This is a genomic window from Salicola sp. AFF1 (genome assembly GCF_056783195.1).
In genome coordinates this window covers 55,811-171,153 of record NZ_JBXAYL010000001.1, presented here as the reverse complement: position 1 = coordinate 171,153, position 115,343 = coordinate 55,811, and the positions used below count along the sequence as shown (strand labels likewise).

97 protein-coding genes, 1 pseudogene and 1 riboswitch (2 of these 99 running past the window's edge) are annotated in these 115,343 nt (G+C 58.8%); of the genes and pseudogenes, 57 read left to right on the top strand and 41 right to left on the bottom strand.

The window, feature by feature from the left end:
- The 12 genes from radA to AC1RQI_RS00775 all read right to left on the bottom strand — a co-directional run.
- A protein-coding gene (radA, locus tag AC1RQI_RS00830) for a DNA repair protein RadA (RefSeq protein ID WP_481903271.1) crosses the window boundary here: on the bottom strand, positions 1–536 show its start. The gene continues 859 nt to the left of window position 1, outside the view; 536 of the gene's 1,395 nt are visible here — the first part of the coding sequence; it begins with the start codon at positions 534–536; the stop codon falls past the left edge of the window.
- A 17-nt stretch (positions 537–553) separates the two neighbouring features.
- The gene (gene hemE / locus AC1RQI_RS00825; protein ID WP_481903270.1) at positions 554–1,609 is read right to left on the bottom strand and encodes a uroporphyrinogen decarboxylase; all 1,056 of its coding nucleotides are present in this window, start codon (positions 1,607–1,609) and stop codon (positions 554–556) included.
- On the bottom strand, positions 1,609–3,027 hold the full coding sequence (locus tag AC1RQI_RS00820) for an FAD-dependent oxidoreductase (RefSeq protein WP_481903269.1): 1,419 nt from the start codon (positions 3,025–3,027) through the stop codon (positions 1,609–1,611). Before AC1RQI_RS00820 ends, hemE begins: the two co-directional genes overlap by 1 nt.
- Positions 3,028–3,074: 47 nt before the next feature.
- On the bottom strand, positions 3,075–7,526 hold the full coding sequence (gene gltB / locus AC1RQI_RS00815; RefSeq protein WP_481903268.1) for a glutamate synthase large subunit: 4,452 nt from the start codon (positions 7,524–7,526) through the stop codon (positions 3,075–3,077).
- 172 nt (positions 7,527–7,698) lie between these two features.
- Positions 7,699–9,207, bottom strand: a complete 1,509-nt coding sequence (locus AC1RQI_RS00810; RefSeq protein ID WP_481903267.1) for an AAA family ATPase — start codon at positions 9,205–9,207, stop codon at positions 7,699–7,701.
- A gap of 3 nt (positions 9,208–9,210) precedes the next feature.
- The gene (gene aroB, locus AC1RQI_RS00805; RefSeq protein ID WP_481903266.1) at positions 9,211–10,308 is read right to left on the bottom strand and encodes a 3-dehydroquinate synthase; all 1,098 of its coding nucleotides are present in this window, start codon (positions 10,306–10,308) and stop codon (positions 9,211–9,213) included.
- On the bottom strand, positions 10,277–10,852 hold the full coding sequence (gene aroK, locus AC1RQI_RS00800) for a shikimate kinase AroK (RefSeq protein WP_481903265.1): 576 nt from the start codon (positions 10,850–10,852) through the stop codon (positions 10,277–10,279). Before aroK ends, aroB begins: the two co-directional genes overlap by 32 nt.
- 86 nt (positions 10,853–10,938) lie before the next feature.
- Positions 10,939–13,026 carry a type IV pilus secretin PilQ gene (locus AC1RQI_RS00795; protein WP_481903264.1) on the bottom strand — a complete coding sequence of 696 codons (2,088 nt, stop codon included), beginning with the start codon at positions 13,024–13,026 and terminating at the stop codon, positions 10,939–10,941.
- 59 nt (positions 13,027–13,085) lie between these two features.
- Complete coding sequence (locus AC1RQI_RS00790) at positions 13,086–13,640, bottom strand: pilus assembly protein PilP (protein WP_481903263.1); 555 nt, start codon at positions 13,638–13,640, stop codon at positions 13,086–13,088.
- Positions 13,637–14,251: a type IV pilus inner membrane component PilO gene (locus AC1RQI_RS00785; protein ID WP_481903262.1), complete on the bottom strand. Its 615-nt coding sequence runs from the start codon at positions 14,249–14,251 to the stop codon at positions 13,637–13,639. The genes AC1RQI_RS00790 and AC1RQI_RS00785 overlap by 4 nt, the downstream gene beginning before the upstream one ends.
- Entirely contained in the window at positions 14,248–14,823 is a 576-nt protein-coding gene (locus tag AC1RQI_RS00780; protein WP_416633661.1) for a PilN domain-containing protein, read from the bottom strand. The genes AC1RQI_RS00785 and AC1RQI_RS00780 overlap by 4 nt, the downstream gene beginning before the upstream one ends.
- Positions 14,823–15,887 carry a pilus assembly protein PilM gene (locus AC1RQI_RS00775; protein ID WP_416633660.1) on the bottom strand — a complete coding sequence of 355 codons (1,065 nt, stop codon included), beginning with the start codon at positions 15,885–15,887 and terminating at the stop codon, positions 14,823–14,825. The genes AC1RQI_RS00780 and AC1RQI_RS00775 overlap by 1 nt, the downstream gene beginning before the upstream one ends.
- Before the next feature lie 151 nt (positions 15,888–16,038).
- On the opposite strand from AC1RQI_RS00775, the gene AC1RQI_RS00770 reads away from it, so the two are divergent.
- Complete coding sequence (locus AC1RQI_RS00770) at positions 16,039–18,522, top strand: penicillin-binding protein 1A (protein ID WP_481903261.1); 2,484 nt, start codon at positions 16,039–16,041, stop codon at positions 18,520–18,522.
- A 90-nt stretch (positions 18,523–18,612) separates the two neighbouring features.
- Here the strand turns inward: AC1RQI_RS00770 and AC1RQI_RS00765 are convergent, their stop codons facing one another.
- The gene (locus AC1RQI_RS00765) at positions 18,613–19,878 is read right to left on the bottom strand and encodes a malic enzyme-like NAD(P)-binding protein (RefSeq protein ID WP_481903260.1); all 1,266 of its coding nucleotides are present in this window, start codon (positions 19,876–19,878) and stop codon (positions 18,613–18,615) included.
- A gap of 41 nt (positions 19,879–19,919) precedes the next feature.
- Positions 19,920–20,141 carry a 50S ribosomal protein L31 gene (gene rpmE, locus AC1RQI_RS00760; protein ID WP_416633657.1) on the bottom strand — a complete coding sequence of 74 codons (222 nt, stop codon included), beginning with the start codon at positions 20,139–20,141 and terminating at the stop codon, positions 19,920–19,922.
- A gap of 160 nt (positions 20,142–20,301) precedes the next feature.
- Between rpmE and AC1RQI_RS00755 the strand changes: the two genes are divergently transcribed.
- A complete protein-coding gene (locus tag AC1RQI_RS00755) occupies positions 20,302–22,479 on the top strand; it encodes a primosomal protein N' (RefSeq protein WP_481903259.1) in 2,178 nt (725 codons plus the stop codon).
- A gap of 4 nt (positions 22,480–22,483) precedes the next feature.
- Here AC1RQI_RS00755 and AC1RQI_RS00750 read toward each other — a convergent pair whose 3' ends face one another.
- Together AC1RQI_RS00750 and AC1RQI_RS00745 are read right to left on the bottom strand one after the other, a co-directional pair.
- Complete coding sequence (locus AC1RQI_RS00750) at positions 22,484–24,493, bottom strand: phytase (RefSeq protein ID WP_481903258.1); 2,010 nt, start codon at positions 24,491–24,493, stop codon at positions 22,484–22,486.
- Positions 24,494–24,577: 84 nt separating this feature from the next.
- Complete coding sequence (locus AC1RQI_RS00745) at positions 24,578–27,169, bottom strand: TonB-dependent receptor (protein WP_481903257.1); 2,592 nt, start codon at positions 27,167–27,169, stop codon at positions 24,578–24,580.
- Between the two features lie 212 nt (positions 27,170–27,381).
- Between AC1RQI_RS00745 and AC1RQI_RS00740 the strand changes: the two genes are divergently transcribed.
- Both AC1RQI_RS00740 and AC1RQI_RS00735 read left to right on the top strand, forming a co-directional pair.
- Positions 27,382–28,308 (top strand): GGDEF domain-containing protein, encoded by a 927-nt coding sequence (locus AC1RQI_RS00740; protein ID WP_481903256.1) that lies wholly within the window; start codon positions 27,382–27,384, stop codon positions 28,306–28,308.
- Entirely contained in the window at positions 28,292–29,344 is a 1,053-nt protein-coding gene (locus AC1RQI_RS00735; RefSeq protein ID WP_481903255.1) for an AraC family transcriptional regulator, read from the top strand. The genes AC1RQI_RS00740 and AC1RQI_RS00735 overlap by 17 nt, the downstream gene beginning before the upstream one ends.
- Positions 29,345–29,347: 3 nt before the next feature.
- Here AC1RQI_RS00735 and AC1RQI_RS00730 read toward each other — a convergent pair whose 3' ends face one another.
- Positions 29,348–30,613, bottom strand: a complete 1,266-nt coding sequence (locus AC1RQI_RS00730; protein WP_481903254.1) for an alkaline phosphatase PhoX — start codon at positions 30,611–30,613, stop codon at positions 29,348–29,350.
- A 183-nt stretch (positions 30,614–30,796) separates the two neighbouring features.
- Between AC1RQI_RS00730 and argS the strand changes: the two genes are divergently transcribed.
- The 4 genes from argS (at position 30,797) to hslU (ending at position 35,056) form a co-directional block, all read left to right on the top strand.
- A complete protein-coding gene (gene argS / locus AC1RQI_RS00725; protein WP_481903253.1) occupies positions 30,797–32,551 on the top strand; it encodes an arginine--tRNA ligase in 1,755 nt (584 codons plus the stop codon).
- A gap of 11 nt (positions 32,552–32,562) precedes the next feature.
- Positions 32,563–33,096: an SPOR domain-containing protein gene (locus tag AC1RQI_RS00720; RefSeq protein WP_481903252.1), complete on the top strand. Its 534-nt coding sequence runs from the start codon at positions 32,563–32,565 to the stop codon at positions 33,094–33,096.
- Between the two features lie 86 nt (positions 33,097–33,182).
- Positions 33,183–33,713, top strand: coding sequence for an ATP-dependent protease subunit HslV (gene hslV / locus AC1RQI_RS00715; protein ID WP_416633647.1), 531 nt, complete (start codon positions 33,183–33,185; stop codon positions 33,711–33,713).
- Between the two features lie 11 nt (positions 33,714–33,724).
- The gene (hslU, locus tag AC1RQI_RS00710; protein ID WP_481903251.1) at positions 33,725–35,056 is read left to right on the top strand and encodes an ATP-dependent protease ATPase subunit HslU; all 1,332 of its coding nucleotides are present in this window, start codon (positions 33,725–33,727) and stop codon (positions 35,054–35,056) included.
- A gap of 23 nt (positions 35,057–35,079) precedes the next feature.
- Here the strand turns inward: hslU and AC1RQI_RS00705 are convergent, their stop codons facing one another.
- From AC1RQI_RS00705 to rppH, 3 genes are all read right to left on the bottom strand, one after another.
- Positions 35,080–36,333 (bottom strand): patatin-like phospholipase family protein, encoded by a 1,254-nt coding sequence (locus AC1RQI_RS00705; RefSeq protein WP_481903250.1) that lies wholly within the window; start codon positions 36,331–36,333, stop codon positions 35,080–35,082.
- A gap of 91 nt (positions 36,334–36,424) precedes the next feature.
- The gene (gene ptsP, locus AC1RQI_RS00700) at positions 36,425–38,734 is read right to left on the bottom strand and encodes a phosphoenolpyruvate--protein phosphotransferase (RefSeq protein ID WP_481903361.1); all 2,310 of its coding nucleotides are present in this window, start codon (positions 38,732–38,734) and stop codon (positions 36,425–36,427) included.
- Positions 38,735–38,749: 15 nt separating this feature from the next.
- Positions 38,750–39,262, bottom strand: a complete 513-nt coding sequence (rppH, locus tag AC1RQI_RS00695; protein WP_416633644.1) for an RNA pyrophosphohydrolase — start codon at positions 39,260–39,262, stop codon at positions 38,750–38,752.
- A 178-nt stretch (positions 39,263–39,440) separates the two neighbouring features.
- Here rppH and AC1RQI_RS00690 point away from each other — a divergent pair, with 178 nt between their 5' ends.
- The 4 genes from AC1RQI_RS00690 to AC1RQI_RS00675 all read left to right on the top strand — a co-directional run bounded on the left by AC1RQI_RS00690 (position 39,441) and on the right by AC1RQI_RS00675 (position 42,888).
- Positions 39,441–40,100, top strand: coding sequence for a histidinol-phosphatase (locus tag AC1RQI_RS00690; protein WP_481903249.1), 660 nt, complete (start codon positions 39,441–39,443; stop codon positions 40,098–40,100).
- A gap of 112 nt (positions 40,101–40,212) precedes the next feature.
- A complete protein-coding gene (locus tag AC1RQI_RS00685; protein WP_416633642.1) occupies positions 40,213–41,088 on the top strand; it encodes an HDOD domain-containing protein in 876 nt (291 codons plus the stop codon).
- 79 nt (positions 41,089–41,167) lie between these two features.
- Entirely contained in the window at positions 41,168–42,388 is a 1,221-nt protein-coding gene (locus AC1RQI_RS00680) for an AAA family ATPase (RefSeq protein ID WP_481903248.1), read from the top strand.
- Positions 42,385–42,888 carry a hypothetical protein gene (locus AC1RQI_RS00675; protein ID WP_481903247.1) on the top strand — a complete coding sequence of 168 codons (504 nt, stop codon included), beginning with the start codon at positions 42,385–42,387 and terminating at the stop codon, positions 42,886–42,888. Before AC1RQI_RS00680 ends, AC1RQI_RS00675 begins: the two co-directional genes overlap by 4 nt.
- Before the next feature lie 17 nt (positions 42,889–42,905).
- Here AC1RQI_RS00675 and AC1RQI_RS00670 read toward each other — a convergent pair whose 3' ends face one another.
- The 5 genes from AC1RQI_RS00670 to thiC form a co-directional block, all read right to left on the bottom strand.
- Positions 42,906–43,493 (bottom strand): YqiA/YcfP family alpha/beta fold hydrolase, encoded by a 588-nt coding sequence (locus AC1RQI_RS00670; RefSeq protein WP_481903246.1) that lies wholly within the window; start codon positions 43,491–43,493, stop codon positions 42,906–42,908.
- Positions 43,483–44,283, bottom strand: a complete 801-nt coding sequence (cpdA, locus tag AC1RQI_RS00665) for a 3',5'-cyclic-AMP phosphodiesterase (RefSeq protein ID WP_481903245.1) — start codon at positions 44,281–44,283, stop codon at positions 43,483–43,485. Before cpdA ends, AC1RQI_RS00670 begins: the two co-directional genes overlap by 11 nt.
- Before the next feature lie 93 nt (positions 44,284–44,376).
- Positions 44,377–44,835 (bottom strand): DUF1249 domain-containing protein, encoded by a 459-nt coding sequence (locus tag AC1RQI_RS00660; protein WP_481903244.1) that lies wholly within the window; start codon positions 44,833–44,835, stop codon positions 44,377–44,379.
- On the bottom strand, positions 44,835–45,461 hold the full coding sequence (locus tag AC1RQI_RS00655; protein WP_481903243.1) for an NUDIX domain-containing protein: 627 nt from the start codon (positions 45,459–45,461) through the stop codon (positions 44,835–44,837). Before AC1RQI_RS00655 ends, AC1RQI_RS00660 begins: the two co-directional genes overlap by 1 nt.
- Positions 45,462–45,477: 16 nt before the next feature.
- Positions 45,478–47,271 carry a phosphomethylpyrimidine synthase ThiC gene (thiC, locus tag AC1RQI_RS00650; protein ID WP_481903242.1) on the bottom strand — a complete coding sequence of 598 codons (1,794 nt, stop codon included), beginning with the start codon at positions 47,269–47,271 and terminating at the stop codon, positions 45,478–45,480.
- A gap of 83 nt (positions 47,272–47,354) precedes the next feature.
- Positions 47,355–47,477: riboswitch (TPP riboswitch) on the bottom strand.
- A gap of 87 nt (positions 47,478–47,564) precedes the next feature.
- Between thiC and AC1RQI_RS00645 the strand changes: the two genes are divergently transcribed.
- Positions 47,565–48,986, top strand: coding sequence for a TolC family outer membrane protein (locus AC1RQI_RS00645; protein WP_481903241.1), 1,422 nt, complete (start codon positions 47,565–47,567; stop codon positions 48,984–48,986).
- On the opposite strand, the gene waaA is transcribed toward AC1RQI_RS00645, so the two are convergent.
- Positions 48,955–50,226: a lipid IV(A) 3-deoxy-D-manno-octulosonic acid transferase gene (waaA, locus tag AC1RQI_RS00640; protein ID WP_481903240.1), complete on the bottom strand. Its 1,272-nt coding sequence runs from the start codon at positions 50,224–50,226 to the stop codon at positions 48,955–48,957. The two genes, AC1RQI_RS00645 and waaA, sit on opposite strands and share 32 nt — an antisense overlap.
- A gap of 149 nt (positions 50,227–50,375) precedes the next feature.
- On the opposite strand from waaA, the gene AC1RQI_RS00635 reads away from it, so the two are divergent.
- From AC1RQI_RS00635 to AC1RQI_RS00625, 3 genes are read left to right on the top strand one after another with little or no spacing between them, the layout of a single operon-like run.
- Positions 50,376–51,869, top strand: a complete 1,494-nt coding sequence (locus AC1RQI_RS00635) for a capsule assembly Wzi family protein (protein ID WP_481903239.1) — start codon at positions 50,376–50,378, stop codon at positions 51,867–51,869.
- Between the two features lie 26 nt (positions 51,870–51,895).
- Positions 51,896–54,439, top strand: a complete 2,544-nt coding sequence (locus AC1RQI_RS00630; RefSeq protein ID WP_481903238.1) for an SLBB domain-containing protein — start codon at positions 51,896–51,898, stop codon at positions 54,437–54,439.
- Between the two features lie 28 nt (positions 54,440–54,467).
- Complete coding sequence (locus tag AC1RQI_RS00625) at positions 54,468–55,415, top strand: Wzz/FepE/Etk N-terminal domain-containing protein (protein WP_481903237.1); 948 nt, start codon at positions 54,468–54,470, stop codon at positions 55,413–55,415.
- Here AC1RQI_RS00625 and AC1RQI_RS00620 read toward each other — a convergent pair whose 3' ends face one another.
- Entirely contained in the window at positions 55,416–56,339 is a 924-nt protein-coding gene (locus AC1RQI_RS00620) for a branched-chain amino acid transaminase (RefSeq protein ID WP_481903236.1), read from the bottom strand.
- Between the two features lie 167 nt (positions 56,340–56,506).
- Here AC1RQI_RS00620 and AC1RQI_RS00615 point away from each other — a divergent pair, with 167 nt between their 5' ends.
- From AC1RQI_RS00615 to AC1RQI_RS00460, 32 genes and pseudogenes are all read left to right on the top strand, one after another.
- A complete protein-coding gene (locus tag AC1RQI_RS00615; RefSeq protein WP_481903235.1) occupies positions 56,507–59,758 on the top strand; it encodes a DEAD/DEAH box helicase in 3,252 nt (1,083 codons plus the stop codon).
- Between the two features lie 12 nt (positions 59,759–59,770).
- Positions 59,771–60,166: a type VII toxin-antitoxin system MntA family adenylyltransferase antitoxin gene (mntA, locus tag AC1RQI_RS00610; protein ID WP_481903234.1), complete on the top strand. Its 396-nt coding sequence runs from the start codon at positions 59,771–59,773 to the stop codon at positions 60,164–60,166.
- Positions 60,151–60,573 carry a type VII toxin-antitoxin system HepT family RNase toxin gene (gene hepT / locus AC1RQI_RS00605; RefSeq protein WP_481903233.1) on the top strand — a complete coding sequence of 141 codons (423 nt, stop codon included), beginning with the start codon at positions 60,151–60,153 and terminating at the stop codon, positions 60,571–60,573. Before mntA ends, hepT begins: the two co-directional genes overlap by 16 nt.
- Positions 60,574–60,779: 206 nt before the next feature.
- Positions 60,780–61,115 (top strand): MarR family EPS-associated transcriptional regulator, encoded by a 336-nt coding sequence (locus AC1RQI_RS00600; protein ID WP_481903232.1) that lies wholly within the window; start codon positions 60,780–60,782, stop codon positions 61,113–61,115.
- A gap of 1 nt (position 61,116) precedes the next feature.
- Complete coding sequence (tviB, locus tag AC1RQI_RS00595) at positions 61,117–62,391, top strand: Vi polysaccharide biosynthesis UDP-N-acetylglucosamine C-6 dehydrogenase TviB (protein WP_481903231.1); 1,275 nt, start codon at positions 61,117–61,119, stop codon at positions 62,389–62,391.
- 54 nt (positions 62,392–62,445) lie between these two features.
- Positions 62,446–63,390, top strand: coding sequence for a Gfo/Idh/MocA family protein (locus AC1RQI_RS00590; RefSeq protein WP_481903230.1), 945 nt, complete (start codon positions 62,446–62,448; stop codon positions 63,388–63,390).
- A gap of 25 nt (positions 63,391–63,415) precedes the next feature.
- Positions 63,416–63,994 (top strand): acyltransferase, encoded by a 579-nt coding sequence (locus AC1RQI_RS00585; protein ID WP_481903229.1) that lies wholly within the window; start codon positions 63,416–63,418, stop codon positions 63,992–63,994.
- A 3-nt stretch (positions 63,995–63,997) separates the two neighbouring features.
- Complete coding sequence (locus AC1RQI_RS00580; protein WP_481903228.1) at positions 63,998–64,285, top strand: hypothetical protein; 288 nt, start codon at positions 63,998–64,000, stop codon at positions 64,283–64,285.
- Positions 64,272–65,852 (top strand): aminotransferase class I/II-fold pyridoxal phosphate-dependent enzyme, encoded by a 1,581-nt coding sequence (locus tag AC1RQI_RS00575; RefSeq protein WP_481903227.1) that lies wholly within the window; start codon positions 64,272–64,274, stop codon positions 65,850–65,852. Before AC1RQI_RS00580 ends, AC1RQI_RS00575 begins: the two co-directional genes overlap by 14 nt.
- Positions 65,853–65,985: 133 nt before the next feature.
- On the top strand, positions 65,986–67,020 hold the full coding sequence (locus AC1RQI_RS00570) for an NAD-dependent epimerase/dehydratase family protein (protein ID WP_481903226.1): 1,035 nt from the start codon (positions 65,986–65,988) through the stop codon (positions 67,018–67,020).
- A gap of 8 nt (positions 67,021–67,028) precedes the next feature.
- Positions 67,029–67,901 carry a glucose-1-phosphate thymidylyltransferase RfbA gene (rfbA, locus tag AC1RQI_RS00565; RefSeq protein WP_481903225.1) on the top strand — a complete coding sequence of 291 codons (873 nt, stop codon included), beginning with the start codon at positions 67,029–67,031 and terminating at the stop codon, positions 67,899–67,901.
- A 190-nt stretch (positions 67,902–68,091) separates the two neighbouring features.
- Positions 68,092–68,655, top strand: coding sequence for an acyltransferase (locus tag AC1RQI_RS00560; protein ID WP_481903224.1), 564 nt, complete (start codon positions 68,092–68,094; stop codon positions 68,653–68,655).
- Entirely contained in the window at positions 68,652–69,788 is a 1,137-nt protein-coding gene (gene rffA, locus AC1RQI_RS00555; protein WP_481903223.1) for a dTDP-4-amino-4,6-dideoxygalactose transaminase, read from the top strand. The genes AC1RQI_RS00560 and rffA overlap by 4 nt, the downstream gene beginning before the upstream one ends.
- Entirely contained in the window at positions 69,778–71,223 is a 1,446-nt protein-coding gene (locus AC1RQI_RS00550) for a lipopolysaccharide biosynthesis protein (RefSeq protein ID WP_481903222.1), read from the top strand. Before rffA ends, AC1RQI_RS00550 begins: the two co-directional genes overlap by 11 nt.
- An 86-nt stretch (positions 71,224–71,309) precedes the next feature.
- Positions 71,310–72,374, top strand: coding sequence for a TDP-N-acetylfucosamine:lipid II N-acetylfucosaminyltransferase family protein (locus AC1RQI_RS00545; RefSeq protein WP_481903221.1), 1,065 nt, complete (start codon positions 71,310–71,312; stop codon positions 72,372–72,374).
- Positions 72,375–72,429: 55 nt separating this feature from the next.
- Entirely contained in the window at positions 72,430–73,437 is a 1,008-nt protein-coding gene (locus AC1RQI_RS00540; protein ID WP_481903220.1) for a sulfotransferase, read from the top strand.
- The gene (locus AC1RQI_RS00535) at positions 73,427–74,404 is read left to right on the top strand and encodes a GNAT family N-acetyltransferase (RefSeq protein ID WP_481903219.1); all 978 of its coding nucleotides are present in this window, start codon (positions 73,427–73,429) and stop codon (positions 74,402–74,404) included. The genes AC1RQI_RS00540 and AC1RQI_RS00535 overlap by 11 nt, the downstream gene beginning before the upstream one ends.
- Positions 74,405–74,433: 29 nt before the next feature.
- The gene (locus tag AC1RQI_RS00530; protein ID WP_481903218.1) at positions 74,434–75,834 is read left to right on the top strand and encodes a polysaccharide deacetylase family protein; all 1,401 of its coding nucleotides are present in this window, start codon (positions 74,434–74,436) and stop codon (positions 75,832–75,834) included.
- The gene (gene wecB / locus AC1RQI_RS00525) at positions 75,835–76,911 is read left to right on the top strand and encodes a non-hydrolyzing UDP-N-acetylglucosamine 2-epimerase (protein ID WP_481903217.1); all 1,077 of its coding nucleotides are present in this window, start codon (positions 75,835–75,837) and stop codon (positions 76,909–76,911) included. It abuts the gene before it with no gap.
- Between the two features lie 135 nt (positions 76,912–77,046).
- On the top strand, positions 77,047–78,273 hold the full coding sequence (locus AC1RQI_RS00520; RefSeq protein WP_481903216.1) for a hypothetical protein: 1,227 nt from the start codon (positions 77,047–77,049) through the stop codon (positions 78,271–78,273).
- 127 nt (positions 78,274–78,400) lie between these two features.
- A complete protein-coding gene (locus AC1RQI_RS00515; protein WP_481903215.1) occupies positions 78,401–79,384 on the top strand; it encodes an NAD-dependent epimerase/dehydratase family protein in 984 nt (327 codons plus the stop codon).
- Positions 79,385–79,404: 20 nt separating this feature from the next.
- Positions 79,405–80,499 carry an SDR family NAD(P)-dependent oxidoreductase gene (locus tag AC1RQI_RS00510; RefSeq protein ID WP_481903214.1) on the top strand — a complete coding sequence of 365 codons (1,095 nt, stop codon included), beginning with the start codon at positions 79,405–79,407 and terminating at the stop codon, positions 80,497–80,499.
- On the top strand, positions 80,499–81,647 hold the full coding sequence (locus AC1RQI_RS00505; RefSeq protein WP_481903213.1) for an NAD-dependent epimerase/dehydratase family protein: 1,149 nt from the start codon (positions 80,499–80,501) through the stop codon (positions 81,645–81,647). The genes AC1RQI_RS00510 and AC1RQI_RS00505 overlap by 1 nt, the downstream gene beginning before the upstream one ends.
- Before the next feature lie 119 nt (positions 81,648–81,766).
- Positions 81,767–82,939, top strand: a complete 1,173-nt coding sequence (locus AC1RQI_RS00500) for a glycosyltransferase family 4 protein (protein ID WP_481903212.1) — start codon at positions 81,767–81,769, stop codon at positions 82,937–82,939.
- A 291-nt stretch (positions 82,940–83,230) separates the two neighbouring features.
- Positions 83,231–84,352 carry a glycosyltransferase family protein gene (locus AC1RQI_RS00495; RefSeq protein ID WP_481903211.1) on the top strand — a complete coding sequence of 374 codons (1,122 nt, stop codon included), beginning with the start codon at positions 83,231–83,233 and terminating at the stop codon, positions 84,350–84,352.
- Positions 84,353–84,541: 189 nt separating this feature from the next.
- On the top strand, positions 84,542–85,417 hold the full coding sequence (locus AC1RQI_RS00490; RefSeq protein WP_481903210.1) for a sulfotransferase family protein: 876 nt from the start codon (positions 84,542–84,544) through the stop codon (positions 85,415–85,417).
- Entirely contained in the window at positions 85,404–86,030 is a 627-nt protein-coding gene (locus AC1RQI_RS00485; RefSeq protein WP_481903209.1) for a sugar transferase, read from the top strand. The genes AC1RQI_RS00490 and AC1RQI_RS00485 overlap by 14 nt, the downstream gene beginning before the upstream one ends.
- A 68-nt stretch (positions 86,031–86,098) precedes the next feature.
- Positions 86,099–86,416 (top strand): type II toxin-antitoxin system MqsR family toxin, encoded by a 318-nt coding sequence (locus AC1RQI_RS00480; protein WP_481903208.1) that lies wholly within the window; start codon positions 86,099–86,101, stop codon positions 86,414–86,416.
- Between the two features lie 17 nt (positions 86,417–86,433).
- Positions 86,434–86,982: a type II toxin-antitoxin system MqsA family antitoxin gene (locus tag AC1RQI_RS00475; RefSeq protein WP_481903207.1), complete on the top strand. Its 549-nt coding sequence runs from the start codon at positions 86,434–86,436 to the stop codon at positions 86,980–86,982.
- Positions 86,975–87,451: a hypothetical protein gene (locus AC1RQI_RS00470; RefSeq protein WP_481903206.1), complete on the top strand. Its 477-nt coding sequence runs from the start codon at positions 86,975–86,977 to the stop codon at positions 87,449–87,451. Before AC1RQI_RS00475 ends, AC1RQI_RS00470 begins: the two co-directional genes overlap by 8 nt.
- Positions 87,452–87,466: 15 nt before the next feature.
- Positions 87,467–87,592 (top strand): annotated as a pseudogene (locus AC1RQI_RS00465) (aminotransferase); the annotation flags it as partial.
- A gap of 4 nt (positions 87,593–87,596) precedes the next feature.
- Complete coding sequence (locus tag AC1RQI_RS00460; protein ID WP_481903360.1) at positions 87,597–87,830, top strand: hypothetical protein; 234 nt, start codon at positions 87,597–87,599, stop codon at positions 87,828–87,830.
- Here the strand turns inward: AC1RQI_RS00460 and AC1RQI_RS00455 are convergent.
- Positions 87,743–88,090, bottom strand: a complete 348-nt coding sequence (locus tag AC1RQI_RS00455) for a HepT-like ribonuclease domain-containing protein (protein ID WP_481903205.1) — start codon at positions 88,088–88,090, stop codon at positions 87,743–87,745. The two genes, AC1RQI_RS00460 and AC1RQI_RS00455, sit on opposite strands and share 88 nt — an antisense overlap.
- Positions 88,080–88,394 (bottom strand): nucleotidyltransferase family protein, encoded by a 315-nt coding sequence (locus tag AC1RQI_RS00450; protein WP_481903204.1) that lies wholly within the window; start codon positions 88,392–88,394, stop codon positions 88,080–88,082. The genes AC1RQI_RS00455 and AC1RQI_RS00450 overlap by 11 nt, the downstream gene beginning before the upstream one ends.
- A gap of 255 nt (positions 88,395–88,649) precedes the next feature.
- On the opposite strand from AC1RQI_RS00450, the gene AC1RQI_RS00445 reads away from it, so the two are divergent.
- Genes AC1RQI_RS00445 through AC1RQI_RS00435 form a run of 3 tightly spaced genes read left to right on the top strand, consistent with a single transcriptional unit; the run spans position 88,650 to position 91,828 of the window.
- Positions 88,650–89,834: a DegT/DnrJ/EryC1/StrS family aminotransferase gene (locus AC1RQI_RS00445; RefSeq protein WP_481903203.1), complete on the top strand. Its 1,185-nt coding sequence runs from the start codon at positions 88,650–88,652 to the stop codon at positions 89,832–89,834.
- 19 nt (positions 89,835–89,853) lie between these two features.
- Positions 89,854–90,813, top strand: a complete 960-nt coding sequence (locus tag AC1RQI_RS00440; protein WP_481903202.1) for a UDP-glucose 4-epimerase family protein — start codon at positions 89,854–89,856, stop codon at positions 90,811–90,813.
- Between the two features lies 1 nt (position 90,814).
- Positions 90,815–91,828, top strand: coding sequence for an MraY family glycosyltransferase (locus AC1RQI_RS00435; RefSeq protein WP_481903201.1), 1,014 nt, complete (start codon positions 90,815–90,817; stop codon positions 91,826–91,828).
- Between the two features lie 131 nt (positions 91,829–91,959).
- On the opposite strand, the gene AC1RQI_RS00430 is transcribed toward AC1RQI_RS00435, so the two are convergent.
- Genes AC1RQI_RS00430 through AC1RQI_RS00420 form a run of 3 tightly spaced genes read right to left on the bottom strand, consistent with a single transcriptional unit; the run spans position 91,960 to position 93,395 of the window.
- Complete coding sequence (locus tag AC1RQI_RS00430; protein WP_481903200.1) at positions 91,960–92,454, bottom strand: hypothetical protein; 495 nt, start codon at positions 92,452–92,454, stop codon at positions 91,960–91,962.
- Positions 92,444–93,001, bottom strand: a complete 558-nt coding sequence (locus AC1RQI_RS00425; protein WP_481903199.1) for a hypothetical protein — start codon at positions 92,999–93,001, stop codon at positions 92,444–92,446. Before AC1RQI_RS00425 ends, AC1RQI_RS00430 begins: the two co-directional genes overlap by 11 nt.
- Entirely contained in the window at positions 92,934–93,395 is a 462-nt protein-coding gene (locus AC1RQI_RS00420; RefSeq protein ID WP_481903198.1) for a hypothetical protein, read from the bottom strand. The genes AC1RQI_RS00425 and AC1RQI_RS00420 overlap by 68 nt, the downstream gene beginning before the upstream one ends.
- Positions 93,396–93,660: 265 nt before the next feature.
- On the opposite strand from AC1RQI_RS00420, the gene AC1RQI_RS00415 reads away from it, so the two are divergent.
- Positions 93,661–94,698, top strand: coding sequence for a DUF2333 family protein (locus AC1RQI_RS00415; RefSeq protein ID WP_481903197.1), 1,038 nt, complete (start codon positions 93,661–93,663; stop codon positions 94,696–94,698).
- A 40-nt stretch (positions 94,699–94,738) separates the two neighbouring features.
- Here the strand turns inward: AC1RQI_RS00415 and AC1RQI_RS00410 are convergent, their stop codons facing one another.
- The 5 genes from AC1RQI_RS00410 to dtd all read right to left on the bottom strand — a co-directional run bounded on the left by AC1RQI_RS00410 (position 94,739) and on the right by dtd (position 102,275).
- A complete protein-coding gene (locus AC1RQI_RS00410; protein ID WP_481903196.1) occupies positions 94,739–96,721 on the bottom strand; it encodes a polysaccharide biosynthesis protein in 1,983 nt (660 codons plus the stop codon).
- Positions 96,722–96,830: 109 nt separating this feature from the next.
- Positions 96,831–99,734 carry a bifunctional [glutamate--ammonia ligase]-adenylyl-L-tyrosine phosphorylase/[glutamate--ammonia-ligase] adenylyltransferase gene (glnE, locus tag AC1RQI_RS00405; protein ID WP_481903195.1) on the bottom strand — a complete coding sequence of 968 codons (2,904 nt, stop codon included), beginning with the start codon at positions 99,732–99,734 and terminating at the stop codon, positions 96,831–96,833.
- Positions 99,735–99,775: 41 nt separating this feature from the next.
- Positions 99,776–100,651 (bottom strand): CYTH domain-containing protein, encoded by an 876-nt coding sequence (locus tag AC1RQI_RS00400; protein ID WP_481903194.1) that lies wholly within the window; start codon positions 100,649–100,651, stop codon positions 99,776–99,778.
- Positions 100,652–100,654: 3 nt separating this feature from the next.
- Positions 100,655–101,743: a porin gene (locus tag AC1RQI_RS00395; protein WP_481903193.1), complete on the bottom strand. Its 1,089-nt coding sequence runs from the start codon at positions 101,741–101,743 to the stop codon at positions 100,655–100,657.
- A gap of 73 nt (positions 101,744–101,816) precedes the next feature.
- Positions 101,817–102,275 carry a D-aminoacyl-tRNA deacylase gene (gene dtd, locus AC1RQI_RS00390; RefSeq protein ID WP_481903192.1) on the bottom strand — a complete coding sequence of 153 codons (459 nt, stop codon included), beginning with the start codon at positions 102,273–102,275 and terminating at the stop codon, positions 101,817–101,819.
- Between the two features lie 279 nt (positions 102,276–102,554).
- On the opposite strand from dtd, the gene AC1RQI_RS00385 reads away from it, so the two are divergent.
- Positions 102,555–103,253 carry a TorF family putative porin gene (locus tag AC1RQI_RS00385; RefSeq protein ID WP_481903191.1) on the top strand — a complete coding sequence of 233 codons (699 nt, stop codon included), beginning with the start codon at positions 102,555–102,557 and terminating at the stop codon, positions 103,251–103,253.
- Positions 103,254–103,291: 38 nt separating this feature from the next.
- Here the strand turns inward: AC1RQI_RS00385 and pip are convergent, their stop codons facing one another.
- Complete coding sequence (gene pip / locus AC1RQI_RS00380; protein WP_481903190.1) at positions 103,292–104,260, bottom strand: prolyl aminopeptidase; 969 nt, start codon at positions 104,258–104,260, stop codon at positions 103,292–103,294.
- Positions 104,261–104,299: 39 nt separating this feature from the next.
- Entirely contained in the window at positions 104,300–106,111 is a 1,812-nt protein-coding gene (gene typA, locus AC1RQI_RS00375) for a translational GTPase TypA (protein ID WP_416633603.1), read from the bottom strand.
- A 410-nt stretch (positions 106,112–106,521) separates the two neighbouring features.
- On the opposite strand from typA, the gene glnA reads away from it, so the two are divergent.
- From glnA to glnG, 4 genes are all read left to right on the top strand, one after another.
- The gene (gene glnA, locus AC1RQI_RS00370) at positions 106,522–107,928 is read left to right on the top strand and encodes a type I glutamate--ammonia ligase (protein WP_481903189.1); all 1,407 of its coding nucleotides are present in this window, start codon (positions 106,522–106,524) and stop codon (positions 107,926–107,928) included.
- Between the two features lie 124 nt (positions 107,929–108,052).
- On the top strand, positions 108,053–108,598 hold the full coding sequence (locus AC1RQI_RS00365) for a DUF4124 domain-containing protein (protein WP_481903188.1): 546 nt from the start codon (positions 108,053–108,055) through the stop codon (positions 108,596–108,598).
- Between the two features lie 234 nt (positions 108,599–108,832).
- Positions 108,833–109,903 carry a nitrogen regulation protein NR(II) gene (gene glnL, locus AC1RQI_RS00360; RefSeq protein WP_481903187.1) on the top strand — a complete coding sequence of 357 codons (1,071 nt, stop codon included), beginning with the start codon at positions 108,833–108,835 and terminating at the stop codon, positions 109,901–109,903.
- Complete coding sequence (gene glnG / locus AC1RQI_RS00355; RefSeq protein ID WP_481903186.1) at positions 109,900–111,324, top strand: nitrogen regulation protein NR(I); 1,425 nt, start codon at positions 109,900–109,902, stop codon at positions 111,322–111,324. Before glnL ends, glnG begins: the two co-directional genes overlap by 4 nt.
- 3 nt (positions 111,325–111,327) lie before the next feature.
- Here the strand turns inward: glnG and AC1RQI_RS00350 are convergent, their stop codons facing one another.
- Complete coding sequence (locus AC1RQI_RS00350; protein ID WP_481903185.1) at positions 111,328–115,200, bottom strand: DUF6701 domain-containing protein; 3,873 nt, start codon at positions 115,198–115,200, stop codon at positions 111,328–111,330.
- On the bottom strand, positions 115,197–115,343 hold the 3' portion of the coding sequence (locus AC1RQI_RS00345; RefSeq protein ID WP_481903184.1) for a hypothetical protein. It continues 279 nt past the right edge of the window; only the last 147 of its 426 coding nucleotides appear in the window; the start codon falls outside the window, past its right edge; the stop codon is at positions 115,197–115,199. Before AC1RQI_RS00345 ends, AC1RQI_RS00350 begins: the two co-directional genes overlap by 4 nt.

Sequence of the window (115,343 nt, the reverse complement as noted above, 5' to 3'; positions counted from 1 at the left end):
CTGTCCACCACCATGATGGCTGGCTTCTCGTCGCTGGCAACTTCCAGCATCCGTTCCACGCCGGTCTCGGAGAGCATGCGCACACCCCGCGCGGACAGCTCCAGGCGTTTGGCTCGCAGCGCCACCTGTTGCAGGGATTCCTCGCCGGTCACATAGAGTACGGACTGGGAGCGGGCCAGCTCACACAGCACCTGCAGCAATAGCGTGCTCTTGCCGGCGCCGGGATGACCGCCAAGCAGTACGGCGGATCCAGCTACAAGCCCGCCGCCGAGAACCCGGTCGAACTCGGCAATACCAGTGGGAATGCGGGGTTCCTCGGTGAGGTCAATGTCATCCAGGGACTGGATGGCCGCACGCTGCCCGGTGTAGCCGGCAAACCGGCTCTCCCGGGCCTCGCCAGCGGTGTCGCCGCCAACGCGTACCTCCGTGAGCGTATTCCAGGCGCCACAGGCGCCGCACTGGCCCTGCCACTTGCTGTACTCCGATCCGCAGTCGCCACAGACGTAGGCCGTGCGTGCCTTGCTCCGCTTACTCATTGACGCCTTCCCAGCGCTCAGCGGGCGCTGAACTCATGGACGGCGTCGATCATGACCTTTGCCTTATCCGGATCCACATCAAGATGCACCCCGTGCCCGAGGTTGAAAACATGGCCGGACCCGGTGCCGTACTCACTCAGGATCCGTTCCACTTCGCTGCGGATCACGTGATCCGGCGCATACAGTGTGGAAGGGTCCAGATTGCCCTGCAGCGCCACCCTGTCGCCCACACGGTGGCGGGCCTCGCCCAGGTTGGTGGTCCAGTCCAGCCCCAGGCAATCAGCGCCGCAACCGGCCATGGTTTCCAGCCACTGGCCGCCGTTCTTGGTGAACACGATCACCGGAATCCGACGGCCATCGTTCTCCCGGATCAACCCATCAACGATGCGCTGCATGTAATCCAGCGAGAACGCCTTGTAAGCGTGCGGACTCAGCGCTCCGCCCCAGGTATCAAAGATCTGGACCACCTGGGCCCCCGCCCGGATCTGGGCATTCAGGTAGTCGGTCACCGCTGTGGCCAGCTTGTCCAGCAGGGCATGAAGCACTTCCGGGGACTCCATCATCAAGCGCTTGATACCCCGGAAGTCCTTGCTGGAGCCACCTTCCACCATATAGGTGGCCAGCGTCCAGGGACTACCCGCAAAACCGATCAGTGGCACCCGGCCATTGAGCTCCCGGCGGATGGTGGCAACCGCCTTCATGACATAGCCCAGATCCCGCTCCGCATCCAGCTCAGGCAGAGCGGCCACATCCTCGGCCGTGGTCACGGTTTTACGGAAACGCGGTCCCTCGCCCGTGACAAAGTGCAGCCCCAGGTCCATGGCCTCCGGGATGGTGAGGATGTCCGAGAACAGAATGGCGGCATCCAGGTCGAAACGCTCAAGCGGCTGGAGGGTTACTTCACAGGCCAGGCTGTCGTCCTGGCACAGGGCAAGAAAACTGCCCGCCTGTTCGCGTACGCGACGGTATTCGGGCAGATAGCGCCCGGCCTGGCGCATCATCCAGACCGGGGTGGCATCCACAGGCTCGCCGGCGATGGCGCGTAACAGCCTGTCGTTTTGAAGTGGGGTCATCAAATGTCCAGATAGTCCATGATGCCGTCGGCGGCTTTACGCCCCTCGGCCACGGCCGTGACGACCAGGTCCGAGCCGCGAACCATGTCGCCGCCGGCAAAGATTTTAGGGTTTGACGTCTGGTAAGGGTACTGGCTCGTTTCCGGAGCCTGCACCCGGCCACCGTCATCGGTTTCAACAGCGTGCTCTTCAAACCAGTCCGAGGGACTGGGCCGGAAGCCGAAGGCCACCAGCACGGCGTCCGCCGGGATCACCTCTTCGCTGCCCGGTACCGCTTCCGGACGCCGGCGCCCGTTTTCGTCCGGGTCACCAAGCTGGGTCTGAACCACCTTCACACCTTCCACCCGCTCCTCGCCAATAATAGCAATGGGCTGGCGATTGAACATGAAGCGCACACCTTCTTCCTTGGCGTTGTAAACCTCCTTGCGCGAGCCCGGCATGTTGGCCTCATCCCGCCGGTACGCACAGGTTACGCTCGCCGCCTGCTGGCGGATCGCCGTGCGGTTGCAATCCATGGCGGTGTCACCACCTCCCAGCACAACCACGCGCTGGCCCTTCAGGTTAATGAAGCGGTTGTCCTCGCTGTCAAAGCCAAGCCGGCGGTTGACGTTGGAGACCAGGTAAGGAAGCGCCTCATAGACCCCCGGCAGTTCCTCGCCAGGGAAGCCCCCTTTCATGTAAGTATAGGTGCCCATGCCCATGAACACAGCATGGTATTGCTCAAGAAGCGCCTCGATGGCCACATCCGTGCCCACATCCACGCCCAGGCGGAACTCAATGCCCATCCCCTCGAAGACTTCCCGACGGGTGCGCATCACGTGCTTTTCCAGCTTGAATTCGGGAATGCCAAAGGTCAGCAGTCCGCCGATTTCAGGGTAACGGTCATAGACAACCGGCTTGACGCCGTTGCGTGCGAGTACGTCGGCGCAGGACAGCCCAGCGGGACCGGCACCGATCACTGCTACCTTATAGTCGGTCCACTCGACCTTCGACAGGTCCGGGCGCCAGCCCAGGGCAAAGGCGGTGTCCGTGATGTATTTCTCCACAGAACCGATGGTTACGGCGCCAAAACCGTCATTGAGGGTACATGCCCCCTCGCAGAGCCGGTCCTGCGGGCATACCCGGCCACAGACCTCGGGCAGCGAATTGGTCTCATGGCACAGCTCCGCCGCTTTGAGGATGTTGCCCTCAGAGACCAGCTGCAGCCAGTTCGGAATGTAGTTATGGACCGGACACTTCCATTCACAGTAAGGGTTACCGCAATGCAGGCAACGATGGGACTGTGACGCCGCCTCCTGTTCACGGAAGGGCTTGTAGATCTCACCGAATTCCTGCCGCCGGGTATTCACAGCGACCTTTTCCGGATCGCAGCGCCCTACCTCGATGAACTGGAACTTGTTGTTCAGTCGTTCAGCCATGAATCGTCCTCAACTCAGAATTCCTCAAAACCGGATGCCCGCCGCGCTTACTCCGGGCGGGCGCGAGTGCTTTCAAGCAGGCCCTTGAGGCTGGCCGCCTTGGGCTTAACCAGCCAGAAGGCACCGATGTACTCATCCAGGTGTTCGAGGATATGCTGGCCCCAGGCGCTTCCCGTGGCCTCGACATGTTCGCGGATAACGCTGCGCAGGTGATTCCGGTACGGCTCCATGTGCTCGCTGGAGATGCGGTGAATCTCCACCAGCTCGTGGTTGTACTTGTCCACGAAGTTGCGGCTCTCATCAAGTACATAGGCAAAACCGCCCGTCATACCGGCACCGAAGTTCTGCCCGGTATCCCCCAGCACGGTGACCAGGCCGCCGGTCATATACTCACAGCAATGGTCCCCGGCACCCTCAACGACCGCGTGGGTCCCGGAATTGCGCACCCCGAAGCGCTCACCAGCCATCCCGGCGGCGAACAGCTTGCCGCCCGTTGCCCCGTAGAGACAGGTATTACCAATGATGGCCGTTTTCTGGGTCTTGAACCGGCTGGATGCCGGCGCCCTGAGGCGGATACTGCCACCGGTCATGCCCTTGCCCACGTAATCGTTAGCATCGCCTTCCAGGTTCAGGTGTAGACCCCCCGGATTCCAGACGCCGAAGCTCTGGCCGGCCGAGCCGGTCAGGTTCACGGTGATGGGCGCGTCCACCATCCCCTGGCTGCCATGAACGGTCGCGATTTCGCCCGCCACACGGGCAGCGATGGAACGGTCGCAGTTGCTGATGCGGTACTCAAAGGTACCACCCCGCTTCTCTTTGATGGCGGGAAGCATGTCGGCAACCATCCGCTCCGCCATCTCGCCCGGATCGAACGGGGTGTTCTTCTCAACCATGCAGTGCTGGGGCTTATCCGCCGGGATATGGCTGTTGTCCAGCATCCGCGTCAGGTTGAGGTTTCGCTGGCGCGGTGTCTCTCCGGGCAGCAGCTCCAGCAGGTCGGTGCGCCCCACCAGTTCCTCAAAAGTGCGCACGCCCAGCATTGCCATCCACTCACGAGTCTCCTGAGCAATGAACCGGAACAGGTTCATGACCATTTCAACGGTGCCCTGGAAGTGCTCGGAACGCAGGCGCTCGTCCTGCGTGGCCACACCAGTGGCGCAATTGTTGAGGTGACAGATCCGCAGGTACTTGCAGCCCACGGCCACCATCGGCAGCGTACCAAAGCCGAAGCTTTCGGCACCGAGGATGGCTCCCTTGACGACGTCCAGGCCAGTCTTGAGCCCGCCATCGGTCTGCAGCCGGACCTTGTCGCGCAGGTCGTTGGCGCGTAGCGCCTGCTGGGCCTCGCTCAGACCCAGCTCCCAGGGCGAGCCGGCGTAATGGATGGACGTCAGCGGACTGGCGGCTGTGCCCCCATCGTAACCGGCGATCGTGATCAGGTCCGCATAGGCCTTGGCAACACCAGCAGCCACCGTTCCCACGCCGGGTTCGGATACCAGCTTGACCGACACCAGCGCTTTCGGATTGACCTGCTTGAGATCAAAAATGAGCTGTGCCAGGTCCTCAATGGAGTAGATGTCATGGTGCGGGGGCGGCGAGATCAGGGTAACCCCAGGCACCGAGAACCGCAGGCGCGCGATCAGCTCATTGACCTTGCCACCAGGCAGCTGGCCTCCCTCGCCCGGCTTGGCGCCCTGAGCCACCTTGATCTGCATCACGTCCGCCTCGCGCAGGTATTCGGCGGTGACGCCGAAGCGCCCGGACGCCACCTGCTTGATCTTGGAACGCTTCTCGGTGCCATAACGGGCCGGGTCCTCACCCCCCTCACCGGAGTTGGAGCGCCCGCCAAGGCGGTTCATCGCCACCGCCAGTGCCTCGTGCGCCTCGGGTGAGAGCGCACCCAGGGACATGGCGGCGGTATCAAAACGGGTGTAAAGGTTCTCCGCCGGCTCCACTTCCTCCAGCGGCACAGGCGTGGTGTCCTTGCGGAACACCATCAGGTCTCGCAGCGTGGCCACCGGCCGGTGATTGACCAGCCCGGCGTATTCCTGGTAACGCCCATAGTCGCCCGAGGTCACGGCTTCCTGGATGGTACGGATCACATCCGGGTTATAGGCGTGGTACTCCTGGCCGTGCATGTACTTCAGGAAGCCGCCCGGCGGAATCGGCTTGCGCGATTTCCAGGCGAGATCCGCCAGCACCTCCTGATCCTGCTGGAAGTCGTAGAAGGTGGCACCCTGGATGCGGCTGGTCACACCGGTGAAGCACAGGTTGACCACCTCGTCTGAAAGGCCGACAGCCTCGAAAAGCTGGGCGCCCCGATAGGAGACAATGGTCGAGATCCCCATCTTGGAGAGGATCTTCATCAGCCCCTTGTTGATGCCACGCCGGTAATTGTTCTTGGCATCAATGGGATCCATCATCAGCTCGCCACTGCTGACCAGGTCATTGAGGACCTGATAGGCCAGATACGGATACACCGCCGTCGCACCGAAGCCAAACAGCACGGCGAAGTGATGAGGGTCCCTTGCCCAGCCGGTCTGGACAATCAGGTTGGCGTCACTGCGCAGCCCCCTGGCCACCAGATGGTGGTGAACCGCACCGGTCGCCATCATGGCGTTGATCGGCAGTTCGCCCTTTTGAAGGCCCTTATCGCTGAGGACCAGGAGCACCTTGCCATTGCGTACCGCTTCAGCGGCTTCCTCCCGCACCGCTTCCAGCGCCTTTTTCAGGCCCAGTTCGGGCCGATAGATCAGGCGGATGCGATGGACCTCAAACCCAGGCCGGTTATTTTCCTCAAGACGCGCGAACTTGGCGGGGGACAGCACCGGCGTGGACAGGATGATCCGGTTGGCATGCTCGGGGGTTTCCTCGAACACATTGCGTTCGGCCCCGATGCAGGTCTCGAGAGACATGACAACGGATTCACGCAGGGGATCAATCGCCGGGTTGGTGACCTGCGCGAACTGTTGCCGGAAGTAGTCCGCCACATGGCGCACCCGGCTGGACAGAACCGCCATGGGCGTGTCATCGCCCATGGAACCCACCGCTTCCTGGCCACTTTCCCCCAGCGGCCGCAGCACCTGATCACGTTCTTCAAACGAGATCATGAACATCTTCTGGTAGGTCTTGAGCTCATCCTCTTCCATCAGCCCGAACGTCTGGCTGCTTTCATGGAGGAGGGTGGACTCGATCCGCAGTGCGTTTTCGCGCAGCCACTGCTTGTAGGGGCGTGCGTTTTTCAGGCGTTCGTTAACGTCCTCGGTCCCGAGCACCTCGCCGGCTTCGGTGTCGATGGCCAGAAGCTGGCCGGGGCCGATACGGCCCTTGGCCACCACGGACGCCGGATCATACTCCCAGACCCCGATTTCAGAAGCGACCGTTATCAGGCCATCATCGGTTTCAACCCAGCGAGAGGGGCGGAGCCCGTTGCGGTCCAGCATGCATACGGCGTAGCGCCCATCCGCCATGACCATGCCGGCCGGCCCGTCCCAGGGCTCCATGTGCATGGAGTTGTATTCATAGAAGGCACGCAGGCCGGCATCCATGCTATCCACATTCTGCCAGGCCGGCGGCACCATCATGCGCAGGGCCCGGAAAATGTCCATCCCTCCGGCCAGCAGCAACTCCAGCATGTTATCCATGGCGGAAGAGTCCGAGCCGGTGCGGTTGACCAGTGGCTGCAGCTCCTCCAGATCCGGCAGGTTCGGGCTGCTGAACTTGGATCCCCGGGCCACCGCCCAGTTCCGGTTGCCTTCAATGGTGTTGATCTCACCATTGTGCGCCAAAAGGCGGAAGGGCTGGGCCAGGGGCCACCTGGGCGCGGTGTTGGTGGAGAACCGCTGGTGGAAAACGCACACGGCGGTTGCCATGTCCGGATCGCTCAGGTCCGGATAGAACATCGGCAGGTCCACGGGCATCATCAGGCCCTTATAGGACAGCGTCCGGTTGGAGAGACTGCAGACGTAGAAGTCCGGATCGTCCTCCAGGTCAATCTCGGCGCGACGGCGCCCAACGAACAGAGCCACCCCCAGCCGCTCCGCGTCCACCGAGCCGGGTGTTACAAACACCTGCTCGATCGCCGGCAGCGCATCCAGTGCCATCTGGCCCAGACATTCAGTGTTGGTCGGCACCGTACGCCAACCGACAACCGTCAGTCCCTCGCCCGCCAGGCGCGATTCCAGAACGGAGCGGGCCCGGGCAGCACGCTCCGGGTCATGGCTGAGAAAGATCTGGCCCACACCATAGTCCGCGCCCAGGTCAGCACCCAGGTCCTGCTTGGCCACCTTGCGGAGAAAGGCATCCGGACGGTTCAGAAGAAGGCCGCAACCGTCGCCTGTCTTGCCGTCGGCGGCAATGCCACCACGGTGGGTCATGCAGGTCAGCGCATCTATGGCCGTGTTCAGGAGCTTATGGCTGGCTTCACCCTGCTTGTGGGCAATCAGGCCAAAACCACAGTTGTCCCTGTATTCACCGGGCTGGTACAAACCTGTCATCATAGCAGTCTCTCTTTGGAGATTCTTCTAATACAAAGACTTAAACAATACCCTCCGGCATTTTTCAGCCTTCGTGTTTGGTAAAAGGGCTACCTAGTCTACACGCGCGCAAAAATCCGCTCAAATAATTGAGTCTCGGAACAACTAGCAAGGCAGGTTTTTATAGCGTTTCAGCCTAAAGGTCGTCGTAATCCCGCGGCCAGGGGTTGAGTGCCTTTACCGGCTCCGGTAACGACTCAATCGCCGCACGGGCGGCATCCCGGCTCGGATAGGTCCCTTGGACCACGATGAACCAAGGCTTGCCTTTGTGGCGCGTCCGGGTATAGACCGCATCCTCCACCTCGTATTCATCCATGAATTCTAGGGCAGTGGATTCGTTGAAACTACCCAGAAGCTGAAGTGTATAGGCGCCCTCAGCCTGTTCCCGATACCAGCTTGCCTTACGGAAGCGCCCAGGCCTGCGAGGACGGAATCCCTTGACCTCTTGCTCTCCCGCATCTCCGGTTTCAGCCCCGGCTCCAGCCTCACTGGAATCTGTATCGACCTCAGGCTCAGGCTCGGGCTCAGATTCAGGCCCCGAGCCTGACTCTTCTGGCAAAGGCGCGTCACTGACCGGGACTGGCAGGGGCGAGACATCCAGAAGCGGCTCCGCCCTGGCACGCTCTATGCGACCCGCCTTGACCCCCGGCCCTTCTTCCGCCTGTTCTGTTTCCGTGATGACTTCCCGTACCTTTTCGACCTCGTCAAGCGCCGCCTCAGAGGACGGCTCTGTGATCACCTCCGCATCATCCCCGCCGCCGGAACCGTTCCCTTCGCCTCCATACTGCAAGGACACTGTAATGACGCTGATCCCCAGAGCCAGAAGCGCCAGACCCGCCCACAATCGCCAGGGCAAGCGCCTCGCTCCCGCCGCTGACGCTCGTTGCGCTCCGGAATCATGGTGAGGCCGGGCCTGTGCCGGACTACCGGCAAGAATCCCTGGTGCCACCTGTCTTATGGCGCGCAGATTGCCACCACTCTGCTGTTGGATACGACGAATAGCACTGTCGGTGAGCATTGGTGTCGCGTCCTCGCCCACATGGTCAAAACTGGCATGGATGAAATGACGAACATCCTCTTCCTGCAGCGGGGGCAGCGCAGCCTCATGCACAATGGCACTGCGGGCGGGATCAGTCAGAGGCCTGCGGCGAGCCAGCTCTGGCGTCCCCGCCAGAACGAGCACTGCGGCCTGGCCTGTATCGCTGGCCGCAAAACCATCCACCAGAGCCTCTAGGGCCTCATCGCCCAGGGCATCCGCATCATCCACCACCAGCACCCAGCGCCGGTCCCTCTCAGCCTGGCTGGCACTCCACTGGAAAAAGGCCCGGGCGGCTTGGTCGGGTGCCATCCCCACAAGCGCCTGCCCGCTGAGACGGGAGAGGATACCGGGTACTGCCGAGGCCTCCGAAAGGCTTTCCGCGCGCAGACGATGAACGGCAAGGCGGTGGGCAGCGTTACGGGCCAGCTCGGCCAGAAGCCGGCTCTTGCCAGCTCCAGTTTCGCCCGTAACCAGGAGGACCATGTCCCCAAAAGCGACCAGGTGTCCCAGGGTATCCAGTTGATGCTGGCGCTGGGCCCCGGTAAAGAAGAAGCCCGGGCTCTCGGCGAAGGGATCAGCCGCGCCCTGCCCCGCCTGCTCACTCATGGTTCAATCCAGTGGATGGCAGAAATGGTTGAGGGTGGCCTCAAAAGCCTCGGGGTCAAAATCCTCGGTGACGAAAGCGTCCCCCAAGGCCCGCATCAGCACCAACCGGACGCGACCACTGACGTTTTTCTTATCCACCTGCATCAGGGCCCTGAAATGCACCGGCGACATTCCCTCGGGCGGATTCACGGGCAACCGCGCACGGATCAGAAGCTGGCGGACACGCACAGAGTCATTATAGTTCAAGTACCCCAGGCGTTCGGACAGATCGGTAGCCATCATCATCCCCGCAGCCACCGCTTCCCCATGCAGCCATTCACTGTAGCCCGTGTGGGTTTCAATGGCGTGACCAAAGGTATGCCCCAGGTTCAGCAGGGCCCGCTCGCCGGATTCACGCTCATCGTCTGCAACGATCACCGCCTTGCACTCACAGGAACGGCGGATGGCCTCCTTCAGGGGCCCGGGCTGCATCGCCATCAGGTGATCCATGTGCTCTTCCAGCCAGGAAAGGAAGTCCGCATCCCGGATAAGCCCGTACTTGATCACCTCCGCCATACCCGCGGCCATTTCCGTCGGCGGCAGCGAACTCAGCGTCAGTGGATCCGCCACCACAAGGCGTGGCTGGTGGAAAGCACCGATCATATTTTTACCCTGGGGATGATTGATGCCGGTCTTGCCACCCACTGAGGCATCCACCTGGGCCAGAAGCGTGGTCGGAATCTGGATGAAAGCGACACCACGCTGCCAGGTGGCCGCGGCAAATCCGGTCATATCACCAATCACGCCGCCACCCAGCGCTACCAGCGTAGTGCGGCGCGTGTGCTGTTTCTCGATCAACACATCAAAGATACGGTTGAGCGTTTCCCAGGACTTGTAACGCTCGCCATCCGGAAGGATCACGTTATCCACCTGGCAGCCCGGGAAACTGGCACGGGCCTGCTCCAGATAGAGCGGCGCCACGGTCTCGTTGGAGACAATCAACACCCTCTCGCCCGCAGCCCAGGGACTGAGATCCATGGTTCCGAGGCTGCCTTCCTCAATCACGATGGGGTAGCTGCGCTCCCCCAGCTCAACGTTCAGATGATCCTGTTTCGGTTGCATGCACCTGTCCTTCCGATTCATCAAGAACCCGCGAGATATGGCGTACCAGGTGTCGGGGGCCGCGCTGGCTGCCTTCCACGGTCAGGTCCGCAATGGCCTGATAGAGCGGGTCCCGCTCTTCAAATAACCGCTCCAGAACCCCCCGCGGGTCCGGGTTCTGTAACAGGGGCCGGTTCCGGTCCATACGCGTACGCTCATACTGCAGGTCCGGGGTCACCCGCAGGTAGACCACGAAACCATCCGTCATCCGGCGTCGATTTTCCGGCCTGAGTACGGCGCCTCCACCTGTGGCAAGCACAATACCAGACTCACCAAGCAGCTCATCAATCAGCCGGCTCTCCCGATCCCGGAAGCCGGCCTCGCCTTCCACATCGAAAATCCAGGGGATATCCGCGCCGGTCCGCTCTTCCAGCTCCCGGTCACTATCGTAGAAACGGTAACCAAGTGAGCGGGCCAATTGACGCCCCACGGTACTCTTGCCCGCCCCCATGGGCCCAACGAGGATGATTCTTTCCGGCAGCGCCATAGCAGAAGGTCCGAGCACCCGCTCTCCAGTTCATGGAATGAGATTATCACAAAAGAAAAGCCACCCGCAGGTGGCTTTTCCATGGTCCCCAGGCACTGCGCCAATCAGTCAAGCACATTGCTCTCCATGATCTTGGGGGTCACGAAGATCAGCAATTCACTGCGCGAATCGGTCGTCTGTTCCTGACGGAACAGCGCGCCAAGGTAGGGGATATCACCCAGGAAGGGCGTTTTCAGGATGTTGGTGGCCATGGTGGATTCATAGATTCCCCCCAGAACCACGGTATCACCATCGCCCACCAGGACCTGGGTCTGTATCGAGTTGGTGTCGATACTCGGAATCCCCTGCGTAACCTCCCCACGGGAGTCCTTGTTCACCTCCAGGTCCATGATGATGTTGTCATCCGGCGTGATCTGGGGCGTAACGCTCAGGGACAGGACAGCCTCTTTGAATTCCACATCCGTGGCACCAGACGCTCCTGCTGACGTCTGATAGGGGATTTCTTCACCCGACTTGATACTCGCTTCCTGGCGATCCGCCGTGACCACTTTCGGCTGGGAGACAATTTCCGCTTCGCCGTCGGACTCCAGAGCGCTCAGCTCCAGATCCAGAAGGAATCCATCCCGGGTGAAGCCAATAGCCGCGGAGCTGGCATTACCGCTGGTGATGCCAAAATCAATGTTCATGTCGGAGGGGAAGTCACTGACACTGCCCGTACTTGAGCCAAGGCTGCCGCGGCTGGCGCCCACAGCGTACTCGCCATCGCCGGCTTCACCATCGCCACTGACGCCCCAGGCAACGCCAAGTTCACTGGACACATCCGTATTCGCCCGCACGATGCGCGCCTCGATAAGGACCTGGCGTACCGGTCGGTCCCAGAGATCAACCAGGTTCCGGATCTCTTCCAGCTTGGCCGCTGTTTCACGGACACTGATGGTATTCGTCCGGTCATCCGATGAAATGAAGCCTCGCTCCGAGATCAGTTCATCATCCTCGCGCAGCAGAGAAACGATGTCCCCGGCCTTGGCGTAGTTGACCTGGATGGTCTCCAGCTGGACCGGCCGGAGCTTTTCCATCTGACGCTCGGTCTCCAGCTCCTGACGCTCATACTCCGCTATTTCCTGGGCCGGCGCTACCAGCAGCACATTGCCCATCTTGCGTTTGTCCAGCCCCTTGGTCTGGAGGATGATGTCCAGTGCCTGATCCCAGGGGACGTTTTCAAGCCGCAGGGTGATGGATCCGGTGACCGTATCCGACGCCACCAGATTCAGACCAGTGAAATCCGCAATCAGCTGCAGCACAGAGCGGACCTCAATGTCCTGAAAGTTCAGCGACAGTTTCTCCCCATCATAAGGAAAGCGCTCCTCCTGGCGCTCCTTGGCTTCCTCTTTCGTCAGCTTCTGGACACTGAGCGTGAACTGGTCATCCGCCTGATAAGCGGCGTAATCATAGGTACCGGAAGCAGTCACCTCCACCAGTGTGCGTCCATCCTGGGTAAACGTATCCACCCGCTCCACCGGCGTCCCGAAATCGGTCACATCAAGGCGACGGCGCAGACGCTCCGGAAGCGCCACCTGGCCAAGGTCCATGCGGATCTTGCCGCCCTGTTTATCCATGTCCACGGATACCCGAGAACTGGAAAGATCCAGAACCACTTCACCCTTGCCTTCCGAGGTGCGGTTGAAATCCACGCCTTCCAGCGAGGCATCAGAGGCCGGTGCCACCGGCGCGCCAGCCACTGCCGGGGTGCTACCCTCCGAGGGCTCCTGAGCGCCACTGGCACCGGCATCAGACGCCTGCGTGGAACGACTCTTCTTATCGCCCACGGTCACAACCATCCGATTACCCTCGCGCTGAACCTCATGAGGCACCAAGCGCGTGAGATTGAAGACCAGGCGGGTACGCTCACCGCCCTCAACCACTCTCATGCTCTGGGCATTACCATCACCCAGATCGTAGGACCGCTGCTCAAGATTGTTGGTGACATTCATCAGGTCCAGCGTAATCCGTGCCGGGTCCTGAATGGTGTAGCCAGACGTCTCGGGCGGCTCGCCATCAAAACCAAGGACTACCTGGGTCCGGTCACCCGACAACGATGAAAAGTCAACATTCTTCAGCGTCTGGGCGCCAACACCCGTCGCGACGAGGGCCAGCGTACCAATCACCAGCAGTTTTTCCATTTGTTTCAGCATTGTGTGCCTCAGGCGGTTTTTCTGATTCCGTTTTGTGATCTGCATGACTGAACCCCGGCTCACTTTTGTTGCAGCGACAGTGTCCGGGGTCGCTTAACCCAACCGCCACTGCCATCGCCCACAATTTCACGCAGCCGGATGCCGGTTTCGGTCACCTGCTGCACGCGTCCATGATTCTGCCCCATGTAGTCACCGACAGTGACGCGGTGAATGCTTCCCTCGGCATCCCGTACCAGGGCGTAGAGCCGCCCCTCGTCCGAGCGCTGCAGCGAACCAACCATCGTCAGATTGCCGATTTCAAAGCGCTCCAGGGGCTCGGTCGGCCGGTTCTCGTCGGGCTTGATCTCCGACTCCGGTTCACCTTCATCCTCGTCCTCCCCCTCCAGCACTACTTCGGCCGGTGGCTCAAACGGTGAACGGCGATCGGAAGCCGAGTAAACGAACGCCTCGTATGCCTTGAACTCCGGCAGAGGCTCGATCTTCCCTTGAGGCTCATTGCGTTTCTTTTTCATGAACCTATCGAGGTCCTCATAGCCCTCACTCTGGGAGCAGGCCATGAGCAACAGGCTCAGCCCCATCAGCACCAGATATCGGGCGACTGCCGTTACCTTCATTGTTCGCCTCCTGCCCGGTACCGGTAGGTCTTGGCTACCATCTCCATACGCAGCTCATCGTTGTTATCCGAGCGACTGATCGAGAAATCATGCAGCGTCACGATCCGTGGCAGGCCAGCCACACTGCTCACGAATCCCGCCATCTCGTGGTAGTTGCCCCTTACCCGGATGTTGATCGGCAACTCCACATAGAAGTCCTTCTCAACCTCGTCCTGAAGGGCGAACTCCTGCAGGTCCAGGCCGCTGCTGAGTGCGGTATTCGTGATGTCCTCCAGCAGCCCCGGTACTTCGGTATCGCTGGGGAGCTGACGCACCAGGGCCCCGAAGGTCTCCTCCATCTCCACCATCTGCTGGCGGTAACGATCCAGGTTGGCTACACGGTAGGCCTTGCGCTCGTACTCCTGGCGCAGCTCCTGTTCCCGATCAGCTGCACGCTCCACTTCGGCATACAGATCCTTCACGAAGTACCAGTAGCCACCTCCCAGCACCAGGCCAAACACCAGAAGCAGGACCACCACCTTGACCGGCATCGGCCAGATGCCAATGTTGTTAACGTCCAGCTCGCTGACATCAAAGTTCTTGATGTTGTCTATTGTTTCCTGCCAGTTCACTCTTCCTGCTCCGATTCCGCTTCGTTGTCATCCGGGACCACCTGCTGAACGCTCAGATTGAACCGGCTGTAGCCGGACCGCTTCTCATCCGCGGCGGAGACATTGGTCAGGTTGGGCTCGGCAAACCAGTCCGAGCGCTCAAAGTTGCGCATCAGGCTTGAGATCCGGCTGTTGGATTCGGCCATCCCGACGATGGACACCTGCTCCCCGTCCTTCTCCAGCTCAGTGTAGAACAACCCGTCAGGAAGGGTCTGAACCATCTGGTCAAAGGCTCGCACGATGACGGGGCGCTGCCCCTGCAGATCCTGAATCACCTGCATGCGTGACAACAGCTCCTCACGGCGTTCCTTGAGGTCCTCAATCTCGGCGATCTTCTCCTCAAGGTCCTTCATGGCATTCTCAATGTACCTGTTGCGGGACTCCTGATGGTCAATCAGGCCCTGCACATGACTCTGCCAAAGGAATACCAGGCCAGCGCCAACAATCAGCGCGCCTGCAAGCATCACCAGGAACTGGCGCTGTTTCTCCGCCCTGAGCTCTTCCCGCCAGGGTCTAAGGTTAATGCGGGCCATCAGTCGAAACTCCTCATCGCCAAGCCGCAGGCGATCATCAAGGAGGGAGCGTCATTGCTCAACCCCGAAACGTTCACCTTGGACCCCACCGCCATGTCGGCAAAGGGGTTAGCCACCAGCGTCGCGGTGCCGGTCTTGTCTTCCACCTGCTCGGGCAACCCGGCTATGGAGGCCGTGCCCCCCGCCAGAAGCACATAGTCAACCGTATTGTACTGGCTCGAGCCAAAGAAGAACTGCAGCGCCCGTGCCACCTGCTGGACCACCGCCTCCTTGAAGGGCTCAAGCACCTCACTCTCGTAGTCATCCGGCAGGCCACCCTGCTTCTTGGCCAGACCGGCTTCCTCCTGGCTGAGCCCGTAGCGGCGCTGGATCTCCTCGGTCAGTTGCTTCCCGCCAAAGAGCTGTTCACGCGTGTAAATGGTCTCACCATCCACCAGCACGCTCAGCGTCATCATGGTGGCACCAATGTCCACCAGCGCCACCACCTGCTCTTCAGCGTCGCGTTCAAGCTGGGGCTCCAGCATGCTGAACGCCCGCTCCAGCGCATAGGCCTCAACATCCACCACCCTGGTGCTCAGGCCGCCAATCTGCAGCGCCTCCTCACGCACATCCACGTTCTCCTTCCGGCAGGCGGCCAGCAATACGTCGACCTGATCCGGATTGACCTCGGACGGCCCCTGAACCTCGAAATCAATTGCCACCTCATCCAGCGGATACGGAATGTATTGGTCCGCTTCGTTCGCGATCTCGTCCTCCATCTCGAAATCGTTGAGTCCTGCCGGCATCTGGATGGTCTTGGTGATCACCGCTGACCCCGAAACGGCCACGGCCGCACTCTTGAGGTTCGTGCGGGCCCTCTGGACCACCTTGCGAACCACGTCGCCCACAGCCTCCACATCGTTGATGCTTTTCTCAACCACCGAATTCGGCGGCAAGGGCTCCACCGCGTAACTTTCGACCCGGTACCGGTCTCCCTGTTTTGACAGTTCCAGCAGCTTGACGGAGCTTGAACTGATATCAACCCCGAGCATGCTGTTCGCTTTCTTTCCTAGCAGTCCGAACACGTGCTCACCCCAGTATTCTGAATGGATCGCAACGGTTGCCGGTTTCAGGGATTCCGCATTCCGGATATCCTTGCAGATCCCTTACGGCTTCCGGTGCCTCCTGAAGTAATTTATGAAATGATAGACGCATAGTCCAAGATTGTCAGAGAAAATGTCCCGTACACTCCGTTACATCCGCATCCTCAGCAGACTCCTTCTTGCCGGTGGCGCTGGTGGCGCCATGGTGTTGGCCGCATTCTACCTGTACCTGCAACCCGGACTACCCTCGGTGGACCAGCTGCGGGACGTTAACCTGCAGACGCCCCTCAAAGTGTATACACGCGACAGCAAACTGATAGCGGAATTCGGCGAAATGCGAAGAACGCCACGGGATCTGGAGACAATCCCTCGCCATCAGATCCAAGCGTTCCTTGCTGCCGAAGACAGTCGCTTCCATGACCACTACGGGGTGGACGTCAGAGGGCTGATCCGTGCCACCTGGGAGCTTGCCATCACCGGCTCGATCCAGTCCGGCGGCAGCACCATTACCATGCAGGTTGCAAAAAATTTCTTTTTGTCACGAAAACAAACATTTCTACGCAAATTTAACGAGATCCTGCTCGCTCTTCAGATTGAACGTGAACTGTCCAAAAACGCGATCATGGAACTCTACCTTAACAAGATCTATCTTGGTAACCGGGCCTACGGCATCGAAGCGGCCGCACAGGTCTATTACGGCAAACCTGTAACGGAGCTTGATCTCGCCCAGATGGCCATGCTTGCCGGCCTGCCCAAGGCCCCCTCCACTGCCAACCCACTTGCCGATCCGCAGCGGGCCCTGACAAGGCGGGATTGGATACTCTCACGCATGGCCTCGCTCGGCTACATCAGTGACCATCAACGCAGAAAGGCCAGCAGCAAAGGGATCAGCGCCCGCTACCATGGCCCGGAACTCGCCCTGAACGCCCCCTATGTCGCTGAAATGGCGCGCCGGAAAGCTCTGCGTCAATTCGGCGAGCGCATTTACAGCGAAGGCTTTGAAATCCATACCAGCGTGCACAGCACCGAGCAGAAGGCCGCGACTGAGGCCCTCCGTCAGGGCCTGGAGGAATACGACCAGCGCCATGGCTACCGGGGCCCGGTGGACCAGTGGACACCAGAGGTCCTCAACGACCCTGACACGCTCACCAAGCGCCTCGAGGAGCTTCCAAAGGTAAACGACCTGCTTCCCGCCGCCATCGTAAGGGTGAGCGACAACGCCGCCACCGCTGTTACGGCCCGCCACGACAACGTCACCATTCCCATGCGCCACATGCGCTGGGCCAAACGCCACATCAATGCCAACCGCACAGGCCCGACTCCTGAGTCTCCCGGGGATGTCGTCACCGTCGGGGACGTGGTCTATGTACGGATTCCCGTCCAGGACGTCCTTGGCCAGGAGCGCAAGCAGGACACGCTGACAGCGGAGCTGATGCAGGTCCCGGAAATACAGGGCGCGATTGTATCCCTCTCCCCCGACGATGGCCATATCAAAGCCCTCAGCGGGGGTTACAGCTTCAGCATGAGCTCCTACAACCGCGCCACACAGGCGCACCGCCAGCCCGGCTCAGCCTTCAAGCCCCTGATCTTTCTGGCCGCGCTGGAGCACGGCGCCACCGCCGCCACCACCATTAACGACGCCCCCATTGTCTTTGAGGACGAAGACCTGGAGACCTCCTGGCGTCCACAGAATGCGGGCGGCCAGTTCCGCGGGCCCACCACCCTGCGTCGCGCGCTCTACCAGAGCCGCAACCTGGTTGCGATTCGGCTGCTGCGCCAGACCGGCATTCGGCGCACTCTGGACTACATAGAGAACCTGGGACTGGATACCAGCCGACTCCCGAGCAACCTCTCCCTGGCGCTGGGCAGTGGCACCATGACGCCCATGGAAATGACACGCGCCTATGCCATGATCGCCAATGGAGGTTTCGAGGTAACGCCCTGGCTGATTGAACGGGTGGTCGGCCCCAATGGCAAAACCCTACGCAAAGCACCGGAAATCCACCGGTGTGACGACTGCAGCGAGGATCAGAAGGCACTGGATGCTGCCCTGCCGGATCTCGCCGAAGATGGCCAGGGAACAGACGCAATGCAACCCGTACACATCATGGAGCGGGTTGCCAACAAAGAGGCTATCTACATTCTGCAGTCAATGATGCGCGATGTAATCCAGAGAGGAACCGGTCGGGCCGCACGCTCGCTCGGACGCAACGACCTGGCGGGCAAAACCGGCACCACCAATGATCAGCGCGACACCTGGTTCATGGGCTTCAACGCCAACCTTGCCACCGGCGCCTGGGTTGGGTTTGATCAGCCACAACCCCTGGGGCGCGGGGAATTCGGAAGCGCCACGGCACTGCCCGTCTGGAAAGACTACATGGAAGTGGCCCTCAAGGGGATGCCCGAGAAACGAATGGAACGCCCCGCCGGTATTGTCTCGCGCCTCATCAACCCCGAAACCGGGGAAACCGTCAGCGCGGACAACGAGAATGCGCGGTTCGAGATTTTCCGCGCGCGCTACGCGCCAGAACCAGCCTCTTCCGATGACCCCGGGAACCGCAAAGAACATGCTAACGGCGACGGCGAAGAGAGCACACCACCGCAGCAGCTGTTCTAGTCACCCGGCCAAGCAACGCCCACAAAAAAGCCCCGGCCATCACCTGACCGGGGCTTTTTCATTACTCTACCCTGAGTTTTGGGGACGACCTCAGATAATGTCTTCCATCGACCTGAGCGGGTAGTGCTCCGGGTAGCCTTTCCCGGCTACACCACTGTCCACGGCTGCCTTGGCAACGGCGGCCGGAACAAACTCCAGCAAACGCGGATCCATCGGCTTCGGAATAATGTATTCCTTACCAAACTCAAACCCACCCACACCGTAGGCCTGAGCAATACTGGAAGGCACGGATTCCTTGGCAAGCTCACGGATCGCGTGTACCGCGGCAACCTTCATTTCCTCGTTGATCTCACTGGCGCGAACATCCAGAGCCCCCCGGAATATGAACGGGAAACCCAGCACATTGTTCACCTGATTCGGGTAATCAGAGCGCCCGGTGGCCATGATGATGTCCTCGCGCGTTTCCAGCGCCAGCTCCGGCTTGATCTCCGGATCCGGGTTGGAGCAGGCAAACACGATCGGGTTCGGTGCCATGGACTTGAGCATCTCCGGCGTCAGCAGGTCCGGACCGGAAAGCCCAACGAAGACATCGGCTCCCTCAAGCGCATCCGCCGGCGTACGACGCTCAGTCTCAACCGCAAACATGGCCTTGTACTGGTTCAGGTCCTCGCGGCCGGCGTGAACCACGCCCTTGCTGTCGAGCAGCATGATGTTCTCGGGGCTCGCCCCACAGCTGATGAGGATCTTCATGCAGGCAACAGCTGCCGCGCCCGCTCCCATACAGACAATCCGGGCATCTTCCAGCGCCTTGCCCTGAAGCTCCAGCGCATTCAGCATGCCGGCAGCGGTCACGATGGCCGTACCGTGCTGATCATCATGGAAGACTGGCACATTGCACTGGTCGATCAGCGCACGCTCAATCTCGAAACACTCCGGTGCCTTGATGTCCTCGAGATTGATGCCGCCAAAGGTATCCGCAATACGAGCCACTGTCTCAATGAACGCCTGCGGGCTCTCGGAGTTTACCTCGATGTCGAACACATCAATGCCGGCGAAGCGCTTGAACAGCACGCCTTTACCTTCCATCACAGGCTTGCTGGGCAGCGCACCAAGATTGCCCAGCCCCAGAATGGCACTACCCTCGGAAATAACAGCCACCAGGTTGCCTTTACTGGTGTAGAGGTAGGCATTCTCGTGGTCTTTGGCAATCTCGCGCACCGGCTCCGCCACGCCAGGACTGTACGCCAGGGATAGGTCCCGCGCGGTCTGGGTCGGCTTGGTCACTTCCACGCTGAGCTTACCCGGACGCGGCTTGGCGTGGTAGTCGAGCGCTGCTTGCTTCATATCTTCAGACATGGCCAATCTTCCGTTTCTGGATATAGAGAACTCCGGCCGCTTCAGCTGCGGCCGCCACCGATCTTGCCACGGAAACGGCGGTTGAACTTATCAATCCGGCCGCCGGTATCCATAACCTTCTGCTTACCGGTATAGAAGGGATGGCAAGCCGAGCACACATCGAGATGGATGTCCTTGCCCACAGTGGAACGGGTGTGAATGACGTTGCCGCAGCTGCACGTCGCTTTCATTTCACTGTATTGCGGTTGAATGTCGTGATTCATGGTTGACCTCATCTACTCAGGCAATGCCGCCACCCGGGCCTTGTGCCGGGCACCGCATTTGAAACATTTGGGATTCCGGTGCAGACTCTCGGCCGGCACCTCGGCCACTGTGTAAGCAGCGCATCATAGCAGATTCAAAACCCAGCGCAAGGAGACCCCGTTGGCGACAATTGCCCGCATCGCCCTGCCCCGTGCGGTACGCCAACTGTTCGATTACCGTATCCCAGATGGCATGGCACTCAGCCCCGGCCAGCGGGTACGCATACCGCTGGGTCGCCAGCGCACGCTGGGCCTGGTCATGGAACTGGATCCTGCGGATCCGCCGGATATGACCCTCAAGCCCATAGAAGCCACACTGGAGGACTGGCCGGTACTGCCGCAACAAACCCGTGATGTACTGCTCTGGGCCGCCCACTACTACCAGCATCCGCCCGGCGAGTGCGTTTTCGCTGCCCTGCCTCCGGCCCTGCGCCGAGGGGCAACCGCCAGTCTGCCACAGCCCACCATCTGGTTGGCCACCACCCATGACACCTCCAGCCTTCCCTCTCAGGCCCGGCGCCAGCGCGAGCTGCTGGAGTGGCTCAACCAGCATCCCGGCCAACCACTGGTCTCGATCAAGGCAGCCGGCTTCAGCCGGGAAGCTGTAAAACACCTGGAAAAGCGCGGCCTGGCTGAAGAACGCACCGCCAGCCAGGCGACAAAAAGCTGGCCGGCGGCCCCTTCGATAGCACTCAATGAGGAACAGGCAGCGGTTCTTTCAGACCTCAACGCGCCCGGCAAGGGGTTCGCCAGCCACCTTGTTTTCGGCATTACGGGTAGCGGCAAGACCGAGCTCTACATGGAGTTCATCAAGCAACGGATCGCGGCAACCCCGGACCAGGCGCAGGTGCTGGTGCTCGTACCCGAAATCAGCCTCACCCCCCAGACGCTGGCGCGGTTCGAGACCCATTTCGGGGCCCGCATCGCCGTCTGGCACTCGGCGCTCAACGCCACGGAACGCCTTGCAACCTGGACCCGCGTGCGCCAGGGCGAACCACTGATCCTGATCGGTACCCGCTCCGCCGTCCTTCTGCCCTATTCCAACCTTGTAACCATCGTGGTGGATGAAGAGCACGACGGCTCCTACAAGCAAATGGAAGGCTTCCGCTACTCGGCGCGGGATCTGGCCATCTACCGCGCCTGGCAGAGTGGTTGTCCGGTGATCCTGGGCTCCGCCACACCTTCCCTGGAGTCCTGGTACAACGCACGACGGGGCCGATACCACCTGCACCGGCTGGAACGCCGTGCCGGTAACGCCACCCTGCCCCGAACCGAGCTGGTGGATGTACGCAGCCGCCCCCTCAAGGGGGGACTGTCACCGCCACTCCTGGCGGCCATCGGCAAGACACTCGAGGCCGGCGACCAGGTGCTGCTTTTCATCAACCGCCGTGGGTTCGCGCCCGTGGTGATGTGCTTCGAATGCGGCGCCCCCATTGAGTGCCCGCACTGCGACGCCCGACTGACCTATCACCGCTTCGACAACTGCCTGCGCTGCCATCACTGCGGCCACCAGCAGGCGGTCCCCCGGACCTGCCCGGAATGCGGTGAGGAGGGGCTGAATGCCGTCGGCCAGGGCACGGAAAAGACGGAAACCCTTTTGGCGGAGCGTTTTCCGGAGACCCCGGTGATCCGGGTGGACCGTGACAGCACCCGCCGGCGTGGTCAGCTGGACGAACTGCTGGCCCCAGTGCGCAAGGGTGCCCCCTGTATCCTGGTAGGCACCCAGATGCTGGCCAAGGGTCACGACTTCCCTGGTGTCACGCTCGCTGGGATTCTCGACGCGGACGGCGGGCTGTTCAGCAGCGACTTCCGGGGCCCCGAACACCTGGCCCAGCTGGTCATCCAGGTGGCCGGCCGTGCTGGTCGTGGTGAGCGCGGGGGGCGGGTTCTGATCCAGACCTGCCAGTCCGGGCACCCCCTGCTCAACCAGCTGTGTTCAGGGGACTATCCCAGTGTTGCGGACACGCTGCTGGATGAAAGAGAACAGGCGGGCCTGCCACCGGCCAGCTTCATGACGGCAGTGCGTGCAGAGGCGCCGTCCATGGCTGACTGCCTCGCCCTTCTGGACGACCTTGCCCGCCGCGCCGAAGCCAGCCCAGCGCCCGTTTCCGTACTAGGCCCCTTCCCAGCGATCATCGCCCGCAAGGCCAATCGGCACCGGGCCCAGATCCTGTTCCAGAGCCAGGACCGCCCCGCCCTCCACCGCCTGACCAACCAGCTCTGCCGCTACCTGGAGCAGAACCGCCCCACCGGCGGCGTTCGCTGGGCTGTCGACGTGGATCCGCAAAGCCTGGACTAGCCGGTCACGGTTCCTCCTCCAGAGCCAGCGTCTTGCGGATACGCTCCCAGGGCACGGCCTTGAAGTTCTGGTTGGCCTCGGGCATGACGTTGCGCCCGTCCTGCACCACCAGCACTCCCTCGGGGAACGCGGGCCCGAGGCCGGCACTGGCGGCAAACAAGCCATCCGTCTCGGAAGCGCCATCAATGCCGGCCCCCGGATTCATACCAATACGGAAAGCGCCTAGGGGCTCAAACGGTGGCGCGGCTTCATACACTGCATAGGCATTGTTCCCCTGGGCGGAAGCGACCAAGTAATCCCGCTCCGCCCCCTGATAGATGTTGAGCCCTTCCACGTCCGCAAACAGAACCTCATTATCGATGGATGCCACCAGCCTTGTCTCACCGCCATCCTCCGGGTTCGCACCGATGGCATGGATGCCCTTGGCCTCTTCCCCCAAGAACAGTCGCTCACGCTCATCATCGGCCACGCACCCCTCGGGCTGACTCGGTACGCTGAAGCGCCGCACACGCTCCCCGGACCATTCAGGACCGTTAACCAAGAGCCTGAATTGATCCACGGTGCCATCCTTGCTATTGGCAAAACCATAGAGCGGCCCACCATCAGGCTGATACAGGCAGAAGCCGTAGATCTCATCCAGCTGTGTTGGCACTTCCGTCACCAGCGAAAGCTCAGACGCCTCGCGGTCTATGGCATAGAGACTGATCGTCTGGGTCGTGCGGTTGGTTGCCGCCGCCACATCCACGTCTCTGCCATTGAGGCTGGCGCCATAGCGAACATCCACATTATTGACCCGGCCATTGCCGATGAACTGGCGCTGCCGCCCCATCAGGTCATAGACATAAAGCCCTGCCTGTTTGTCGGTGCCCAGAATCAGGCTCTGACCGGGTTTGTCTGGGTGCACCCAGACCGCCGGATCGTCCGCGGCATCACCCGGGCTGGCGACGGGCTGGGTCTCCAGGCTGGCCCTGACCTCGGGCATTGGCTGAGGTGGCTCCGGCCTTGCCCTGGCTGGCAACGTAAAGTGCGTGAACCGCTCCACCTGTTCGTCAAACACCACCAGATGACGCCTCCCGTTGGCCCGGCTGAGTGTCGCGGTCTCCGGCGCTGGCGTTTCCGGCAATCCATGGCGCCCCTCATAACGGTGGCCGCCAGCAGCGCTGCGGATGCCATGCAGTGCCGGGCGGTCGCGCTCCAGGGTGTAGAGCTCACCCGCGCCAGCCACCAGATCACGCGGGCCAGCTCCCAGATGCCCCCAGGGTGCCGCAGCCTCCACCATGATCCGGCGCACGGAGGTTTCCGGATCCGCCTCATAGGCGTAAATGCCCCGGTCCTCCTCGCTCACGTACAGCGTCCCGGTGGCCTGATCCACGGCGCAATACTCTCCGCCCGGTGGTGTCGGCACCGACCGTACGGGGCGCAGGCGGTAGTCGCCCGCTTCGGTAGTCACCACCATCTGATGGGCGCGATGATCCCCGCCCATCAGAAACAGGTAGAGCGTGCCCTTGCCCGACCGGTAAAGGCAAACATCCTCCACGGCATAATCCCTGGCCCCTCCCTCCAGAATGGGCTGGAACCCGGGCGCATGGCCATCGGCATCAATGCCGAACAGCAACGGCCGGTCGCTACGGTTGTCGTAACTGGCATAGAGGGTCCTGGCTGCCAGTCCATTTCCTGTCTCCTCGGACGGCGCCAACACATCCAGGTACTCCAGCGGTCGATCCCAGTGTGCCACGGCTCGACCGCGTCCATCATGAAGACGGGCACCACTGGTCTCCCCAACGCTGAGCCATAGGGGTTGATCCCCGCCCCTGACAGCCGCGGCCCACTCACCCGGCAACGCCAGCCGGCCGGCTTCGCCAACGCCCAATCCCGCATCGTCGCCCGCTTCGGCACCCGCCGACACGTCGCTGCTGTTCGGGGCCGGCTGGTTGCACCCGCCCGCCAGTAGCAGCATACCAATAACAGCCATGGAAAGGCCGGGTCGGCCCTGTTGCGCTGCGTTCATTGTCATCCGATTACCTCATTCAGATCCCAGAAAAGCCGCACTCTCCTGGACACCGGATCCAGAAGAGCGCCGATCAACAGTTGCCACTGCTCAGAAGCTGGCGTAGGTCAGCCCCAGCCGGTAGGTGCGACCGTAGGCTTCGTTCTGCGCGTTGTAGGACTCACGGTTCTGGTACGCGTAGTAGGGCCGGTCATTGATGTTGACCACATCGAGGGTCAACTGGAGTTCGTTCGTCAGGTTGTAGCGGCCGGAGAAATCCAGCTGGAAGTGGTCGCCCTGATGGATATCCCCGCTGGGGTCCAGCGGATCGCCGGTTTCAAGCAGATACTCGGACTTATAACTGCCCGCCAGACGCAGGCTCCACCATGGATCCTCGTAACCGATGCTCAGGTTACCGGTCACATCGGACTGTCTCGGCATAGCAATGTCGCGCTGCTCAAAACGCCCGGCATCCGGGTTATACCCTGCTATGGTGGCGTCCGAATCCGTGAGCGTCAGGTTGCCGTTCACAAGCAGACCGCTCCAGAAGCCGGACAGTCCCCGGAAACGGTGACTGCCGGCCAGCTCCAGGCCCGTGATCTCACCACCTTCGCCGTTTTCAAAGGTTGTCGCCTCGGCATAGTTGTTCATGTCCAGCCCGCGCCGGGTCTGACCGGTGCCGGCCAGATCGGTCTCGAACACGAAGTTATCAATGTCCTTGTAGAACAGATGCGCCGAGAGGGCACTGGTATCACTGATGTAGTGCTCGATACCGAAATCCAGGTTGCTGGCCTCAAGCGGATCCAGGTTCGGGTTGCCGAACTCCGCCTCGTTCTCATCAATCAGGATGCCGGGTGAAAGCTGCTCAAAGACCGGCCGCGACAGAGACTGGAAGAAGGAGGAGCGCACCAGGGTCCGGTCCGTCAGTTCGTACCGGGCATGCAGCGAAGGCAGAACATTGCTGTAATCATTGGAAGACGATGCCGCCTGAAAGCGCTCGGCCTCCGCGTTATAACGGGTTCCCTGAGCGTCGAGACGGGTAGCCTCATAGCGCGCGCCACCGGTCAGCCGCAGGCGGTCGAGGTCAATGGTGCCCATCAGGTAGCCCGCGTTGATGTCTTCATCAATGGTGAAGTCTTCCGCGCGCGAGGCTTCTTCATCCAGGAACTGGCTCCGATCCAGCTGACCCAGAATATCCCGGATCGGCCCAGGCTTGAGCGTGTCACCGAATCGGCCAAAAGGCCAATCCGCCGGCCCATTGGCGAGGTTGTCCGCGGTCAGCTGGTCCTGACTGAAACCGTGGTCCTGAAAGTCCTCGAACGCATAGAGCGTGATATCGCGCTCCTTGGTGCGACGGCTCGCCTTGGCCCCAACCTTCACGCTCGCGGGATGGGTATTGATGATGAAATCCCGCTTGAGGTCGAACTGGGCACTGGTTTCCTCGTCGGACACATCCCCATGTTCAAGCTCGGCAGCATCCAGCACGAAATTCCGGTTGTCATAGAAGTTATCGGGGAGATTGAAGTGAGGGCGCTTGGTGCCACTGTAACTGGCCCCCGCCACTGGCGTGATGGGCGTAAAAATGGCCTCACCCAATGCCAGCTCATCCGGCCCCTCTTTCTCGGTCGCCTCGCTGTAAGCGGCCTTGTACGCCAGGGTCCAGGCATCAATCACATGCTCACCGCCAAACTTGGCGGACAGGATCTCCTGGGTCTCAACCCGATCCTTCAGTTCGCGCTCAACTTCTTCGGGGGCCGCCGTATCACCCGGCACCAGCGGATCATCAAAACTCAGGATGTTGGCATTGCGCTGCTCGTCATCCGTAAACCTAGAGTACATGGTCCGCAGGTAATAACGGTTCTGGGCATCCTGCTCAAAATCCAGGTTGACCGCGAGGCCGGTGCGTTCCCGATTGATGGACGTGTAATCCCGCTGCTCAATCTCCCCGAGCCCGGGCTCACTGCCCTCAAAATCCCAACTGCCACCAGTCTCAATGTTGTCCGAACCGAAATCCCGGTCTTCATAGCTGAGTGCGGCGGCAACGCCCAGCCGGCCGCCTGCCATATTGAAGGTCCGCCCTCCCGAAAGTCCAAGCTTGGGGTTGGCTTCCTCGGTCAGGTCGTTATAGCCAGCACGCCCCGATAGCTTGTAGAAAGGCCCATCCCTGTCCAGGGCCGAGACGCTGCGAACATCCACGTTCCCGCCAACCGCATCCGCATCCATATCCGGCGTCAGCGCCTTGGTCACCACCAGCGAATCGATCAGGTCCGTCGGCAGCACATCGAGCGCAACCGCGCGCTGATCATCCTCCGGGGCCGGCACCCGGACGCCGTCAATGGTGGTGTTGTTCAGGTTCGGTGCCGTGCCCCGGATACGCACAAAACGACCTTCCCCCTGATCCCGCTCAATGGAAAGGCCAGGCAGGCGCTGCAATGCCTCCGAAGCGTTGCCATCCGGCAACGCGTTGATCCCATCGGAATGCACAATGCTCTGGAGATTGTCCGCCGCCCGCTGGTCCGCCAGCGCCCGCCGGATCTGGGCGGTCTGGCCAATCACCACCATTTCCTCATCGGCAGCTTGGACCGGGGTCTCCGCTGGTTCCTGCTCTTCAGACAGCGCCGGCATGCAGACAGCGGCAATGGCCATCCCCAACAGCGTGGGGCGCCATCGGGGTTGATGAATCCTGGGACCATTTTGACTCATAACTGTACTCCCTCTGATTGGTTCGGACACCGGTCGGGTCCGTGCGTGGCCAATACAGTGGGGGCGCCAGGTGTCACTCAGGTGACAGTTATGTTCCCACTCGCCAAAGCCCCTGAGCCCATCTGACCCCCGCCGCTGTCATCCGCCCGTCACACCCATCTGCTATCCATCACCGCAGTTCATGAACGTCCCAGCACCACGGTGACCCGACCTTGCTCCGAACCCTCAAACTGCACTCCCTCAAATGGCTTTGCGTGGCCCTCTATCTGCCCGCGTCGCTAGTGTCCGCGTCCCTTCTGGGCGAGCCCCGGGGGTGGGCCCATATCGACTGGCTGGACGTTTTCGGCGAAGGCGGCGGGGCGTTGCTGGTGCTCGCGTGGGCGCTGCTGATTCTTGGAAGCCGGCCGGCGGGCCGCGTCAGCAACTGGCTCTTTGTGGGGCTGGGCCTGATCTTTGTTGCACTCTGGCAGGACTGCCTGGATGAATTCCTGCTGATACCGGATGTCCAGCTCTGGGACACTTGGCTGGAAAACCTGCCCATGCCGATCGGCATGGTGCTCCTGACGCTTGGACTGATCCGCTGGTACCAGGAGCAGCGCATCCTGATGAGCCAGCTCAGTAACCGCGAGCGGTTCATGCGTGAACACCGGAACGTGGATCCGGTCACCCGGCTGGCCTCGGCGGCCTACCTGCATCAACAGCTCGAGATGGAACTGAAACGGGCCCGTCGTGATTGCGTGCCGGTGTCGCTCATCATGCTGGACCTGGACGATTTTGACCGCATCAACCGGCGCTACGGCGTCCAGGAAGGGGACCGGATGCTCCAGTCCGTGACCGAACTCCTGCTACTGAGCCTGCGGGACGGTGATCTTCTTTGCCATTACGGCGGGGACCGTTTCGCGATCATGCTGCCACACACCGGCGAAGCGATGGCGAACCTGATCACGCGGGAATTGATTGCCTCAGTGCGCCACTTCGCCTATCGCACCAGCCGCGAAGGCGAGCGCGCCCCCATCACCGCCAGCGCGGGCGTTGCCCTGGCGCTCAGCGCCTCGCCGTCGGAACTGATGAACCGCGCCAACCAGGCGCTGCTGCGCGCCAAAGAACAAGGAGCCGATGGTTGTGAATCCGCCGCATAAGGCCGCTGCGAGGCTGGATGAATGGCGGGCACCGGACGAACGCCATTTGCCGGCCCATCACCAGCCCGCCCTGCTCATTGAACTGGCACGGGACCGTGGCATTCCCGACCACCGGCTGCTCCGTCACACCGGCCTCTTCCCGGCCGACATACTAACCGGCAAGGCCATGATTTCGGACCAGCAATTCCGGCGCCTGGTAGGAAACGTCCAGCAACAGGGCCCGGCCCAGGAACTGGCCCTGCTCTGGGGGCGCCAGCTGCTGCCCGGCCACTATGGCGCCCTGAGTCCGCTCCTTCAGCACTCTCCCAACCTCGAGCAGGCGCTGCAAGGCATCCACGAGCACCGCCACCACCTGTGCCCACTGCTTGTTCCCCGATGGTGGCGCAATGACCCATGGGCCTACCTGTTCTGGATCAATGCCGGTGCCGGACGGGTCGCGCCCTTCCTGTCCCTGGCCATGATGGCCGCCATTTATGGGCTAGCCCGCCACCGCTCAGGACACCCCCCGGAGTGGCACTTTTTCTTCTCTCAGGGAACCCCCGCCAACACCGCTGTTCATGAGGTGAATCTTGGGCAGCGGCTTCATTTCAAGGCCGGCATCGACCTGCTCATCCTGCCCGTGGAAGACCTGACCAGCGCCTGGACGGACAGCTCGCGAACACTGTTCAGCGTTGCCAGTCACCAGCTTGCGGAGAGCCAAGCCACCACCCCGGCGCCCGCAACCCTGCCGGAAGTGGTCTATCACCTTCTGATGCGCCACGCCGAAACGCCCCTGGACCTGAGCGCCACCGCCCAGGCAATGGGCATGACCCCCTCCTCGCTCAAACGCCGACTCCGGGCCTGGGACACTCATTTCCAGGCCTTGCAGGACGAGGTTCGCTTTCACTACAGCCTGTACCTGTCCCAAATCCTGGGCCTGGGAACGGATGCCATCGCCGAGCGCCTCAGCAATGGGGACAAAGCCAACTTCCGTCGCAGTTTCCGGCGCTGGACGGGCCTGACGCCCGCCCACTTCCAAACGCAGTTACTGCCCTGAGGCTCAGATAACGCCCAGGATGCCGCTCAACTCATAAGTGCGGCCATCGCCGGGCTGGCCAGACTGCCCCCGCTGTGAGCTGAAATAAAGGCGATCGCCATCCGGTGAAAAGGCGGGCCCGCAGATCTCGCTGTCCCGGTGGCCCACGAAATCCACCACAGGCATCGCCACCATGTCCGGCCCCAGAACCACCAGGCGCATTTCGGGACCGTCCTCAGCCACGACCACCTCGCCGCGACCGGAGACGGTGACGTTATCCACATCCGCAATGGACGGATCCAGCGAGCCGCGCCGACGGTCGTACACCACCTGCAGGCGGTTGCGGGCGGGATCCAGCCACCAGACCCGGTTGTCCCCCTTGGTCGCGAAGAAGATGCGGCCCTGGTGGTACCAGATGCCTTCCCCGCCATCGAAGCGGGTAGGCTCGCGCAACTGCCTGCGCGTCGGCGTATCCCCCTCAAACAACGGGTCTGGAACCGGCTCCCACCGAACCCCTGTGTCACCCTGTAACGGGTCCGCGTCAGCCACAAGCCCTTCGAGACGGCCGCTGGCGAGCCCGGGGCGTCCCCCTTCACGCCAGTCATCCGGCGTAAACCGGTACAGCAGCCCATCCGGTTCATCCTCGGTCAGGAACAGGTAACCATTGACGGGGTCCACTGCCACCGCCTCGTGCTTGAAGGTTCCCAGGGCCGGACGCACCTCGGCGGGCTGCTCCCCGAATGGGTCGCACTCGACAACCTGGCCGTGCTCGTATTCCTCGCAAGATAGCCAGGTCCGCCAGGGTGTGGGCCCGCCCGCGCAGTTGGAGTGTGTGCCGGCGCAGATCCCATAGGCGGCAACCACCGAACCATCCCGACTGAAGCGCAGAGCCCCAACGCCTCCTTGCCCCGGCTCACGCACCTCGCTGTTGGAGACATAGATCCAGCCCCTGTCTTCCGTCTCAAAGGTCGCGCCACCATCGGGCAGGGGATGCCAGGGGTAGTCACCGCCCGAGACCGGCGCGGCGCCACTGCGGGCAACCTCACGGATACGGGTCCCGGTGGGGATCCAGACCTCGGTGTCGCCCACCGTCACGCGGGTGCGCCGGCGTGCCGCCTCAGCCAGGCGTGCGGGTTCCAATGGGCTGTCCGCCGCTGTCGCCCTGGGGGCACCGCACCCCCATAGGCCGATGCCCCCCGCGAGAATACCAGCGCTTACAAGCGACTGTTGCAGAAAGCGGCGGCGCTGCGGATGCTGCGTCTGATACGTATCCCCTTGCCTGTTCGCCATAGCTCACTCCTCTGTGGTGAATACTGGGATACCCTGCGACAGTTTCGTTACGCAGCGATGACGCCCCCGGAATCCCCTTGAGCCCGTATGACCCCTGATTGAGTCTCACCCCGGATTCACCGATAATGGCGCCTCTTCATTAAACACCGCAAAGCCCAAACGCACACCAGGCCACTGTTCCCCATGAAAGACCGCATCGCCGAACTGCTCCAGCACGCTGTTGAAACCCTCACCGCCGACGGCATCATCCCTGCGGAATCCACGCCCAGTGTGGAGGTGGAACCGGCCCGTGACCGTAACCACGGGGATTTCGCCAGCAACGTTGCGCTCAAGGCCGCCAAACCCGCGGGCATGAAGCCGCGCGAACTGGCGGACCGGGTGGTGGCGGCACTGCCCGATGACAGCGCCATCAGAAAGGTGGAAATCGCTGGCCCCGGCTTCATTAATCTCTTCATCAGCCGTGCCAGCCAGTTCGACGTTCTGCGCACCATCCGCGAAGAAGGCAGGGCCTACGGACGCCAGGACCTGGGCCAGGGCAAGTCGGTGCAGGTGGAGTTCGTCTCCGCCAACCCCACCGGTCCGCTGCACGTGGGCCACGGCCGTGGCGCCGCCTATGGGGCCAGTGTTTCCGATCTGCTGGAGGCCGTGGGCTACAACGTGCACCGGGAATATTACGTGAATGACGCAGGCCGGCAGATGAGCATCCTCGCGCTCAGCGTCTGGTTGCGGTACCTGGAACAGGGCGGCGAATCCTTCACCTTCCCTTCCAATGGTTATCGCGGTGACTACATCCTGCCCATCGCCCGCCAGCTGCGGGCCGATGAGGGGGAGAGCCTGCAACACCCGGCGGCAAGCGTCTTCAGCGGCGTTCCAGCTGACGAACCCGAGGGTGGCGACAAGGAAACCCACATTGATGGCCTGGTCCAGAGCGCCCGCACACACATTGGAGAGGAAGCTTTCGCCCGGGTGTTCGACCTGGCGCTCAATGCCATCCTAACGGACATCCAGCAGGATCTGGCCGGCTTTGGCATCCAGTTCGACGAGTGGTTTTCCGAACGCAGCCTGCGCCCGGAGATTGAGAGCGCCCTGCAGCGCCTGGAGCGTAACGGCCACCTGTACGAGGCCAATGGCGCCACCTGGTTCCGCGCCACCACCTTTGGCGACGACAAGGACCGCGTGGTGCGCCGGGACAACGGCGAAACCACCTACTTCGCCTCGGACATCGCCTATCACCTGAACAAGTTCGAGCGCGGCTTTGACAAGGTCATCAACGTCTGGGGCGCGGACCATCATGGCTACATGGCCCGGGTACGCGGCGCCATGGAAGCACTCGGGGTGGACCCAGGCCGCCTGGACATCCAGCTTGTGCAGTTCGCCATCCTGTACCGGGGCAGCGAGCGGCTGTCCATGTCTACCCGCAGCGGTTCCTTCGTCACCCTGCGCGAACTGCGCGACGAAGTGGGCAAGGATGCGGCCCGGTTTTTCTATGTAACGCGCAAGGCCGAACAGCACATGGACTTTGACCTGGAGCTGGCCAAGTCCGAAAGCAAGGACAACCCGGTCTACTACATCCAGTACGCCCATGCCCGTGTCTGCAGCATGCTGGAAAAAATGCGCAACCAGGGTCTGGACACCACCGTCAGTCTGGAGCCGGAGACCCTGGAACACCTGGAGCTGGAAGAAGAAAAGGACATTGCCGCCATGATGGCGCGTTACCCGGAGACCCTGGGCCGGGCCGCGGAAGCGCTGGAACCCCACCAGCTCACCCATTACCTGCGGGACCTGGCGGGCCATTTCCACAGCTACTACAACGCTCACAAAGTTCTGGTGGACGACGATGCGTTGCGCCAGGCCCGGGTCGCCCTCTCGCTGGCGGTTCAGCAGGTACTGGCCAACGGTCTTGAGCTGCTTGGCGTTAACGCGCCGGAATCCATGTAAAGGGAGCCATAATGGCGAGCAAGCAAAAGACCACCTCCCTTCGATGGCTGATTCCGGTGGCGCTGCTTTCAGGGTTCGCGAGCTTTCTTGTCTACCTGGATTCGCTGGAACCCGAAAGCACCACCGACCAGGCTGGTACGCAGTCCCCATCGGAGCCGGAGCCGGCACCAGCTCCGGAAAACGAAAACAGCGACAAAAAACCGGATTTCCAGTTCTACGAGATGCTTCCGGACTCCGAGGTGGCCACGCCGGATATCGAAGCATACGAACCGGAACAACCCGAAAGTGAACGCAACCTCGAATACATCCTCCAGGCCGGCTCCTTCCGCAGCCAGGAAGACGCCGAACGCCAGCGCGCCCAGGTGGGATTCCAGGGCCTGCGGGCCCGCATTACCGAGGTCAGTGTGGATGACGGCGGCGTCTGGTACCGCGTCATGGTCGGCCCCTTTGACTCCCGCAGCCGCATGAACGAAGCCATGGACCGACTGGTCGAGATCAACATCCAACCTCTGATCCGCAAGCGCGAGGCCAAAGGCAACGGCTGACCGTTGCCCCGGAGCCCCCTTGAAAAGGCAATACCGCGCCCCCATCTCGAAACAGATTCCACAACCCGGCAACCACGGGAGCACGCATGACAACCATTCTCTCAGTACGCCGTGATGGCGAAGTCGCTATGGGCGGCGACGGTCAGGTCTCGCTCGGCAATACCGTCATGAAGGGCAATGCCCGGAAAATACGGCGGCTGTACAACGGCCGTGTCCTGGCCGGCTTCGCGGGCGGGACGGCGGACGCCTTCACCCTGTTCGAACGCTTTGAAGCCCAGCTCGACAAACACCAGGGTAACCTCACGCGCGCCGCCGTGGAGCTGGCCAAGGACTGGCGCACGGACCGGGCCCTGAGGCGGCTTGAGGCCATGCTCGCCGTAGCGGACGCGGAAACCTCACTGATCATCACCGGCAACGGCGACGTGGTCGAGCCCGAAGAGAGCCTGATCGCCATGGGCTCCGGTGGCCCGTACGCCCAGGCGGCCGCCAGGGCCATGCTCGAGAACACCGAGCTCTCGGCGCATGAGATCACCGAGAAAGGCCTGGACATCGCCGCCGACATCTGTGTCTACACCAACCATAACCGTGCGCTGGAAATCATCGAACCCAGCGACTGACAGGAGATTCCATGGCAGGCATGACCCCCCGGGAAATTGTTGACGAACTCAACCGCCACATCGTCGGCCAGGACGAAGCCAAGCGCTCCGTGGCCATCGCCCTGCGCAACCGCTGGCGGCGCATGCAGGCGGATACCGCGATCCAGGAAGAAATCACCCCCAAGAACATCCTCATGATCGGCCCCACGGGCGTGGGCAAGACCGAGATCGCCCGGCGTCTGGCCAAACTGGCGGAAGCGCCCTTCATCAAGGTTGAAGCCACCAAGTTCACCGAGGTGGGCTATGTGGGCCGTGATGTTGAGTCCATCATCCGCGACCTGACCGAAAACGCCCTGTCGCTGCTGCGCGAGAAAGAGATGGCCCGGGTCCGGGATCGCGCCATGGACGCCGCGGAAGACCGGATCCTGGATGCCCTGCTGCGCCCGCCGAGGGACCAGGATGACGACGACCAGGCGGACAACAGCAACGCCACCCGCCAGATGTTCCGCAAGAAACTGCGCGAAGGCGAGCTGGATGATAAGGAAATCGATATTGAAGTCAGTGCCCAGAGCGGTGGCGTCGAGATCATGACCCCGCCGGGCATGGAGGAAATGACCAGCCAGCTCCAGAACCTGTTCTCCAGCATGGGCAACGACAAGCGCAAGACCCAGCGGATGCGCGTGGCGGATGCCTTTGAGCAGGTGCGCGAGGAAGAAGCTGCTCAGCTGATCAACGAGGAAGAGATCAAGCAGCGGGCCATCCAGGTGGTGGAACAGAACGGCATCGTCTTCCTGGACGAACTGGATAAGGTCGCCAAGAAGAGTGATTCACAGGGCTCCTCGGACGTTTCCCGTGAAGGCGTCCAACGCGACCTGCTGCCGCTGATCGAAGGCAGTACCGTCAGCACCAAGTACGGCATGGTCAACACGGATCACATCCTGTTCATCGCCTCCGGTGCTTTCCACCTGACCAAGCCCTCGGACCTCATCCCGGAACTGCAGGGGCGGCTGCCCATCCGCGTGGAGCTCAAGGCCCTGACACCAAGCGATTTCAAGCGGATCCTGACCGAACCCCGCGCGTCGCTGGTGGCCCAGTATGAAGCCCTGATGAGCGCGGAAGGCGTTGAACTGACCTTTACCGAGGAAGCGCTGGACCGCCTTGCGGAGATCGCCTGGAAGGTCAATGAAAGCACCGAAAATATTGGCGCGCGGCGGCTGCACACCGTGATGGAGAAGTTGCTGGACGACATCTCGTTCGATGCGGGTGACCGGATCACCAACACCTTTGAAGTCACGGCAGCCTATGTGGATGAGCAGCTGGGCGAGCTGGCCGAAGACCAGGACCTGAGCCGCTACATCCTGTAAGGCTCAGCCCGGTCTCGTGGCCGTCACAGCATCTGCCGGGCGCTGTTGATCAGCCCCGAGACCTGCTCCACGCCGGAGCCAAAGCGGCTCCGGCGCTTACCTTCCCTGGCAACAAAAACCGGCAGCATCTCGCCATAGAGGCTGGTGCTGATGGTACGCTGTTCGTCCGCCAGAATGTCCCGGTTGAGCTTGATGCCATGGGGCGCCAGCTGGCTTTCCAGCTCGTCCGCCCGCTGCAGCAGGTCACGCCGCGTCATCTGGTAGGCGTGCTCGCAGACCATACGCCGGGACTGGAAACTGAACACATTCGAAAAGAACAGCTTGGCGTCATCACGTTCCGGCTGGAACAGCACAATGTCGGAATCCGGATACTGCTCGGCGTACTGAGCAATGCCCGCCTCCATGCGCGAATAGACCATGGTCCGGAACGTCTGACCCAGAATGTTGGGCATCCCCGAGTCCGTCAGTGCCCCGGCGTTCATCGTCCCCGCGCGCACCGCGGCGCTGGCGTCAATGGGCACCAGCGGATTAACGGCCAGCACCAGATCCGCCCCATCCTCCAGAGCAACGGAGGCATGCAACCCCTTGCGCAGCGTGCCATCCACATAGAAGCGGCCGTCGATCTCCACCGGAAGGTAGACCCCGGGCGAGGCAATGCTGGCCTGAACAGCCCGCGAAATGGGCACATGATCAAAGCCGGGCGCGCCCAACCGCACTGCCTCACTGCTTTCCAGATCGGCGGCAATGATGTAGAGCCGGTGGCGAAGCTGGCGGAAATCGTTGGTCCGGCCAAGCATGCTGAAGGCACGGCGCAGATACTCATGCAGGCCTGTGTTATCAAACAGCCCTGCTGGCGCCACCTGCGCCAGGACCGTCAGAGCATCCAGAAGACTCTGGTCATAGGGGTTGCTGGCAAAACGCCCCAGAGCTTCGCGAAGCAGGCCCGGAACCGCCATGGCCCGGCGCACATACTCCCGGAACGCAGGCCGGTAGAATACTTCCGGGTGGAAGGGGTGCACGTCGGCCTCGTTCTTGACGAAGATACGACACAACTGTGCGGTCGTCATCTGGTTGGCCAGGTTGGCCGCCACGAAGGAGCCGGCACTGACGCCAACATAGACATAGAGGTCATTGAAATCAACGCCTTCCAACGCCTCATCCAGGGCACGGAGTGCCCCGATTTCATAGATGCCGCCAAGCGGACCGCCCCCGCCCAGAGCCAAGCCGATCCGCCGCCCTTGCGGGCGCTCAGAAGAACTGCGCGACCGTGTCTCCATGAATTACCCCTCAATCCGAGTAGCTCCCCCGAGACTAACGACGTCTTCTAGAGTACACATACTAGAAACGGGGAAGACAGTTAACCGCCAATCACTCCTGTGAAGCCGCCAGCTCCCGCGCGCCGGAGCCACTGCGCTCAGGACGGATGAACCGGCCCACCCCGGCCTTACGCAGCGCGAGCTCCACACAGCTTCGGATCACATGGGGCGAATCCAGGGCCAGCACCTCCGCCAGCAGCCCCCGTGCCATGGCCATATCGATGCCGCGGATCACGGACTTGATCCGTGGCAGGTTGGAGGCGTTCATGGAAAGGGCGTCATACCCCATGGCCAGCAACAGGATCGCCCCGCCCGGGTCACCGGCCAGTTCACCACAGATGCTGACGGGCTTGCCCACATCATGGCAGTCCTGGGCCACCTGGCACAGCGCCTGGAGCACCGCCGGGTGATAGGAATGGTAAAGGCTGGCAACGCGCGGATTGTTGCGATCCACCGCCAGCAGATACTGGGTCAGGTCGTTCGATCCCACGGACACGAAATCCACCCGGGCCGCGATCTCCCGCACCTGGTACACCGCCGCCGGGATCTCGATCATGACCCCCACCTGCGGCATCGCCAGCTGGTAGCCCTCATCACGCACCTCGTGCCAGGCCCGATAGATCAGGTGCTGGGCCTCCTCAATCTCGGCCACGTTGCTGATCATCGGCAGCATGATGCGCAGGTTGTCCAGCCCCTCACTGGCCTTGATCATCGCCCGGATCTGGACGAGGAACACTTCCGGATGATCCAGGGTCACCCGGATACCGCGCCACCCCAGGAAGGGATTCTCCTCCACGATCGGGAAGTAGGTCAGCGCCTTGTCACCCCCGATGTCGAGGGTCCGCATGGTCACCTCCGCCGGGGCGAAGGCCTCAAGCTGCTCGCGATAATAGGCTTTCTGCTCCTGCTCCGATGGGAACCGCTCGTTGATCATGAACGGCACCTCGGTGCGGTACAGGCCAATCCCCTCCGCGCCGTGGCTGAGCGACCGCACCACGTCCGTGATCAGCCCCGTATTCACAAACAGCGGAATCCGGTGGCCATCCAGGGTTTCACAGGGCTTGTCACGCAGCTCTTCCAGCCCCCTGACCAGTTCCTGCTCTTCCTCAATGATGGACTCGAAGAACGCCTTGAGATCCGTGGATGGCGAAGCGAAGATCTGGCCCTCGTAGCCATCAACAATCAGTTCCCGGCCATCCAGCTGCGCCACCGGAATATCCACCAGGCCCATCACAGTGGGCACCCCCATGGCACGAGCGAGAATGGCTACGTGGGAGTTGCCCGAACCGCGCACCGATACCAGGCCCACCAGCTGCCCCTGGGGCACTTCCCCCAGCATGGCCGGGGTGAGCTCATCGCTCACCAGGATCGTCTGTTCCGGGTACTCCGGCGTTGTGGACTCTCCCTCCTGCAGATGGGAGAGCAAGCGGCGCCCCAGATCCCGAATATCCACCGCCCGTTCGCGCAGATAATGATCGCCCATCATCTCGAAGTGACGGACGTACTGGTTCACCACCGCCTTGAGGGCACTCTGGGCCCAAAGGCCCTCGCGGATGCGGGTCTCCACCTCACCGGGCAACGCATGGTCGTGGAGCATGCGCAGATAGACCTCAAACAGCGCCTGTTCTTCCGGCCTCAATTGCGGGGCAAGACGTTCGCCCACCTGTTCCACGTCTTCACGCACCGACGCCACGGCAACGCGGAAGCGTTCAATCTCCACCTCCACATCCTCACAGCGCTTGTCGGGCACCGAATCCAGGTCCGCGGGCGGGAACACCACCACACCCGCGCCAATCGCCACCCCCTGGGCGCCGGCCACGCCACTGAACGCCACATCCCGGGCCTGGTCCCCGCTGACCGAGAACCCACCAATGGCCCCGGTGGCCTCACTGTGAGCGATGACACCCGCCAATTGCGCCGAGATGGTAACCAGGAAGGCTTCCTCGCCCTCATCAAAGCGCCGGGTATTCTGGGTCTCCTGAACCACGATCACACCCAGGACCCGCCGGTGGTGGATAATGGGGACGCCCAGGAAGGAACCAAACCGCTCCTCCCCCGTTTCCGGGAAATAACGGTTGCGCGGATGCTTCTGGGCATCCTCAAGGTTGATCGGTTCCTCACGCGCACCCACCAGGCCCACCAGCCCTTCCGAGGGCGCAATACGGACCTGGCCGACGGCCGACTTGTAGAGACCCTCGGTGGCCTTGAGCACGTAACAGCCGGATTTGCTGTCGTAAAGGTAAACCGAGCAGACCTCGGTCTGCATGGCGGCCTGAACACGCGCCGCTATGGTGTCCAGGGCATCCTGCAGATTATTGATCCCATTCAGTTCCTGGACGATACTGCGAAGCGTGCTGAGCATTGTGGTCATAATCGGTCAGCTTTCCTGGCGGGCCGGCGGTTGCCCCTTTGACTGTAACCTGAATACCCCGGGCGCCAGCTCCCTCAGCGCCTTGCGATAGACTTCGCGCTTGAACGATACCACCTGCCCAAGCGGGTACCAGTAGCTGACCCACTGCCAGCCATCGAATTCAGGTTTATGGCTGCGATCAACCCTCACCCGTGCATCGGGTGACAGCATTTCAAGAAGGAACCATTTCTGTTTCTGGCCGATGCACACCGGGCGTGAATCCCTTCGGACCATGCGCCGGGGCAGGCGATACCGCAGCCATCCCCGGGTTGTGGTGATGATCCGGACATCCGATGATTCCAGGCCGATCTCCTCCATCAGTTCGCGATAGAGGGCCTGCTCCGGTGTTTCATCCTCATTGATGCCTCCCTGTGGAAACTGCCAGGCGTCCTGGCCGATGCGCCTGGCCCAGAGCAACTCCCCCCGGTGGTTCGCCAGCATGATTCCGACATTCGGTCTGAATCCGTCGGAGTCAATCACGGCAACACCCCTGTTTGTTATTCATCTTCTACGTGTAAGTTAGTGTCATTTTTCCAGAATTGATAGCCCCTCGGCAAACGGCACAACCGCCCCACCCACCAACAGGTCCCCCATGCTCCTGCGCGGATGGCCGATTGTGATATCCTTGCCCGGAATTTCCGTCGGAGCCCACAGAGCCGTGACATTAGCCATCTTTGACCTGGACAACACCCTCCTCAATGGTGACAGCGACCACGCCTGGGGCCAGTTCCTGATCGACAACGGCATGGTGGACGGGGAACGCTACCGGCAACGCAACGACGAGTTCTATCGGGATTACGAAGCCGGCCGACTGGACATTGAAGCGTTCCTGGCCTTTGCCCTGGAGCCACTGGCAAGCCACACGCTGGCCACCCTGAACCAGCTCCGGGAACGGTTCATGCAGGAGCGGGTGGAGTCCATGATTGAACCCGCCGCCGAAGCGCTGATCAACCGCCACCGCGAGCGTGGCGAGACCCTGTTGATCATCACCGCCACCAACCGTTTCGTAACCGAACCCATTGCCGAACGCCTGGGGATTGAGCACCTGATTGCCACCGAGCCGGAAGTTGACAATGGCGCCTTCACCGGGCGGGTAGCCGGCACGCCCTGCTTCCGGGATGGCAAGATCACGCGCCTTGAGGAATGGCTGCTGAGCCGTTCTGAAACCCTGGACGGTGCCCACTTCTACAGCGATTCCCGTAACGACCTGCCACTTCTGGAGACCGTTCCCTATCCCGTGGCGACCAATCCGGATCCGGCCCTGCGGGATGTCGCCCAGCACCGGGGCTGGCCCATTATGGAGCTGCAAGGCACCTGACTAGGCGCTCGGCGGAAGCAGCTCTGGCCGGCGGCCTGAACAAACCGTTACAGCCCAGGCACGCCACCTGGGTTAGGATGTGGCCATTACAGGCCAGGAACACGGAGCCGCTATGCCCGCGGAACTGACCGACGAACAGATCCACAACGTCCTTCAGGGCATCCGGATCCCGCCGCAGCCCCAGATCATGGTGGACCTGCAGATGGAGCAGGCGATGCCGGACCCGGACATTGACCAGATCGCCAAGCTGATCCGCCAGGATGTCTCCCTTTCCGGGATGATGCTCAAGTTCGTCAACTCCCCCTTTCTCCAGCACAGCAACCAGATCTCGTCCATTGAGCAGGCCGTCTCGCTTCTGGGTCCGACCACGGTCATCAACATCATCAACGGCCTGAGCATCAAGGGCGAGATGTCCGATCAGGCTATCAGGGCGATGACGCGGTTCTGGGACACGGCCACGGATATCGCCCAGGTGTCCGCCCATGTGGCCCGGGCCATCGGGGCCAAGAACCCGGATGAATCCTACGCGATCGGGCTGTTCCACAACGCCGGCATTCCGCTGATGATGGAGCGCTTCCCCGACTACAACGACGTCATGATGGAGAGCTACGCGCGCTCCGAACCGCGGCTGATTGATGTGGAAAACCGGATACTGAACACCAACCACGCCGTGGTCGGCTATTACGTGGCCCGCTCCTGGAACCTGCCAGCACACCTGTGCGAGGTCATCGCGGAACACCACAACGTACAGCAGGTCTTTGCCCAGACCGGGACGCGAGCCCAGGAACGCAAGACCCTTCTGGCCATCCTCAAGATTGCGGAGCACATCTGTGGCAACTTCTCAATCCTGGGCCAGCAGGAGCAGGACTATGAATGGCAGCGCCTGGAGAACGACGTACTGATCCACACGGGGCTGACGCAGTACGACCTTGAGGAAATGGTACAAAGCTTCCGGGATATGGGGATTGCGGTCTACTGCAACTATTAACACGATCGTTAAAACTTGACCCCCTGCGCCGGATTGCATAGGGTCCTCTGCAGTATCAGTCAAATCAGGGCTCTATCCCATGCACTTGAATGAAGTTCAACTCAGGAATTTCCGGAACAAAGCTAAACTTAATGTTGAACTTGGCACCCGACTTACCCTTTTGGTAGGGGAAAATGGAACCGGCAAAACCGCCGTTCTGGATGGGATCGCTATTGCCCTAGGTGAGATCTCCAGCCACCTACCGAACATATCTGGCATTACATTTAATAAACAAGGTGATATACACCAAAAAAACAACCAATTGGCTGCGTATGCGCGGGTCAGTGTTTCCACTCCGTCAAGGTTGGAGTGGGACCGCACTCTGCGACGTGATCAAAGCCAGAAAACACTAGCAGAGATCCCTAAAGGATGTGGGACACAGCTCCTTCACCGTTATCTTGATGAAAATGTCATTGATCCTTATAATGAAAACCAATCCTTCACCTTGCCTGTTTACGCTTACTACAGCGTAAGCCGCGCTCTACTGGACCCTCCACTAAGACGCCGTAATTTCCAAGAGGCGCACAACCGCTTTGAAGCATTGCATGATGCACTGGGGGCACACAGCAGCTTCCGTTCGGCATTTATCTGGTTTTATAACAAAGAAAATGAAGAACACCGCTTGCAGCGGGATCTCAAGGATTTCAATGCCAGCCTTCCTGAGTTAGATGCCGTTAGACGTGCTATTACTAGCTGCTTCCCAGATCTCGAGGATCCCCAAATTGCACTCAACCCTTTACGGTTCATGGTTCGACAGCGCGGCGAATGGCTCAATATTGTCGAACTGAGTGACGGCTACAAGACGCTTTTGGGACTGGTTCTTGACCTGAGTGTCCGGATGGCAACGGCCAACCCACATCTGAAGGACCCACTTCACGCAAAGGCTTTGGTTATGATTGATGAAGTAGATCTTCACCTACATCCCGCGTGGCAAAGAACTGTCATCGGAGATTTGCTCAAAACCTTCCCCAGCACCCAGTTCGTCATGACAACCCACAGCCCGTACGTCGTTGAAACGGTTAATAACCACCTGAAGCGACACCAGATCCCCAACATGGCCATTGACGACCCGGAAATCCGGTCATTGCTGCCTTTATCATCCGCCGAAATTCGCGCTTATAGAGCCACCCTGGAAGGCATGGAAGACTTATTGGATCGGGATTCAGAACTACTTCAAGACAGTCTTTTAACGGAGTTCAATACCGTAAACGAACTCTACGATCGGATGCGTGACATTGAGTGGGACACGAGCCAGCCATGAATCTTGACCCATTTCAAGACTGTGTGTGCGGACGCATGGGAAACGTGCACACGATGTGCCTAGATGATAGAACACTTGAAGAAAACGGGAAAAGAGTGCGGCTCACCCCCAGAAATGGTGAGAGCGCCAAAACGATTGTTATTGATGGGGGCGCTCTAAATGACAATTTTCCCAAGTGTGATGGCCTGTTTTTACTACAGGGACACAACTGCAAATGGGCTGTCCTTGTCGAACTCAAGGGGACGAGCGACATCCCCCATGCATTTGAACAACTTGCTTATGTCCGCGACCACCGCCCCCAATATAGGACGTTATGCAACGCTCTCGGCAATGCCCCAGGTAATCAACCGGTTCGCAAAAAATACATCATCGTCTCCAATGGTCAGCTTGACCGCCCGAAGCAAGAGAGGCTTGAAAGAGAGCACGGAATCCGAGTGCAAATGGTTTTGGACCGGGCCCCAAATGCTCCTATACCAGAGTTGCGTGATAAACTGCGATAGCAATCGGCTCTTTCTGCTCAAAACCGGCGCAGGAAATCCAGCATGGCCGGTAATTGCTCGCGGAACCGCGTATAACGGTGGTTACCGCCCTCATGGATGAGGCACCTGGTCTGCGCAAACCGCTCGCCGGCTTCCCGGTAGTCCAGCGTTTCATCGCCAGTCTCGAGCAGGACCATCAAACGCTCGGGGTGTGACAGCGTCCCCGGATCCATGGCCTCAAGCTGGCGCAGGTGCTGTTCCGTCACATGGAAGCGCTCGCCCGTGTAGAGATTGGCATGGTCCCCCAACAGCGTCTCCGTCTGACGGTACGGATAAGCCGCCGGGTTGATGAGCACGGCCGCCAGCCCATACCGCTCGGCCATTACCATGGCGAAGAAGCCACCCAAGGAACTGCCGATCAGTCCGGGCCCGGCCCCCGGTGTAGCCTCAATCAGGTCCGTCAGCTGCGCCTCAACCTCCTCAGGCGTGGTGGCCAGCTGGGGAATGAACCAGCGACCCTGGTAGCCGGTTTCGTACAACCACGCATCCAGCTCACCCGCTTTCTCGGAAGCGGGTGCGCTCCGGAAACCATGCAGATAGATCAGGTCCGGGTCGTCAGTAGCCAATACTGTCAATCTCCAGTCCGTAGTCCTTATCAGCAATGCGCTCCACCCCGCTACGGATGCGCCCATCCGGATAAAGCACCAGCCAGCGGTACCCCGGCGGTGCCGAGTCCACCGCAAAGGACTGCGAATCCGGGAGAAACTGGAAGCAGGTGGAGGGCGACGCCAGCATGCGCCAGCCATTGGCCTGCTGGTCCAGGGACTGGTGGATATGCCCACAGAGCAGGCCCCGCACCTGAGAGTGGCGCGCCAGCACCTCAAAGAGCGCTTCGTGATCCTGCAGGCCGATGGTATTCATCCACTCAGCACCGATACGCACGGGGTGATGGTGAAGACAGACCAGGGCATGGTCATTGGGGTACTCCCTGAGGCACGCCTCCAGGTACGCCAGCTCCTGCTCGCCCAGGTGCCCGTGCACCTGCTCCGGTACCGAGGAATCCAGGAAGATCAACTGCCAGCCACGGCCTCGATACCGCCGTTCCGCGGACCGGGTGCCCGCGATGGTCCGGCTCATGGCCGCAAGGACATCATGGTTGCCAGCAAACCAGAAGACCGGCCCCTCAAAAAAGGCGGTCCGCTCCTGGAAGTGCTGATAGGAAGCGTCGCTGCCATCCTGGGAAATATCCCCAGTGGCGAGAACCAGATCCGGCTGCCCATAGTGCGCCCGCACATGCGACAGCACGGCATCCAGCGTGCGGCGGGTGTTCATCCCAAGCAGTCGCCCGTCCGGATCTCCCAACAGATGGGGATCCGTGATCTGCAGCACATGCAGCGGGTCCGTGGCGGCATCCATGGTGGCTGTGAGCTCCCTTAAATCAATATGCCCTTCAATATAGCGAATTGACAGTCTGATTTCCCGCCGGATTCAGGGATCGTCATCACGCGTTCAGGATTCCATGCTCCAGACCGAGTCCAGATCCGCCGCCTGGCCGAATTTCAGACAGAAATCCAGCCAGTCCGCAAGAAACAGGTTGATCTGAAGTTTCTCATCCGGCAGATGCATGCGGGCATTGGGATAGGGGTTCACCGCCTGGATCCGCCCATGCCGGAAACAGCTCATCACCTCCAGCATGGCCACGTCGTGGTAAGCGCGCACCGTCATCCGCGGGTTATTGAGCCAGCGACCGTTGTTCGCCACCTGCTCCAGATACCAGGTTTCGGTGAAACGCGCCTTCTCCAGCCGGCACAGGTGCACGTCACCCAGGTGACGATCACCATCGCGGAGCCGGAAGAACACGTCGGTGTCCGGGTCGGTGCCCAGGCGCTCCAGGTGGCTGAGCCGATGGTAGTTGGCCTCGCACACCGCCGCAAAGCGGGTCAGGTCCGGCACATACCCCTGCGCCATCAGCCAGCCCCCCATTCATACCGCAGCCGCTCCCGGTTCAGGGCCAGCCACTGCAGGGCCATGATGGCCGGCGCATTCCAGATGCGGCCTGAACGCAATCCCGTCATCGCCGTCTCGAAGGCCAGCGGCTGTACGCGGATATCCTCGTTTTCATGCTCAAGGCCGTGGATACCGCCAGCGCCTTGCGCATCCACGCAGCCCGCGTAAAGGTGCACAAGCTCGTTGGTACCGCCGGGGGAGGCCAGATAGTCGCAGATCCGCTCCACACGCCCGAGGGTCAGCCCCACTTCCTCCTGCGCTTCACGCCGGGCGGTGGTTTCGCCATCATCTCCACGCTCATTGATGCCAGCGACCACCTCCAGCAACCAGGGCGAGGCCTGGCGACCCAGGGCACCAGCCCGAAACTGCTCCAGCAGCACCACCTCATCCCGCCAGGGATCATAGGGCAGCACACAGGTGCAGTTCTCGCGCCAGAAGATTTCACGGTGCATGGAGGGGCTCCAGCCACCACTGAAAAGCCGGTGGCGGAACCTCAGCCCACGCAGCTGGAAGAAGCCCTGATAGAGCACCTCATCGGATTCGAGGGTGACATCGTCATGGTTGAAGGTACTGTCCAGCTCTCCCATCAGGGCCTCACTGCGCTCATACTTCGTGGTACAGATCCCCTCCCTGCTCGCGGAACTCCGCGGACTTATCCGCCATTCCTTCCTGCAACGCCGCTTCCTCGGTCAGGCCATGCTCCCGCGCGTAGTCACGCACTTCCTGCGAGATTTTCATGGAGCAGAACTTGGGCCCGCACATGGAGCAGAAGTGCGCCACCTTCGCCGAATCCTTGGGCAGGGTTTCATCGTGATAGGCACGGGCCCGTTCCGGGTCCAGCCCGAGGTTGAACTGGTCTTCCCAGCGGAATTCGAAACGTGCCTTCGAAAGCGCGTCATCCCGCCGCTGGGCTCCGGGGTGGCCCTTGGCCAGGTCTGCCGCGTGCGCCGCAATCCGGTAGGCCATCAACCCTTCCTTAACATCCTCCCGGTTGGGCAGGCCCAGATGCTCTTTTGGCGTCACGTAGCAGAGCATGGCGCAACCATACCAGCCGATCATGGCGGCGCCAATCCCGGAGGTGATGTGATCATAGCCCGGCGCAATGTCGGTTGTCAGCGGCCCCAGTGTGTAGAAGGGGGCCTCGTCACAGCACGCCAGCTGGCGCTCCATGTTCTCCTGGATCAGGTGCATGGGCACATGGCCCGGGCCTTCGATCATGCACTGGACGTCATACTCCCAGGCAATCTTGGTCAGTTCCCCCAGTGTCTCCAGCTCGGCGAACTGGGAGCGGTCATTGGCATCCGCGATGGAACCCGGGCGCAAACCATCCCCCAGCGAAAAGGCCACGTCATAGGCCTTCATGATCTCGCAGATTTCCCGGAAGTGGGTGTAAAGGAAGCTCTCTTCATGGCGCGCCAGACACCACTTGGCCATGATGGAGCCACCACGAGACACAATGCCGGTGGTCCGCTCCGCCGTCATGGGCACATGGTGGAGGCGTACCCCAGCATGGATGGTGAAATAATCCACGCCCTGCTCCGCCTGCTCGATCAGCGTATCCCGGAACAGTTCCCAGGTCAGGTCCTCGGCCACGCCATCCACTTTCTCCAGGGCCTGGTAGATGGGCACCGTCCCCACCGGAACCGGCGAATTACGCAGCAGCCATTCGCGGGTTTCGTGGATGTCCTTGCCGGTCGAGAGATCCATGATGGTGTCCGCGCCCCAGCGGATCGCCCAGGTCAGCTTGCCCACCTCTTCCTCGATCGACGAGGTCACCGCCGAGTTACCGATGTTGGCGTTGACCTTCACCAGGAAGTTGCGGCCAATGATCATGGGCTCGGATTCAGGGTGGTTGATATTGTTCGGAATGATGGCGCGCCCCCGGGCCACTTCATCGCGCACGAACGCCGCGCTGACGCCCTCCCGAATGGCAATGAACTCCATCTCCGGTGTCACGATGCCCTGGCGGGCATAGTGCATCTGGCTGACGTTCCCCCCTTCACTGGCCACCCTGGGCTTGGGCGGGCGGCCGAAGCGGAAAGCATCCCGCCTGGGATCGCGTAGACGCTGGCGTGTGGTTTCAGAACTGAACTCAGGCAGCTGTTGCGTATCACCCCGTTCCTCAATCCAGCTGGCGCGCAACGGCGTCAGCCCCTGGCGCAGGTCAATGGTGGTTTCCGGGTCCGTATAGGGGCCGGACGTGTCATACACCTGTACCGGGTCATTGGGCTGCGGCCCCTCGGCCGTATCGGTCGGGCTGAGCTGGATCTCACGCATGGGAACACGCAGGTCCGGACGGCTGCCCGACACGTACACCTTGCGCGATGCCGGCAACTGGTCAATGGTCGCGTCGTTAACGCGCTCGTTCTCGCTCAGAAGCTGATCGGATGGGCTCATGGATGGTTCTCCTCCGTTGGTGGTTGAACGGACGGGAGAACGCAGAAGCAGATCTGTTAGGAAAGATTCACGCGTTACACCAGTGGCACGCTTGTCTCGATCCCTACGCCGGTGCTAACCGGATCAGGTCTGCGGGTTCTGCATTCGCAATCTCAGCCGGCGCGGCGGCACAAGCCGCCCCGTCTCCGGCACCCCGTCAAGACAGTCCATTCGAGTCTAGAGATTGCCCGGCAACTTGTCCATAATGGTGACCGCCGGTCACGACCCACCCTGATCAACGCTTGAGGGAACCAATGAAAGCGCGCGCTCTTCCAGTACTGATGGCGGCCCTGCTGCTCCCCACAACCCATGCCTATGGCGAAGGGCTGATGGACGTCTACCAACAGGCCCTGTCGTACGATTCAGACCTGGCCGCCGCCCGGGCCGCCCGGCAGGCCAGGGAAGCGGCCGTGGATGAGTCCAGGGCCCCGCTGCTGCCCCAGCTGGACGCCTCTGCCCAATCCACCTATACCGAAGTCAACACCGTGGATGGGGACGTCACCAGTCACCAATACGGCCTGGAGCTCAACCAGCCCCTGTTCCGGGCCAATGCCTGGTACGGCTTCCAGGCCAGCCAGAAGCAGAGCGAGGTGGCGGCCGCGGAGCTGTCACGCGCCGAGCAGGGCCTGATGCTCAAGGTTGCGGAACAATACTTCAACGTCCTTCGCGCCAAGGACGAACTGGACACCGCCCAGGCTCAGGAAGCAGCGCTCCGGCGCCAGTGGGAACAGGCCAAGGAACGCTATGACGTGGGGCTTGTGGCCACTACCGAGGTGGAAGAAGCCCGTGCCGGCTACGACGCCAGCCGCTCCCAGCGCATCGCCGCCAAGAGCCAGCTGGACATTGAACGTGAAAGCCTGGCAAGGCTGACCGGCCAGTTCCCGGACTCACTGGAACGCCTGGAGACCGACTTCCCCATCAGCAGCCCGGATCCAGACAGCCCCAAGGCCTGGGCACAGACCGCACTGGAACAGAACTGGGAACTCAAGGCGCAGCAGCTCACCGTGGAAGCCACCCGCGAGAAACTCAGCGCGGCGCGCTCCGAGCATCTGCCCACGCTGGACCTGTTCGCGAAGGTCCAGCGTCAGCATCAGGACACCAACTTTGATCTCCCGGCCGCCGGTGGCGCGCCCGGAGGCGGCGCGCCACCCCGGCCCACTAACCCGATGGAAGACTACCCCCGGACTGACACCACCGTGGGTCTGTCCCTGAACATTCCGCTGTACAGCGGCGGCGGCACCCAGGCCGGCGTCCGGCGGGTGCGCTCAGAGACGGACAAGGCGCAACGGGAGCTGGATACCGTCCGGCGCAACGTGCGGCTGGATGCCCGCTCTCTGTTCCGTCGCATCACCACCAACATCCAGACCATCGAGGCCCAGCGCCAGACCATTGTCTCCAGCCGCAGTGCACTCGAAGCCACCCGGGCGGGCTATGACGTGGGCACCCGGAATATTGTGGAAGTACTGGACGCGGAACAGAACTACTACGTGGCCCTTCGGGATTACGCCAATGCCCGCTACGACTATGTGCTCAACACGCTGCGCCTGAAGCAGGTCGCCGGCACCCTGAGCCCGCAGAACCTGCAGCGCCTCGACCGCTGGTTGAGCGCTACGGCGCCCGGCATTGAGCGCCTGGCACGCCAGGTTACCCGGGAGGAGCAGGAAGACGGGAACTGATTCCCTCCACCAGGCGCGTTACCGCTCCCTGGTTGGCATCCACAACGGCCCGGGCCCGCTTGCCAAGCGACGCCCTGGCCGAGGCATCGCCCGCCAGCTCCTCAAGGGCGGCAGCCAGGGCATCGGTACTATCGACAAAACGCACTGCCTGCTCATCAGCAAGGTGCTCAAAAATACTGGCAAAATTGAACACATGCGGGCCGGTCAGCACGGGCAACGACCAGGCAGCCGCCTCCAGCGGGTTGTGGCCCCCACGCTCAATGAATGAACCGCCAATAAAAGCTGCGTCCGCACAGCCAAACAGCATCAACAGTTCACCCATGGTATCCGCCAGATAGACCTGCGCAGCCGCCGGGTCGTCACCCGCCGCGCGACGCGCCACCGTCAGCCCCTTGTCCGCGATAAGCCGGGCCACCGCCCCGAAGCGTTCGGGGTGGCGTGGCACCAGGACGAGCAAGGCCTCCGGATCACGCGCCAGAAGGCGCTGGTGTGCGTCCAGCAGAGGGCCATCCTCGCCCTCGTGGGTACTCGCGGCGATCCAGACCAGGCGATTCTCTCCAAAGGCAGCCCGCTGGGCCGCAGCCTCACCGCAAACGGTCTCCGGAATGCTCACGTCGTACTTGATGGAGCCCGTTACCGTCACCCGCGCCCGTTTCGCCCCCAGCTCCACAAACCGGCGCGCGTCCGGTTCCGCCTGGGCGGCTATCCAGTCCAGTTCATCAAAGGCCGGGAGTGACAGGGGCGCTACCCGTGCATAGCCGGCAGCGGACTTCTCCGAAAGCCGGGCATTGGCCAGGATAACCGGCACCTGCCGGTGCGCACAGCCATGAACAAGATTCGGCCAGACCTCCGTTTCCATGATCACCAGAATGGCGGGATCCATCCGGCGCAGGAAGCGGTTCACCATGTGCGGCAGATCGTACGGAATATAGCGATGAGCCACCTGATGACCAAAAACCTCCCGCACCCGATCCGCTCCGGTGGGGGTCATGGTGGTAATCAACACGGACCGCTCCGGGAACTGCGCCATCAAGCGCCGGACCATGGGGACCGCGGCCAGGACCTCGCCCACCGATACCGCATGCACCCAGATCGGTTTCACCCCTGCCGGTGCGGCATGCCCAAAGCGCTCGCACACACTGCCCCGGTACCCCGGCTCACGCAGACTCCGGTACCAGAGAAACGCGAGCACACCAGGCAATGCCAGGTACAGACACAAAGAATACAACCATCGACCCATCGCGGGCATCGCTCCCTCCTAGAGTGTGCGCGCATTCTGGCACAGTCCCTGAGACGCATCACGCTTATGCATGATTCCACCTTTGGTGCCTGCCAGCCTCTGTGGTAGCTTAAATCGCCTACCAGACGCCCAAGGAATGCGCTGCAAGTATGAGTCAAACCGCCACACTATGCCGTTTCATCGGGCCCATCACCCTGGCATTGATGCTGGGCATGGGGTCTCCCGCCGTTGCAGCGCCCTGGCAGGAGCCCGGCGACATCCGGGCACGCTATTCAGCGCAGAAACTGTCGGATACCGGCTCCCTGGACCGGACTACCTCCACCTGGCCACTGATGTGGGGCAACCTCGAACAGGGTTATAGCAGGGCCAGCACCACCGGCTCAAAGCCCGATACAACGCTCAGTTACCTCAAGTTTGAGCGCCAGCAACAAGCCAGCCGGGGATTTCACGCCGAGGGATCGCTCGCCAGCGCCAGCGACGGGGCGCTGATTCAGGGCTTCGATGCCTCCCCCCAGGAGAGCGGCCAGGCGGGCCTGACCCTGGAGTGGATTGGCAATCACTGGGCACTCGGCCTGTCGCCCTCTTACACCTCCTCGCCGAATGACGACGATACACTCCGGGCGGACGGCTCCTACCTTGCCTTTTCCACCGGCAACTGGATCGTCGGCGTTGGCAGCATCGAACGCTGGTGGGGACCGGGCTGGCAATCGAGCCTGATCCTGTCCAACAACGCACGCCCGATTCCCTCAGTATGGATCAACCGCCTCAACGCCACCGCCCCGGAATCCGAATGGCTGGAGTGGATCGGCCCTTGGGACGTCACCGCTTTCCTGGGCGAGCTTGAAGATGAGCGCGCCGTCCCGGAGCCCAAGGTTCTTGGCATGCGCCTGACGATCCGCCCACTCCAGGGGCTGGATATCGGATTTTCGCGCCTGATCATGCTCGGCGGGGAGGGCTACTCCGAGAGCGGTTCAACCTACTGGAATGCCCTGATCGGTCGCGATAACGCTCAGCTTGGGGAAGAGGACCCCGGCGACCAGCTCGGCGCCGTGGATATCCGCTACGGCACCGACCTCGGGCCCAGCACCGTGGGCGTCTACACCCAGATGATGGGCGAGGATGAAGCCGGCGCCTTCCCGGCCCGCAAATCCTGGTTGCTGGGGAGCGACGCCACCAGCACCTGGTTTGGAGCGGAACAGCAATGGTTCATCGAATACAGCAACACCATTGCCAATGACCTCAGTGGCGATGCCATGCCCAACATCACCTACAGCCACAGCCGCTACCACTCCGGGCAGCATTACCGGGGCCGCAACATGGCAGCCAGCCAGGGCGGCGACGCCCGCATGCTGACCCTGGGGGGCTGGCACTTTCTCGGCAGCGGTACCAACCTGGGGGCCCGGCTATCGCGCATCGAGCTCAACACCGACGACTCAACCACGATCCAGGCCCCATCCAGTGATGTGGACTACTTCGTGCCCGCCAGCGATCAGACGCTGACCCAGGTGTCGCTCAGTCTCGGCACTGAAATCGCCCAGGGCTGGTTCAGCGCCGAAGCCCGTTACGCCGACCAGTCCATTGAAACCCTGAGCGGGGATCTGGACCAGTGGCGCATCAGCGGCGAATGGCGCTACCGTTTCTGACCATTCTGAAGGATCAACACCAACCGATGACGCAGCGAGCCAACATGCCAAGAATCCGGTTCATTACCGCCCTACTCATTCTGGGCACCCTGCTGGTACCACTCACCAGCATGGCCCAGAACCTGTCCCAGTCGGACATTGACCGCTTCATGTCGCTGCCCAAGTCCCAGCAGCAACAGCTGGCGGAGCAATACGGCGTGGACATAGACCAGCTGCGCCAGCGCCAGAACAGCGGCGATAACTCCCTGGAACAGCCTGATAAGCCCGTAGTCCAGCAACAGAAGAATACCAGTGACGACGGCAGTGACGCCTCCGGCTCGAAGAACGAGGGGAACGGGGGCGCCAGCAAGGCCGGCAAGAGCGATACCCTCAAGGCCTTCGGGTACGAGCTTTTCAAGGGCGAACCCTCCACCTTCGCGCCCGTGACAGAAGTTCCCGTGCCTTCCGGCTACACCATTGGCACCGGCGACACCCTCCAGCTTCAGCTCTATGGCAAGAAGACCGGTGAATACAGCCTGACCGTCGGCCGGGACGGTACCATCGCGCTGCCTGAAATCGGCCCCTACAGCGTAGCCGGGCTCACCTTCAATGAGTTGCGCAATGAAATCCAGAAGGTTGTCTCGGACCGCTTCATTGGTGTCCAATCCAGTGTCCGCCTTGGCGAGCTGCGCAGCATGCGCGTGTTCGTTCTCGGCGAAGCCCGCAACCCAGGCGCCTATACGGTCAGTTCTCTCTCCACCCTGACCAATGCGCTCTTTGTTTCCGGCGGTATCGAGAAGACCGGTTCGCTGCGGCGCATCCAGCACAAGCGTGACGGCGAGGTCATTGGCACCTTCGACCTCTACGACCTGCTTCTGGAGGGCGACAGCAGCGATGACGCCCGACTGCAGGCCGGCGATGTCATCTTCATCCCCCCCGTTGGCAAACGCGTCGGCATCAGCGGTGAGGTTCAGCGCCCCGCCCGGTACGAGCTGCGCGACGAGAAAACGCTTGAATCGGTCATTGAACTGGCCGGCGGGATGACCGACCAGGCCTATCCCCGGCGGGTACGCATTGAGCGCATCAATGACGACTTCTTGACGATGCTCAGCGAAGCCGATGCCTCCAGGGCGAAGGGCCTGAACACAGGGGTCAAGGCTGGCGACCGGATCCGCGTGCCCTCAATCGCGGACGTCACCGGCCAGTACGTGGAACTGCGCGGCGCTGTCACACGCTCAGGGCGCTTTGCCTGGATGCCTGGCATGCGCCTGAGCTCACTGATTTCCAACCTGGAAACCGACCTGGACGAGGCAGCCGATCACGATTCAGCCCTGCTGGTGCGCAGGGACGCCGACACCGACCGGATCACAACGCACTTCGTGAATCCAAGGGCCGTCGCCAATAACCCTGGCACGGCAGCCGACCCCAAACTTCAGGAAAAAGACCGGATCCTGTTCTTTGCGGATCGAGCCAAAGCCGATGACCCCAAGTCGACCAATAAGAACTGGCAGCGCCAGACAATGCTCGGCAGCGTTATTGAGCGGCTCCGCAAGCAGTCAACGCCGAACCAACCAGCGCCAGTGGCCTCCATCAACGGCGAAGTGCGCTACCCCGGGAGCTACCCCATCCCCCAGAACCGCTCCTTCAAGCAGCTGCTCCAGCTCGCCGGCGGCCTCAAGGACAGTGCCTCCCTGCACGAAGCCGAAGTTTCCCGCCTTGAGCGTAACGCACAGGGTGATGGTGAGCGCGCCATCCGCAAACTGGACCTCACCCCCCTGGCAAACGGCGGCTCAATCAGCGGCTTCCAGCTGCAAAGCCGGGATCGCATCCAGGTCAAAGCCATCCCCGCCTTCGACGACAATCGCACCATGACGCTCAAGGGCGAAATCCGCTTCCCTGGCACCTACAGCCTCAGAAAGGGAGAAACCCTGGCGGACGTCGTCCAGCGCGCGGGTGGACTCACCCGGTACGCCTTTCCCAAAGGCGCGGTTTTCACGCGTGAATCACTGAAAAAACGCGAAGCCAAACGCCTGCGCGAAGCCAGGGAAAAGCTCCGGGGCCAACTCCTCGGCCAGAAGATTGAAGGCAAGGACTTCACCAACCAGCAACAAAGTCAGCAGCAGATGCAACAGCTCCTGGACCGGGTCAAGGATGCCCGCCCGGTTGGTCGGATGGTGATCGATCTTGAACGAGCCCTCAACGATCCCGACTACCAGAGTATTCGCCTGCAAGCCGGCGACTCGCTCACTGTCCCTGAGCAGCCTCAATCGGTCTCCGTTCTGGGCGAGGTCCAGTACCCCACCAACCACCTGCACGAGGAAGGGCTGACCCTCAGCGACTACATCGAACGCAGTGGCGGGCCCAACCGCCAGGCGGACGAAGAGCGGGTCTACATCATCCGCGCCGATGGCTCTGTCTCGTTGCCCAACCGGAGCAACTGGTTCGCGTCGAACCGGACCCAGCTCCATCCAGGGGATACCGTGATCATGCCCATGGACGTGGACCAGCTGAGCCAGCTCCAGCTCTGGACGGACGTGAGCCAGATCATCTACCAGATGTCGCTCGGCGCCGCCGCGATCAGCAACCTCTGATGGTCAGTAACGGAGACAGGACAACGGCATGAGCGAACACCAGACCCACAGCGCCGAGCGTTATGACCATGACGATGAGATTGACCTGCGCGACCTCATCCTCACCCTTTGGCACGGTAAATGGCTGATCATCAGCATTACCGTGCTTTTTGCCATTGGCGGCGTGGCCTATGCGCTGCTGCAACCAAACCAGTACCGGGCGGAAGCCATACTGGCTCCTGCCGATGAAGAGCAAGGGCCGCAGATCAGCGGCCAGCTCGGCAGCCTTGCCAGCATGGCCGGCGTGGATGTTGGCGGCCAAGGGGGCTCCAAGACCATCATCGCCAAGGAAATCCTGCAATCACGGGCATTTCTTGCGGACTTCATCCGTCGCCATGACCTGGCCGTGCCCCTGTTGGCCACGGAAGGCTGGGATAAGGAAACCAGTGAGTGGCGCATTGATCCCGAGGTCTATAACCCGGACACCGATGAATGGCAACAGAACGAAGAGGGGGAGAGCCTCAAACCAACGGACTGGGACCTGGTCAAGCGCTTCCGGGCCATGTTCTCGGTCTCGGAGCCCAGTGAGACCGGCATGATCACCGTCAGCATTGAGAACCAGTCGCCTGTGGCCGCCCAGCAATGGGTCGAGCAGCTTGTCGCCGACATCAATGAGCACATGCGCCAACAGGACGTCCAGGAAGCGCAAGATCGCATCGACTACCTGAAGGAGCAGGTCCAGCAAACCAGCATTACCGGCATGCAGCAGGTGTTCTACCAGCTGATCGAGAAGGAAACCCGCACCGTGATGCTGGCCAACGCCCAGGATGAATACGTGTTCCAGACCATTGACCCCGCTGTGATCCCGGAAGAGAAGAGCGCCCCACAACGGGCACTCATCTGCATCCTGGCCACCATGCTGGGCGGCATGCTAAGCGTTTTTGCGGTCTTTGTGCGTTCCTTTATCAGGAACCTCAGGGCACCTGAGCCGGCCTGATCAGCCGGCCAGTGTCAGCCAATCCCGGTTGCGTTCCCGCTTGCCCTCCACGGCATCAAAGTACATCTGCTGGAACTGTTCCGTGATGGGGCCGCGGCTGCCCTTGCCAATGGTACGATTGTCCAGCTCGCGGATGGGCAGTACCTCGGCGGCAGTGCCCGTAAAGAACGCTTCATCCGCGATGTAGATCTCATCCCGCGTGATCCGCCGCTCCCGAACAGGGATGTCGAGTTCGCGGGCAAAATCAAGGATGCTCCGGCGGGTAATGCCGTCCAGGCAGGAAGTCAGCTCCGGCGTGTGCAGCTCACCATTGATCACGATGAACAGGTTCTCACCAGTGCCCTCGGCCACATAGCCCTCATTATCCAGCAGCAGGGCTTCGTCGTAACCGCAGGTCATGGCCTCATTCAGCGCCAGCATGGAATTGATGTAGTTACCATTGGCCTTGGCCTTGCACATCGTGATGTTCACGTGATGACGAGTGTACGAGGAGGTGCGGATACGGATGCCCTGCTCGCGCGCCTCGGGCGCCATGTAGGACGGCCACTCCCAGGCGGCAATCATGACGTGTACCTTCAGGTTATCCGCGCGCAACCCCATGCCTTCGGAGCCCAGAAACACCATGGGCCGGATGTAGGCGGAAGCCAGACCGTTCTCGCGCACCACCAGCCGTTGCGCCTCGTTGAGGGTCTCCTCATCGTAGGGCATGGCCATGTTGAGGATGTGCGCGGAGTTGAACAGGCGCCGGGTATGGTCCTGGAGACGGAAAATCGCCGGCCCTTCCCCGGTGCTGTATGCCCGCACCCCCTCAAAACACCCCATGCCGTAATGCAGCGTATGGGTCAGCACATGCACCTTGGCGTCACGCCAGGGCACCAGTTCCCCATCAAGCCAGATAAGACCATCACGATCCGCCATCGACATTGCCGCCAACTCCTCTTCTCTGCTGTCTGTTCAGTCCGGCGTAGCGCCAAGCATCCGATTCTAGCAGCAAACCCACCCCGGGTGAGAATCTGTACCCGCGCCCCGATCCACCTGATACAATCCAGTTCTCATATTCTTCCCCATCCCCAACGCACAACCGCCGCCCTATGCATGACGAAGCCGATATACTGGACTCAGCCCTGAACACCAGTTTTGATTTCTTGACCCTGGAACGGGGTGATGACTATTTTGCCCAAGGGCGCGTTACGGGCCTCAAGCGGGCGCTGGAGGGGTTTAACCTGCTGCGTTTTGACGCCACGGTTCGCGGCAGTGGCGCCAAGCAGTATCAATGCACCGCCATCATCGACCGAGGCCACCCGGAACGAATACGCAGCCTCTGCAGCTGCCCTGTTGAAGTCAGCTGCAAGCACACCGCCGCCATGCTGATGCAAGCCCTGCAGCTGAGCGAGCAGCATTCGCACATCCAGAACCAGATCGGCAGCACCGACCTTCAGCTCCAGGCCTGGCTGGGCCAACTCCACCAGTACCAGGCCAGAAACCGCGCCAGCACCCCGCCCGACCGGCTGGCCTATGTGCTCACCCCCGCCCCCAGGGGCATAGGCGTGAGCGTTGAGGTGTATAAGGGCAGCCGCCGCAAGGACGGCACCTTCGGGAGCAATGTCCAGCACAACAGCACCTGGGCCAAGACCTCGCTGGGTGAAGACCGGCCCCGTTACATCCAACCGGAAGACGTGGACACCATTGGCTGGCTCCGCAACCTGCTGGACCAGAGACACTACGCCCTGCAGCCTCAGGGCCGCACGGGCTACCACTTCCTTCAGAGCGCCCAGGCAACGCAACGCCTGTTCTGGCAGCACACGGACGCTCCCCTGGGGGCCGGCCCCGCGTTGGAGGGGCACATCGAATGGCATCAGAACGACGATGCCACGCTGTACCCAAAGCTGACCACCGAATCCGGCGCTGTACGCTACATTCCCACGGAGCCCGCCCTGTACCTGGATGAGGCCCAGGGCCTCATCGGCCTCCTTGAAATGCCCGGTGACGCCACGGCAACCCGTCTGCTGCTTGAGGCCCCTGTGCTGACCCTGGAGCAGATGCAGCAGCACCTGCCGGACATCGAACCACTGCTGAACGCGTGCCAGGCCCCGGAACCACCTGCCATTGACTCACTGGAGGTCATCTCGGAATCCCCACAACCCGCCCTGACGCTCGCGCAGATACCCCCGGAACAGAGCGGGGCCTCGCAGGCCACCCCGCTCATCCGCGTCAGCTTCCGCTATGGCGGGTTCGACATCCCATGGCACCTGCAGCAGAACCCGGTTCACACCGAGCACACCGACGCCTCACCGGTGGTGATCCACCGCCAGCTGGAAGCGGAGGAAGCCTGGATGCAGCAGGTCCGCAGCTATCCGCCGCTGGAACCCTACGGCCCCGACGGACTGTTCACCCTCAGCCGGCACCGTGACTGGCTCGACCTGCTCGCCTGGCATGTTCCCAAGCTGGAACGCGCTGGCTGGAAGATCATCATGGATGAGAACCTGGACGTGCCGGTGGTCGAGCCCCAGCAGTGGTACGGGCAGGCAGAAGCCGACACCGAAGGGGGCTGGTTCAACCTGGAGCTCGGTATCGTCCACGAGGACCAGACCATCAACCTGGTGCCCCTGCTGTTGCAGGGACTGGACCACCTGCGCGACGAGATGGACACCACCGAGGACGGCGAGCTGAGCCTCCCCAGCCACCTGTGGCTGCACGATGACCAGTCACTGCTGCGCATTCCCTCGGAACGCGTCAAGCCGCTGCTGCAGGTCACCCTTGAACTCTACCGCGACCGCGATGCCCGCGAGGGCCAGCTGCGCCTTTCGCGCATGGAAGCCGCCCGGGTCATGGGCGAATCCGAGGCTGAATGGCGCTCCGAGCACAACCTCGGGAACCTCGCCCGGGAGCTGGCAGACTTTGAGCAACTGCCCAACACCCAGGTGCCCGAGGGCTTCCACGCCACACTGCGGGACTACCAGCAACAGGGCCTGGACTGGCTGCAGTTTCTCCACCGGGCCGGGCTGGGCGGCATCCTTGCCGACGACATGGGCCTTGGCAAGACCCTGCAGACCCTGGCGCACCTGCACACGCTCAAGCAGGCCGGGCAGCTCACTGCCCCCGCACTGGTCATCTGCCCCACCAGTGTTCTGCCCAACTGGCGCCACGAAGCCCAGCGTTTCACCCCGGCGCTGCAGGTGCTCACCTTCCATGGCCCCCAACGCCATAACCAGCTCGAGGTGCTGCCCGAAGCGGACCTAGTTCTGAGCACCTACCCGTTGCTGACCCGTGACCGCGAACACCTGACCAACACCCAGTGGGCAGTCGTCATCCTGGATGAGGCCCAGAAGCTCAAGAACCCCAACGCCGCCACCACTCAGGTCGCCATGGCCCTGCCGGCCCAGCAAACCATCGCCCTCACCGGCACCCCCATGGAAAACCACCTGGAAGAGCTCTGGTCCCTGTTCGGGCTGGTTGCGCCCGGTTACCTGGGGGACCGCTCCCAGTTCCGTGAAACCTTCCGCACCCCCATCGAAAAATACAACGACACGGAACGCCACCAGGCACTGCAACGCCGCATCCGCCCCTTCATCCTGAGGCGGACCAAGGAAGAGGTCACCCCCGAACTGCCGGAAAAAACCGAGATCACGCGCACCATTACACTGACCGGCGCCCAGCGCGACCTGTATGAAACCGTGCGTGCCAGCATGGACCAGAAAGTGCGCCAGCTGATGCAGGAAAAAGGCGTGGGCCGCAGCCAGATCGAAATCCTGGAAGCCCTGCTCAAGCTCCGCCAGGCCTGCTGTCACCCCGCGCTTGTTAAGAACAGCGCCACCAAACGCCTGAACTCCGCCAAGCTGGATTACCTGATGGAGATGCTGCCGGCGCTGCTCGAAGAAGGCCGGCGCATTCTCATCTTCTCCCAGTTCACGAGCATGCTGGAGCTGATCCAGGCGGAACTGCGGTCGCGCCACCTGGATTACGCCCTGCTCACCGGCGACACCCGGGACCGGGACACCCCCATCAGCCGCTTCCAGAACGGCGAGGTCCCCATCTTCCTCATCAGCCTGCGCGCCGGCGGCGTGGGCCTCAACCTTACCGCCGCCGACTGCGTCATCCACTATGACCCCTGGTGGAACCCCGCCGTGGAAGACCAGGCCACGGACCGCGCCTGGCGCATTGGCCAGGACAAGCCAGTCATGGTCTACCGCCTGGTGTGCGAAGGCACCGTGGAGGAACGCATGGAAGCCATCAAAGCCGACAAGGCCGCGCTGGCGGAATCCGTTTACGGTGAAGGCGGCAGCTTCTCCAGTGCGCTCACCGCGGAGGACGTTCAGGTTCTGTTCCAGCCCATCGGCGCGTGACATAATGCGCCCATGGACCACGAGACTGAACAACGGATCCTCCAAGCACTGCAGCCTTTTGAAGGACTGCGGCTGATTGTTGCCTTCGGCTCTGTCGCCAAGGGCCGGCAGACACCGGATAGCGATCTGGATGTTGGCGTTCTGGCGCCCCAACCACTGAGCAGCAACCGGAAGATCGCCATGAGCAACGCGCTTGCATTGGCGTTCAACCGGCCCATCGACCTGGTTGACCTTCAAACCGCCGGCCAACCACTGCTCAGTGAGATCATCGCCAACGCCACCCCCATCCATGACGCCGATGACGAATGGGGCAATCTCATCTACCGCAACATCATGGAGAACGAAGACTTCGTTCCCCTGCAACAACGCATCCTCCGGGAGAAGCGCCAGGCATGGCTGAACGGCTGATTGAACAGAAGCTGGAATCGCTGCGACGCTGCGTGGGCCGGGTCCAGGAACGCATTCCCGCGACAAGCGAGGCCCTGGCGGACGACCCGGACAGCCAGGACATTGTCGCCCTCAACCTGACCCGCGCCATCCAGCTCTGCGTGGACATCGCCTCCCACTGGGTATCGCGCCATCCTGAACTTCCCGCTCCCCAGAGCATGGGCGAGTCCTTTGAGCTGCTTACCAGAGCGGGCGTCATTGATCCAACTCTGGCTACCCAACTGCGCCATTCCGTGGGTTTCCGCAACATCATGGTCCACGCCTATGAGGAAGTGGACTGGCGAATCGTTCACGCCATCGGCACCGAACACCTCGACGAATTCCGACAGTTCGCCCGCTCTATCGCAGAAGCCACAGACCTGAGCTGACCCCAGCCGTCTCCATAGCTCCAGATTACCCCCAAGAGATGAAGAAGTTCTCAGACGCTACCGAACACATTTGCTCTCATAGGCTCCCTTGCTATAATTCAGCGTTCAGGCACTGAACGCGCTACGAAAGCGCACCCATTGACGGCAACGGGGGGATACGCCCCGGGGCGGTAGCGTGCCCAGCCGCCTTCCATCCTTGTTGCAACATGCTCACAGACAACGACCGCTACCACCTCCTGCGCACCCTGGCGGACAACCCCAACCTCTCCCAGCGCCAGCTCGCCACCGAGCTCGGCTACAGCCTGGGCAAGCTCAACTATTGCCTCAAGGCCCTCAAGGAGAAGGGATGGATCAAGGCGGAAAATTTCCGCAACAGCCAGAACAAGAGCGCGTACCTGTACAAGCTCACACCAGCAGGCGTGACGGAAAAAGCGCGGGTCACAAGGCGGTTCCTCCAACGCAAACTGGAGGAACACGAACGGATCGAACAGGAAATCGAGGCCCTCAAACAGGAAGTAGCGGCCCAAGCCCCCCAAACCTGAGATGCACACTGTGACCCCAACCATCGCCATCATCGGCCTGGGCTACGTCGGCCTCCCCCTGGCCGTGGAATTCGCCAAGCACTACGCCACCGTCGGCTTCGACATCGACCCAGAGCGCGTTGACCAACTCAAAGACGGCATCGACCGCACACGGGAAGTCACCTCCGAGGAACTGGCCGAAGCCGAGAACATCCAGTACAGCTGCGAGCCGGCCGACCTGAATGAGGCCACCGTCTTCATCGTCACTGTCCCCACGCCCATTGATGCGTTCAAGACCCCGGATCTCACACCCCTGCGGGCCGCCTCAAAGACCGTAGGGCGGGCACTGAAACGCGGCGACACGGTCGTTTTTGAGTCCACCGTCTACCCCGGCGCCACCGAAGAGGCCTGCGTGCCCTTGCTGGAAGCTGAAAGCGGGCTGGTCTTCAACCGGGATTTCACCGTCGGCTACAGCCCCGAGCGCATCAACCCCGGCGACAAGCAGCACCGTCTGCCCACGATTCCCAAGGTCACCTCCGGCTCCACACCAGAGGCGGCCGAGTTCATTGACGGGCTCTACGCCAGCATCATCACCGCCGGCACCCATAAAGCCGCCTCAATCCAGGTGGCGGAAGCGGCCAAGGTCATTGAAAACACCCAGCGGGATGTGAACATCGCCCTGGTCAACGAACTGGCGCTGATCTTCCAGAAGCTGGGCATCGACACCCAACAGGTTCTGGCAGCCGCCGGTACCAAATGGAACTTTCTGCCGTTCCACCCCGGGCTGGTCGGCGGCCACTGCATTGGTGTGGACCCGTACTACCTCACCCACAAGGCCCAGGCCATCGGCCACCACCCGGAGATGATCCTCTCGGGCCGGCGCATCAACGATTCCATGGGCCCGCATGTGGCGGACACCGTCATCAAGCACATGACGCGCAACCGCATCCAGGTGGTGGACTCACGGGTACTGATCATGGGCCTGACCTTCAAGGAAAACTGCCCGGACATCCGCAATACCCGGGTGGTGGATGTGGTGCGCGAGTTTGAAGGCTTCCACGCCAACGTCGACGTCTGGGATCCCTGGGCCGATGCAGAGGAAGTCCGCGACGAATACGGCCTCAACCTCATTCAGGCGCCCCAGAAAGGCGAATACGACGCCATCATCCTCACCGTGGCCCACGATGATTTTCTGGGCGAAGGCGCTGACAAGCTAAGAGCACTGGGCAAGCCCAACCACATTCTGTTTGATGTGAAATACGCGCTGCCAAAAGCAGCGGTCGACGCCCGCTTGTAGCAAAGCGCTCATCTCCAGACTGACAACCTGCAAACCAAAGGTCTTAAACCTGACATGAAAAACTTCGCCCTCATCGGCGCAGCCGGTTTTGTTGCCCCCCGCCACATGAAAGCCATCCATGACACGGGCAACAACCTGGTCGCCGCCCTGGACCCCAACGACTCCGTCGGCATCATCGACAGCTACTTCCCCAATGCCGACTTTTTCACTGAGTTCGAGCGGTTCGACCGGCACTTGGACAAGCTCCACCGGCTGAACAAGGGCAACGAGATCGATTACGTCTCCATCTGCTCACCCAACTACCTGCACGACTCCCACATGCGCTTTGCCCTGCGCACCGGCGCCGACGCCATCTGTGAAAAGCCCATCGTGCTCAACCCCTGGAACATCGACGGGATACAGGAAATCGAGCGGGACACCGGACGCAAGGTGAACACCATCCTCCAGCTCCGGGTGCACCCTTCCATCATTGCCCTGCGCGAGAAGATCCAGAACGAGGCAAGCGACCACAAGCACGACGTGGACCTCACCTACATCACCTCGCGCGGCCACTGGTACACCCAGTCCTGGAAGGGCGACGAGCACAAGTCTGGCGGCATCGCCACCAACATCGGCGTGCACTTCTACGACATGCTCCACTACCTGTTCGGTAAGCTTCAGGCGAACGTGGTGCACCATCGCGAAGACCGCTGCGCCTCGGGTTACCTGGAATACGAAAAGGCCCGAGTCCGCTGGTTCCTCTCCCTGAACTACGAAGACGTACCTGAGGCTGCCAAAAACGACGGCCAACGCACCTTCCGCTCCATCACGGTGGACGGCGAGGAAATCGAATTCTCCGGCGGTTTCGCGGACCTCCATACCCGCAGCTACGAGGGCATCCTCGCCGGCCAGGGCTTCGGACTGGAAGAAAACCGCACCGCCATCGAAACCGTCGCCCACATCCGCGACGCGGAAATTACCAAACCGGAAGGCGATTACCATCCCTTCCTGAACAAATAACGCTCAACGCAGCGATCTGTAATCTATGAACTATCAAGTCCACGACACCGCCATCGTCGATGAAGGCGCCCAGATCGGCGAAGGCTCCCGCATCTGGCACTGGGTCCACATCTGCGGCGGTGCGCAAATCGGCAGGAACTGCTCCTTCGGCCAGAACGTCTTCGTGGGCAACAAGGTCACCATCGGAGACAACTGCAAGGTGCAGAACAACGTCTCCGTGTACGACAACGTGCATCTTGAAGAAGGCGTGTTCTGCGGCCCCAGCATGGTGTTCACCAACGTCTACAACCCGCGCTCGCTCATCGAGCGCAAAGACGAATACGTGGACACCATCGTCCGGAAGGGCGCATCACTGGGCGCCAACTGCACCATTGTCTGCGGTGCTACCGTGGGCGAGTTCGCCTTCATCGGCGCGGGGGCCGTCATCAACAAAGACGTGCCCGCCTACGCCCTGATGGTCGGCGTGCCCGCGAAACAGATCGGCTGGATGAGCGAATACGGCGAACAGCTGGATCTGCCTATGGAAGGCAATGCTGAAACCGCCTGCCCCCATACAGGCGCTCGCTATACACTCAGAGATGGGCGAGTCCAGAAAGAGGATTAAGTCATGCAGATCGATGCCATCTACGACAATGGGTCGGTTAAGCTCCCGGACCACCTCCGGTTCAAACACCAGCGTTTTACGCTGAAAGTGGAGATTCCCGACGAGGAAGTTGCAAGTTCAACGCCGGAACCACAAAGCCAGCGTCCAGAACCGGGCTCAGGTGACATCCGAGATCAGATCCGGGCCATCCTTGGCTCTGACCGTGAGAAGCTGACCACCTCTTCCACTGCCGAAGAGGTGAAGGAAACCTGGTACCAGCACCTGGAGGAAAAACACCTTGGCGGCCGCTGAACATTACATCCTCGACGTCAGCACGCTCATCGATCTCTGGCTGGAAGGAGAAAGCAGTGACGCAACGGCGCAACTGTTCACTGCAAGCCAGTCCGGGGAGGCCCAACTCTGGATCGCAGCCAGCAGCCTGCCTACGCTGGACTACGTTGCCCGTACCCGCATGAAGCAGGCCGGCATTGCCGCGGAACGGGCGAAACAGCATGTCCAAGCCCTAATGAAGGATCTCCTGCAGCGCGTTGGCGTATTGAGCACTCACGGTTTTGAACAAAGCGATGTCTACACCCAGGCCCGAGACTATGAAGACGCCCAGATCGCCGCAGCCGCCCGATCACTGCCAGGACGCAACCCGATACTCGTCACGCTGGACAAAACCTTCGACACCCTGGGCGAACTCAAAGCCCAAACCCCAGCCGAAACTGTAGGAGCGAGCTCCGCTCGCGATTCTGTCGACCCCAGCCCAGACAACCCAATCCCTTTCATAGACCTAGCCGCCCAACAGGCCCGGATCCGCCCCCAGATCGAACAACGCATCGAGAACGTCCTGCGCCACGGCAAGTACATCCTGGGCCCGGAAGTCACGGAACTGGAGGAAAAACTCGCTGCCTACACGGGTGCCAAATACTGCATCTCAGTCGCCAACGGCACCGATGCGCTCCAGATCGCCCAGATGGCGCTGGGTGTGGGCGACGGGGACGAGGTCATCGTGCCCGGCTTCAGCTACATCGCCACCGCGGAAACCCCTGCACTGCTCGGCGCCAAACCGGTCTACGTGGACATTGATCCCCATACCTACAACATGGACCCGGCACTGATCGAAGACGCCATCACTGAACGCACGAAAGCCATCATTCCCGTCTCACTCTACGGCCAGTGCGCGGACTTCGACGCCATCAACGCCATCGCCGAGAAACACAATTTGCCTGTTATTGAGGACGGCGCCCAAAGCTTCGGGGCAACCTACAAGGGCAGGAAATCCTGCAACCTGACCACCATTGGCTGCACCAGCTTCTTCCCGGCCAAGCCACTGGGTTGCTACGGCGACGGTGGCGCCATTTTCACGAATGACGAGGAACTGGCCACCGTCCTCAGGCAGATCGCGCGCCACGGCCAGGACCGGCGCTACCATCATTGCCGGGTTGGGGTGAACAGCCGCCTGGACACGCTGCAGGCCGCAATACTGTTGCCGAAGCTCGACATCCTGGACGAAGAGATCCAGGTCAAACAGGAAGTAGCCGACCACTACACCAATCTTCTCAGTAAGAGCGCACCTAGCGCGCGATCAGACCTCACGACGCCGTACATCGAACCCCACAACCAAAGCGCCTGGGCCCAGTACACCGTCCGTGTAGCAAATAGGGATGAACTTCAGAAAGTTCTAAAAGAAGCAGGCATTCCCACAGCAGTACATTATCCCATCCCTCTACACCAACAACCTGCAGTACAGGAGAGCAATCAAACTCTCCCTGTCAGTGAAAAGGCTGCTAAAAACGTAATGAGCTTGCCAATGGCACCTCAGCTTGCACTCGCTGAACAAAGCCACATCTGTGAAATTCTCACGCCGGAATAAAGAGTGACGGTCTTTCAGAAATTTCCTCACTCAAGAGACGCGCCAAGTTTCACAATTAGAGCTACAAACAACCTTATTCAATAAAAGTTTGGCCGCCGAGACAGTGGCCACCTAATCGACCAGGAAACAATTCATGCCGACCGTATTAGTAACAGGCGCTGGCGGCTACATCGGCAGCGTCCTTGTCCCAAAGCTACTTTCCCATGGCTATCAGGTAAAAGCCATCGATCGGTATTTCTTTGGAGAAGACAAACTCTCGCCGCACGAAGGTCTCGAAATTGTCAAAGAGGACAGCCGGAGGCTTCAGCCGGGGCATTTCGAGGGCATCGACCATGTAATTGACCTCGTAGCAATTTCGAATGACCCAAGCGGCGAGCTCTTTTCAGAACCCACTTGGCAGATCAACCACCAGAGCAGGGCTAAAACAGCCGAAATGGCCAAACAGGCCGGCGTTAAGCGCTACATCCTCCCATCAAGCTGCAGCATCTACGGTTTTCAGGATGATGTTGTGGACGAATCAGCTGGCACAAACCCACTGACCGTCTACGCCAGAGCCAATGAAAAAGCTGAAAATGACACACTCCCTTTGGCGGATGCAGATTTTGTGGTCACAATCATGCGCCAGGCTACCGTATTCGGCTACAGCCCACGGATGCGGTTTGATTTGGCCATTAACGGCATGACTTACGGTGCCTACACCAATAAAACTCTGCCCCTGATGAGGGACGGCTCCCAGTATCGACCGATGCTTCATGTGCAGGATACAACCGACGTCATGGCCCTGTTGCTTCAAGCAGAGCCAGAAAACATCAACGGTGAGATCTTCAACGTGGGCAGCGCCGAAAACACCTATCAACTGGGTGACCTTGGCAAGCGAGTTGCAGCTACTGTTGGTGAACTTCTGGGGGAAACTATTGATATCGAATGGTACGGGGAGCCGGACCGTCGCAGCTACCGGGTTTCGTTTGAAAAACTCGAAACAGCACTCGACTGGAAAGCTTCCCGCACAGCAGAAACAGGCACTCGGGAAATCGTTGAGAAACTTCAGTCAGGTGAATTGGATAAAACCGATCAGACATTGACACTCAACTGGTACCAGGAACTCACCAAGTGGCACAGAATTATCAAGGACATTGAGCGCCACGGTGGCATTCTGAATATCGAATGAGTATTCCAATGAAAGGCATCATTCTGGCGGGCGGCAGTGGCTCACGGCTCCATCCCATTACGAAGGGAGTATCAAAGCAACTACTCCCCATTTATGACAAACCTATGATCTATCATCCCCTGTCCGTACTCATGCTTGCGGGCATACGGGATATCCTTATTATCACGACTCCAGAAGACCAACGTAGTTTCCAGTCCCTTCTCGGTGATGGAAGCCAATTCGGAATCAATCTAAACTATGCCAAGCAGAACTCACCGGATGGTCTGGCTCAAGCATTCACGATCGGCGCATCTTTCATTGGTAATGATCCTGTCTGTCTGGTCCTAGGGGATAATATCTTCTATGGGCAGGGTTTCACCCCAAAGCTCCAACAGGCCGCTAACCGAAAAACCGGCGCTACCGTATTTGGTTATCAGGTAAAGGATCCAGAACGCTTCGGTGTAGTTGCATTTGACCAGAACCAAAAAGCTATTTCGATAGAAGAGAAACCCAAGCATCCTAAATCCCATTATGCAGTCACCGGCCTCTACTTTTACGACAACGACGTCGTCGAAATTGCGCGTACAGTGCGCCCTTCCGCCAGAGGCGAGCTTGAGATAACGTCTGTAAACGAAGCCTACCTCTCTCGCGGCGACCTTAACGTTGAACTGCTTGGCCGCGGTTTCGCTTGGCTCGATACCGGAACTCATGAGAGTTTACTCGAAGCAGCTCAATTTGTAGAAACCATCCAAAAACGTCAGGGATATAAAATCGCATGTCTCGAAGAGATTGCGTTCAATCAAGGTTGGCTCAGCATAGCTTCACTCGAACAGCAAGCCCAAAATCTCAATAAGAATGGTTACGGTGAGTATTTACAAGCATTGATTTCCGACAATATCTAAGAACAACCGTCAATTTTTCCTTTTCTTGAAATGCAAGCTATATCATGCTGCGTTAAACCGCCTTTATTAAATAATAACTAATACAACTACACCAAAACAGAAGCATCCGAAAAGCATCAAATAAATCAATACTTTTTATCGCGCACATCTTCCGTCTTCGCTAATCACCACGAATTATTAGAGAGCTAAAATGGCTTACCTTTCAGAGAACGAGCTAAAGTCATTAAACTTCAAAAAATTAGGAAAAAACGTAAAAATAAGCGACAAGGCCAGCATTTACGATGCTGAAAGAATAGAGATAGGTGACAACTCCCGAATCGACGATTTCTGTGTAATCTCCGGAAATGTAAAAATCGGCTGTTACTGTCACATTACTACGATGTGCCTCATCGCAGGGGGTGAACCTGGAATTCACCTTTCAGATTTCTGCACCTTGGCATATGGCGTAAAAGTATTTGCTCAATCTGACGACTACAGCGGACAAACCATGGTGAATTCTTTAATTCCAAAAAAATACAAAAATGAGTACCTAGCCAAGGTCACATTAGGCCATCAGGTAATCGTTGGAGCGGACTCTATAATCTTTCCCGGTGTAGAAGTTGCGGATGGTTGTTCAATAGGCGCAATGACCCTTATAAATAAAAGCACCACTCCATGGGGTATATACGCCGGCACCCCCGCTGAACGGATTAAGGAACGAAACAAAGATATTCTGGACCTTGAAAAACAATTCCTGCAGGAGGCTAGTCGGTGATACCTTTTAATCGGCCTCCAGCCACTGGTAATGAAAAGACCTTTGTATTTAAAGCACTTAATAGCCAAAACATGTCTGGTGATGGTTTTTTTAGTAAAAAATGCCAATCGTGGTTTGAGGAAACACTCCCTACAAGTAAGGCATTACTCACTCCCTCATGTACCGCAGCACTTGAACTGGCCGCGCTCCTGATCGATATCAAGCCTGGCGATGAGGTTATAATGCCCAGCTACACCTTCGTCAGTACAGCGAATGCTTTTGTGCTGCGTGGAGCAAGGATTATCTTCGTTGATATCCGGCCAGATACCATGAATATCGACGAACAGTTGATTGAGCCGGCTGTCTCAGAAAACACTCGAGCAATCGTCCCCGTCCACTACGCCGGTGTGGGATGTGAAATGGATACGATAATGGACATTGCCAAACGCCATAACCTCTGGGTAGTCGAAGATGCAGCCCAAGGAATGAAGAGCACTTATAACGGGGAGGCACTAGGTACTATTGGGCATTTGGGCGCATTTAGTTTTCATGAAACCAAAAACTATACCAGCGGTGGTGAGGGTGGCCTACTCATCGTCAACGATGACAGGTTTAAAGAGCAAGCCGAAATAATTCGCGAGAAGGGAACCAACCGTAGCCAATTTTTCCGTGGTATGGTCGATAAATATCAATGGGTTGATATGGGAAGCAGCTATCTACCCACCGAGCTACAGGCTGCATACCTTTGGGGTCAGCTCGAGCAAGCCAACGAAATCAATGACAACCGCTTAGCAGCTTGGAAGCGCTATTATGACGCCTTATTGCCCTTGCACGAAACAGGTAAGATCATTCTCCCAGTGATTCCCGAAGTCTGCACTCACAACGCCCATATGTTCTACGTCAAAACCCGGAATCTTGAAGAACGGCAAGCCCTTCTCTCACACCTGAGAACTAACGAAATTATCGCAGCTTTCCATTATGTTCCCTTACACAGCTCAAAAGCCGGCAAACAATTCGGTCGGTTTGAAGGGAATGACCGTTATACAACGCAGGAAAGCGAACGACTAATTCGACTACCAATATGGTTTGGGATGAGTAATGAAGAACAGAAGTCAGTGATTACTGCAGTTCGAGATTTTTTTAGTGACGCCTAAGAAAATTGTACAATTCGCCATTGGGCCAGTGGGTGGAGCTATATTTTCAGTTCTTACCCTACCCATAATTACTTGGTATTTCACCCAAGGGGATGTTGGTCGTTTAATGATGCTTCAAATGGCTGTAAGTTTTACGGCCCTCGTATTTACCTTCGGCCTTGACCGTTCCTACGTCCGAGAATTTCACAACACTTCTGATAAAGCATTTCTCCTTAAAAATACGCTAATCCCACCACTAGCAATTTTACTGGGGGTCAGCATCCTTTTGCTTATAATCGCCCCAACTTATATAAGTGAACTGCTTTTTGGTACAAGAGATAGTACTTTAAGCGCTTTTGTGAGCGCCACATTAATATCAGCCCTTCTCACTCGTTTTTTCTCACTCACTCTTCGCATGAATGAAAGGGGTATCGCTTTTTCCCTCAGCCAACTTCTTCCGAAGTGCATATTATTATTGGTCGTTATTTATTATATAGTTTCCGGTACATCTAAAAACCTAACCGCACTTATACTTGCCCAAACCATAGCATATGTATCAGTTTGCATTATCTTTTCGTGGAACACTCGGCAAGACTGGCTACCAAGTCTCAGAAGCCGGCTGGAGCTGAGCACACTTAGATCATTGCTTAAATTCGGCTTTCCTTTGGTATTTGGTGGTCTTGCTTATTGGGGCCTTACTGCAAGTGACAAGGTATTTTTACGAGCAATCTCCGATTATGAAGAGTTAGGTTTATATTCAGTTGCCGTCCGGTTCGCAGCAGCTGCAACTATTTTACAAAGCGTATTTTCAACAGTCTGGATACCGACAGTCTATAAGTGGGAAAAAGAAGGTGAGAGCTTCGAAAAAATCGATCCCGTAATGCGTTATGTTCTTTTGTGTGTAATTGTACTATTTTGTTTGGCTGGTCTTTTTTCCTGGATTTTAAACTTTATAATTCCAAGCCAGTACGCAGAGGTGCAGTTTTTGGTGATAGCATGCCTATCTTACCCCCTTCTCTACACATTATCTGAAACCACCGTTGTAGGAATCAATATTTCCAGGAACACTTCTTTTGCGATGCTAGCATCGGTGCTAGCACTAGCACTTAACCTTTTGGGTAACTGGTTTCTGATTCCAGAATATGGGGCATCAGGCGCAGCGATAAGTAGCTCAATCGCTTTTTTCGCATTCTTTATCTTCAGAACAGAGTTCTCATCGTATCTTTGGAGAAAGATACCCAAAAAAACCGTCTATATTTATACCTTTCTTCTCACTTCTGGTGCAATTTTCACAAACGCACCAACCGTAAATACACAGCTTATCTCGATATTATTTTGGGCTTTAATTTTTGCAAGCACTTTTATCATATTTAAAAAAGAATATGCAGAGACCTTTCGGTTTCTCCTAAAAAGAGCGGAGCGACTTATTAACTCGCAGCAAAGGTTTACTCAATAAGCCTCAAAAAATAAAGCCAAAACCAGAACACTCTTGCTTATGCAATCTTCGACCTTAAATAAAAACTAAATCTTAACAAACAAATAATGTCGCAATATACCACCCCTAAAACCGTACACCTTCTTCCGAGCAACAGCAGAAACACATCGAGATTCACAAAGTTCTTGGTAGATTGGAATTTAGACTCTAACCATCAGTTTTTCCTAGTGCTAGGGAATGGCCCCATTGAGGCAGACGCAAGAATAAAAAACAGCCAAAAAACCGACAACCTACTTACAGAACTCCCCAAGGCCATACTTACAACAAACAATTCAAAAAAAGTAATAATTCACGGCCTATTCAATCCTTTTATTATCATTCTACTCTCGCTGACACCAAAAGCCTTTCTTCCATCATTATTTTGGGTTGTCTGGGGAGGAGATCTTTACGCTGAACCTCCTGCAAAAAGATTTTCAAAAAAATCGATCCTTTACAAGCTAAAAAAGAGGGCGATAAAAAAAATTGGAAATATAATAACGTATATTCCTGGTGACGCAGTTCTCATTTCGAAGAAATTTGAAGCTACTCCTAAGATGCACAATTGTTTGATGTATCCGGGGAATCTCTACAAGATACCTACCGGTAATGCCAGGAAACGCGACCAACAAAATATTGCCAAGGTCATTATTGGGAACTCAGGCTCTCCTGAAAATAATCACCACGCTGTATTCAAGGCCCTAAGCGAGAACAACAATTTTTCCGGGCATGTTTATTGCCCCTTAGCTTACGGTGATTCTTATTACATCGAAGATGTTATCAAATTAGGCTTCGATTTATTTGGGAATAGATTTCACGCTTTACAGAATTATCTTGATCTAAACGAGTATGTCGATCTAGTCTCAAAGATGGATGCAGCAATATATAATTATGACCGCCAACAGGGTATGGGCAATATTATTACAATGCTTGGCCTGGACATTCCCACGTTCATTAATTCAAACACCACGCCATGGGAGCTTTTTCAATCACTTGGATTGACCATATTCGACACCAAAACGATTGGAGAGGTAGATTTTAAACAGCTTCCGCTGCCCCTAAATAGCCATATTATCGAAAGCGAGTTCTCAGAAAAGAATCTTGCGAGGCAGTGGAAGGCGATTTTAGAAACTTAACACAACTAAGATAGAGTACAGTTTTGCTAAAAACCACAGAACCAGCACTCCAGTAATGGCCACCAAAGATAAGTCATCAATCTGTAGTTTCTTTCGTAAACTTTGGTTTCGGGGGCTTGTAACATTGAACAGGGTTGCGCCACTGTTCATTGATTCGCTCGCCACAAAACGCCATGAAAGCGATACGTTAGCTCCAATCTTTGTTATCGGTCCACCCCGCAGCGGCAGTACCCTACTGATGCAGCTACTGACCGACGCCTTCAACGTCGGCTATCTCACAAACCAGCACTGCCGGTGGTTCGGTGCTCCAGCTATAGCAGACCGAATTCTCAATCCGGTTGCGGCAAAGCAGCCTTCAAACTATGAATCTCGCCATGGTCGTACCGAACAACTTAGCGACCCTGCCGAGTGTGGAGCGTGGTGGTACCGCTTTTTCCGTCGAGATCCGGCTTACGTCACGCAGGAGGACGTAAACCCACGGAAGATGCGGGCGTTCCGCCACTCCCTCCAGGCATTGAAAGAGGCTATGGAACGCCCCCTGGTATTCAAGAACCTCTATGCGAGTCTTCGTATCGAGCCCATTGCACAGGTCGTTCCAAACGCACTTTTCGTTATTGTCGAGCGTGATCTAGTGGACAACGCCCAATCAATTCTCAAAGGCCGCATGGAAGCCTTGGGAAGCTATGACCCTTGGTGGTCGGTTCCACCCCCGAATGTTGCCGAGCTGAAGAGCCTAAGGCCAGTACAGCAAGCCGCAGAGCAGGTTCGTTCAGTCCATGCCTTGATAACTGAGGATGTTGAACGTTTGGGGTTAACGGAGCAAACGTTTCGAATAAACTACGAAGCCTTTTGCCAGGATGTACACGGAACACTTCAAGACCTCAAACAGTTTGCACTGAAAAATAACGTAACCCTTTCGCCCCGATTCGAGGTGCCGGCGCATTTTGAGACCAGGCACGATCGTAAGATTCCGGATGCCATGTATGAGGAACTTGTGAACTACGTGCAAAAAACCGCTGGCCTTCCTATCGATAAAGCCACAGGAGTTACTAGTGGGTATTGAGACAACGGAGTCCAGAGAGGCCTACTGGGCACTCTGCGAGCAGGAAGACTCAATCCCGCTCTTTTCCCAAGCTTGGTGGCTGGGTGCCGTTGCGTCGGATTCCTGGAGTGCAGTAATTGCTTACCAGGGCGACCGAATTGTAGGTGCACTCCCCTATACCAAACGCAAAAGAGCTGGCTTGACACTACTGAACCAACCCCAGCTCACACAAACGCTTGGTCCTTGGGTTCGCCCCAGTAATAAGTCGTATTCTAAAGCTCTAGGATACGAAAAGGATGTCCTCCAAGCGCTTGCGCAGGGACTGCCCCGCTTTCATTATTACGCGCAAAACTGGCATTGGTCCCGCCAGAACTGGCTTCCCTTCTACTGGCTTGGTTTTGAACAGACAACACGTTATACCTACCGTCTGGAATGCTCTAAAGACGAAGAATACCTCTGGAACAACCTGCAACAGAACATTAGAGGGGATATCCGAAAAGCGCAGAATCGGGAAGCTATAATTGTACGTTCAGCGCAAAATCTAGAGGAGTTTCTGTCGCTCAACCGGATGACGTTTGAGCGTCAAGGCAAGAGCCCCCCTTACGGGCGAGAACTTATCGAACGCATTGAGGAAGAGGCGCACTCGCGCAACGCCCGAGACTGCCTAATTGCAGTCGGCGAGGATGGTAGACAGCATGCTGGAGCCTATATCGTTCGTAGCGGCGATACTGCCTATTACCTAATGGGCGGCGGCGATCCTGAACTGCGCAATAGTGGCGCCAGCAGCCTCCTTCTATGGGAAGCCATTCGTAAGCAGCCGGATCCCATTAAGTATTTCGATTTTGAAGGCTCAATGTTGGAGCCTGTTGAACGGTTTTTCCGCGCCTTCGGTGCACAACAGACGCCCTATTTCCGCGTCACAAAAACCGATTCTCGACTGTTGCAGCTGGCTATGCAACTTCGTAAGAGCTTCGGAACCAGTCAGTAGCGCTCTACTCCCGGACAATACTCCGACGTATGACACTTATCATCGAAACACCTTCCAGCAGGACGCCAGAAAGAAGTTATATCCTTAAAGTATTGCTTGGGGATTTTCTGGGGCTCGAATGGCGTCATCAAGCCACGGAACGTCTCGAGACCCGAATAACCCTGACGGACAGCACCGGGGAAATACGCCTCCCGGATTCTCTGCTGTCTGTAACCGATGAACAATGGCTTACACTGGAGTCGATGCCGGAATCCCCTCTTTCTGTATGGGACACCCGTGAGCTGGCGGCAGATATTACGCTTGTTGAGCCCCGACTCCCTGTCATATATGGCAGTAATAACCAGCCCGCCATCCAGAAAGACAGCACTATCAGACTCCCAATAGATATCTTCGGCTCAGCCTTCTTCATGCTTACCCGTTATGAGGAGATGGTTACCGCGGATAGAGATGAGCATGAAAGGTTTCCTGCCTGGGCCAGTGTGGCTTGCCAGGAAAACTACCTTGACCGTCCGATCGTGGATGAATACGTCGAAGTACTCTGGGCAGCCATCAGTCAGCTCTGGCCACGATTGGAGCGCAGGCAACACCAATTCAGAGCGTTCGTCACTTGTGACGTCGATAGCGCCATTAGCTTTCGAGGAAGCTGGAAACGGGTAATCAAAACCCTTGGCGGTGACCTTGTCAAACGCAAGTCCCCGGCTCTTGCCGTCTACAACCTGGTAGCAGCACTACGTACGAACGCTGGCAACCTTGAAGCTGACCCCCACTGGCACGGCCTGAAGTGGATTATGGATACAGCCGAACAAGCTGACCTTTCAGTTGCGTTCTTCTTCATCCCTGAAATTACGGATCCAGAAAAAGACAGGCCGGTCAGCCTTGATGATCCGCGTATGCGACGAATGCTTCGTGAGATTCATGATCGAGGCCACGAAATTGGGCTACACCCCGGCTATAATACATTCAGCCATCCAGACGCCATGCTAAGAGCCGTCGCCCGGCTCAAAGCCGTAATGAAGGAAGAGGACATCAACCAAGCTTTACTGGGCGGTCGTCAGCATTTTCTACGATGGCAAACACCCACCACCGCTCGCCTTTGGCAGGAAAATGGGCTAAGCTACGATTCGACTCTCTCTTACGCTGATCGTCCAGGATTTCGATGCGGGACTTGCCGGCAGTATGCTCTGTTCGATGTACCTAACCGTACGCCGTTACAGTTACAGGAACGGCCGCTTATCCTGATGGAGTGCTCTGTAATCGCCAGCCGGTATTTGGGGATCGGCTACTCGGAAGAGGCATTGGATTACATGCTCTATTACAAGCGGACCTGCCAAAAGTTCAATGGCCAATTTGTGCTCCTCTGGCACAATTCACATTTAACTCATCAGAAAGACAAGTCTTTCTTTGGGTCACTGATCGGGACAAGTGTATAAATGAAAATTCTTACTATTGTCGGTGCTCGCCCCCAGTTCATCAAAGCTGCTCCGGTCTCCAGGGCTCTTTCCGGAGCGGGCATTTCACAATCGATTATTCATACCGGACAGCATTTTGACGCTGACATGTCTGATATTTTCTTCGAGGAATTGAGTATTCCCCACCCCACTCACCACCTTGGTGTATCTGGAGGAGGGCATGGCGCTATGACGGGGGCAATGCTTCAAGCCCTTGAGCCCCTACTCGAAGCGGAAAGGCCCGACTGGGTATTGGTCTACGGCGACACCAACTCAACGCTGGCCGGCGCTTTGACAGCAGCCAAGTTACACATTCCTGTAGCCCATGTTGAAGCGGGCCTTCGTTCATTCAACCGAAAGATGCCCGAAGAGCAGAACCGCATTGTCACTGATCATCTCTCTGACCTTTTGTTAACTCCCACGGACACAGCAACCTCTCGCTTACGGGACGAGGGCATCCCGGAAGACCGTATTTGCCAAGTAGGTGATGTGATGTTTGATGCAGCGCTTTTCTACGGTGATCAGGCAGATCAGCGCAGCGATGCATTATCGAAAAACGGACTTGAACCAGGAAATTATATTCTGGCGACGGTACACCGGGCGGAGAACACCGACAACCCCTCCCGCCTGAGAGCCATCATCGAAGGCCTGGATCTGGTGGCGCGAGATGAAACGCCCGTTATCCTCCCTCTTCACCCAAGAACCCGTGCGGCTCTTACGCGCGAAAGACTCTCGCCACATTCAATCAAACTTATTGAGCCTGTCGGGTACCTGGATATGGTCGCTTTGGAACGTCACGCTGCCGTTATCGCAACGGATTCCGGGGGTATCCAAAAAGAGGCGTATTTTCACGGCACTCCGTGTGTCACACTTCGCGATGAAACCGAATGGGGGGAGTTATTGGAACTGGGATGGAATCGTCTGGCCCCCCCCCTGCATTCGCACATCGAAGACGTCATTTATCAAGCCATCAACTCTCAGGGAAAGCCCGGTAGCCCGTTTGGCGACGGAAACGCTTCGGGGCGCATTTATGACTACATAAGCACTCATGCAAGCTAACTTAGTATTTTGCCGTCAACGCCCATATTGCTATGGTCCGACCTAAACGCCCCAAACTTCAAGGATCTCGTGCAACTCGTCTTTAGCAGCTGCAACAAGATCTGAGGCAAAGCGTTACAGCCCATCGGATATCAAATGCTCACTGATCGTTCGACACTCCCCCATAATTCATTGATGCCTGCATTTAGGGTTAAGCAAGCTTCCCTAGCTGTGCTTGTTATCTTTTTCCTGAACTATTCCTTTGAAACCTTTTGGGTATTTACCCTAGGCAGTTTCTCCGTACCGATAAAATTTGCGCTCATGACTGGAGCCACAGCCGCTTATCTATCATTCTTTACACGTCTCATTCCAAAAAAAAACTTTCCGAAACGCTTGCTCTCTTTAACACTAGGTATCTCCACCCCCTTCTATTTTTACGTCTTGGTCAGTTTTATTTTCACAGAGACGCTAAACCTCCAACACCACATCTACCTACTAACGATCAACCTAATAATTTGGTTTGCATTTCTAATCCCGTGTTTGCTGACAGAGGGTGTCAAGCCGATCAGGTTCCGGGCTGTCGCAGTTCCATATATCTTTTTAGGAGCAACGATTGGCCTCAACGTATTACTTGGCAGGAACTCAATAATCAACCATAACTGGGCAGCCCTAGCAACGCTTACAGCCATATTTATGTACGTCATAAGTGCAAATCAAACAACCGAGACGATACCTCCACATAGGATCGCATTAATGATTGCGCCGGTTGCGCTATACGCCGCCTTTGCAAACTCAATGGGGGTTCTCATCGGCAGCAGCCTCTCTCTTCTAAGTCTAGCGCTACGTTGGTACAAAATGCAGGCTTGGGCGCTGTTTTTCGCCATTTGGTTTTGCGCCGGTGGACTACTTTGGTTTGAGACTCTTTTCGGCATGAACTTGTACCAAATTAACGACTTGGCAGGCGTCTATCTTGGCGAAGGCGATGTAAGCAGCGGGCGGTTCGATATTTGGCAGGCAATCCTAGATCGGATGTCGGAATCCCCCGACTTTTTCGTGGGACTCGGGCTTTCTGCGTTACCTAGCCGCATCTTTGGCATAGAGTCCGGCCTAACCTCCGTACCACACAATTTGATTTATGATAGCCTTTTGAGAGTAGGGCTCATCGGCCTCATCCTAAAATTATTAATGATTTCCCTACTAGTTTTTATTCCTATGCGGCACATTCCAGAACGATTAAAACCCATAACAAGTGCCACAGCAGCCAGTTTTTTCGCCTTCATGTTTATCTACGATATAGGAGGGTTCACGCACTTGGTCGGAACCGTCACGTACCTCATGTTGCTTGCCACGCTGTTCAACATCACATTAAAAAACATGAGCTAGTTACCGTGGATGACCCGATGCTGGAAAGCTCTGTGTTCGTCGCGTCTTACCTTTTCTTGTCAAAAACATTCTTTCAGAAAGATTGAATGCCCCAAACTCACTGTTATAAAAATAGAAGGAATATCAGATGCGTTGGTTAATTACCGGAGGATGCGGATTTATAGGATCCAACTTTGTCAGATATTTACAACAAGAAGGCAACCACTCGATTCGCGTTCTCGATAATCTCTCAGTGGGCTCTAAAAACGCTTTAGCGGATGTAGGTATTCAACGGTCAGTTAATAACATCTCGGACGTCGATAAGGACGGACCAAGGAACGGCCAAGTTGAGCTTATAGAAGGCGATATTCAGGATCCAAGATTAACCGTGGCGGCGGCGCAAGGCATCGATATTATCGTCCATTTGGCTGCGAACACGGGCGTAGCGCCGTCGGTTGAAGACCCGCGCAGTGACTGCCAGACTAACGTCATCGGCACCCTTAATCTTCTGGAAGCTGCACGTTGCAATAAAACGGCCCGCTTCGTTTTCGCTTCGAGCGGCGCGCCCATTGGTTCCGCAACACCTCCAATCCATGAGGAAATGGCGCCCCGTCCAGTGTCGCCGTATGGCGCCAGCAAGCTCGCGGGGGAAGCGTACTGTTCCGCATATTGGGGCAGCTATGGCCTGGAAACGACAGCGCTACGGTTTGGAAACGTTTACGGTCCTGACTCTCATCACAAAGGAAGCGTCGTAGCGAAATTCATCAAAGATGCTCTTTCGGGCAATGGTCTCGAGATATATGGCGATGGGCGCCAAACGCGGGACTTCATTTACGTCGAGGATTTGCTCGATGCATTAAAGCGGGCCGCCTTAGCCCGGGACGTTCAGGGTGAGGTCTTTCAAATTGCAACGAACAGTGAAACCACTATAGATGAGCTAGCGAGTCAACTTGTTTCTATATTGACCCGCCACCAGATAGAAGACATTCCGGTCCACTATTGTCAAGCAAGAGTCGGTGATGTATTGAGGAACTATTCGGACACCACAAAAGCAAAGCAAAGGCTTGGATGGGCCCCCAAATACAGTTTGGAACAGGGCTTGGAAAAAACAGTGATGTCCTTCCTAGCCTAACTAAGAAGGAGACCTTCTAAATGGCAACCTTTCAGGGGAAACGTATTTTGGTAACCGGTGCCTGCGGCACCGTAGGCTCTGAGTTGATTCGACAGCTCCTTAATCAAAGTAAATATAAACCTAAGGAGGTAATTGGACTGGATAACAACGAAAGTGACCTCTTTTTTCTGGATCAAGAATACCTAGACGACGCCCGTGCGCGTTTTTTCGTCGGCGATGTACGTGACCGCCATGAACTCGTCCGACGTATGGCCGGCGTTGACCTTGTTTTCCATACCGCCGCTCTCAAACACGTCATTCTGTCTGAGCGCTCTCCAAATCAAACGGTCGAGACAAACATCAATGGGGTACAAAATGTCATAGCGGCCGCTACCGTTAACCGCGTTGAGCGTGTCATTTTTACAAGTTCAGATAAAGCTGTTAATCCCACGAGCGTCATGGGAACGTCCAAGCTAATGGGCGAGCGGCTTATGACCGCTGCGAATAGCACCAAGCATGATGACGGCCCGATATTTGCTTCTACCCGATTCGGTAATGTCTTGGGCTCGAGAGGGTCCGTAATCCCTATTTTTCATAACCAGATCACCAAGGGTGGCCCAATCACGTTAACGGACCCTGCAATGACCAGATTCGTCATGAGCATTGAAGAATCAGTTAGGCTCGTAATCGACTCCGCCAATCTCGCTCAGGGGGGGGAAGTTTTCATAACGAAAATGCTCGTAACTCGGATCCAGGATCTGGCCCAAGCGATGGTTCGCTCGCTAGCGAAACAATATGGCTATGCTCCCAGCCAGATAGAAATGAAAACAGTCGGCACAAAACCAGGCGAAAAACTCTACGAAGAGTTGATGAGCGATGAGGAAACTCGTCGGGCTGTGGAGCTTACTGATTATTTTGTGGTGCTCCCTGCATTTAGAGGGATTTACCACGATATCCCCTATGATTATTCAAATATTGTATCAAACACGATATCTAACCCTTACATATCGTCCAACGAAACACCGGCGTCGATTGATGAAATTGTGCATTTCTTGAAAAAAAAGGGGCTGCTAGCCCCACCCGAGGAAAACACGGCGCAACGTTATTGGCCCGGCGACAAAGAGGAGTTGCACTAATGCGAGTTATGATTTTGGGGGGAGACGGCTACCTTGGATGGCCAACGGCCATGCATTTGTCAGCCCGCGGCCACGATGTGATGGTTGTTGATAATTATCTGCGCCGTAGACTGGCCACTGAAGAGAACGTTGAACCATTGCATCCAGTCCCCAATCTGCATGAGCGCTGCAAACTTTGGTACGCGCATTCCAGCTATGAAATCATTCCTAGAATTGGCGATCTTAATGATTGGAATTTTGTAAAGGGGATATTCGACGAGTTTACTCCAGAGGCCGTTATCCATTACGCCGAGCAACCCTCGGCTCCCTATTCAATGCTATCCCGGCAAGCAGCAAACCTAACCTTGCATAACAACCTGGGTGTAACGCTCAATTTAATATACGCCATCAAACAATTTACACAGGACGCGCATATCATTAAGTTGGGCACCATGGGTGAGTACGGCACACCTAACATTGATATAGAAGAGGGATGGCTCGACGTTGAGCATAACGGTCGCTCCGACACCTTTTTGTTTCCTAGGCAGAGTGGCAGCCTTTATCACACCACAAAAATTATGGATACCGATTTACTGTGGTACTATGTCCGAATTTGGGATATCCGGGTAACAGATTTAATGCAAGGCCCCGTCTATGGGGTTTATACCAATGAAAACCTACACGAAGAGCGACTAACGCCGCATCTCAGTTACGATGAGATATTTGGTACCGTATTAAATCGATTTATCACCCAGGCCACTATTGACTACCCCCTAACGATATACGGAAGGGGAGGCCAAACGCGAGGATATCTAAACCTTAAAGATACCCTCCAGTGCGTAACTTTATCCCTGGAGCATCCTCCGGAGAAGGGGGACATGAGAATCTTCAATCAATTCACAGAAACTTTTAGCGTCAACGAGCTCGCCGAAAAGGTTCAGCGGGTTGGTGCACAGATTGGCCTGAACGTAGAAATTCAGCACCTTGAGAATCCACGAAAAGAAGCTGAAGAGCATTATTACAACCCTAGACACACGGGTCTTTTGGATTTAGGTCTTGAACCGCACTACCTAACGGACGAATTACTAGCCGAAATGATGCGTTACGTGCAGCGTCATCAGAAAAACATCGCGCAACACGTCATCTTCCGAGGTACAACATGGTCATGAACACTTCCGCGACGTCTATCCCGAAACTGTCACCGTTTTCCACGATCTTCCGAGCCTGTCTCACGGAAAACGCTGTCTTTTTAACTTCAGTTTCACCACGCTATTTAAAAAAACGTTAAATGTTTAATTTCGCGACCAAATTACGTCAGGCGCCCCCGCAAAAAAAAGTCGCAGTATTTGTATCAGGAAGGAGTTTCAATCTCGTTCGCTCGCGGTTACCTCTTATGCAAGAGCTTAAGCGGCGAGGTTGGACAGTGTACGCCCTGGGCGCCTCACAGCCGGAGTTTGACCAAGTTCTTGAAGAAAACGGGATCAATTACGTCCCGATCCCGTTTTTTCGGTTCGGTTTCTCAGTCTTTAAGGATACATGGGCGGCCCTTTCGTTATTATCGCTTCTTTGGCGAGTAAAACCTGACATACTTCATTGTTTTAACCCGAAACCGATCCTCATCGGCGCTCACGTAAAAATGTTTCTTCCTAATGCTCCTAAGACCTTTTGCACGATCACTGGTCTCGGCCAGATCAATGAACGGCAATTGTCCGGAAAGCTAGTCAAGCGGGCATACTTGAGCAGTTTTAAGAGATGCGACGGTTTATTTTTTGAAAATTCTGCCGACAAAGATTTTTTTCAAGGCGAGTACCCGGTCCAAACCAAGGCGACGGTGCAAGTTTCCTCGGGCGTTGAACTGACTGAGAGTCCTTTCGCATATATTCCGGATACCACCCAGCCTGTCAAATTTCTTTTTGCCTCAAGGCTTCTCTGGAGCAAAGGGGTTGGTGAACTTTTTGAAGCCGTTGAGGTACTCGCTCAGTCAATGTCGGGTCGCTTCGAATTATGGATAGCCGGAGAAATTGAGCATCAACATAACGAAGGTGTACCTGAGAGTTATATCGCTCGAATGGCCAGTCTTACGTACGTTAAATGGCTAGGCCCTGTTTCCTTCAAGGACATGCCTGAAACCCTCTCCCAGGTCGACGTGGTCGTACTTCCCTCGTACCGGGAGGGGTTTTCCAAGGTATTAATGGAAGGAGCTGCCATGGGTAAACCGTTAATAGCCAGTAACATTCCAGGATGTCAGGAAGCTATTAAAGAAGGAATTAACGGTTATTTAGTTGAGCCCGGGAATAGCCGTTCCCTAGTGAGGGTACTTGAACGGGTGATTAAAGGCGCGAGCGCTCTGCCTCAAATGGGGCAGGAATCGAGAAAAATGGCTGAGGAGCATTTTGATCAAGACCGTCTTGCGCTTAAAGCGCTCGAATTTTACCAATCGTGTGGTGTCGTGGATCTGTAGCCGCATTTTTGTGTTCCCGCAGAATGACTTACAACTGAGCCATACACATGATGTTGCGATTGCAATGCCATGCCTGAAACTTATTTCTAAGCCCGAATCAACCACGATACAGGATCTCAAATTAAAGTTTATGCAAATAAGGCCGGCTGGCTAACCAAGTCTCAACCATTCCTATAAATTGTTGAGTAAACTAAGAAACGTAAAGTTGCACTTTAAGACTGCCACGCTTCCTTCTCCAACAGTCACCTTATTTATCTACTGACTCATACTAACGCTTGGTGCAATCGCTGCATGAATATTATTCACATCTCGACCATACGAAACTTATCGGCTGGCGTAAGAAAGCAACTGGAGTACGAGCATGAAGCGGCTAAAACCCTCCAGGGTGCCAATTGGGAAACGGTTGTTTTTCACGACAGCGCCCCGATTAACCCGTTTGAAAAAAGGCTGCCTTTCGGCTGCCGCAACCTTTTTATGGCGCGCCTCTATACTTGGTTGTACCTTATAAATCACCAAAAGAACTATGACATCATAGTCCAACGGTACCTCCCTTTTGATCCTTTTTCCATACTATTTGGGTGGTTCTTAAAGAACCGCATCACCATCCACCACGGAAAAGAAATTGAGGAACTAAGGCTGATCAGAAAAGGTTTTTCAGGATTCGCTGCTTCCAATATGGAGAAAGTTGTCGGAAAACTATTGCCGTGGCAGGTAGCGGGCACTATAGGTGTAACCGGTGACATAGTACGGTATGAAATGCATAACGGTCGAAGCGGCGCTTTAACGAAGATATATCCCAACGGGATAAATCTAGAAAAAACTGAACCGCTACATGATGAACGCGAAGATGTGGTGAACGCTGCTTTTGTTTGCGGAACCTTTTCGTCGTGGCACGGTTTAGATAGACTCCTTGAGGCTATTAGAAGCGACCCCCAAAACCCAAGACAAACAGAATTGAAGATACATTTGATTGGAAAACTAAGTGAGTCTGATTTGGGCGAGATTAGAAAAATCAATTCCCGGTCGGATATTTTCGAAGTTCATGGGGTGTTATCCGGCGCTGCGTATAGGCGGGTATTAGCTAAATGTGATTATGGAATTGGTTCATTGGCGATGGACCGGGAGAATTTAGAGGAAGGCTGCACTCTTAAAGTTAGGGAATATTTAGCATTAGGACTACCTGTTTATTCGGGACACGACGATGCGGCAATCCCAAAATCGTTCCCATATTATGAACGTGCGAATCTTAGCGTGGATCACTTATTGGAATTTGGCTATGAATCAAAAAAAACTTCACGAGATGCTGTTAGAAATGAAAGCATGGAATTTATAGATAAAAAGAATCTGATGGAAAGACTGGTCGATTGGCTTAATAAAAATATAAACACCGCTTTGCACCCGAAGAGCGGGTGATTCCAGGGTTTCAGTGAATCTTTAGAACAGCCGTGTTAGCCGTTGCCCTTTGACTTTATTATGGATTCAACAACTTTTAGCTTTCGACACGGCGGGGGATCGAGCGAGGATCTGCGTGCACGGTGTCTCCTTATCGGTACCTCGGAAAGTTAGACTAACGGCTCGTTACGAATTCGGAGTCTTTTTGTGATGCAAATTCAACGTTTGGAGGTATCGCCGGTGGTGATTGTTGGCGCACCCCGTTCGGGTACCAACATGCTGCGCGATGCCCTCACGTCCCTTGAGGGCATCAGCACCTGGCCCTGCGATGAGATCAATTACATCTGGCGTCACGGCAATGTGCGGTACCCGTCTGATGAAATTCCAGCCGAGAACGCGACTGACCCCGTAAAGCGCTACATCCGTAGCCGATTCGACTCCATGGCGCGGCACAGTGGCGCGCGCACGCTGGTTGAAAAGACCTGCGCCAATTGCCTGCGTGTGCCCTTTGTCGACCGTGTTGTGCCGGAGGCCCGGTATGTGGTGATCGTGCGCGATGGCATTGATGCCACCGGCTCCGCCCGCCAGCGCTGGACGGCAGGCCTGGATATACCCTACCTGCTGGAAAAGGTCCGGTTCGTGCCGGTCACCGATCTGCCCTACTACGTGCTCCGTTATTTCTGGGCGCGCCTGTTTCGGTTGGTGTCCCGCGAAAAACGCTTGGCGTTCTGGGGGCCGGCGTTGGCGAACATGCAGGAAATCCTACAGAAGCACACCCTGAACGAGGTCTGTGCCCTGCAGTGGCAGCGCTGCGTAGACCTGGCCGAAGAGGCGCTGGCTGGGATGCCGGAAGAGAAGGTGCTGCGGGTGCAATACGAGACCTTCGTGCGCGAACCGGAAGCGGAGATGCGCCGGATTCTGGGCTTCCTTGGTCATGATGAGGTCTCTGACGAGGCCATTGCCCAGGCGGTCGCCGGTGTTTCCAGTGCCACCATCGGCAAGGGGCGCCGGGCCCTGGGCGAGGATGAAGTAGCGCACCTGGAATCCCTTGTTGGCTCATCCCTTCAGCGGTATGGGTATCTGTAATTCCATGGATGGCGGCCTGACACCAATCCAACGCTTCCTCAAACGCACCTTCGATGCCTCGGTCGCCCTGGTGGGCTTGCTCCTCACCTTCTGGCTCATCGCCCTGACCTGGCTCCTCGCCACCCTCGACACCCGCAGCAACGGCTTCTTCACCCAGAAGCGCGTGGGTAAGGACGGGCGGCTGTTCACGGTGGTCAAGCTCAAGACCATGCGCCCGAGCCGCGCCCACAAGACCACCATCACCCAATCCGGCGACCCGCGCATCACGCCGCTTGGACGCTTCTTCCGCAAGACCAAGCTGGATGAACTGCCCCAACTCTGGAATGTGCTGGTCGGCGACATGAGCTTTGTGGGGCCACGCCCGGACGTGCCCGGTTACGCGGACCGCCTCGAGGGCGAACAGCAGCTGCTGCTCACGATCCGCCCCGGCATCACCGGCCCCGCCACCCTGGCCTACCGCGATGAGGAAGCCATCCTCGCGGCGCGGCCGGACCCGGAGCGTTACAATGACGAGGTGATCTACCCGGACAAGGTGCGGATCAACCTGGAGTACATCCGGAACTGGCGGTTCCGGGATGATCTGGTTTACATCTGGAAGACGATCACGGGTTAAGCCGGCTGGCTAAAAAGCTCCGGTTATGCCACGATCACACAACTAACCATAATGGTTATGAGTATTGAGTGCCTTTATACAACTTGGACGACGTAAGAGCGGCAGCAAGGATGCAGCGAGTTGAGTACCGCGGCCGTCGAGCCATGCTCGACATAGCCAATCTGGGCTACGAACTGGACGATGTGTGCAGTTGTCTTCTGCGCCTTACGCTGAAGGACTTTCATAAAAGCCATGAATACGAAAGCGAGCCCGGGGACGATGCGTACTTGCTCAAAGCGCCTCGCCCCGGCTCGGAGGACACCGAGATCGATGAGCTTTATATCAAGTTCAGACTGCTCGGTGAGCTCGTCATGGTCGATTTAGGCTCCTTCCATTTGCAACGTTAGCTTTTGAGGCTTTCCGTATGTACGAATGCAAAGCTTGCGGCTCGCACGACGTAACGCAGCACGCCGAGAATGAAAGTATCCGATACCGTCAGGGCGCTATAGACGTAACTTTGTCGTATTGCGTCTGTAACGCCTGTGGGCGCGAATTCGTGCCGACAGAGGTCATTAAACAGAATGATGCATTGATCCGGGCTGCCAAGCGCGCTTACGACGGCCTGCTGTCTCCGGAACAAATCCGCCATGGCCGGCAGTCACTGGGAGTGAGCCAGGAGGAAGCTGCCAGCGTGTTCGGCGGTGGTGCCAATGCCTTCTCCAAATATGAGCGGGGCGAAGTCACGCAGAGCGTGGCCATGGATCGGTTGATTCGGCTTTGCGTGAATCATCCAGAGTTGTTGGATGAGATCCGTTCCGGGTTCCATGAGGTGTCAACGCTCAGGCAAGTGGACGGTGTTCGCGACATCATCATTGAGGACTGGCACACCGAGAATTACCCGGCGAATGATGAGGTCTACTTTGCCGGTGCAGAGAAGCGTCAAGTGCCGGTGATGGAGGCGGCCTATGAATAAGCAGGCCGTACAGGATGCTATTGATTCCATGGAACTGCTGGATCTTTATCTGAATGAAAGCCAGCTGCAGCGTTCCAAGGACTTTGACCTGCACTACCCGGCCGACGAAATGCGCCAGCAGTCAAAGCTCAGTGTCTCAGGCGATCTTATTTCTAAAGAAGCAGAGCCTGGAGGGGCGGATGAGCTCTACTTGAGGGCCTTCGTCAGTTTTGGGCTGCGCTTCGTGTGCAAAGAGGAAACCACAGAAAACAGCGACCAGGGCCCTCTCTCCGAGCTGACGGCAACCTTCGCTGTGGTTTATCGAATGAGCCGGGAACTGCCGGATGACACCATCCAGGAATTCATTCAGCACAATGTGGTTCACAATGCTTGGCCCTTCTGGCGTGAGCATGCCATTCGTTCTGCCTCCGAGGCCAAGCTTCCCCGCCCGCAAATCGGCTTATTCAAGCCACGGGCTGAATCCGAGTAACGTCGAGTTCGCATTATGCTGAATAGCCCATTCTCCCCCTGGCCCTCCTTCACCCAGGAAGAAGCCGATGCGGTGCAGCAGGTGCTGCTGTCCAACCGTGTGAAGTATTGGACGGGCGGAGAGTGCCGTGCTTTTGAAAGGCGGCATGGTCACCACCAATGACCCCGAGCTCTGGTCCCGCATGTGGAGCTACAAGGATCACGGCAAGAGTTACGATGCGGTCTACAACCGCGAGCATGCCGGCTACAAGTGCTATGTGTTTGTGGAGCTGGGCCAGCTCTCTCGCGATACTCAGCCAATCTCCTCAAGTGACTCGATCAACTCTGGAAGATCATTGCAGACAATACTCCAGAGAATGTCGTTATCAATTCCCAGATAGGCATGAATAAGCCGATTGCGAGTCGCGATCATCTTGCGCCAAGGAATCTCAGGGTGCTCTTCCTGAACCCAACCAGGTATCTTGGTGGCGGCTTCGCCGATCAGTTCCAGATTCCGCAGGGTCGCATCATAAGTCAGAGTATCCTGCACAAACTGTTCCTGGTTCAGTCCCTCAGTGTAGGTCACCGCTTTCTGCGCAAACTCGAGCATGTCACTCAGATAGAAGCGCCACTCACGGTGTTGGGTCCTATCAGCGCACATGGAGCGCATCCTTTTCCACAAAGGGCTTGAGTTCAGGCCTGAGCGCCTTGTCCGTCACCAGGTCAATACGTTTGTCGAGCAGATCTTCCAGGTAGAACTGAAGCCCAAAGTAATTGTTGGAAGTGGCGGGACCCTTGAACTGCACCAGAATATCCACGTCACTATCCTCGCGCGCCTGCCCGCGCGCTGTTGAACCGAAAATGGCCAGATCCGCGACATTGAACCGTTTTTCAAGCTCAGGAAGATGCGCTCTGATCAATGCGATCAGGCCATCACGGCTGCTTTCAGGTCTACTATTGGTCATACCCCAAGCCTACCATCAAGCAGCAGAAGCGACTACGCTCGTTGGCCGGGCAGCACCAGCCTGATGCGTCTCTGCCCCACCCTTACTGATTCCTGAATTGAGAAGACTTGTAAGGTATTGCACCATTTCTCCTTGAGGGCTGTGAGCCATGCAGACACTATACGATGGGAAAGATGACACCCTGGTGGGCGCCCCTGCAAGGCAGGCTCCTACGGTGTTGAATTTAGATTTATTGATAATGGAATGACTTAACCGATGCTGAACGGCCCATTCTCCCCCTGGCCCTCCTTCACCCAGGAAGAAGCCGATGCGGTGCAGCAGGTGCTGCTTTCCAACCGCGTGAATTACTGGACGGGCGGGGAGTGCCGTGCTTTTGAGCGGGAATTCGCGGCCTTTGCCGAGGCCGAATACGCGGTGGCGCTCGCCAACGGTACCCTGGCGCTGGATCTGGCGTTGAAGGGGCTGGGGATTGGTGAGGGGGATGAGGTGATCGTGACCTCGCGCACCTTCATCGCCTCGGCGTCCTGCATCGTGACTGCTGGTGCCACGCCGGTGTTTGCGGACGTGGATCGGCATTCACAGGTGATCACGCCGGAGACCATCCGCCCCTGCATCACGGAGCGCACCCGCGCCGTGATCTGCGTGCACCTGGCGGGTTGGCCCTGTGATATGGACGGCATCAATGCCCTGGCCCGGGAACACGGGTTCTCCGTGATCGAGGATTGCGCCCAGGCCCACGGGGCCCGTTACAAGGGGCGCGCCGTGGGCAGCCTGGGGGATGTGGGCTGCTGGTCCTTCTGCCAGGACAAGATCATGACCACCGGCGGCGAAGGCGGCATGGTCACCACCAATGATCCTGAGCTCTGGTCCCGAATGTGGAGCTACAAGGACCACGGCAAAACTTACGACGCGGTTTACAACCGCGAGCATCCGCCCGGGTTCCGATGGCTCCATGAGCGTTTTGGCAGCAACTGGCGCATGCTGGAGATGCAGGCGGTGATTGGCCGCATCCAGCTCGAGCGCATGCCCCGATGGCATGAACAACGCCTGGCCAACTGCGAGGCGATCTGGCGTACCGCCCGCGAGTGCCCCGGCCTGCGCGCACCGGAGGTACCGGCGGACATAGAGCATGCCGGCTACAAGTGCTATGTGTTCGTGGAACCGGAGCAGCTCGCCCCCGGCTGGGACCGCGATGCCATCCAGGCCGCCATCATGGAACGCGGCGTGCCCTGCATGTCCGGCGCCTGCTCCGAGGTGTACCAGGAGAAGAATTTCCAGGATGCAGGCCTTGCTCCTACCTCCTCCCCCCTTGCGCCTGAAGCCCCCCTCCCCGTAGCCCGCGAATTGGGCCAAACCAGCCTGATGTTCCTTTGCCATCCCACGCTGACCGACGCCGAGATTGAGAAGACCTGTGAGGTATTGAGAGCGGTTTGTGGGTGACTCGATGGATGGAACCAACATGAGCTACCAACCGTGTGTTCTGGTAACCGGCGCCAATGGATTCATAGGCCAGCGGCTGGTTTCCCACCTTGTGCATCTGCATGGGGTGCCGGTGAAGGCGGCCGTGCGGCGCGAGGGCCTGCTGGACACTTCCGCTCCCGAAGTGGTGACCGGGGCAATTGATGGAGAGACGGATTGGGCGGCAGCGCTTAAGGGGGTGGACTCTGTGGTTCACCTGGCGGCCAAGGCGCATGTGTTTGATGAGTCAGACGCAACCCATGAAGCGTTTCAGCGCACGAACGTGGCAGGCACCCGGGCTTTGGGTGAACAGGCCGCCAGGGCCGGTGTCCGACGTTTCGTGTTTGTAAGCACCGCCAAGGTGCATGGCGAGTTTACGCAAGCAGGAAGGCCGTTTAACATTGATGACACTCTTGCGCCCAGCAGCGCCTATAGCCGGTCGAAGGCCGAGGCCGAACAGCAGTTGCGTGATGCTGCAGCGGAAACGGGGATGGAGGTGGTGATCATCCGACCCCCTTTGGTGTATGGGCCTGGAGTGAACGCGAATTTTGCGGCCATGATGCACTGGCTCAGGCGCGGTATTCCGTTGCCGCTGGGCCGCACGAATAACGCCCGTTCGCTGTTGGCACTGGACAACCTTGTGGATTTCATCACCACCTGCCTGGCCCATCCCGGCGCTGCGAACCAGACGTTTCTGGTCAGTGATGGGGAGGATGTCTCCACGACCCAACTACTGCGGATGACATCAGCGGCACTGGGGTGCCGGGCACGATTGATACCGGTGCCGCCCTGGGCGATAAAGCTGGGGGCGAAGCTGACCCGCCAGGAAGCGGTTTATCAACGCCTGTTTGGCTCGTTGCAGCTGGATATCAGCCATACAAGGCAAACGTTGGGATGGACGCCCCCCCTATCGCTGGCAGACGGCCTACAACAGACGGCGAACCGAATGGAACAACACTGACATGATAACGTCCGCTCCCTTGATTGGGGTTTCCTTGATTGTGACCTTGATGCTGACCGGCGCCTTCCGCCATCTGGCGCTGTCCCACGGCGTCATTGATGTGCCCACGCCGCGCAGCTCCCACCACCAGCCCACGCCCCGAGGCGGCGGCGTGGCGCTCATTCTGGTGGTTCTCGCCGCACTGGCGGCCCTGGCGTGGCATGGTGAAATCCGTGCCCCGGTTTTTCTGGCACTCAGTGGCGCCGGGGTGATTGTTGCCGCGGTGGGGTTGCTGGACGACCTTCGCCCTATACCCACACAGTGGCGCCTGCTCTGGCATTTTGTTGGGGCCGCCTGGGGCCTGTACTTTCTGGGCGGACTACCAGAGGTGGTGCTGTGGCAGCAACCCGTGGATCTGGGGCTGTTCGGTAACCTTCTGGCACTGGTGGTTCTGGTTTGGGGGCTCAACCTCTATAACTTCATGGATGGCATCAATGGTATTGCCGCCATTGAGCTGATCACCGTCGCCCTGGGGGGGCTTTTGGCCGGGGCGTACGCCGGTGTGTGGGAGGCCAGCCTACTGCTTAAGCTGATGATCAGCAGCGGGCTTGGCGTATTGTTCTGGAACTTTCCGCACGCCCGTGTCTTCATGGGGGATGGCTGCAGTGGGTTCCTGGGGTTGAGCATTGGCTTGATTGCCGTCTGGCAGGGCATGTTGCAGCCCGAGCTGTTAATGGCGTGGGTCATCCTGATGGGGACTTTTGTGGTGGATGCCACCCTGACGCTCCTGCGCCGGGTTCTGCGTGGCGAAAAGTTCGACCAGCCCCACTGCACCCATGCGTACCAGGTGGCGGCACGCTATTACGGCAGCCATACCCCAGTATCACTCGCGGTTGGCGTGATCAACTTGGCCTGGCTTACCCCGATGGCGATTCTGGGCGTCGTATCGTCACTCCCGGTGTTGCTGGTCCTTGTTATTGCCTGGTTGCCCTTGGTGGCACTGGCGCTTTGGTTTAAAGCCGGAGCTTCGGCATGACTTTCACTCCAGAAATGACGCTTTACACTGCTCAGGATTGAACCGGCCGACACGTCGTCGGATTTCCGCTCTGCCGCTCAGGCTTGACGCCGCCCCCTGGGATTAAGAAGGGGCGGCAGGTTCTGAGATGCTTAGTCAGGCGAACTCGGGTCACTGACCCTTTTGATCCGCTTGCCTAGCTGATTGATGGCCCTGAAGAGTGGCGTATACTTCAAAGGTGTCTCGAGCACTTGCTTTTGCCCTCCATGCTCTATGGTAATTGTATTTTGCCTGAAAGGGCCAACCCCTTCTTCGGCATAGATAGTTTCGAGATTTTCCAGTTCAAATGCATATTCACGATCCAGATAGAGTCGAACCTGATAATCATTGCATTCAAATAAAATCCGGTCCTGTCTCCCAATTTGGCCCAGATAATCGGGCAAATCTGTAACAAAAACATACCCGACGAAGACTACTAGTACGATTACTACGCTCGTGAACTCCATCCTGAGTATACCCACACTCATTTCGAGCAAAAGAAAAATACCGAAAAGAAGAGGAATGGAGAGGCCCGTTAGGATCCGGTACCATTTCGCAAAAGCAACGTTGAATCCAATAGTGGAAATCGATACGGATTCAGAGTTCAATCTTCTTCCCTGCCCGCCTGTTGATTTCTTCCTGGATCGCTCGCCGCGCGCATTCATTATTCCAAAAGAATCCCCAGATCAATGCAGTCGCTGCCAAGCTCAACCACGACCTGCTAATGGCACTCGCACTTCCCGTTCTAACTTTACTGTTCAGATCACTGAGCACACTCTTCGCCGAAGGCCCACTAAAAGAGAGCCCCAAGGCACCACCCAGAGTTGATACCGTTTCAAAGAGCGTCTGATACTCAAACAATTCCTCACTCTCAAGAGTCCAAACACCCCAAAGTTTATTAACCATCGGGTCGGTGATTTTCGGCATAACGGCAGCAACCAACGGTCCCGGCAGTTCATGAACGTCCCTCATCACCCTTGGTTTCTGAGATTGAGGAAGGTGATGATATAACACCACACCGGTGAGAACTCGTGCCACCCTTTCATCGGACAGTTGCGAAAAACGTTCACGCCTGAGGTTCATGATTTTACAGAGGTACTTGATTTTCCCATTGGTCGTTTCCGGCATATTGTAGGTCACCTCTGGATCTTTCATTTTTCCTCCTTGATTGATGTAACGTGAGTCCTGCCAGAATCATCGAAGGCACTATAAACATGATGCCTGCAAATATGTGATAGCGACCGACCACGACTGATAAGAAGACAAGCAACGTCGAACACATTAGAAATACCACACTGAATTCAGCGGCATTTAATAAGCGTAAAAACAGGAAGCGGCATCCATAAAAAGCGATTATTGCAACCGGAATCTGAATGGAGTAGACCAGAAACCAGCACGCATTAACGATGGTAATCAACCGTTGCAGCACTCCCTGCCCCTCACAGAAGGGGATAACATGGAACAGTGCGTGAATGTTGAATATCGGCAGATAGAAAACCAGGCTGGCTATAAGAGTGGAGACCAGAGCGGCTGCGATAAGTTTGCGCATTTCCTTTGCTAAGCATCCCTGAAGTCAGTTTGAAACAACTCAGTCCTGAACGATATCGCCGCTTTTCCTATTGGGTCAACCCCTATGCCGTCAGCTTGCAGCGCGCTCCCCCCTGGGTTCAGGCAGATTCCAGGGGGCTTCGAATAACCGTCCGCATTAGGGTTGCGTGAATTGAACTGATTCCGGGATCGACGAAAGTCAGTTACCCTTGGAGTTGTCAGTAATCAACGGTGACGGAAATTCTATGGGCTATCTGAGACGCACGATGCATGCAATGAAGGAATGGATGACAACCGCCGTGCTCAGCCTGCGCACACGCAGCCTGATCATGACACCAGTAGTGGTCGGTCTGGTCCTCCTTGTGGGACTGTTTGTGGTTTCGTACTGGCCCAACAGTGCCCCGCAAGCCCCTAGCCAGAGCGACCTTGAGGAGTCGTTCACGGCCTCATCCGGGCAGGACAACCCCCCCGTGGGCTATTACACGACGGAATCGCTGATCCGCACCCTGGAGCTGATCGTCAACAAGCGCGGCGGATTCCTCTCCAATGACGTGCTGCCGCCTTTTGTACTGATGGACAACATCCCGGCCTGGGAGACCGGGGCACTGCGCCAGGCTCGGGACCTGTCACTGGCCCTTCGCAACGACATTTCCCGTTCCCAGTCGCAGTCCAATGAGAATCCGAACCTGGTCCAGGCCCAGATCCTGCTGAACAACGACAGCGAGCGCTGGATCTTTCCCTCTGCTGAGGGGAAATACAACAACGCCATTGAGGAGCTCAGGGCGTACCGCAAGGATCTGACCAATCCGGATACCGCCCGCGGGGATTTCTATGCCCGGGCGGACAACCTGGCAACCATACTGGACCTGATGAACAAGCGCCTGGGCAGCATGTCCCAGAGCCTGGCCGCGAGCGTTGCGGAAAACCGCCGGGCCACGATGCTGGCGAATGACCCCAGTGCCGCCGCGGCCAAGGTTCAGTCTGAAGAGACGGTCAGCCAGACCTCATGGATGCAGGTGGACGATGTGTTCTATCAGGCGCGCGGCACCACCTGGGCGATGCTGGTCTATCTCAAGGCCCTCAAGCGCGATTTCCGCAGCGTACTGGAAGACAAGAACGCCATGGTGAGCCTTGAACAGATCATCCGGGAGCTGGAGTACACCCAGCGCTCGATGACCAGCCCGATGGTCCTCAATGGCTCCCAGTTCGGGCTGGTTCCCAACTACTCGCTGACGATGTCGTCCTACCTGACCCGCGCCAACGCCGGGCTCATCAACATCATCACCCTGCTGCGGGACGGGTGAACAGGCTCAAGGCTGCCAGTGTTGAACGACGGGCCGGCGGCTATTCAACGATACGCCGGATGGTCTCGCCGGGGTTGGTGATGTCACTGCTGAGCAGGGTTTCACTGCCGCCCTGGCACCACACCAGGTCGGCTACCTTCCCGTTGGGTTGATAGCCGGTGGGGGCGGTCCGGAGCAGTTGCACCACCCGTTCACAGTCGACGTTCCGGCTTGCCATCATGAGCTGCTCCAGAAGTTGCTCCAGTGACCGCCAGCTCATATCGCCCTCCCGTGCCTTCATGATCCGTGGATGGGCGGTACCCTGCGGGTCATCACCGATCAGAAGCTCCTCATAGAGTTTCTCTCCCTGGCGCAGGCCACTGTAGGTCACCTCGATGTCACCGTGGGGATTGGTCTCGGTTTTCTCGGTCAGCCCCATGAGGTGGATCATACGCCGCGCCAGATTCGCAATGCGCACGGGCTCGCCCATGTCCAGCACGAAGACTTCCCCACCTTCCCCCATGGTTCCGGCCTGAAGGACCAGTTGGCTGGCCTCCGGGATCGTCATGAAATAACGGATGATGTCTGGATGCGTCACGGTTACCGGGCCCCCTTTGCGGATCTGCTCCCGGAATAGCGGAACCACGGAGCCGGATGACCCCAGAACGTTCCCGAAACGCACCATGGAAAAGACGGTTGTCTGCTGGCGGCGCGCCAGGCCCTGCAGCACCAGCTCCGCCAACCGCTTGCTGGCGCCCATGACATTGGTGGGTCGTACGGCCTTGTCCGTGGAAATCAGGACGAACTTCTCTACACCCACCGCAATAGCGGACTCAGCGGTGTACCAGGTGCCAAAAACGTTGTTCTGGACCCCCTCAATCACATTCTGTTCCACCAGCGGCACATGCTTGTAGGCGGCAGTGTGGTAGACGACCTGGACACCAAAACTCCGCATGACGCCTTCACACCGGCGGCGGTGGGTCACGCTGCCCAGTAACGGGTGAATGGGGATATCGAGGGCCTCATTCTCACAGATCACTTGCAGCTCATGCTCCGTTTTATAGAGCGCAAATTCGCACTGCTCGAACAGCACCAGCCCGGCCGGTTCCTGCCGCAGGATCTGGCGGCACAGCTCTGCCCCGATGGAACCCCCGGCCCCAGTGACCATGACCACCCGGCCGCTGAGCGATTCCGCCACCTCTTCATTGCGATAGCGCACGGGGTCCCGACCAAGCAGATCATCAATATTCAGGTCCCGCACATCACTGATGCGCGCCTGGCCCGTAACGAGCTCTGAAACAGAGGGGACGGTCTGCACCGGCACCGGCAGCCCCTCCAGTTGCGTCAAAAGCTGGCAACGGTCCACCTCGGCCTTCTCGTCAATTGCCAGCAGGATCCGCTCAACCTGATGCTTATGCACGGCCTTGCTGGCATGCTCAAGGTCGTAGGCGGGCATGCCATTGATGGTGGTTTGATGGTTATCCGGCTCCAGGCTGATGAAGGCAACCGGACGGTACTCCACACCCTGATTGAGGGCCATGGCCAGCTGGATGCCGGTGTCCCCCGCTCCCACGATCAACACAGGCATCTTGCTCAGGTGGCGGGGACGGTTGAGCACGGTACGCACACTGAAACGGGTTCCGGTGACGAACAGAAAGGCCAGCGCGCCATACAGAAACGGCACCGACCGTGGCATATCCACCCTGAGCGCAAAGGCCGTGGCGATCAGGATCAACGCGGAGCCGGTCACACCGGCAAAAACGGTGATCAGGGCGCGCTCGCTGAGGTAACGGATGACGGCCCGGTAAAGGCCCAGCCGGGCGAATAGAAAGATGGTTGCCAGGGCGGTGATGCCAAACAGGGCCCAGTAGTCCCCACCCTCGAATTGGAACAGGGTTTCGTAACGCAGGGAAAAGGCGGCCCAGAGCGAGAACAACACGAATGTAGCATCCGAAAGCACCGAGACAACGCGTTTGTGGGGACGGTCAAGCGCTGCGAATCGTGCAAAAACCTGACGGACTATCCCTCTGAGAGTATGGCTCATAACGCTGTCCTAGTGCTCTGATATCACTCGATGATTATCCTTAGTGGACAGTATAACAACGGTGTCCGCAATCGCTGTTTCTTATACCTCATTTCAAGATTACCGCTTTTCAAGGGGCCATCAACGCCTGCCAGCATTCCAGCACAAAGCCCCGCTCGGCTTCGAACTGATCCGAAGGCACCTCGCTGTTCAGCCGCTGCAGGGCACGCCGGTGAATGGTGGAGCGCATGGCGATGAAGATTGCCCGCAGGCGTTCAGCCAGGGCCGTATCCAGCACACCCGCCTGCCCCAGGGATTCCATCTGGCGGATGTTGTCCGTCTGGCCTGTTATGGCTGGGTATTGGTGGGCCCATGCCAGGATCAGGTACTGGACCATGAACTCAATATCAATGATCCCACCGGGGTCCTGCTTGAGATGACAGCTGTCGGGGCTGGTTGAAGCATGGGCTTCCCGCATGCGCTGGCGCATGGCCACCACTTCCTCGCGGAGGGCCTCGGGGTCGCGCTCACGGGTCAGGATGCTGTGGCGGATCCGTCCAAACCGCTCCCCGGAGGCCTGACTCCCCGCCACCCAGCGCGCCCGGACCAGCGCCTGGTGCTCCCAGGTCCAGGCATCCTGCTCCTGGTAGCTCTGGAAGGCATCCAGGGTGGAGACAAGGAGCCCGGAGTTGCCGGAGGGGCGCAGCCGCATGTCCACTTCATACAGCTGGCCAGAGGGCGTGTGCGCCTGGAGGATGTGCACCACCCGTTGCCCTAGGCGGGCGTAGAAAACCGCGTTATCGATGGACTTGTCGCCATCGGTCACATTCTGGGGATCGCTGTCGTGCACGAACACCAGGTCCAGATCCGAGGTGTAGCCAAGCTCAATGCCCCCGAACTTGCCGTAGCCAATGATGGCGAAGTCCAGCTCTATGGGGGCGCCCTGGTCATCCGTGGGCGTTCCGTAGCGTTGGGTGAGGTGATGCCAGGCCAGGGTCACCACATGTTCAAGAACGGCTTCGGCAATCCAGGTCAGGTAGTCACTGACCTTCATCAGCGGCAGCGTTCCGCGAATCTCGGAAGCCGCCACGCGCAGCACGTGGGCTTTCTTGAAGTGACGCAGGGCCTCCATCTGCTCTTCCAGATCATCCAGGGGAATGCGCAGCATCTGCTGGTTCAGGTCTGCCTGCAGCTGATCGCGGTCCGGTGGTGTGTAAAGGCTTTCGGCATTGAGCAGTTCGTCCAGCAGAAGCGGCGTCTCGGCGAGCTGGGCCGCAATCCAGGGACTCGCCGCGCACAGGCGCACCAGCTCGCGCAGCGCCCCCGGGTTTTCCGTCAGCAGCAACAGATAGGCGCTACGCCGCAGGACGGCCTCCACCAGCGGCAGCACTCGCTCCAGGGCTGCAGAAGGCGCGTCTTCTTCCGCCAGATTGGCAAGCAGGCGCGGCAGGAAGCGGTCCAGCCGGCGGCGCCCCTCGCGCTGCAACGAGGCCACAACCCGGCTCTCCCGCAGGGCGTTGAGCCGCTCCATTGATTCGGAGGCTGACTCGAAGCCGGCCTGTTCCAGCCACTGGGTTGCGGCCTGCTCGCCAAGCGTTCCCGCCCAGAGATCCTCCCAGCCGTCATGACCGGCCTCCTCACCCCCCTCTTCCTCCTCCAGCGCGATAATATCCGCAAAATGGGCGTTCACCTGTTCCCGGTGTATCCGCAGGTCTTCAGCCAGGCTTTCCCAGTCGCCATACCCCATGATCAGGGCAACCCGTGCCCGGTCGAGGTCGTCGCCTGGCAGGGTTTGGGTCTGCTGGTCGGCGATGCCCTGAAGGGCATGCTCGGCATTGCGCAACAGCACATAGGCCTGGTCCAGGTCCGTGACCACTGCCTCCGGCAGCAGCTCCATGGTTCCCAGTGCCGACAGCACCTCGCGGAGCCGGCGCGCCTGAAGGACAGGTTCGCGGCCACCCCGGATGAGCTGGAACGCCTGGACCACAAACTCAATCTCCCGGATGCCACCAGCGCCCAGCTTGATGTTGCTTTCCAGTGACCGCCGCCGAACTTCGCGCTGGATCAGCTTTTTCATCTCACGCAGCGATTCAAAGGCGGAAAAATCAATGTAGCGACGATACACGAAGGGGAGCAGAAGCTGCTGCAGATGCGTCGCATGCTCGCTGGTGCCGTTGATGACACGCCCTTTGATCAGCGCGTAGCGCTCCCATTCCCGCCCCTGGTTCTGGTAATAGGCCTCCAGGGCATCAAAGCTCATGGCCAGCGGGCCGCTCTGGCCATTGGGACGCAGCCGCATGTCCACACGGAAGACAAAGCCATCCGCCGTGGGCTGGTCCAGCGCGCGTATCACCTTCTGGCCCAGGCGGCTGAAGAAGACCTGGTTGTCGATGCTGCGCCTGGCGCCTTCTGTTTCACCACTGGCCGGATAGGCGAAAATCAGGTCAATGTCCGAGGACAGGTTGAGCTCGCCCGCGCCCAGCTTACCCATGCCAATCACCAGCAGTGGTTGGGCGGTGTAATCACCAGTCACGGGATCGTGACCCATGGGGGTTCCCCATTCACGGCAGGCCTCGGCGTAGAGCCAGGCCACAGCGCCATCGATGCAGGTATCCGCCAGCTCGGTCATGGCGCCCATGGTTTCTTCCAGGTCTGCCTCACCCAGCAGGTCCCGCCAGACAATCCGGAACATCCAGCGCCGCCGGAAGGTCCGTAGTGCCTTCTGGAGCTCTGCCTCCTCCTGAACGGCGCTACACCGGGCGCTCCAATCCGCCTGGATTTCGCCCGGGGACCAGGGCCTGGCCAGAAGGTCCGCTTCAAACACCGGCGCCATTGTGGCGGCGTGGCGACGCAGCTGCTCAAACAGAAAGTCACTGCGGGCAATGGCCTGCATGATGCCAGTACGATGAGCCTCAAAGCGCGTCCTGCAGGCTGGATCCTCCACCTCCATCAGGCTTCGCCAGCTTTCGGCGGCCTTGTCCTGAAGGGCACCTGGCAGTGCTGCCAGCTCGCCGTCCCGCAGAGGATCCATCATGGTCATTGCCTTACTGTTGGTGTCGCGTTTGGCCCCCGGGCTCAGCTCAGAAGGGCCAGTTGCAGTGGCGCCAGCCCCCGCAGGGTGATCAGCGTTTCCCGGGGGGACAGTCCCTGCTCGGCTGCGGCTTCCAGGCTGGCCGTCACCCCCTGATAGGCCTTGCTGGCGCCAGCCGCCTCTGCACGGCTGGACAGTTCCCGATGCACGTGCAGCAACGACTGCCATCCCGCCGGGTCATCCCAAAGCCAGAGGCGGCAGAGGGCATCCAGCCAGTCCCCCGGCGCCGCACCGGGCGCCAGTTCGCCCTGGGTTCCGATGCCCGCCAGGTAATAGCCCTGCTCCGCTTTGCTGATGCTGTTGAGCAACGCCGGAACGCTTTGGGTCAGTACCGTGGCCACATGGGCCAGCACGGCCGGGTCGCCTTCCACCAGTTCCAGCTCCAGCTCGCACAGTGGCTGCTCCCGCCCGCCGGCCCGGATCACGCCGTCGTCCAGGGCACATTCGATGCGTGCCCACTGGCCGTTGCCGGACCAGTCCAGCATCAGCACACGGCGCTGGAAGTCCGTATCAAACACCGGCTCCAGGTGGGCCAGTGCGGGATGCCCGGCCATGGGTGTATCGTCCAGCAGCGTCAGGTCCAGGGATGCGTCCGGTCTTGGCCATTCCCACTCCTTCCGGGCAAGGGCGGCGCCCTGGAGCTGACCCTGGGTCTTGAGCGTCTGGATGTAACCGCTACCCGTAGCACGCACGCGAAGGGCAACCCGTTCCCTATTGAGTGCCCCTTCCGGGGTGTCGTAATAGCGGTTGAGCAGTTCCAGGGGGGCGCCCTGCTCCACAGCCCCTTTGGTGCTCAGCCAGCCCCCGGCCCGATCCAGGTTGGCAGGGGTCATGCTGAGTTTGAGCTCTGTCTCGCTCATGGTTCAGAACCGGTACTGGGCGCCGACCATCAGGTCGTACTGGTGCGGGGTCTGTTCGTCCGAATACGTTTTGTACCCTTCTACGTAAATCGCCATGGATTCAGTGAGGTCATGCAGCACCTGAGCGGTGTACGCGTTGGTGGTTTCCGTGGCGGTGGTCCCGGGCGCCAGCTCGTTACGCTCGCGCTCCCAGGCGATCGAGAAACGATTGGGGCCAATGTGGTAACTGCTCAGAAGGGACGCGACGCTGGCAACATCCTTGCGGTGCTGATACTGGGCGGTCAGGAGCCAGCCCTCGCCCTGGTACGTCATCCGGGCGCCATAGGTGTTCTCATTCTCCTGACGGAGCTGCTCGGCTTGGGATGCGCCCGCCGGCACCACATCGCCGCCATCATTGGAATCCATACCCAGAGCCCATTCCCAGTGACCGGGCGTATAGCTCAGGACAGCCTGATAAGGCCGCTCTTCCTTTTCATCACCGCTCTGGACTTCCGGACTCCTGTCTTCCTTCAGCTGAACGGCGCCGTGCAGGCGGAGATCCCCCCAGGAAGGGGACGAGTATTGAACCAGTCGGGTCCGACCCGTGGTATAGGGGCCAAACAGGTGGCGCTCCGAGTTTCCGTCTTCATCACGGTATTCGCCTTCAAAGAAGTTCGCCACGTGATCCAGCTTCTGTTCGTAGATGGTGTCGTCCACGCCCCCCCAGAGGCGGCCGAAATCACCTTCCAGGCCGATGTAGGCGTATTCCATGTGCTCATCGAACATGCGCTCATCGTCGTCATCGGCGGAGGGGATCGACGCCCATTCGGCACGGAAAAAGCCTTCCGTTCCCGGCATGAGCTCGGTGGTGCCTCGCAGGCCGATCCAGGAGTTACTGTCCCGGAAGGCGGTTTCACTACCCGGTACGTTTTCCCTATCCCGGTGCTCCATCACCAGCCCCAGCTGGCCATAGATCTCGGGCAGGGTATCCAGCCTGTGGGTGAGTGCGTCCACCTCGGCGAGCGTCAGTTCGCTATCGCCACTGCGTTCCTGGGCCTGGACTCCGCCAGCCGCAACCACGGCCAGCGCCAAAACCAATCCTTTCTGCTTCATGGAACCCCCTCGTATGATCAGTGCCGGCAGAATACCACTATGCCCGGACCGACTAAAGAAATGCCCGGCTGCCCTAGACTTCCAGAAGAAAGGTTACCGGTCCGTCATTAACCAGCTGTACCTGCATGTCCGCACCAAAACGACCGGTGGCGAGATGCCCTATCCCGGGCGGGGCCACATCCACCGCCTGTTTTGCCGCCTCGACAAAGGCATTGAACCAGTGCTCACCCCGCTCGGGCGGGGCTGCGGCGGAAAAGGAGGGGCGGCTGCCCTTGCGAGTGTCCGCAACCAGTGTGAACTGGGGTACGATCAGCAGATCACTGCCACAATCGCGCAGGCTGCGGTTCATGCGCCCGTGTTCATCGGGAAAGACACGGTATTCCAGCACTCGCTCCAGCATCCGGCCCTGCTCAGAGGCACCGTCGGTTTTCTCAACCCCCAGAAACAGCAGCAGGCCGTAGCCAATCTCGCCCACGATCTCTCCATCAATGCTGACGCTGGCACTGCTGACACGCTGAATCAGACTTTTCAAAACCGCTCCTCCCTTTGATGCAGACCAAGCGCCTGATGGTGCCACTCCTCCCCTCACCGGGGAAGGATGCACCAAAAGCAGGCGCTGGCCCTAAGTGTGCCCTGTTTCGGGTTACCAGCAGCCGGGCGAACCCGCCCTGAAACGGAACAGACAGCGCCCCAAAGGCCATTAACCGTTGTTTTTATTGCCTTTTGCAGCATCAGGCACAGCACCTGCTCCAACGCAGACCAGTTGCACGGCAACGTAACCCAGAGGAATCAGCCAACGGAGGCTCCAATCATGCAAACACCCAATTTCCGTCTTGCGACCTGCCTGACTGCCAGCCTGCTCGGCGCGGGCGCCCTTGCTGGCGCGACCCAGGCCAGCGCGGCTGAGCCCAGCGTGACCGCGGGCTTTTCCGCGTCCAACATCTACCTGTGGCGGGGGACCGACCTTGGCGCAGGAGACGCTCAGGTCACGGGCAGTCTGGATGTCGCTAGCGGCATGGGCGCTTACGCGGGCGTCTGGGCATCCAGCGGCGACAGTGCCGCCGGCCAGGAGTACGACCTCTACGCTGGCTACGGCACGGACCTCACCGAGGACATCTCAGTGGATGCCAGCGTTGTGAACTACATCTACCCGGAACAGGACAGGAGCATCAGCCAGACCGGCTTCGCGGATTTCAGTGAAGCCATCGTAAGCGTCAACGCCTATGACGTGGGGCTGAGCTATTTTCACGACATCACCAGCGCCGATTACCAGTACATGACCGCAAGCTACAGCTATAACGCGTTCAGCGCGACGCTTGGCCGGCACAGCTTTGACGAGGACTCACCAAGCCCCACCTATGGCGAGGACATGACCCACCTTGATATCAGCTTCCAGTTCAATGACGAACTCTCCTTCACGGCCAGCACCCTCCTGGACGCTGACAACAGTGATGGTACCCGTCGCACCACCCTTCTGAAGGCCACCTACGCCAAATCCTTCAGCCTTTAACCCCTCCCGAACCCCGGCCGCCTGCAGGGCGGCCCGGTCTACTGAAACCCGAATTCAGGGCCGAAGCGATCACTCATCGCGTCGGTAGCATGAATCAGCGCATCCACGATGGGCGGTTCCGAGGCGGCATGACCGGCATCGCGCACCAATGAGAGCGCAGCCTCCGGCCAGGCACTGTGCAGGGTCAGGGCGTTTTCAACCGGGCAGACCATGTCGTATCGGCCATGAACAAGCCGGGCCGGCTTGTCACGCATAGACCCAATATTATCCATTATGCGGTTTTCCTCGATGAAACCGCCGTTCAGAAAATAGTGGCACTCGATGCGCGCCAGCGAGAGCGCGAGGTGCGCGTGTCCAAAACGCTCCACGGCCGCCGGGCTGGGATGCAGGGTGGCGCAACGGGCTTCCCAGATGGCCCAGGTGCGGGCGGCCTGGAGCCGCTGCAGCTCATTATCACTGTGGAGCAGGCGGTGGTAGGCCTGGACCAGGTCCTGTCTGCCGCTTTCGGGGACGAGGCTGATGAAGTCTTCCCAGTAGTCCGGAAAGATACGGCTCGCGCCGTCATGAAGGAACCAGTTGATGTCGCGTTGCCGGCAAAGGAAGATACCGCGCAGCACCAATCCCAGAACCCGTTCCGGCTGTGACTGGGTGTAGAGCAGGCTCAGCGTCGCGCCCCAGGAGCCGCCGAAAAGCAGCCACCGCTCAATACCTAGAAACGCACGGATGCGTTCCATGTCCGCCAGAAGGTGGCTGGTGGTGTTATTGATTACAGAGGCAAAGGGCGTGGAGCGGCCAGAGCCGCGCTGATCAAAGAGGATGATGCGGTAGCGTTCGGCATCAAAGAAGCGGCGGGCTGCAGGGTCACTGCCCGCCCCCGGCCCCCCGTGAACCACAAGCACGGGAATCCCCTCGGGATTCCCGGCTTCCTCCAGATATAGGCTGTGGCCATCGCCCACGTCCAGGCGATGGGTGGCATAGGGCGCGATTTCCGGGTAGAGCGTCAACATGCCCCAAGTCTAGGCGCCCGGGGCTGCTTCGGCCAACTATTATTTCTTGCTGGCGCGCTTGCGCTCCACCTCGGTCAGGTGCTTCTTGCGGATCCTCAGATGATTCGGCGTCACTTCCACAAGCTCATCGTCATCAATGAACTCCAGTGCGTTCTCGAGGGTCATCTCCATGGGCGGGGTCAGCACCAGGTTCTCGTCCGTCCCGGCAGCCCGCACGTTGGTCAGCTGCTTGCCTTTTGTGGGGTTAACGGTCAGGTCGTTCTCGCGGCTGTGAATACCAATAACCATGCCCTCGTAGACTTCAGCGCCGGGACCAACCATCAACCGGCCACGATCCTGGTGCGTGAACAGGGAGTAGGCAGTAGTGGTGCCCTTAACCATGGAGATGATGGCGCCGTTGTGACGGTGCTCGGCCATGCCACCTTTAACCGGGCCCCAGTGGTCGAACACATGGGTCAGGAGGCCGGAGCCCTGGGTCAGGGTCAGGAACTGGGAGCGGAAGCCGATCAGCCCACGCGCTGGCATGATGAAATCAATGCGCACGCGGCCACGCCCGTCGGGAACCATGTTCTGCATCTCGGCCCGACGGTTACCCATTTCTTCCATCAGCGAGCCCTGATGCTGCTCCTCGATGTCCACAACCACCTGCTCGTAAGGCTCTTCGGTGGTGCCGTTGTTATTACGCTGCACCACTTCCGGGCGGGAAACGCCCAGCTCGAAGCCTTCACGACGCATGTTCTCGATCAACACCGACAGGTGGAGCTCACCGCGCCCGGAGACGCTGAATTTCTCGGCCGCGTCACCCTGCTCCACACGCAGGGCCACGTTGTGCAGAAGCTCCTGTTCGAGGCGCTCCTTGATCTGGCGGCTGGTCACGTACTTGCCGTCGAGACCGGCGAAGGGTGAGTCATTCACCTGGAAGGTCATGCTCACCGTGGGCTCATCCACCGTCAGCGGCGTCATGGCCTCCGGTGCTTCGCGACTGCAGATCGTATCCGAGATCCGCAGGTTGTTGATGCCGGAGATGCAAACGATGTCGCCGGCGTTAGCCTCGTCCACATTCACGCGGTTGAGGCCGAGGAAGCCTTTAACTTCCAGCAGCTTGGCGTTGCGCTGCTCGCCTTCGCGGTTGACCACCGTCACCTGCTGGCCAGGCCGCATCTGGCCGCCCTTGATCCGGCCAACACCCAGAACGCCCACATAGGGGTCGTAGTCCAGGGACGACACCTGCATCTGCAGCGAGGCATCCGGATCCACGGTCGGGGCCGGCACCTGGTTGACGATCATCTTGAACAGCGACTCCATGTCATCTTCAAGCGCATCCGGATCCTCGCCGGCGATACCATTGAGCGCGGACGCATAGACAACCGGGAAGTCCAGCTGGTCTTCTGTGGCACCAAGGGCGTCGAACAGGTCAAAAACCTCGTTGATGACCCAGTCCGGGCGAGCGCCCTCGCGGTCAACCTTGTTGACAACGACAATGGGATCAAGCCCCTGGGCAAAAGCCTTCTGGGTGACGAACCGGGTCTGGGGCATCGGGCCATCCACGGCGTCGACCAGCAGCAGGACTGAATCGACCATCGACATGACGCGCTCCACCTCGCCACCGAAGTCGGCGTGGCCGGGCGTATCCACGATATTGATGCGGTATTCGCCCCAATTGATCGCGGTGTTCTTGGAGAGGATGGTGATGCCCCGCTCCTTCTCCTGGTCATCCGAGTCCATGATGCGGTCGGTATCCGTAGACTTGCGATCCAGGGTCCCGGATTGCTGCAGCAGCTGGTCGACCAGCGTGGTTTTGCCGTGGTCAACGTGTGCAATGATGGCGATGTTGCGAATGTTCTCAATCACGAAAAGGGCCTCTGAATCACTGGTATTTCGAATGAAGGGCGGTGAAAATGAGGGTCGGTTGGGGATTCATCCCGAACCAGAGGCGCGGATTGTACAGCAACTGACAGCTTTATTCCATGAGCGAAAGAGTGTCAGGCTGTCTGATTCAGGTTCCAGGTGCACCGGGGTCAATCGCACCATAAAAGGTCATTCTCAGCCACAACGCACCAAAACTGTGCATTACGGCACCCCTGAAGCGCACCATTATGAGACCAATTGCCTGTTCTGCGGCCAATAAAGGGCACCACTCGTAATTGGCAAAGCTTTTGCTTAAGGGTGATCAGGCAACTGAAACGGCCCCACTTCGGTGCGCAGGGCCAGAGCCGCGAGCACTCTGCTCTACTCAAATGAACCATAGATGGAGTTCTGACATGTCCAACAACACGATGAAGCTGATCCAGGAACACGACATCAAGTGGGTCGACCTGCGATTCACTGACAGCCGTGGCAAGGAAATGCACGTGACCATGCCCGCCAAAGAGGTGGATGATGACTTCTTCACGGATGGCGCCACCTTTGATGGCTCATCCATCAATGGCTGGAAGGGGATCAATGAATCCGACATGATCCTGATGCCCGACGACAACGCGGTCACTCTGGATCCGTTCGCGGAAGAGCCCACGCTCAACCTCACCTGCGACATCGTTGAGCCGGCCACCATGCAAGGGTATGAGCGTGACCCGCGCTCCGTGGCTCGCCGCACCGAGGACTACATGAAGTCGCTCGGCATCGCCGACGCCGCGCTGTTCGGCCCTGAACCCGAATTCTTCGTGTTCGATTCCGCCAAGTGGAAAGTGGACATGGACTCCGCCATGTACGAAATCCACTCCGAGGAAGCGGCCTGGGTTTCCGGCGAGGACTTTGACCGCAACAACACCGGTCACCGGCCCGGCGTCAAGGGCGGCTACTTCCCGGTACCGCCAGTGGACTCACTGCATGACCTGCGCGGCGCCATGTGCTCGGCACTCGAGTCCATGGGCCTGAACATTGAAGTCCACCACCACGAAGTGGGGACCGCTGGTCAGTGCGAGATTGGTGTTGCAGCCAATACGCTGACCCGCAAGGCGGACGAAGTCCAGATCCTGAAGTACGGCGTTCACAATGTGGCGCACGCCTTCGGCAAGACGGCAACCTTCATGCCCAAGCCAGTGGTGGGCGACAATGGCTCCGGCATGCACGTGAACATGTCTCTGGTGAAAGACGGCAAGAACATGTTCTCCGGCGACAGCTACGCGGGCCTGAGCGAGAGCGCCCTGTACTACATCGGCGGCATCATCAAGCACGCCAAGAGCATCAACGCCTTCACCAACGCTTCCACCAACTCCTACAAGCGTCTGGTTCCGGGCTTTGAGGCACCGGTTATGCTGGCGTACTCGGCGCGCAACCGCTCCGCCTCCATCCGGATTCCCTACACCAACAACCCCAAGGCACGCCGGGTTGAGGTGCGCTTCCCGGACCCGTCCGCCAACCCCTACCTCGCGTTCTCCGCGCTGGTGATGGCAGGCCTTGACGGCATCCAGAACAAGATCCACCCCGGTGAAGCCATGGACAAGGACCTCTACGACCTGCCGAAGGAAGAGGCACTGGAGATCCCGACCGTTGCGGAAACCTTCCAGGAAGCACTGGAAGCACTGGAAGCGGATCACGAATTCCTGACCCGTGGCGGCGTGTTCACCGAGGATATGATCCAGGGCTACATCGACCTTAAGCGTGAGGACGTGACCCGCTACAACATGACCACCCACCCGGTGGAATTCGACATGTACTACTCCGTATAAACACGGAACCAGTACCTGTTACAACCCGGCCCGGGGCAACCCGCGCCGGTTTTTTTGTTGCATTGGCCTACAGCTGGTTCAATAATCAAAGCACGACATCCACCCATTGGACCCCGGAGGCGTCTTGTCCCGATCAACCGCCCTTGTGCACACGCTGGCGCTCACACTCCTGCTGCCCCTGGGTAGCGCGGTGGCCGACGAGGTTTACCGGCACGTGGACGAAGACGGCAATGTCACCTATTCGGATGAGCCCATGAGTGACGACAGTGAAGCCATGGAACTGGAGCCCTTGCCGGAGGTGAGCCTGCCCAAGTGGGACAGGAGCCAGCGCCGCAAAAACCGTGAAGGGCAGGACAGCGAGCGCAAACAACAAGCAAGCTACCGCTCCGTGGAGATCACCCAGCCGGAGCACGACAGCGCCTTCTGGCGTGGTGGCGGACTGGTCGTGGTGCGCGTCCAGTCCCAGCCCTCACTGAAGCCCGGGCACCGCTATGCGCTGGAAGTTGATGGGGAGCGCGTCAAGCAGGGGCGCAGCCCCTCGTTCTCCGTGAAAAACATGCCGCGCGGGACTCATGAACTCGTAGCCCATGTGATCAACGCCAATGGCGAAACGGTCAGCTCCTCAGACGTCACGCGGTTCACTCTGCACCGCCCTTCCCAACAGAACTGAACCCCACTCACAGTCGCGCCTCAACCTGGCTCCCCTACTAGGCAGACGCCCAGGCTGTGCACTTATTTGGTGCGCACGGTTCCCCTGGCGCTTTATCATGGGTCATGATCGCAATACCACCTGCACCGATTCAGATCGCCGATCATAAAGCACTGATTGCAAAGGAATTCACAAGCGGAAAGAACACGCACAACCTGGTTTGATTCTTGCAGCATCTGCCCCAGGAGGGGACCTATGAGCGAACCCATGCACCAGCGCATCCTGGACAACCTGGCTACAGCGGTTCTGGTGCTCGATCACGACAAGCACACGCGCTACCTGAACCCAGCGGCCGAGATGCTGCTCCAGACCAGTAGTGACCGCATCTGCGGCCTGCCGGTCACCAGTATATTCGTGGAGCCCGATGCCGCTTTGCAGACGCTGACCGAGACGGCCGCAACCGGCCACACCTTTACCAAGCGCGAGGCGGAACTGCTGCTGCCCAGCGGCCAGCTGATCTGTGTGGACTATTCCATATCGCCATTTCCCGGTGAGGACCCGCTGCTGCTGATGGAAATCCTGCAGCGCGACCGCTTGCAGCGGATCAGCCGAGAGGAAGAGCTCCTGACCCAGCAGGAAACCACGCGCACCCTGGTCCGGGGCATGGCCCATGAGATCAAGAACCCGCTGGGGGGAATACGGGGAGCGGCCCAGTTGCTCGAGCGTGAACTGGAGGATGCCGACCTGCGTGATTTCACCCGGGTCATTATGGAGGAGGCGGACCGGCTGCGCACTCTCGTGGACCGCATGCTCGGCCCCAACCGCGCCATTGAGACGGCCGCCACCAACATCCACGACGTGGTGGAACACGTGCGCACGCTGCTCGAGGCCGAAGGCGGCAGTCACGTCACGCTCGTGCGCGACTACGACCCCAGCATCCCGGAGTTCATGGGCGACCGGGAGCAGCTGATCCAGGCCATCCTGAACATTGCCCGCAACGCGCTGGATGTACTCTCCAAGCATCCCCCCGAGGACGACGAGCCCAGGATCACCATGCGCACCCGGGCACTGCGCCAGTTCACCATCGGCCACAAGCGCCACCGGCTCGTCTGCCGTGTGGACATCATCGACAACGGCCCCGGCATTCCGCGCGATCTGCAGCCCAACATTTTCTACCCCATGATCAGCGGCCGCCCTGACGGTACCGGCCTGGGCCTGGCCATTACACAGAGCATCGTGGGGCAGCATCAGGGCCTGGTGGAATGTGAGAGCCAGCCCGGCTGTACCCGGTTCATCATCTTTCTGCCCTTGGAGGCCTCCGAATGAGTGCCACTGTCTGGATCATCGACGACGACCGCAGCATCCGCTGGGTTCTCGAGCGTGCCCTGAGCCGCGCCGGCACGGAAACGGTCAGCTTTGAAAGCGGGGAGGGCATACTGGAGCGACTGGAGCAGGAGCAACCCGACGCCATCATCAGCGACATCCGGATGCCGGGCATGGATGGCATCACGCTGCTGCGCGCCATCAGCGAGCAGTTCCCGATGGTACCCGTGATCATCATGACGGCCCATTCGGACCTGGACAGCGCCGTGTCGTCCTACCAGACCGGCGCCTTTGAATACCTGCCCAAGCCCTTTGACGTGGATGAAGCGCTCTCGCTGGTCCAGCGCGCCGTGGATCATGGCCGCGAGCAGCGTTCAAGCGCCAGAGAGCGCGATGCCGAGGCCGCGGGTGAGAACGCCGAGATCATCGGCGAGGCGCCCGCCATGCAGGAAGTTTTCCGGGCCATTGGACGCCTCTCGCACTCCAATATCACGGTACTCATCAATGGCGAGAGTGGTACCGGCAAGGAACTGGTCGCTCGCGCCCTGCACAACCACAGCCCACGCTCCAGCGGGCCCTTTGTGGCCCTGAACATGGCGGCCATCCCCAAGGACCTGATCGAATCCGAACTCTTCGGGCATGAGAAAGGGGCCTTCACCGGCGCCAATGCCGGGCGCCAGGGTCGCTTCGAGCAAGCCAACGGCGGCACGCTCTTCCTGGATGAGATTGGCGATATGCCGGCGGATACCCAGACCCGCCTGCTGCGCGTGCTGGCGGACGGCGAATTCTACCGCGTGGGCGGCGCCACGCCGGTGAAAGTGGACGTACGCATCATCGCTGCCACCCACCAGGATCTGGAGGAACGGGTGCGCGAGTCCAGCTTCCGGGAAGACCTGTTCCACCGGCTCAACGTCATCCGCATCCATCTGCCCACACTCAGTGAGCGGCGCGAGGACATCCCGCTACTGATGCGCCACTTCCTGAAAAAGGCCGCCCACGAGCTGAACGTGGAGCCCAAGATCCTCAAGGAGGACACCGAAACCTACCTCAGCACTCTGCCCTGGCCGGGTAATGTGCGCCAGCTGGAGAATGTGTGCCGCTGGCTCACGGTAATGGCCTCCGGGCGGGAGATCCATGTCAGCGACCTGCCCCGGGAGCTCCTGGAACAGGAAGAAGCGGGCGGCACCTCCGGCAGCTGGCAGGAGCAGCTCCGCGACTGGGCCGACCGTGCGCTCAAGCAGGGCAAGCACCCGATTCTGGACACGGCACTGCCTGAGTTCGAGCGCATCATGATCGAAGCCGCCCTCAAGCACACCGGGGGCCGCCGGCGGGATGCCGCGGGACTACTCGGTTGGGGACGGAATACGCTGACGCGCAAGATCAAGGAGCTGGGGATGGAGAACGAGGCGGAGCAGGAGGATTAACCCCTACTCTACCTCCCGCCAGTAGATGATACGGTCATGGCCGCGGTAGACACCGAAGGTGGCCAAGCCGGAGGGATTCACTAGCGTCCCTTCGTTGTCGAAGTCATCCTGAAGCCAGACCGGCACACTGAACGTTGCGCGTACGTCACTGGTATTGCCCTCGCCCGGGTCCTGGAGCACGAGTTTGGAGCCCGTCATGGGTTCGCCATTAAGCAATTGGTCATTCGCGGGCACCACGCTGGTGAACCCGGTTGGTGACAGGCTGACATCCGAGCCGGTCGCGTACGTCCAGCAACTGTCGTCTGTATTGCGGACAAAGGCGCTGCCGTCCCAGTACTGGACCTGCATTGGCAGGGTCAGCGGCAGGGTCTCAGGCCCATAGGCGTTCTCAACCTGAAGACGCCCGTAGCGCAGAGCGAAGGGGGCTCGCGGCGTCCACTCCAGTGGCATGTCGGCGGCAGTCACGCCATCGCTGTCGGCCACGGAGGTCACGCTCAACGGCAGCTGCGGATTGAAGGGTTTCACACGGCTTTCCACCGTCTTCTGGTATTTGATGGCGTCCTCTTCAGTACCGTCACTGGTGACGTTGTCGAAGCCGTACTCCACCCGGCCATCGCTCGCGGTCAGGAAGTTTTCCTCGTTCCGCTGCCCAAGGTCCACCGCTACCGGGTAGGGATCGCCGTCGGCATCCAGAGCACCGTCATCAGTCGTCGGCGTGGTCCGTGCCACGTCTTCGTTTGTCGGTTCCAGCTTCAGGAAACCGCCCTCGGTGTAATTCCGCGTCACGTTGCCCGCAGCGTTAAGGGCGGTGATCTCAACCACCGGCGCCACCGCCCAGTTCAGCGTCTGACCACTGTAAGCGAAAGCGGCCCCCTGGCTGCAATAATCCGCGATTTCGCCGCGTTCAATGACCTGGGTGCTGAAACGGTCCGGATAGACCCGGCCCGACGGCGCACTGCTTCCACCCGGTACCGTCGCTCCAAAATAGGCGCCGGTTGGCGGCGCCGCGCTGATTGTGAACACCCCCACCTCGGAGAGCGCTTGATCGGTCACCGTCTGCTGCGCATCGCTGCTGCGCCCGTGGTCGTAGTCCGTTACGGAAAGCTGGCCTTCCTGGCCATCAGTGGGCGCGACCAGGTCATGGGACAGCTCGATCCCATCGAGTGCAAAATTGGGCGTCGTTGGGTTGCCACTGCAGAGGTTGTCGTTTCCACCGCTCTCCCACCCAACAGCGGTAACGTTCATCGCGAAGCTTTCCCCGGCGACCCGGGCGGCTGGACAGGTGCTATTCCCCTGTTCACACTCGAACCCTGTCTCAACGCAAAGCCCCTGGGGCACACTGACCCAGCCCGCGTCCCCCGGCATCACAAGACCTTCGTCATTATTGTCCGTGGTGCCCTGATAAAGGGCATTCAGATTCATCCGGCCGGCGTCACGGTACCGGACGTTAAGGGAAGCGGTACCGGTATCATCAAAGCTCAACTCAAAGACGTCGGCATCAGATTCGGACTGACCAATTTCATTACCGTTCACATGGACCGGCCTGCTCGCCGGCCGGCCATCCGGTCCGGGGTCGACATACTGCGACCAGAACGACACATCCCGCTGTACATTCGAAAAGGCGGGTACACAGGCATTGGTCTCGTTGTCACGCTCAACAGCCTGGATCGAAATCGGCCCCGACGGCCGGTTAGCGGTCTGGTCCGGAATGCTCATCGCCAGGCCCGATTCCCGAAAGGTCACCTGGCACTGATCCGCGGCCAGTGGTCCACCGCCGGCACGACAGAGGTTGTCCGTAAGGGGGCGCTTGGTCGGGCTGGAGCTCGCAACATCAATGGTTACGTCGTCAGCCGCGGTGCGACGCAGCGGACGTGTGGTGCTTCCACCGTTGATCGTGAATGTATCACCGCCGACCCATCCTGAAGGGGTCATCGTGACGTCCACGGGATCCGTGAACAGCTCACTGCAGTCACTGTTGGCACAGGCGCGGATATCGACCTCCAGTGGTGTACAGGTCAGGGCCACCGCATCAAAAGTCATCTCGAAATGATCGACCTGCTCTCCCACGTCGTTCAGTTCGCGGGCACAGAGCTCGACATTGCCGAGCTCATGGATATTTGTGCTGCCGCCCGTGGAACCGGTCAACGAGAGCAGGAGGTTCTCGGGAACAGGCGCCTGGCCGGTCCCCTGGTCAAGCACATCAAGGGGGCCCACCAGGGTGTTGTAGCCGTTGTCTGTATCCCGTTCGATCGTCACCATCGCCTCGCTGGTATCCAGAGAATCAATGGTGATGCGGTATCGATGCGGTGAAGTAGAGCCAGTAGCATCTACGCCCGGCGACAACTCATCCGTCCCCCCAAGGTACTCGTAACCCTGCGGACCACTGGCGGACCCCCGGAGGGCCACAGCGTTCTCGGTGAACCCAACACCGCCGTTACGCCCTTCGGTCGGGTTGGAGTAATTCCCGAATTCGTCCAGGCCGATCCCCATCCATCCGCCGGCAAAGCCATCACTGCCCGACCCACCAGTGCTGTTGGCATAACCGAGGGATCCGCCGTAACCACCCGGGCTCGGTGATACCGAGGCGTCTGAAAGGACCACCGCCAGCCCATCCGCACCCGAGCCGCCGTAGGCGTAGTAATCAAAGGTGAGACGGACCAGGTTGTCTGCACCCGGTATCTCGCGCTGGATGGTCGCAGCGGTGGCCTGGTTGCCCTCGGCCTCTGTCATGCGCAGTCGACCATTCACTATCCCGGGCGTGAAGTTGCCACTGGAAACTGCAGTAACCCAGTCCGGGCCGAGCTCTGAACGCCCCTGGAAATCATCATTAAGGCAGGTCAGCGGGGTTTCGGAGACCTCTACTGTGATGGTGTCACTACCCTTGACACCATCGCTGAGACAAAATAACCCCAAAAAGGTGTCATTACAGAATTCCGATTGGTACGTGATGGTATAGGTACCCTCAGACGGGAAGGAGTGTGTGCGTTCTATCGGCGAGCGATTGCATGGGCTCGCAAGCGGTTGATCCGGTGTTGGCGCACCGGCATTGGTCCAACGATCTCGCCAGTACTCGACGCCGCCTCGGCAGTTTCTGACCGTCACAGAGAGGTCCAATGTTTCATCGGGTTCAACGGTGATCGGTCCCTCAGCTTGCCCGTTCACTGACAGCACAATGTCGTCAGGCTCACTGCAGTCCGGTGCTGGGTAATTCGAGTATTGAGGAGCATCCACTGAACCGGAAATACATCCGCCGCTGTTCTGAACGCGACCATCCGCTTCCACACTCCCGCTGATCGTCCCCTGGTTATTCTGAACCTGGCCATCGGATTCAATATCCCCGATGATCTGACCCTGGTTATTCTGAACCAAACCTCCAGATTCAATGTCTCCATTGATGGTGCCCCGATTATTCTGGACCAGGCCCCCGGATTCTATGTTGCCGTTGATAGTGCCGTTATTGGTCTCAACACGGTTTTCTGCCTGGACATCCCCTGTGTGAACACTGTCCTGCACGGAGAATTGGCGGGCTCCTTCAATGTCCGCGTTCACGATACTGTTGCCCTGGATCTGTGCATTACCGCCAAGCGAGATCTGTAGATTGGCTGGATCACCTCCCTGGTTGACGGTCGTTCCGTTCTGCACCAGAAAACCGCCATTAATGATCCAATTGACGGTCCCGTTAACAATGACTGTATCGTTCTGAAGCTGAACGGGATTGCAGGAAACAGTGTTGCCGCTACTGTTACAGCCTCCCGGCAACGGGCCGCCCGGCAGGGTATAGGTCGCGGCATTAGCCGGATTCGCTATCAGAAAGAGGGTCGCCATAACTCCAAGAGCTTTGGCGACACGATGAAGCTGCCGCTTGATCCCGTTCATTCCACTCTGACCTCTATCGTGCGGCTGGCTTTTTCCGGTGATGCCCCGCACTCGCCCGTACTGGTTAATGTGGCCAGGGGCCTACCGGAACCATCGTCCACCGATACGCAGTCCACTCTGACGCTGCAGTCCGATAGCCCACC

Coding starts and splice junctions, on each gene's coding strand:
- hemE (WP_481903270.1), bottom strand. CDS start 1,609: ATGACCCCACTTCAAAACGACAGGCTGTTACGCGCCATCGCCGGCGAG.
- AC1RQI_RS00820 (WP_481903269.1), bottom strand. CDS start 3,027: ATGGCTGAACGACTGAACAACAAGTTCCAGTTCATCGAGGTAGGGCGC.
- gltB (WP_481903268.1), bottom strand. CDS start 7,526: ATGATGACAGGTTTGTACCAGCCCGGTGAATACAGGGACAACTGTGGT.
- AC1RQI_RS00810 (WP_481903267.1), bottom strand. CDS start 9,207: ATGAGTGAGCAGGCGGGGCAGGGCGCGGCTGATCCCTTCGCCGAGAGC.
- aroB (WP_481903266.1), bottom strand. CDS start 10,308: ATGCAACCGAAACAGGATCATCTGAACGTTGAGCTGGGGGAGCGCAGC.
- AC1RQI_RS00795 (WP_481903264.1), bottom strand. CDS start 13,026: ATGCTGAAACAAATGGAAAAACTGCTGGTGATTGGTACGCTGGCCCTC.
- AC1RQI_RS00790 (WP_481903263.1), bottom strand. CDS start 13,640: ATGAAGGTAACGGCAGTCGCCCGATATCTGGTGCTGATGGGGCTGAGC.
- AC1RQI_RS00780 (WP_416633661.1), bottom strand. CDS start 14,823: ATGGCCCGCATTAACCTTAGACCCTGGCGGGAAGAGCTCAGGGCGGAG.
- AC1RQI_RS00770 (WP_481903261.1), top strand. CDS start 16,039: ATGTCCCGTACACTCCGTTACATCCGCATCCTCAGCAGACTCCTTCTT.
- AC1RQI_RS00765 (WP_481903260.1), bottom strand. CDS start 19,878: ATGTCTGAAGATATGAAGCAAGCAGCGCTCGACTACCACGCCAAGCCG.
- rpmE (WP_416633657.1), bottom strand. CDS start 20,141: ATGAATCACGACATTCAACCGCAATACAGTGAAATGAAAGCGACGTGC.
- AC1RQI_RS00750 (WP_481903258.1), bottom strand. CDS start 24,493: ATGACAATGAACGCAGCGCAACAGGGCCGACCCGGCCTTTCCATGGCT.
- AC1RQI_RS00745 (WP_481903257.1), bottom strand. CDS start 27,169: ATGAGTCAAAATGGTCCCAGGATTCATCAACCCCGATGGCGCCCCACG.
- AC1RQI_RS00730 (WP_481903254.1), bottom strand. CDS start 30,613: ATGGCGAACAGGCAAGGGGATACGTATCAGACGCAGCATCCGCAGCGC.
- argS (WP_481903253.1), top strand. CDS start 30,797: ATGAAAGACCGCATCGCCGAACTGCTCCAGCACGCTGTTGAAACCCTC.
- AC1RQI_RS00720 (WP_481903252.1), top strand. CDS start 32,563: ATGGCGAGCAAGCAAAAGACCACCTCCCTTCGATGGCTGATTCCGGTG.
- hslV (WP_416633647.1), top strand. CDS start 33,183: ATGACAACCATTCTCTCAGTACGCCGTGATGGCGAAGTCGCTATGGGC.
- hslU (WP_481903251.1), top strand. CDS start 33,725: ATGGCAGGCATGACCCCCCGGGAAATTGTTGACGAACTCAACCGCCAC.
- AC1RQI_RS00705 (WP_481903250.1), bottom strand. CDS start 36,333: ATGGAGACACGGTCGCGCAGTTCTTCTGAGCGCCCGCAAGGGCGGCGG.
- ptsP (WP_481903361.1), bottom strand. CDS start 38,734: ATGCTCAGCACGCTTCGCAGTATCGTCCAGGAACTGAATGGGATCAAT.
- AC1RQI_RS00685 (WP_416633642.1), top strand. CDS start 40,213: ATGCCCGCGGAACTGACCGACGAACAGATCCACAACGTCCTTCAGGGC.
- AC1RQI_RS00680 (WP_481903248.1), top strand. CDS start 41,168: ATGCACTTGAATGAAGTTCAACTCAGGAATTTCCGGAACAAAGCTAAA.
- AC1RQI_RS00675 (WP_481903247.1), top strand. CDS start 42,385: ATGAATCTTGACCCATTTCAAGACTGTGTGTGCGGACGCATGGGAAAC.
- cpdA (WP_481903245.1), bottom strand. CDS start 44,283: ATGGATGCCGCCACGGACCCGCTGCATGTGCTGCAGATCACGGATCCC.
- AC1RQI_RS00660 (WP_481903244.1), bottom strand. CDS start 44,835: ATGGCGCAGGGGTATGTGCCGGACCTGACCCGCTTTGCGGCGGTGTGC.
- AC1RQI_RS00655 (WP_481903243.1), bottom strand. CDS start 45,461: ATGGGAGAGCTGGACAGTACCTTCAACCATGACGATGTCACCCTCGAA.
- thiC (WP_481903242.1), bottom strand. CDS start 47,271: ATGAGCCCATCCGATCAGCTTCTGAGCGAGAACGAGCGCGTTAACGAC.
- AC1RQI_RS00645 (WP_481903241.1), top strand. CDS start 47,565: ATGAAAGCGCGCGCTCTTCCAGTACTGATGGCGGCCCTGCTGCTCCCC.
- waaA (WP_481903240.1), bottom strand. CDS start 50,226: ATGGGTCGATGGTTGTATTCTTTGTGTCTGTACCTGGCATTGCCTGGT.
- AC1RQI_RS00635 (WP_481903239.1), top strand. CDS start 50,376: ATGAGTCAAACCGCCACACTATGCCGTTTCATCGGGCCCATCACCCTG.
- AC1RQI_RS00630 (WP_481903238.1), top strand. CDS start 51,896: ATGACGCAGCGAGCCAACATGCCAAGAATCCGGTTCATTACCGCCCTA.
- AC1RQI_RS00625 (WP_481903237.1), top strand. CDS start 54,468: ATGAGCGAACACCAGACCCACAGCGCCGAGCGTTATGACCATGACGAT.
- AC1RQI_RS00620 (WP_481903236.1), bottom strand. CDS start 56,339: ATGTCGATGGCGGATCGTGATGGTCTTATCTGGCTTGATGGGGAACTG.
- AC1RQI_RS00615 (WP_481903235.1), top strand. CDS start 56,507: ATGCATGACGAAGCCGATATACTGGACTCAGCCCTGAACACCAGTTTT.
- mntA (WP_481903234.1), top strand. CDS start 59,771: ATGGACCACGAGACTGAACAACGGATCCTCCAAGCACTGCAGCCTTTT.
- hepT (WP_481903233.1), top strand. CDS start 60,151: ATGGCTGAACGGCTGATTGAACAGAAGCTGGAATCGCTGCGACGCTGC.
- AC1RQI_RS00600 (WP_481903232.1), top strand. CDS start 60,780: ATGCTCACAGACAACGACCGCTACCACCTCCTGCGCACCCTGGCGGAC.
- tviB (WP_481903231.1), top strand. CDS start 61,117: ATGCACACTGTGACCCCAACCATCGCCATCATCGGCCTGGGCTACGTC.
- AC1RQI_RS00590 (WP_481903230.1), top strand. CDS start 62,446: ATGAAAAACTTCGCCCTCATCGGCGCAGCCGGTTTTGTTGCCCCCCGC.
- AC1RQI_RS00585 (WP_481903229.1), top strand. CDS start 63,416: ATGAACTATCAAGTCCACGACACCGCCATCGTCGATGAAGGCGCCCAG.
- AC1RQI_RS00580 (WP_481903228.1), top strand. CDS start 63,998: ATGCAGATCGATGCCATCTACGACAATGGGTCGGTTAAGCTCCCGGAC.
- AC1RQI_RS00570 (WP_481903226.1), top strand. CDS start 65,986: ATGCCGACCGTATTAGTAACAGGCGCTGGCGGCTACATCGGCAGCGTC.
- rfbA (WP_481903225.1), top strand. CDS start 67,029: ATGAAAGGCATCATTCTGGCGGGCGGCAGTGGCTCACGGCTCCATCCC.
- AC1RQI_RS00560 (WP_481903224.1), top strand. CDS start 68,092: ATGGCTTACCTTTCAGAGAACGAGCTAAAGTCATTAAACTTCAAAAAA.
- AC1RQI_RS00545 (WP_481903221.1), top strand. CDS start 71,310: ATGTCGCAATATACCACCCCTAAAACCGTACACCTTCTTCCGAGCAAC.
- AC1RQI_RS00540 (WP_481903220.1), top strand. CDS start 72,430: ATGGCCACCAAAGATAAGTCATCAATCTGTAGTTTCTTTCGTAAACTT.
- AC1RQI_RS00530 (WP_481903218.1), top strand. CDS start 74,434: ATGACACTTATCATCGAAACACCTTCCAGCAGGACGCCAGAAAGAAGT.
- wecB (WP_481903217.1), top strand. CDS start 75,835: ATGAAAATTCTTACTATTGTCGGTGCTCGCCCCCAGTTCATCAAAGCT.
- AC1RQI_RS00520 (WP_481903216.1), top strand. CDS start 77,047: ATGCTCACTGATCGTTCGACACTCCCCCATAATTCATTGATGCCTGCA.
- AC1RQI_RS00515 (WP_481903215.1), top strand. CDS start 78,401: ATGCGTTGGTTAATTACCGGAGGATGCGGATTTATAGGATCCAACTTT.
- AC1RQI_RS00510 (WP_481903214.1), top strand. CDS start 79,405: ATGGCAACCTTTCAGGGGAAACGTATTTTGGTAACCGGTGCCTGCGGC.
- AC1RQI_RS00505 (WP_481903213.1), top strand. CDS start 80,499: ATGCGAGTTATGATTTTGGGGGGAGACGGCTACCTTGGATGGCCAACG.
- AC1RQI_RS00500 (WP_481903212.1), top strand. CDS start 81,767: ATGTTTAATTTCGCGACCAAATTACGTCAGGCGCCCCCGCAAAAAAAA.
- AC1RQI_RS00495 (WP_481903211.1), top strand. CDS start 83,231: ATGAATATTATTCACATCTCGACCATACGAAACTTATCGGCTGGCGTA.
- AC1RQI_RS00490 (WP_481903210.1), top strand. CDS start 84,542: ATGCAAATTCAACGTTTGGAGGTATCGCCGGTGGTGATTGTTGGCGCA.
- AC1RQI_RS00485 (WP_481903209.1), top strand. CDS start 85,404: ATGGGTATCTGTAATTCCATGGATGGCGGCCTGACACCAATCCAACGC.
- AC1RQI_RS00475 (WP_481903207.1), top strand. CDS start 86,434: ATGTACGAATGCAAAGCTTGCGGCTCGCACGACGTAACGCAGCACGCC.
- AC1RQI_RS00470 (WP_481903206.1), top strand. CDS start 86,975: ATGAATAAGCAGGCCGTACAGGATGCTATTGATTCCATGGAACTGCTG.
- AC1RQI_RS00460 (WP_481903360.1), top strand. CDS start 87,597: ATGGTCACCACCAATGACCCCGAGCTCTGGTCCCGCATGTGGAGCTAC.
- AC1RQI_RS00455 (WP_481903205.1), bottom strand. CDS start 88,090: ATGTGCGCTGATAGGACCCAACACCGTGAGTGGCGCTTCTATCTGAGT.
- AC1RQI_RS00450 (WP_481903204.1), bottom strand. CDS start 88,394: ATGACCAATAGTAGACCTGAAAGCAGCCGTGATGGCCTGATCGCATTG.
- AC1RQI_RS00445 (WP_481903203.1), top strand. CDS start 88,650: ATGCTGAACGGCCCATTCTCCCCCTGGCCCTCCTTCACCCAGGAAGAA.
- AC1RQI_RS00440 (WP_481903202.1), top strand. CDS start 89,854: ATGAGCTACCAACCGTGTGTTCTGGTAACCGGCGCCAATGGATTCATA.
- AC1RQI_RS00435 (WP_481903201.1), top strand. CDS start 90,815: ATGATAACGTCCGCTCCCTTGATTGGGGTTTCCTTGATTGTGACCTTG.
- AC1RQI_RS00425 (WP_481903199.1), bottom strand. CDS start 93,001: ATGAAAGATCCAGAGGTGACCTACAATATGCCGGAAACGACCAATGGG.
- AC1RQI_RS00420 (WP_481903198.1), bottom strand. CDS start 93,395: ATGCGCAAACTTATCGCAGCCGCTCTGGTCTCCACTCTTATAGCCAGC.
- AC1RQI_RS00415 (WP_481903197.1), top strand. CDS start 93,661: ATGCATGCAATGAAGGAATGGATGACAACCGCCGTGCTCAGCCTGCGC.
- AC1RQI_RS00410 (WP_481903196.1), bottom strand. CDS start 96,721: ATGAGCCATACTCTCAGAGGGATAGTCCGTCAGGTTTTTGCACGATTC.
- glnE (WP_481903195.1), bottom strand. CDS start 99,734: ATGATGGATCCTCTGCGGGACGGCGAGCTGGCAGCACTGCCAGGTGCC.
- AC1RQI_RS00400 (WP_481903194.1), bottom strand. CDS start 100,651: ATGAGCGAGACAGAGCTCAAACTCAGCATGACCCCTGCCAACCTGGAT.
- AC1RQI_RS00395 (WP_481903193.1), bottom strand. CDS start 101,743: ATGAAGCAGAAAGGATTGGTTTTGGCGCTGGCCGTGGTTGCGGCTGGC.
- AC1RQI_RS00385 (WP_481903191.1), top strand. CDS start 102,555: ATGCAAACACCCAATTTCCGTCTTGCGACCTGCCTGACTGCCAGCCTG.
- pip (WP_481903190.1), bottom strand. CDS start 104,260: ATGTTGACGCTCTACCCGGAAATCGCGCCCTATGCCACCCATCGCCTG.
- glnA (WP_481903189.1), top strand. CDS start 106,522: ATGTCCAACAACACGATGAAGCTGATCCAGGAACACGACATCAAGTGG.
- glnL (WP_481903187.1), top strand. CDS start 108,833: ATGAGCGAACCCATGCACCAGCGCATCCTGGACAACCTGGCTACAGCG.
- glnG (WP_481903186.1), top strand. CDS start 109,900: ATGAGTGCCACTGTCTGGATCATCGACGACGACCGCAGCATCCGCTGG.
- AC1RQI_RS00350 (WP_481903185.1), bottom strand. CDS start 115,200: ATGAACGGGATCAAGCGGCAGCTTCATCGTGTCGCCAAAGCTCTTGGA.